General features: G+C 46.4%; 93 protein-coding genes, 3 tRNA genes and 2 other annotated features (1 of these 98 running past the window's edge). Of the genes, 13 read left to right on the top strand and 83 right to left on the bottom strand.

Going from position 1 to position 115,343, the window contains the following annotated elements; translation table 11 throughout:
• The 15 genes from I2H87_RS05680 to I2H87_RS05610 all read right to left on the bottom strand — a co-directional run.
• On the bottom strand, positions 1-916 hold the 5' portion of the coding sequence (locus I2H87_RS05680; RefSeq protein ID WP_009266308.1) for an NADP-dependent isocitrate dehydrogenase. It extends 281 nt beyond the left edge of the window; the window shows 916 of its 1,197 coding nt (coding positions 1-916); its start codon is at positions 914-916; its stop codon lies off the left edge, out of view.
• Between the two features lies 1 nt (position 917).
• Complete coding sequence (locus I2H87_RS05675) at positions 918-1,601, bottom strand: GntR family transcriptional regulator (RefSeq protein WP_009266309.1); 684 nt, start codon at positions 1,599-1,601, stop codon at positions 918-920.
• A gap of 1 nt (position 1,602) precedes the next feature.
• On the bottom strand, positions 1,603-3,009 hold the full coding sequence (locus I2H87_RS05670) for a 2-isopropylmalate synthase (protein WP_009266310.1): 1,407 nt from the start codon (positions 3,007-3,009) through the stop codon (positions 1,603-1,605).
• 271 nt (positions 3,010-3,280) lie between these two features.
• Positions 3,281-4,444, bottom strand: a complete 1,164-nt coding sequence (locus I2H87_RS05665) for a phosphoglycerate dehydrogenase (protein WP_054703691.1) — start codon at positions 4,442-4,444, stop codon at positions 3,281-3,283.
• 1 nt (position 4,445) lies between these two features.
• Positions 4,446-5,528, bottom strand: a complete 1,083-nt coding sequence (gene serC, locus I2H87_RS05660) for a 3-phosphoserine/phosphohydroxythreonine transaminase (protein ID WP_022151624.1) — start codon at positions 5,526-5,528, stop codon at positions 4,446-4,448.
• 5 nt (positions 5,529-5,533) lie between these two features.
• A complete protein-coding gene (gene ilvB, locus I2H87_RS05655; RefSeq protein ID WP_195609507.1) occupies positions 5,534-7,213 on the bottom strand; it encodes a biosynthetic-type acetolactate synthase large subunit in 1,680 nt (559 codons plus the stop codon).
• A gap of 12 nt (positions 7,214-7,225) precedes the next feature.
• Positions 7,226-8,899 (bottom strand): dihydroxy-acid dehydratase, encoded by a 1,674-nt coding sequence (ilvD, locus tag I2H87_RS05650; RefSeq protein ID WP_022151622.1) that lies wholly within the window; start codon positions 8,897-8,899, stop codon positions 7,226-7,228.
• Between the two features lie 17 nt (positions 8,900-8,916).
• Entirely contained in the window at positions 8,917-10,011 is a 1,095-nt protein-coding gene (gene leuB, locus I2H87_RS05645) for a 3-isopropylmalate dehydrogenase (RefSeq protein WP_022151621.1), read from the bottom strand.
• A gap of 409 nt (positions 10,012-10,420) precedes the next feature.
• Positions 10,421-10,726 carry a preprotein translocase subunit YajC gene (yajC, locus tag I2H87_RS05640; RefSeq protein WP_009266316.1) on the bottom strand — a complete coding sequence of 102 codons (306 nt, stop codon included), beginning with the start codon at positions 10,724-10,726 and terminating at the stop codon, positions 10,421-10,423.
• Positions 10,727-10,839: 113 nt separating this feature from the next.
• On the bottom strand, positions 10,840-11,967 hold the full coding sequence (gene tgt / locus I2H87_RS05635; protein WP_009266317.1) for a tRNA guanosine(34) transglycosylase Tgt: 1,128 nt from the start codon (positions 11,965-11,967) through the stop codon (positions 10,840-10,842).
• 52 nt (positions 11,968-12,019) lie between these two features.
• On the bottom strand, positions 12,020-13,762 hold the full coding sequence (locus I2H87_RS05630; protein WP_195609506.1) for a L,D-transpeptidase family protein: 1,743 nt from the start codon (positions 13,760-13,762) through the stop codon (positions 12,020-12,022).
• Positions 13,763-13,880: 118 nt separating this feature from the next.
• A complete protein-coding gene (locus tag I2H87_RS05625) occupies positions 13,881-16,121 on the bottom strand; it encodes a glycoside hydrolase family 2 protein (RefSeq protein ID WP_022151617.1) in 2,241 nt (746 codons plus the stop codon).
• 30 nt (positions 16,122-16,151) lie between these two features.
• Positions 16,152-17,591 carry an MFS transporter gene (locus I2H87_RS05620; protein WP_083460776.1) on the bottom strand — a complete coding sequence of 480 codons (1,440 nt, stop codon included), beginning with the start codon at positions 17,589-17,591 and terminating at the stop codon, positions 16,152-16,154.
• 31 nt (positions 17,592-17,622) lie between these two features.
• Entirely contained in the window at positions 17,623-19,887 is a 2,265-nt protein-coding gene (locus tag I2H87_RS05615) for a glycoside hydrolase family 3 protein (RefSeq protein WP_054703687.1), read from the bottom strand.
• 13 nt (positions 19,888-19,900) lie between these two features.
• A complete protein-coding gene (locus I2H87_RS05610; protein WP_195609505.1) occupies positions 19,901-22,252 on the bottom strand; it encodes a beta-glucosidase family protein in 2,352 nt (783 codons plus the stop codon).
• A 187-nt stretch (positions 22,253-22,439) separates the two neighbouring features.
• Between I2H87_RS05610 and I2H87_RS05605 the strand changes: the two genes are divergently transcribed.
• Together I2H87_RS05605 and aroC are read left to right on the top strand one after the other, a co-directional pair.
• The gene (locus I2H87_RS05605) at positions 22,440-23,387 is read left to right on the top strand and encodes an AraC family transcriptional regulator (RefSeq protein ID WP_022151614.1); all 948 of its coding nucleotides are present in this window, start codon (positions 22,440-22,442) and stop codon (positions 23,385-23,387) included.
• 80 nt (positions 23,388-23,467) lie between these two features.
• The gene (aroC, locus tag I2H87_RS05600; protein WP_054703683.1) at positions 23,468-24,583 is read left to right on the top strand and encodes a chorismate synthase; all 1,116 of its coding nucleotides are present in this window, start codon (positions 23,468-23,470) and stop codon (positions 24,581-24,583) included.
• Positions 24,584-24,673: 90 nt separating this feature from the next.
• On the opposite strand, the gene I2H87_RS05595 is transcribed toward aroC, so the two are convergent.
• The 13 genes from I2H87_RS05595 to gnpA all read right to left on the bottom strand — a co-directional run bounded on the left by I2H87_RS05595 (position 24,674) and on the right by gnpA (position 40,565).
• Positions 24,674-25,735 carry an ABC transporter substrate-binding protein gene (locus tag I2H87_RS05595; RefSeq protein ID WP_022151397.1) on the bottom strand — a complete coding sequence of 354 codons (1,062 nt, stop codon included), beginning with the start codon at positions 25,733-25,735 and terminating at the stop codon, positions 24,674-24,676.
• Entirely contained in the window at positions 25,732-26,535 is an 804-nt protein-coding gene (locus I2H87_RS05590; RefSeq protein ID WP_022151398.1) for an ABC transporter permease, read from the bottom strand. The genes I2H87_RS05595 and I2H87_RS05590 overlap by 4 nt, the downstream gene beginning before the upstream one ends.
• A complete protein-coding gene (locus I2H87_RS05585) occupies positions 26,529-27,365 on the bottom strand; it encodes an ABC transporter permease (protein WP_054703681.1) in 837 nt (278 codons plus the stop codon). The genes I2H87_RS05590 and I2H87_RS05585 overlap by 7 nt, the downstream gene beginning before the upstream one ends.
• Complete coding sequence (locus tag I2H87_RS05580; protein ID WP_195609504.1) at positions 27,358-28,431, bottom strand: ABC transporter ATP-binding protein; 1,074 nt, start codon at positions 28,429-28,431, stop codon at positions 27,358-27,360. Before I2H87_RS05580 ends, I2H87_RS05585 begins: the two co-directional genes overlap by 8 nt.
• A gap of 11 nt (positions 28,432-28,442) precedes the next feature.
• Positions 28,443-28,991 carry a helix-turn-helix domain-containing protein gene (locus I2H87_RS05575; RefSeq protein ID WP_009266323.1) on the bottom strand — a complete coding sequence of 183 codons (549 nt, stop codon included), beginning with the start codon at positions 28,989-28,991 and terminating at the stop codon, positions 28,443-28,445.
• Positions 28,992-29,211: 220 nt separating this feature from the next.
• Positions 29,212-30,882 (bottom strand): nucleoside kinase, encoded by a 1,671-nt coding sequence (locus tag I2H87_RS05570; protein WP_195609503.1) that lies wholly within the window; start codon positions 30,880-30,882, stop codon positions 29,212-29,214.
• Between the two features lie 115 nt (positions 30,883-30,997).
• Entirely contained in the window at positions 30,998-31,786 is a 789-nt protein-coding gene (locus I2H87_RS05565; protein WP_195609502.1) for a Nif3-like dinuclear metal center hexameric protein, read from the bottom strand.
• Positions 31,773-32,528 (bottom strand): tRNA (adenine(22)-N(1))-methyltransferase, encoded by a 756-nt coding sequence (locus tag I2H87_RS05560; RefSeq protein WP_195609501.1) that lies wholly within the window; start codon positions 32,526-32,528, stop codon positions 31,773-31,775. Before I2H87_RS05560 ends, I2H87_RS05565 begins: the two co-directional genes overlap by 14 nt.
• 15 nt (positions 32,529-32,543) lie before the next feature.
• Positions 32,544-33,662 carry an RNA polymerase sigma factor RpoD gene (gene rpoD, locus I2H87_RS05555; protein ID WP_054703675.1) on the bottom strand — a complete coding sequence of 373 codons (1,119 nt, stop codon included), beginning with the start codon at positions 33,660-33,662 and terminating at the stop codon, positions 32,544-32,546.
• A 56-nt stretch (positions 33,663-33,718) separates the two neighbouring features.
• Entirely contained in the window at positions 33,719-35,497 is a 1,779-nt protein-coding gene (gene dnaG / locus I2H87_RS05550; RefSeq protein ID WP_117550202.1) for a DNA primase, read from the bottom strand.
• 106 nt (positions 35,498-35,603) lie between these two features.
• Positions 35,604-37,115, bottom strand: a complete 1,512-nt coding sequence (pap, locus tag I2H87_RS05545; RefSeq protein WP_195609500.1) for a polyphosphate:AMP phosphotransferase — start codon at positions 37,113-37,115, stop codon at positions 35,604-35,606.
• Between the two features lie 166 nt (positions 37,116-37,281).
• Positions 37,282-38,388, bottom strand: a complete 1,107-nt coding sequence (locus tag I2H87_RS05540) for a phosphotransferase enzyme family protein (RefSeq protein ID WP_195609499.1) — start codon at positions 38,386-38,388, stop codon at positions 37,282-37,284.
• Between the two features lie 11 nt (positions 38,389-38,399).
• Positions 38,400-40,565, bottom strand: coding sequence for a 1,3-beta-galactosyl-N-acetylhexosamine phosphorylase (gene gnpA / locus I2H87_RS05535; RefSeq protein WP_195609498.1), 2,166 nt, complete (start codon positions 40,563-40,565; stop codon positions 38,400-38,402).
• Positions 40,566-40,638: 73 nt separating this feature from the next.
• On the opposite strand from gnpA, the gene I2H87_RS05530 reads away from it, so the two are divergent.
• Positions 40,639-41,295, top strand: a complete 657-nt coding sequence (locus I2H87_RS05530; protein ID WP_195609497.1) for a helix-turn-helix transcriptional regulator — start codon at positions 40,639-40,641, stop codon at positions 41,293-41,295.
• Between the two features lie 94 nt (positions 41,296-41,389).
• Positions 41,390-41,473: transfer RNA gene (locus I2H87_RS05525), tRNA-Leu, on the top strand.
• Between the two features lie 71 nt (positions 41,474-41,544).
• Here the strand turns inward: I2H87_RS05525 and I2H87_RS05520 are convergent.
• The 4 genes from I2H87_RS05520 to I2H87_RS05505 form a co-directional block, all read right to left on the bottom strand.
• Entirely contained in the window at positions 41,545-41,844 is a 300-nt protein-coding gene (locus tag I2H87_RS05520) for a hypothetical protein (RefSeq protein ID WP_195609496.1), read from the bottom strand.
• Positions 41,813-44,656, bottom strand: a complete 2,844-nt coding sequence (locus I2H87_RS05515) for a right-handed parallel beta-helix repeat-containing protein (RefSeq protein ID WP_195609495.1) — start codon at positions 44,654-44,656, stop codon at positions 41,813-41,815. Before I2H87_RS05515 ends, I2H87_RS05520 begins: the two co-directional genes overlap by 32 nt.
• Before the next feature lie 126 nt (positions 44,657-44,782).
• The gene (locus I2H87_RS05510; RefSeq protein WP_054703661.1) at positions 44,783-45,586 is read right to left on the bottom strand and encodes a hypothetical protein; all 804 of its coding nucleotides are present in this window, start codon (positions 45,584-45,586) and stop codon (positions 44,783-44,785) included.
• 153 nt (positions 45,587-45,739) lie between these two features.
• Positions 45,740-45,955 carry a helix-turn-helix domain-containing protein gene (locus I2H87_RS05505; RefSeq protein WP_009266336.1) on the bottom strand — a complete coding sequence of 72 codons (216 nt, stop codon included), beginning with the start codon at positions 45,953-45,955 and terminating at the stop codon, positions 45,740-45,742.
• A gap of 240 nt (positions 45,956-46,195) precedes the next feature.
• Here I2H87_RS05505 and I2H87_RS05500 point away from each other — a divergent pair, with 240 nt between their 5' ends.
• On the top strand, positions 46,196-46,531 hold the full coding sequence (locus I2H87_RS05500) for a helix-turn-helix domain-containing protein (RefSeq protein WP_009266337.1): 336 nt from the start codon (positions 46,196-46,198) through the stop codon (positions 46,529-46,531).
• A gap of 134 nt (positions 46,532-46,665) precedes the next feature.
• Here I2H87_RS05500 and I2H87_RS05495 read toward each other — a convergent pair whose 3' ends face one another.
• The 5 genes from I2H87_RS05495 to I2H87_RS05475 all read right to left on the bottom strand — a co-directional run bounded on the left by I2H87_RS05495 (position 46,666) and on the right by I2H87_RS05475 (position 49,988).
• Entirely contained in the window at positions 46,666-48,036 is a 1,371-nt protein-coding gene (locus tag I2H87_RS05495; RefSeq protein WP_009266338.1) for a TrpB-like pyridoxal phosphate-dependent enzyme, read from the bottom strand.
• Between the two features lie 554 nt (positions 48,037-48,590).
• Positions 48,591-48,947, bottom strand: coding sequence for a 50S ribosomal protein L20 (gene rplT / locus I2H87_RS05490; RefSeq protein ID WP_009266339.1), 357 nt, complete (start codon positions 48,945-48,947; stop codon positions 48,591-48,593).
• Positions 48,948-48,976: 29 nt separating this feature from the next.
• Complete coding sequence (rpmI, locus tag I2H87_RS05485; RefSeq protein ID WP_009266340.1) at positions 48,977-49,174, bottom strand: 50S ribosomal protein L35; 198 nt, start codon at positions 49,172-49,174, stop codon at positions 48,977-48,979.
• A 56-nt stretch (positions 49,175-49,230) separates the two neighbouring features.
• Positions 49,231-49,725 carry a translation initiation factor IF-3 gene (gene infC, locus I2H87_RS05480; protein WP_009266341.1) on the bottom strand — a complete coding sequence of 165 codons (495 nt, stop codon included), beginning with the start codon at positions 49,723-49,725 and terminating at the stop codon, positions 49,231-49,233.
• Positions 49,726-49,796: 71 nt separating this feature from the next.
• Positions 49,797-49,988, bottom strand: a complete 192-nt coding sequence (locus tag I2H87_RS05475) for a hypothetical protein (protein ID WP_044954475.1) — start codon at positions 49,986-49,988, stop codon at positions 49,797-49,799.
• Between the two features lie 158 nt (positions 49,989-50,146).
• On the opposite strand from I2H87_RS05475, the gene I2H87_RS05470 reads away from it, so the two are divergent.
• Positions 50,147-51,481: a sodium-dependent transporter gene (locus I2H87_RS05470; RefSeq protein WP_195609494.1), complete on the top strand. Its 1,335-nt coding sequence runs from the start codon at positions 50,147-50,149 to the stop codon at positions 51,479-51,481.
• Positions 51,482-51,595: 114 nt separating this feature from the next.
• On the top strand, positions 51,596-52,954 hold the full coding sequence (locus tag I2H87_RS05465; protein WP_195609493.1) for a sodium-dependent transporter: 1,359 nt from the start codon (positions 51,596-51,598) through the stop codon (positions 52,952-52,954).
• An 82-nt stretch (positions 52,955-53,036) separates the two neighbouring features.
• Here I2H87_RS05465 and I2H87_RS05460 read toward each other — a convergent pair whose 3' ends face one another.
• The 14 genes from I2H87_RS05460 to I2H87_RS05395 form a co-directional block, all read right to left on the bottom strand.
• Positions 53,037-53,900: a DegV family protein gene (locus I2H87_RS05460; protein WP_009266344.1), complete on the bottom strand. Its 864-nt coding sequence runs from the start codon at positions 53,898-53,900 to the stop codon at positions 53,037-53,039.
• A gap of 162 nt (positions 53,901-54,062) precedes the next feature.
• On the bottom strand, positions 54,063-55,430 hold the full coding sequence (locus I2H87_RS05455) for a spore germination protein (RefSeq protein WP_009266345.1): 1,368 nt from the start codon (positions 55,428-55,430) through the stop codon (positions 54,063-54,065).
• A gap of 71 nt (positions 55,431-55,501) precedes the next feature.
• On the bottom strand, positions 55,502-56,026 hold the full coding sequence (locus tag I2H87_RS05450) for a dCTP deaminase/dUTPase family protein (protein ID WP_117550217.1): 525 nt from the start codon (positions 56,024-56,026) through the stop codon (positions 55,502-55,504).
• A 60-nt stretch (positions 56,027-56,086) separates the two neighbouring features.
• On the bottom strand, positions 56,087-57,115 hold the full coding sequence (locus I2H87_RS05445) for an alpha-hydroxy-acid oxidizing protein (RefSeq protein ID WP_009266347.1): 1,029 nt from the start codon (positions 57,113-57,115) through the stop codon (positions 56,087-56,089).
• 41 nt (positions 57,116-57,156) lie between these two features.
• Positions 57,157-58,338: an aminotransferase class I/II-fold pyridoxal phosphate-dependent enzyme gene (locus I2H87_RS05440; protein ID WP_117550219.1), complete on the bottom strand. Its 1,182-nt coding sequence runs from the start codon at positions 58,336-58,338 to the stop codon at positions 57,157-57,159.
• A 223-nt stretch (positions 58,339-58,561) separates the two neighbouring features.
• The gene (locus tag I2H87_RS05435) at positions 58,562-61,345 is read right to left on the bottom strand and encodes an alpha-L-rhamnosidase (protein WP_195609492.1); all 2,784 of its coding nucleotides are present in this window, start codon (positions 61,343-61,345) and stop codon (positions 58,562-58,564) included.
• A gap of 158 nt (positions 61,346-61,503) precedes the next feature.
• Positions 61,504-63,561: a hypothetical protein gene (locus tag I2H87_RS05430; RefSeq protein WP_195609491.1), complete on the bottom strand. Its 2,058-nt coding sequence runs from the start codon at positions 63,559-63,561 to the stop codon at positions 61,504-61,506.
• An 88-nt stretch (positions 63,562-63,649) separates the two neighbouring features.
• On the bottom strand, positions 63,650-65,029 hold the full coding sequence (locus I2H87_RS05425) for an MFS transporter (protein WP_243273882.1): 1,380 nt from the start codon (positions 65,027-65,029) through the stop codon (positions 63,650-63,652).
• Between the two features lie 256 nt (positions 65,030-65,285).
• Complete coding sequence (locus I2H87_RS05420) at positions 65,286-65,516, bottom strand: hypothetical protein (RefSeq protein WP_117550225.1); 231 nt, start codon at positions 65,514-65,516, stop codon at positions 65,286-65,288.
• Positions 65,513-66,826, bottom strand: coding sequence for a helix-turn-helix transcriptional regulator (locus tag I2H87_RS05415; RefSeq protein WP_195609490.1), 1,314 nt, complete (start codon positions 66,824-66,826; stop codon positions 65,513-65,515). The genes I2H87_RS05420 and I2H87_RS05415 overlap by 4 nt, the downstream gene beginning before the upstream one ends.
• Positions 66,827-66,877: 51 nt before the next feature.
• Entirely contained in the window at positions 66,878-68,401 is a 1,524-nt protein-coding gene (locus I2H87_RS05410; protein ID WP_195609489.1) for a DUF5060 domain-containing protein, read from the bottom strand.
• Between the two features lie 124 nt (positions 68,402-68,525).
• Positions 68,526-69,416 carry a Fic family protein gene (locus tag I2H87_RS05405; RefSeq protein WP_195609488.1) on the bottom strand — a complete coding sequence of 297 codons (891 nt, stop codon included), beginning with the start codon at positions 69,414-69,416 and terminating at the stop codon, positions 68,526-68,528.
• 296 nt (positions 69,417-69,712) lie between these two features.
• Positions 69,713-70,702 carry an alpha/beta hydrolase gene (locus tag I2H87_RS05400; RefSeq protein ID WP_195609487.1) on the bottom strand — a complete coding sequence of 330 codons (990 nt, stop codon included), beginning with the start codon at positions 70,700-70,702 and terminating at the stop codon, positions 69,713-69,715.
• A gap of 45 nt (positions 70,703-70,747) precedes the next feature.
• Positions 70,748-73,546: a glycoside hydrolase family 78 protein gene (locus tag I2H87_RS05395; protein ID WP_195609486.1), complete on the bottom strand. Its 2,799-nt coding sequence runs from the start codon at positions 73,544-73,546 to the stop codon at positions 70,748-70,750.
• Positions 73,547-73,722: 176 nt separating this feature from the next.
• On the opposite strand from I2H87_RS05395, the gene I2H87_RS05390 reads away from it, so the two are divergent.
• Complete coding sequence (locus I2H87_RS05390; RefSeq protein ID WP_195609485.1) at positions 73,723-74,952, top strand: helix-turn-helix domain-containing protein; 1,230 nt, start codon at positions 73,723-73,725, stop codon at positions 74,950-74,952.
• Positions 74,953-75,061: 109 nt separating this feature from the next.
• Here the strand turns inward: I2H87_RS05390 and I2H87_RS05385 are convergent, their stop codons facing one another.
• The 4 genes from I2H87_RS05385 to I2H87_RS05370 form a co-directional block, all read right to left on the bottom strand.
• Entirely contained in the window at positions 75,062-76,489 is a 1,428-nt protein-coding gene (locus tag I2H87_RS05385) for an MFS transporter (protein WP_195609484.1), read from the bottom strand.
• 24 nt (positions 76,490-76,513) lie between these two features.
• The gene (locus I2H87_RS05380) at positions 76,514-78,787 is read right to left on the bottom strand and encodes a glycoside hydrolase family 3 C-terminal domain-containing protein (RefSeq protein ID WP_195609483.1); all 2,274 of its coding nucleotides are present in this window, start codon (positions 78,785-78,787) and stop codon (positions 76,514-76,516) included.
• 94 nt (positions 78,788-78,881) lie between these two features.
• Entirely contained in the window at positions 78,882-81,671 is a 2,790-nt protein-coding gene (locus tag I2H87_RS05375; RefSeq protein ID WP_195609482.1) for an alpha-L-rhamnosidase, read from the bottom strand.
• Between the two features lie 311 nt (positions 81,672-81,982).
• On the bottom strand, positions 81,983-82,531 hold the full coding sequence (locus I2H87_RS05370; protein WP_195609481.1) for a TetR/AcrR family transcriptional regulator: 549 nt from the start codon (positions 82,529-82,531) through the stop codon (positions 81,983-81,985).
• A gap of 104 nt (positions 82,532-82,635) precedes the next feature.
• Between I2H87_RS05370 and I2H87_RS05365 the strand changes: the two genes are divergently transcribed.
• Positions 82,636-83,988 (top strand): MATE family efflux transporter, encoded by a 1,353-nt coding sequence (locus I2H87_RS05365; protein ID WP_195609480.1) that lies wholly within the window; start codon positions 82,636-82,638, stop codon positions 83,986-83,988.
• 78 nt (positions 83,989-84,066) lie between these two features.
• Here I2H87_RS05365 and I2H87_RS05360 read toward each other — a convergent pair whose 3' ends face one another.
• The 7 genes from I2H87_RS05360 to I2H87_RS05330 form a co-directional block, all read right to left on the bottom strand.
• Positions 84,067-85,512, bottom strand: a complete 1,446-nt coding sequence (locus tag I2H87_RS05360; RefSeq protein ID WP_330611501.1) for a glycoside hydrolase family 2 TIM barrel-domain containing protein — start codon at positions 85,510-85,512, stop codon at positions 84,067-84,069.
• Between the two features lie 54 nt (positions 85,513-85,566).
• On the bottom strand, positions 85,567-86,490 hold the full coding sequence (gene metA / locus I2H87_RS05355) for a homoserine O-acetyltransferase MetA (RefSeq protein WP_009266369.1): 924 nt from the start codon (positions 86,488-86,490) through the stop codon (positions 85,567-85,569).
• A gap of 2 nt (positions 86,491-86,492) precedes the next feature.
• On the bottom strand, positions 86,493-87,941 hold the full coding sequence (locus tag I2H87_RS05350) for an AI-2E family transporter (protein ID WP_195609479.1): 1,449 nt from the start codon (positions 87,939-87,941) through the stop codon (positions 86,493-86,495).
• Positions 87,942-88,257: 316 nt separating this feature from the next.
• Positions 88,258-88,584, bottom strand: coding sequence for a DUF1540 domain-containing protein (locus tag I2H87_RS05345; RefSeq protein ID WP_009266371.1), 327 nt, complete (start codon positions 88,582-88,584; stop codon positions 88,258-88,260).
• Between the two features lie 173 nt (positions 88,585-88,757).
• Complete coding sequence (gene thrS, locus I2H87_RS05340) at positions 88,758-90,689, bottom strand: threonine--tRNA ligase (RefSeq protein ID WP_195609478.1); 1,932 nt, start codon at positions 90,687-90,689, stop codon at positions 88,758-88,760.
• A 173-nt stretch (positions 90,690-90,862) separates the two neighbouring features.
• Positions 90,863-91,078, bottom strand: a binding site (T-box leader).
• A gap of 12 nt (positions 91,079-91,090) precedes the next feature.
• Positions 91,091-91,825, bottom strand: coding sequence for a YdcF family protein (locus tag I2H87_RS05335; protein ID WP_195609477.1), 735 nt, complete (start codon positions 91,823-91,825; stop codon positions 91,091-91,093).
• Positions 91,826-91,837: 12 nt separating this feature from the next.
• Entirely contained in the window at positions 91,838-92,353 is a 516-nt protein-coding gene (locus I2H87_RS05330; RefSeq protein ID WP_195609476.1) for an SEC-C metal-binding domain-containing protein, read from the bottom strand.
• A gap of 214 nt (positions 92,354-92,567) precedes the next feature.
• Here I2H87_RS05330 and I2H87_RS05325 point away from each other — a divergent pair, with 214 nt between their 5' ends.
• Positions 92,568-92,804: a hypothetical protein gene (locus tag I2H87_RS05325; RefSeq protein ID WP_009266375.1), complete on the top strand. Its 237-nt coding sequence runs from the start codon at positions 92,568-92,570 to the stop codon at positions 92,802-92,804.
• 13 nt (positions 92,805-92,817) lie between these two features.
• Here the strand turns inward: I2H87_RS05325 and I2H87_RS05320 are convergent, their stop codons facing one another.
• The 3 genes from I2H87_RS05320 to cls form a co-directional block, all read right to left on the bottom strand.
• The gene (locus I2H87_RS05320; protein ID WP_009266376.1) at positions 92,818-92,982 is read right to left on the bottom strand and encodes a hypothetical protein; all 165 of its coding nucleotides are present in this window, start codon (positions 92,980-92,982) and stop codon (positions 92,818-92,820) included.
• Positions 92,983-93,150: 168 nt separating this feature from the next.
• Positions 93,151-94,431 carry an adenylosuccinate synthase gene (locus I2H87_RS05315; protein ID WP_009266377.1) on the bottom strand — a complete coding sequence of 427 codons (1,281 nt, stop codon included), beginning with the start codon at positions 94,429-94,431 and terminating at the stop codon, positions 93,151-93,153.
• 172 nt (positions 94,432-94,603) lie between these two features.
• On the bottom strand, positions 94,604-96,163 hold the full coding sequence (cls, locus tag I2H87_RS05310; RefSeq protein WP_195609475.1) for a cardiolipin synthase: 1,560 nt from the start codon (positions 96,161-96,163) through the stop codon (positions 94,604-94,606).
• A gap of 211 nt (positions 96,164-96,374) precedes the next feature.
• On the opposite strand from cls, the gene I2H87_RS05305 reads away from it, so the two are divergent.
• Complete coding sequence (locus tag I2H87_RS05305; RefSeq protein ID WP_054703602.1) at positions 96,375-96,719, top strand: hypothetical protein; 345 nt, start codon at positions 96,375-96,377, stop codon at positions 96,717-96,719.
• A 115-nt stretch (positions 96,720-96,834) separates the two neighbouring features.
• On the opposite strand, the gene pdxR is transcribed toward I2H87_RS05305, so the two are convergent.
• Positions 96,835-98,250, bottom strand: coding sequence for a MocR-like pyridoxine biosynthesis transcription factor PdxR (gene pdxR, locus I2H87_RS05300; RefSeq protein WP_195609474.1), 1,416 nt, complete (start codon positions 98,248-98,250; stop codon positions 96,835-96,837).
• Between the two features lie 6 nt (positions 98,251-98,256).
• The gene (locus I2H87_RS05295; protein ID WP_009266381.1) at positions 98,257-99,924 is read right to left on the bottom strand and encodes a glutamine--tRNA ligase/YqeY domain fusion protein; all 1,668 of its coding nucleotides are present in this window, start codon (positions 99,922-99,924) and stop codon (positions 98,257-98,259) included.
• A 161-nt stretch (positions 99,925-100,085) separates the two neighbouring features.
• Between I2H87_RS05295 and I2H87_RS05290 the strand changes: the two genes are divergently transcribed.
• Positions 100,086-101,552 (top strand): sodium-dependent transporter, encoded by a 1,467-nt coding sequence (locus tag I2H87_RS05290; protein ID WP_117550273.1) that lies wholly within the window; start codon positions 100,086-100,088, stop codon positions 101,550-101,552.
• Between the two features lie 85 nt (positions 101,553-101,637).
• On the opposite strand, the gene I2H87_RS05285 is transcribed toward I2H87_RS05290, so the two are convergent.
• The 4 genes from I2H87_RS05285 to I2H87_RS05270 form a co-directional block, all read right to left on the bottom strand.
• The gene (locus tag I2H87_RS05285) at positions 101,638-102,378 is read right to left on the bottom strand and encodes an NUDIX domain-containing protein (RefSeq protein ID WP_117550275.1); all 741 of its coding nucleotides are present in this window, start codon (positions 102,376-102,378) and stop codon (positions 101,638-101,640) included.
• Positions 102,379-102,447: 69 nt separating this feature from the next.
• A complete protein-coding gene (locus I2H87_RS05280; RefSeq protein WP_117550277.1) occupies positions 102,448-103,983 on the bottom strand; it encodes a DUF4367 domain-containing protein in 1,536 nt (511 codons plus the stop codon).
• A 5-nt stretch (positions 103,984-103,988) separates the two neighbouring features.
• Entirely contained in the window at positions 103,989-104,504 is a 516-nt protein-coding gene (locus I2H87_RS05275) for an RNA polymerase sigma factor (RefSeq protein ID WP_009266385.1), read from the bottom strand.
• A 207-nt stretch (positions 104,505-104,711) separates the two neighbouring features.
• Complete coding sequence (locus tag I2H87_RS05270) at positions 104,712-105,032, bottom strand: hypothetical protein (protein WP_009266386.1); 321 nt, start codon at positions 105,030-105,032, stop codon at positions 104,712-104,714.
• Between the two features lie 226 nt (positions 105,033-105,258).
• On the opposite strand from I2H87_RS05270, the gene dtd reads away from it, so the two are divergent.
• Positions 105,259-105,705: a D-aminoacyl-tRNA deacylase gene (dtd, locus tag I2H87_RS05265; RefSeq protein WP_009266387.1), complete on the top strand. Its 447-nt coding sequence runs from the start codon at positions 105,259-105,261 to the stop codon at positions 105,703-105,705.
• Positions 105,706-105,778: 73 nt separating this feature from the next.
• Here dtd and I2H87_RS05260 read toward each other — a convergent pair.
• The 12 genes from I2H87_RS05260 to I2H87_RS05205 form a co-directional block, all read right to left on the bottom strand.
• A tRNA-Thr gene (locus I2H87_RS05260) sits at positions 105,779-105,850 on the bottom strand.
• Positions 105,851-105,925: 75 nt separating this feature from the next.
• Entirely contained in the window at positions 105,926-106,543 is a 618-nt protein-coding gene (locus I2H87_RS05255) for a sigma-70 family RNA polymerase sigma factor (RefSeq protein WP_009266388.1), read from the bottom strand.
• Positions 106,544-107,311, bottom strand: coding sequence for a 23S rRNA (guanosine(2251)-2'-O)-methyltransferase RlmB (gene rlmB / locus I2H87_RS05250; RefSeq protein WP_044954558.1), 768 nt, complete (start codon positions 107,309-107,311; stop codon positions 106,544-106,546).
• A 31-nt stretch (positions 107,312-107,342) separates the two neighbouring features.
• Complete coding sequence (locus tag I2H87_RS05245; protein ID WP_009266390.1) at positions 107,343-107,810, bottom strand: Mini-ribonuclease 3; 468 nt, start codon at positions 107,808-107,810, stop codon at positions 107,343-107,345.
• The gene (gene cysS, locus I2H87_RS05240; protein ID WP_009266391.1) at positions 107,795-109,201 is read right to left on the bottom strand and encodes a cysteine--tRNA ligase; all 1,407 of its coding nucleotides are present in this window, start codon (positions 109,199-109,201) and stop codon (positions 107,795-107,797) included. The genes I2H87_RS05245 and cysS overlap by 16 nt, the downstream gene beginning before the upstream one ends.
• A 47-nt stretch (positions 109,202-109,248) precedes the next feature.
• Entirely contained in the window at positions 109,249-109,956 is a 708-nt protein-coding gene (epsC, locus tag I2H87_RS05235) for a serine O-acetyltransferase EpsC (RefSeq protein ID WP_009266392.1), read from the bottom strand.
• A gap of 33 nt (positions 109,957-109,989) precedes the next feature.
• Positions 109,990-110,257, bottom strand: a binding site (T-box leader).
• 71 nt (positions 110,258-110,328) lie between these two features.
• A complete protein-coding gene (locus tag I2H87_RS05230; protein ID WP_117550279.1) occupies positions 110,329-111,564 on the bottom strand; it encodes a GNAT family N-acetyltransferase in 1,236 nt (411 codons plus the stop codon).
• Between the two features lie 58 nt (positions 111,565-111,622).
• A complete protein-coding gene (gene ispF / locus I2H87_RS05225; protein ID WP_009266395.1) occupies positions 111,623-112,162 on the bottom strand; it encodes a 2-C-methyl-D-erythritol 2,4-cyclodiphosphate synthase in 540 nt (179 codons plus the stop codon).
• A gap of 2 nt (positions 112,163-112,164) precedes the next feature.
• Positions 112,165-112,743 carry a hypothetical protein gene (locus I2H87_RS05220; RefSeq protein WP_054703582.1) on the bottom strand — a complete coding sequence of 193 codons (579 nt, stop codon included), beginning with the start codon at positions 112,741-112,743 and terminating at the stop codon, positions 112,165-112,167.
• A 100-nt stretch (positions 112,744-112,843) separates the two neighbouring features.
• A complete protein-coding gene (locus tag I2H87_RS05215) occupies positions 112,844-113,902 on the bottom strand; it encodes a CAP domain-containing protein (protein WP_195609473.1) in 1,059 nt (352 codons plus the stop codon).
• Between the two features lie 128 nt (positions 113,903-114,030).
• On the bottom strand, positions 114,031-115,107 hold the full coding sequence (locus I2H87_RS05210; RefSeq protein WP_117550283.1) for a hypothetical protein: 1,077 nt from the start codon (positions 115,105-115,107) through the stop codon (positions 114,031-114,033).
• Positions 115,108-115,268: 161 nt separating this feature from the next.
• Positions 115,269-115,342: transfer RNA gene (locus I2H87_RS05205), tRNA-Met, on the bottom strand.
• Position 115,343 lies beyond the last annotated feature (1 nt).

Raw genomic sequence — 115,343 nt, 5'->3', positions numbered from 1 at the left:
GTGCAGCTTCATACTCATAATATCCGTCCGGAGATACAAGTACCGACGTCATCATCGCAAGAGAACCAAATGCAGAAGAAACCATATCGCTCATGACATCCCCATCATAGTTCTTGCACGCCCAGATATAACCGCCCTCTGATTTCATAACACGGGCAACCGCATCATCGATCAGCGTATAGAAATATTCGATTCCGGCAGCTTTGAATTTCTCGTCATACTCTGCATCGTAAATCTCCTGGAAAATATCTTTAAACGTATGATCATATTTCTTGGAGATCGTATCTTTCGTCGCAAACCAGAGATCTTGTTTTGTGTCCAATGCATAATTAAAGCAGCTTCTCGCAAAGCTTTCAATAGACTGATTGATGTTGTGCATTCCCTGTACGATTCCCGGTCCGTCAAAAGTATGTACCAGTTCTTTTGTCTCGCTTCCATCTTCCGCCGTATAGACTAATTCTACTTTTCCTGCTCCTGGGATCTTCATCTCGGATCCTTTGTATACATCTCCATACGCATGTCTGGCAATGGTGATCGGTTTCTTCCAGTTCTTAACACAAGGTTCAATTCCTTTTACCACGATCGGCGCACGGAATACGGTTCCGTCCAGGATCGCACGGATCGTACCGTTCGGGCTCTTCCACATCTCTTTTAAATCGTATTCATCCATACGCGCTGCATTCGGTGTGATCGTCGCACATTTTACTGCTACTTTATATTTCTTTGTCGCGTTCGCCGAATCGATCGTAACCTGATCGTCTGTTTCATTACGATGTTCCAATCCCAGATCGTAATATTCTGTATTCAAATCAATGAATGGCTCTAAAAGATGCTCCTTGATCATCTTCCAGAGAATCCTTGTCATCTCGTCTCCGTCCATTTCCACAATCGGTGTTGCCATCTTAATTTTTTCCATTTCAAACTCCTCCTGCTGTTTCGTTCTGTTCATATCCCTGCCTTTTTAGGTTCTGCATCACATGAAGGATATGTTCGTTTGCAAGCTGTTCCGCGAGATCTGCATCCCGGTCCCGGATTGACCGCAAAATCTGCTTGTGCTCCCGGATCGACTTTCTCGCACGTTCTTCCGACACGATCGAAGTCTTCCTTGCCGTCTGAACATATTTGTGAAAATCTTTCAGTACATGGCTTAAGATTCTGCTGTCACAGGCATCATAGAGCACAGCGTGAAATCTTCCATCCAGGATTGCGATCTGATCCGTGTTGTTCCCGCTCTCTCTTTTCATGTGAAATTCCGAAAGAAGCATGATCTCTTCCAGTTCATCCAACTGTTCCTGCGAGATATGCTCTGTCGCCCATCTCGCACAGAGTCCTTCCAACATCGAACGCACGGTATAAATATCATGAACGTCCTTTGTCGTAATTCCCGTCACATATGCCCCTTTATTCGGAATGATCGTCACAAGCCCTTCCAGCTCAAGCTGACGCAGCGCCTCCCGCACAGGAGTCCGGCTCACCCCAAGCTCTTTTCCGATTGTATTCTCCCGCAGTTCATCATGCTCCCGGTAAGTTCCGTCCAGAATATTGTCACGGATCTTCTGGAACACACGGCTGCTTAGAGAATGCTCCTGATAGTCTTCCATTCTAATCTACCGCCTTCTGCTGCAATGTTATGTGCAGTTCTTCGCACACACTCTCTATTTTGGCAACTAATTCTTCATCTGTCAAGACCGTAACACGACCTTCTTCATATTCCCTGTCCACCCATGCTTTCAGCGCCAGCACAAGGTCACTGTTTTTATCTACCTGCGCCTCTTTCGGCAGTTTATAGTAGGCATTGATCCAATACGCAATTCCCGCAACCCCCGATGTGTTAGAAACCGAGACAAGTGCCGGACGGTTTAAGAATTTTTCCGTATCAAAAATATTGTAAATCTCTTCGTTTTTCAGCATGCCGTCTGCGTGGATCCCGGCTCTTGTCACATTGAAATTCTTTCCGACAAACGGCGTTCTTGAGGGTACTTTATATCCAATTTCTTTCTCATAATATTCTGCCAGTTCCGTGATCACAGTCGTATCCATGCCGTCCAGTGTTCCTCGGAGCTGTGCATATTCAAATACCATCGCTTCAAGCGGTGTATTTCCGGTCCGCTCTCCGATCCCGAACAATGAACAGTTCACGCCGCATGCCCCGTACAGCCATGCCGTGGTAGAATTGTTGACTGCTTTGTAAAAATCATTATGTCCGTGAAATTCGATCAATTCGCTTGGGACACCTGCATGAACCATCAGACCGTAAATGATTCCCGGAATCGATCTCGGGATCACCGCACCGGGAAAATTCACTCCGTATCCCATCGTATCACAGACCCTGATCTTAACCGGTATCTGATATTCTTCCATCAATTTCATCAATTCCAGACAGAACGGAATGACAAATCCATAAATATCCGACCGGGTAATATCTTCCAGATGGCATCTCGGACGCACACCTGTCTCCATACACTCACGGACAACGGAAAGATAATGTTCCATCGCTTCTCTTCTCGTCATTTTTAATTTATAGAAAATGTGGTAGTCCGAACAACTGACAAGTATCCCTGTTTCTTTCAGTCCGATATCTTTAACTAACTGAAAATCTTTTTTACTTGCCCGTATCCAGCTTGTCACTTCCGGAAATTCATATCCACGCTCCAGACATTTATAAACCGCATCACGGTCTTTTTTGCTATATAAGAAGAATTCACTCTGGCGGATCTTTCCGTTCGGTCCTCCCAGCCGGTGAAAATAATCATAAATGGTCACGATCTGTTCTGTTGTATACGGCGCCCGTGACTGCTGTCCATCCCGGAATGTCGTATCGGTGATCCAGATCTCGTTTGGCATATTATGCGGCACGATACGGTCGTTAAATGCGATTTTCGGAATTTCATCATAATGAAACAAATTCCGGAACACATTCGGAGTATCCACGTCTACAAGCGGATACATATGCTCTTCCAGTTCCAGCAGGTTCGTATGCGTATTCAAAAAAACTTTTCTGTTGTCCATCTTTATTATTTCCTCCAGTCTTTTGATTCATATCGTATTGTATGTTTGAATCCTTGTATAATTGTATACATTAATACAGATATTGTCAATGCTTTTTCACTTTACCAGAATGAATTTTTACATGATACGCCAATTCAAAAAACAGGCAAACCAAACACATCTGTGCTGCATTTACCTGTTCTGTCTCCCTTAAAAACATTCCCCGCGTCGGTGTACAAGGTGTATTTCTCCTTGTACACCAACGCGGGGAATTAATGATAACCTGTTTTCCCTATTTGATCACACGGATCTTCAGAACACCATCGATTGCCGACAGCTGTTCTTCCACTTCCATCGGAACCTCCGCCTCGACGTCAATCATTGTATATGCATATTCCTTTCGGCTTTTATTCGTCATCAGAGAAATATTCATATTCTCTTTTGCCAATACTGCGGTCAGCTGACCGATCATATTAGGGATATTTTTATGTAAGATCGTAATTCGGTTTCCGGATTCTTTCACGCCCATATCACAATCCGGATAGTTTACGGAATGTGTGATATTTCCGTTTTCCAGATAATCTTTTAATTCCTGTACCGCCATCTTTGCACAGTTGTCTTCCGACTCTTCCGTAGATGCTCCCAGATGCGGGATCACGATCGCACCTTTCACTCCTGCGATCTCCGGTGTCGGAAAATCGGTGACATAGCGCTTTACATTTCCCGCTATAAGCGCATCAACCATCGCTTCACTGTCCACAAGGGTATCACGCGCAAAGTTTAAGACAACCACGTCTTTTTTCATCAGACTGATAGCGTCTTTATTGATCATTCCTTTCGTATCCGGAAGCGCCGGAACATGAATTGTGAGGTAGTCACACTCTTTGTACAGTTCATCCACCGTTTTTGCGTGATGAATATTTCTGGAAAGTTTCCATGCGGAATCTACGGAAACATATGGATCGTAGCCATATACCTCCATTCCAAGATGGATGGCAGTATTTGCCACGAGCACGCCGATCGCTCCCAGACCGATCACTCCTAATTTCTTTCCTGCCAGTTCCGTACCCGCAAATGCTTTCTTTGCTTTTTCCGTCGCTTTTGCAAGGTCTCCGTCTTCCTCATGCTCCTGTACCCAGCCGATACCGCTGACAATGTCTCTTGCAGCAAGCAGCATGCCTGCGATGACCAGTTCTTTTACCCCGTTCGCATTTGCTCCCGGTGTGTTGAATACGACGATTCCCTGATCGGCGCATTTATCCAACGGGATATTGTTGACGCCTGCGCCCGCTCTTGCGATCGCTTTTAAATTTTTCGCAAACTCCATCTCATGCATTCCTGCGCTGCGCACAAGAATCGCGTCCGCTTCATCCGGTGTCTCTGTTTTTACATAAGTTTCATCAAATTTTTCCAGTCCAACCTGTGCAATTGGATTCAGGCAGTGATATTTATACATGTTACAGATTCTCCTCTTCAAATTTCTTCATAAATGCGACAAGCGCCTCTACACCCTCATATGGCATCGCATTGTAAATACTTGCACGCATTCCGCCCACACTGCGGTGACCTTTCAGATTTTCAAGTCCTGCTTCTTTTGCCTCTTTCACAAATTTAGCGTCCAGATCCACATCGCCGGTGACAAACGGTACATTCATCAAAGAACGGTCCTTTTTCTCAACAGTGCCTTTGAACAGCTTGCTCTGATCCAGAAAATCATAGAGAAGCGCCGCTTTTTTCTCATTCCGTTCTTTCATTGCGGAAAGTCCGCCCATGGATTTGATCCACTTGAACACTTTCCCACAAATATAAATTCCATATGCCGGAGGCGTATTATAAAGAGATTTTGCATCTGCATGTGTTTTGTAAGTCAGCATCGTCGGTGTTCCCGGAAGAACGTCCTCCGTGATCAGATCTTCACGGATGATCACGATCACAGTTCCCGCCGGTCCGATATTCTTCTGTACGCCGCCGTAAAGGATGCCGTATTTGCTCACATCCACCGGTTCTGAAAGGAAACAGGATGAAACATCGGATACAAGTAATTTGCCCTTTGTATTCGGAAGTTCTTGAAACTTCGTACCATAAATCGTATTATTCTCACAGATATAAACATAATCCGCATCCTCGGAAACCGGAAGATCGGAACAATCCGGAATATAGGAAAATGTCTTGTCTGCGGAAGAAGCGATCCGGTTGACTTTTCCGTATTTTTCCGCCTCGCTCGCCGCTTTTTTTGCCCACTGTCCTGTGATAATATAATCTGCCACACGGTTCTTCATCAGATTCATCGGGATCATCGCAAACTGCTGGGATGCTCCGCCCTGTAAAAACAATACTTTATAATTATCCGGGATATTCATCAGTTCCCGCAGATCTGCTTCCGCCCCATTGATGATTTCTTCAAACGCCTTGGATCTGTGGCTCATCTCCATCACGGACATTCCCGTTCCTTTATAATCAAGCATTTCCTCTGCCGCTTCTTTTAACACATCTTCCGGCAGAACAGCCGGTCCTGCCGAAAAATTATACACTCTTCCCATTTCCTTTACTCCTCCTTCATATCTTCCTCGTCAAATGCCTCGCTGATCGCAGCTCCCGGAGCCACCATCGGCCATACTTTATCATCCGAATCAATGATACAGTCGATCAATACCGGTTTTCCAAGCTGCAGCGCTTCGGAAAATGCCTTTCGGAACTCATCCTGTGTCACAGCGCGGATGCCGACCGCTCCCATCGCCTCTGCAAGCTTTACAAAATCAACGCCGTCGTTTAAGACCGTCGCCGAATAGCGCTGCTCATAAAACAAGTTCTGCCACTGCCGTACCATACCCAGCACATGGTTATTGATCACCACTTCTATGATCGGGATCTGATGGCGCACCGCCGTTGCGATCTCATTCATATTCATCCGGAAACAACCGTCTCCCGCAATATTTACCACCGTCTTATCCGGGCATCCGCTCTTTGCGCCAAGAGCTGCTCCAAGTCCGTAGCCCATCGTTCCGAGACCACCGGATGTCAATAGCGTTCTCGGCTTCGTATATTTGTAATATTGTGCCGCCCACATCTGATGCTGTCCGACTTCTGTGACGATCACCGCATCTCCTTTTGTCTGTCTGTAAATCTCTTCGATCACAAACGGTCCGCTCAAAGCTTCCGGATGATATTTTAACGGATACATACTCTTGTAAGCCTGGATTTTTTCCAGCCATTCCGAATGAGACTGCGATTCCAGCTTTTCATTCACTCGTTTTAACGTTTCACGGATATCTCCGGTCACGCCTGCTGTGATCAGTACATTTTTATCCATCTCCGCCGGATCCACATCAAACTGCAGGATCTTCGCATATTTTGCAAAACTCTTCGTATTTCCGGTCACACGGTCGCTGAATCTGGCGCCGATCACGATCAACAGATCGCACTCGCTGACGCCAAAATTCGATGTCTTCGTCCCATGCATTCCAAGCATGCCTGTATACCGCACGTCAGTCCCCGGAAATGCCCCTTTTCCCATCAAAGAATCGGTGACCGGTGCATCGACCTTGTCAACAAATTCTTTCAGTTCTTCGCTTGCGCCGGATAAGATCGCACCTCCGCCCACAAAAATATACGGACGTTTGGACTTTCGGATCATCTCAACCGCAGTATCGATCTCCTTTTCCGAAATATGAGAGGTATCCGGTTTATACGGCTCGATCATTTTTCTCTCGTATTCGGTCACATTGGCTGTGACGTCTTTCGGAATATCGATCAGCACCGGTCCCGGACGACCGGATCTCGCAATCTGAAACGCTTTGCGGATCGTGTCTGCCAACCGGCTGACATCTTTTACAATATAATTATGTTTTGTGATCGGCATCGTAATGCCGGCAATGTCGATCTCCTGAAAACTGTCTTTTCCGAGAAGAGACACACCGACGTTGCAGGTGATCGCAACAATCGGAATGGAATCCATACATGCCGTTGCGATCCCGGTCACAAGGTTAGTTGCCCCGGGTCCGCTCGTCGCAAAACATACGCCGACTTTTCCCGTCGCTCTCGCATACCCATCTGCCGCATGTGCGGCTCCCTGCTCGTGCGATGTTAAAATATGTTTGATTTCGTTGCTGTGTTTATACAATGCGTCATAGACATTTAAAATCGCGCCGCCCGGATACCCGAATACCGTATCCACGCCTTGTTCCTTTAAACATTCAATGACGATTTCTGCTCCTGTAAGCTGCATCGGAGACACCTCCTATTGATTCTTTGGTACTTCCAGTATTGCGCCTCTGTTGCCGGAGGTCACCATAGAAGCATATCTTGCCAGATACCCGGTCTTTACTTTCGGCTCTCTCGGCTGCCATGCCGCGCGTCTTGCATCCAGTACATCCTGCGGCACATCCAATTCCAGACTTAAGTTCGGAATATCGATCTTGATAAGATCTCCCTCCTCTACGAGGGCGATCGGTCCGCCTACTGCGGCCTCCGGCGAAACGTGTCCGATCGACGCGCCTCTGGAGGCTCCGCTGAAACGTCCGTCTGTGATCAATGCCACGGAAGAGCCCAGTCCCATTCCCGCGATCGCGGAAGTCGGGTTCAGCATCTCACGCATACCCGGACCGCCTTTCGGTCCCTCATAGCGGATCACAACCACATCTCCCGCGTGGATCTCTCCGCCTTTGATCGCCGCAATCGCATCTTCCTCACAGTCAAAGACTCTCGCCGGACCTTCGTGTACAAGCATTTCATCCACAACTGCCGAACGTTTGACCACACTTCCGTCCGGTGCAAGATTTCCTTTCAGCACGGCAAGTCCTCCGGTTTCACTGTATGGATGATCGATCGGACGAATGACTTCCGGATTCCGGTTTACGCATCCCGCGATATTTTCTCCGACCGTCTTTCCGGTCACCGTCATGCAACCGGTATGAAGCAGTCCTTTTTTATTCAGTTCGTTCATCACTGCGCTGACACCGCCCGCTTCATTCAAATCTTCCATATAAGTCGGACCTGCCGGTGCGAGGTGACAGAGATTCGGCGTCTTCTCGCTGATCCCGTTTGCAAAATCAATCTCAAAATCCATACCGATCTCATGTGCGATCGCAGGAAGATGCAGCATACTGTTCGTCGAACATCCAAGCGCCATATCCACGGTCAATGCATTTAAGATCGCATCTTCCGTCATAATATCTCTTGGACGGATATTCTTTCTCACCAGTTCCATCACCTGCATTCCCGCATGTTTTGCAAGCTGGATTCTTGCAGAATACACTGCCGGGATCGTTCCGTTTCCCGGAAGCCCCATACCAAGCACTTCTGTCAGGCAGTTCATACTGTTGGCAGTATACATACCGGAACAGGATCCGCAGGTCGGGCATACTTTATTTTCAAATTCACAGACATCTTCTTCCGTGTACGTTCCGGCAGCGTAGGCTCCGACTGCCTCAAACATACTGGAGAGACTTCGTTTTTCTCCTTTTACATGTCCTGCGAGCATCGGTCCGCCGCTGACAAAAATGGTCGGAATATTGACTCTGGCGGCTGCCATCAAAAGTCCCGGCACATTTTTATCACAGTTCGGGATCATAACCAGCCCGTCAAACTGATGCGCCATTGCAAGCGCTTCCGTTGAATCTGCGATCAGATCTCTTGTTACGAGAGAATACTTCATTCCGATATGTCCCATCGCAATTCCGTCACAAACCGCGATCGCCGGTACCATGATCGGTGTACCTCCTGCCATTGCAACTCCTAGCTTCACTGCCTCGGTAATTTTGTCCAGATTCATATGTCCCGGTACAATTTCGTTATAGGAACTGACCACGCCGATCAGCGGACGGTCCAATTCTTCCTTTGTCAGTCCCAATGCGTTAAATAAGGATCGATGCGGCGCCTGCTGCATTCCCTTTGTCACTGTATCACTTCTCATCTGTTTCTCCTCCCTTTTTAAGCTGTCCGTCTGATACGGGCGCAGATCTGGTCTCCCATCTCTTTTGTTCCGACTAATATATTTCCATCCGACATAATATCCTTTGTGCGGTATCCTGCTTCCAAAACCTCTTTCACCGCCTGCTCCACGGTGTCGGCTTCCCGATCCAGATCAAATGTGAATCGAAGCATCATTGCCGCAGATAAGATCGTTGCGATCGGATTGGCAATGCCTTTTCCGGCTATATCTGGTGCGGAACCTCCGCTTGGTTCATAAAGACCGAATTTCGTCTCATTTAAGCTGGCGGATGCGAGCATTCCGATCGAACCGGTCACCATGCTCGCCTCATCGGAAAGAATATCACCGAACATATTCTCCGTGAGGATCACGTCAAACTGTCTCGGATCTCTCACAAGCTGCATTGCGCAATTATCAACGAGCATATGCTCCAATGTCACTTCCGGATAATCTTTTGCCACTTCCTCCACAATCTTTCTCCAAAGTCTGGAGGAATCCAGAACGTTTGCCTTGTCGACACTGGTCACTTTTCTGCGCCGTTTCATCGCAATATCAAATCCTTTTTTTGCGATCCGCCGGATTTCTTCTTCATTATAAGTCAGTTGATCGTTCGCCGTCAGAACCCCGTTCACTTCCTTTGTGGAACGTTCCCCGAAATACAATCCTCCGGTCAGTTCCCGCATGATCATCATATCAAATCCGCCCTCTGTCAATTCTTCTTTCAACGGGCAGGCTTTTTTCAGTTCGTCATACAGCACCGCCGGACGAAGATTTGCAAACAGATTCAGTTCTTTTCGTATCTTCAAAAGTCCGGCTTCCGGTCGTTTGGACGGTTCCAACCGATACCATGGAGAAGTCCTCGTATCGCCGCCGATCGATCCCATCAGTACGGCGTCGCTTTCTTTTGCTAAGCGGATCGTCTCGTCCGTCAGCGGAACTCCGTGTACATCGATCGATGCCCCGCCCATCAAAAGCTGTGTGTACTTACACTCATGTCCATATACGTCGGCCACCTGTTCCAACACTTTCATCGCTTCTGTGACGATCTCCGGTCCGATCCCATCCCCCTTGATCACTCCAATGTTCCATATCATATGTCATCACTTCCTTGATAAAATGTTATGATGCCGGGACTTCAGAAATGCGGAATAAAAACAGTTCCTTAACCCTCTTTCTCCCCCGATATCACGTTATTTCCTTATATTACCTCATTTCACCCCACGTTTCAACCCTTTAGCACAGAAAAGTGTCAAAGTATCTACAATCTCTTTTTATTCACTCTGTCACAAAAAGGACTTCTGTTTCTTTCACACCGGCACTTCTGCGGTCCGATGAAAATCACCGGAAGTGCCAAAAGGCACATTCCGGGATTGTAAGCAGTCGCCAAGGTCTCGAGCAAGCCCGGACTTGCACCGGCAAGTGTGGTCCAGCTTCGCTGGACGCACCCTATACAAAAAGAAGACCGAAAAGCTTTTCGCTCACCGGTCTTTCTCTCTTTCCTAATTATTCAGCACTCGGCTTCTCAAGCTGAGCGATCGCAGCTTTCTGCATCGGAATACGGCAGTTCTTATTGTTACCAAATTCTACGATCACATCGTCGTCTGTGATATCAATGATCACTCCGTAAAATCCGCTTGTTGTAAGAACGGTATCGCCTACTTCCATCGTGGAAAGCATTGCCTGTATACGCTTCTGCTCCTTTTTCTGTGGGCGCATCAGTAAGAACCACATACCTCCGATAATTACAACGTAAACAAGAATGATACTTACCATACTCATTGAACCACCGGCAGCTAAAACTCCATTCATCTTAATACATCCTCCTAACTACTTATCTTCAAGCAATATGACCATTATACATAAAAAATACAATTACTTCAAGTGTATTTTTTGTTTCATCTTAAACTTTTCCGCTCAAACTTTTACAAGCCCAACACGCCCTTTAATTTTTCTTCCTTATATGCATGAAATGCTCCCGCATCCAACGCATCCCTGATTTCTTCCATCATCGTATTATAGAAGTACAGATTATGAAGAACACAGAGACGCATTCCGAGCATTTCTTTCGCTTTCAATAAATGACGGATATATGCGCGGCTGTAGCTTCTGCATGCCGGACACTGGCATCCCTCCTCGATCGGACGATCGTCCAGTTCAAATTTGGCGTTGAACAGATTCAGCTTTCCGTGATTCGTATACACATGTCCGTGACGACCATTCCGCGACGGATATACACAATCAAAGAAATCCACGCCCCGGGCAACTCCCTCCAAAATATTTGCCGGAGTTCCGACGCCCATCAGATAAGTCGGTTTATTGTCCGGAAGATACGGCACGACCGCATCCAGGATCCGATACATCTCCTCATGGCTTTCTCCGACCGCAAGTCCGCCGACCGCATAACCATCCAGATCCAGCTTCGTGATTTGCTTTGCATGTTCGATCCGGATATCTTCATACACGCCGCCCTGATTGATCCCGAACAGCATCTGATGCGGATTGATCGTATCCGGAAGACTGTTCAGCCGCTCCATCTCCTGTTTGCAGCGCGCCAGCCAACGGGTCGTCCGTGCAACCGACTGTTCCATATATTCACGGTCCGCCACACTGGACGGGCATTCATCAAAAGCCATTGCGATCGTGGAGGCTAAATTAGACTGGATCTGCATACTCTCTTCCGGTCCCATAAAAATCTTCTTTCCGTCGATATGGGAATGGAAATGCACGCCCTCTTCCTTGATCTTCCGAAGTCCTGCAAGAGAAAACACCTGAAATCCGCCGGAATCCGTCAGGATCGGTTTGTCCCAGTTCATAAACTTATGCAGTCCGCCGAGCTGTTTTACAACCTGATCTCCCGGTCGCACATGAAGATGATATGTATTGGATAATTCTACCTGTGTCTTGATCCCCCGCAGATCGTCTGTCGACACGGCGCCTTTGATCGCCGCCGCTGTTCCCACATTCATAAAAACCGGCGTCTCGATCGTTCCGTGTACCGTATGTAACCGACCGCGTTTTGCCAGCCCCTCTTTTTTCAACAATTCATACATAAATGTCCTCTTTCTAAAAGGGACAGCCGCACTTCTGACTGTCCCTTTTCTTTTAATAATGGATGATAACAGGAGTTCCTGTTGAAATCATATTGTAAAGTGCAGCCGCCTGATCATACGGCATATTGATGCATCCATGGGATCCGACTCCCGGGATCTGATTCAATGTTCCACCAAAGGTGGACTGCCATGTTGCATCGTGAAATCCGACTCCGCTCCAGGTGATCCGCATCCAGTAGTCTACCGGCGTCCGGTATTCCGGCTCTCCGGTCTCCGGAACGATCTCTCCTACAAGTACCTCGTGCATCGTTGTCTCTTTCAGTGCATACACGCCGGTCGGCGTCTCTTTTGCCGGAATCGGCTCACCGGTTACCACATCCGTCTCCAGCACAACGGCGCCGTCCTGGATATACCACATATGCTGAGCGCTTAAGTCCACTTCCGCATATGTTGTTCCCCAGTCCTGCGGACCGTGGGAAGCCGCTGTACCTCCGATATAATATGCCGGCTCTCTCGTAACGACTTCCCCGTTCTTAATACTGTTGATCAACGCTGCCGATTCGGTCTCTTCATCGATCGACCATCCATAATCCCCGCCGGAAACTTCTGCTGTTTTTCCCCATGGGGTCGTGATCGTTCTTGCCGCTCCCATTGTATCATACTGATCGCCGAAAGACGCCATCCATTCCCGAACGCCGTTCTCATTGAACACAACGTTCATGGATTCATCCACTGTAAGCCATGTGGAGATCAGATTTTTATCCACCACCACATTCTCATCCATCGGATACGTAATACTTGCTTTAATATACTGGTTCATGCTGTCACATGCAGCCTGCACTTCTTTTGATTCTGCTGTAAACTTCGGAAGAGCATAACATCCCTCTTCTTCCATGTTCAGCTCCGATTTGAATTCCCGAATGTACTGGGCGATCTTTTCATGAAGCATGTCCATATCCACTGCGGTTCCTGTCACTTCCGGTTCTACAACATACTGTGTTCCGTCAAACTTCGGATAGGCGTTTGTCGGCGGGATCTGCTCCACTTTTACCGACTGGAGATTATTGATCTGCTCTTCCAAGGCTTCCTTATCATAAGAGACTTCAATCGTAACCTGCGTGGAGCTCTTCACAAAAAATGCACTCGGCCAGAGGAACGCATTCTGCTTTTTAATCGCATTTTTCACATCGTCATTTTCCACATAGGCGAGGGAGATGTCTTCTCCTTTGATCGTATCCGATTTATCTTCCTTTTCCAGGACTGTCAACGTATATCCTTTCACCTGATCTTTCATATATTCTTCAACATCCTTGACAGATTTTGCCGAAAAATTATGACCGTTGATCTCTGTATTAATATAGAAATGACTCATAAAAAATACTGATATGCCGACATATACTGCCGCCAAAACACCGACGGTCACACCTGCAATGATCAGACCTTTCTTTTTATCCGTCTTCTTTTTTGCAACAGCCGCCCTTTTTCTGCGTTTCTTCCGTCCCTTTTTCTTTTTCGGTGCTTTCGTTTTGACCTGTGGCTTTTCTTCCTCATCCAGACTCATATATAAGGTATCGTCCTCATCATAAGAGTCTGTTTCCTCATCATAAACGTCGTCCTCATCGAATGCCTCGTCCTCATAGGATCCGTCCACGTCAAATGCCTCGTCCTCTCCGTCAGCCTCCGCTTCCGGATCCGGCAGATTTTCCTCCATCTCCGGTGTATCCGCCGGAGATTCCTGCACATTTACCTGTTCATCCGGATTATGTTCCTGTTCATGGATCTCCCTTTTGCTCATTTAGTACTGCTCCCTCTTCTATAATCAATATCTAGGCAACATTATAGTATGAAAGCGAAAAAATGTACAGTAAAATATTGTTTCTATTCTTCTGTTTTTAAATTTTGTCTTAAAAGCTCTACTTTGCAATCCGATGCAACATTTCGTTTAACGGAGGCAGTACTTGCCCTGCCAGCTTCGGTGCGGACATTTCGATCAGATCTGCCGGTGAGATTCCCTTGATCATTTCCATCAGGTTTTCGTCGACTTTCGGAGTCTCCTGCTGCTCTCCGGCTTTTGTAAAGGCTGCTGCGACTTGCTTCAGCAAACTTTGGATCACTTCTGCCCCGCCCGGATTTGCCAGAATCATACCGATCGGATCGAACACGGAAAAATAACCGTCTTTTTCCGTCAATCGCTGCCTGTTTCCATATTCATCCAGATACCAGTCTACTCCCTCATTTCCGCCGCCTTTCACCTGATAATCCGGATTTGGTTCCTCCACTTTTCGAATCCGGATCGTATCCTCACATGTTCCGGCTTTTGCACGAAGTGTATGTTCCCCTGCAAGCGGGATCGTAAACCGGAAGATCCTGCTTCCGTTCTTTGTTCCGACCTTTTCTCCGTCACAATATAACGTCACTTCCGACTGATTGGAATAAATTTTCACTTCCGTTGTCTCCCCGACACGATCCACAAACCGTCTTCCGCAAACATGAACGAACGGATCTTTGGACCAGTAGGCTTTATATAAATAGAAAACATCTTTTTTTACGGTTCTGTCATAGCTGACAAATCCCTTTGTATTTTGACCTTTTGTTCCGCCCTCGTTCCGCTTGTCCGCAGCAAATTCAAACATATTCCATGCATATGTTCCCCAAAGCCATGGGCGCTCCTCGATGATCTGCAGCATGCCCTCATGGTAGAGACACTGGTATTCTTCGCTGTAATCCTTTCGTTTCGGCTGATCGGAATGGATCTCATAATTGGCATCTGCCCCATACTCGGAAAGCGCAAGTGCTCTTTGCGGCTGTGCATGCTTTCGCTCATCCAGCCAATCCGCGCAATCTTCGGTTTTCCCAACATACCATCCAAGGTAAATGTTATATGCCAATACATCCGTGATCGTGTTGGTCGGGCTGTTCAGCGACACAGCTCCGATCTGAGCCATCGTTGTCAGGCGGGTCGGATCCATCGCATGACAAAGTTCCTGAAGATCGTTCAGATTTTGAAGAAGCGCTTCGCTTTCTCCTTTCATTGTGATCTCATTGCTGATGCCCCAAAAACAAATGGACGGATGATTGCCGCTCTGCAAGATCAGTTCCCTCATCTGTGAAATCGTATCGTCATGTGCTTCCTTGCCCGGCATAAACCTGGAAATAAACGGAATTTCCGCCCAGACTACCACACCTGCTTCATCACATAAATCATAAAAGTACTGTGCATGCTGATAATGGGCAAGCCGTATACTATTTGCCCCGACTTCCCGGATCAGCTCTATATCCTGCCTGTGATCCGCCTCAGTAACAGCCCATCCTTTTCCCTGCCGGTCCTGATGTCTGGAAACACCGCGTAATGGATATGGTTTTCCATTCAGGAAAAATCCAAGCTCCGCATCCACCGAAAACTGACGAACGCCAAAACGAACAGCCACTTCGTCACCGGATTCTTCCAACCGGACTCTCGCGGTATACAGATACGGATCTTTCACGCCGTCCCACAGATGTGGTTCTCTCAATGTAAACGTTGCTTCCCCTTTTTCTGTTACATTTTTTTCTACGGTTCTTCCCTCTGCATCTTCGATCGTAAAACAGAACGTTCCTCGTGTTCCTGTGTGGATTCCCGTATCTGTTCTGACACTTGCCGAACCGTCCTCCAGCAGTTCTGCGGTCACATGCAGCCCCGGATCTCCCGCTTCCAGTTTCAGATGATTCTTCGGTACGACGATCAATTTTACTCCCCGATAAAGCCCTCCGAAAAAAGTAAAATCAGCAAACTGTGGATATGTCTTTTCACTTTCCCCATTGTCAACCGAGATCAGAAGTAAATTTTCCCCCGGACGCATCGTCTCTGTCAGATCGATACGAAATGATGAAAATCCTCCCTGATGACGCCCTACACATGTTCCATTCAAATATACCTCGGCAATCTGGCTTGCTGCTTCCACTTCCAGAAAAACACATTCTCCATCCGGTCGAATGATTTTTTTTGCATACCAGCAAACTCCCCGGTGATAAAAATCATCCCCGTCGGAACCGTCTTCTGCATTCCATGTATGCGGAAGATTTACCGTCTCCATAACAGATAGATCCGGCAATGCCGGATCTATCTGACTGGCTGTAAACAGCCAGTCCTCATTGATTGAAATCGTTGTGCGCATATATAACGCTCCTTTCTCCTGTTCGGAAAATTAATCGTCGTCCCGATCTTCTCCGATCAATTCTGCATTGGTATGTCCCATTTTTGCTTCCATTTCCAATGTCGCATTTTTATCCAGATTGTAGATAAATTTCAAACATACAAACTGCAGCAGCATACAGACCGCATAGACAAGTCCGATCAGAATACGAACGTTATTTGCCACCTCTGTCGGCTGCTGTGCGCCGAGTGTTTCATTGTACCCTGTAAAGATCAATAAGAATGCGATAATGGAAACACCAAATCCGCTTGCAAGTTTTCTTCCCAGAGAATAAGTTGCATATACGGTTCCCTCTTCTCTGACGCCGGTACGAAGTTCCTGATAATCGATACAGTCCGCTGTCATTGCCCAGCAGATCGACATAAAGAAGGTATCAGATGCCATGATGATCAGGGACAAGATCAAATACAGAACCATACCTTTTGCATCCGGTGTGACCGGGAGAAAAATGATTCCCAAACTGGCAACCGCTCCGACAAGCAATGGGTATGCCGCAAGTTCCTGCTTTCCAAAGCGATTTACAAGTGGTTTGACAAACGGAATGATCACCAACGCCGGGATCATCATTCCAAGCCCCATCAGACCGGAAAACTGTGCCATTTCAAAATAACTCTGGAACAGGACCTGATTGGCAGCTCCGAGACTGTTTGTCATGATCAGCTGTGCGATCGTCGCCAGTGTAAGTCCGACTGCCGCACGGTTTTTCAAAAAACTTCCGAGAGCTTTAAAGTAATTGAATTTCGGACGTTCCCCGTTTGCCTGCACGGTCTCACGCGGTGCGATACGTTCCGTCGTCCATTTCAAAAGCAGCTGGAATGCAACGAACCCTGCAAATCCCATCACCAGTGCGATCACAAACATCCGTCCGCCGATCAGATTGTTCTCGCTGTCATAGCAGAGGATCGGAAGAATGACCATCACAGCAATATTTGCGATCATGGAACCGATTCCACGATATGTGGAAAGCTGTGCACGTTCTCCCGGATCCGATGTGATCGCGGTACTCATTGCCCCATACGGTACATTTACGATCGTATAAGAGAAATCCCATACAAAATATGCCAGCATACATACTGCCACTTTCACCGCATACGGTGCAGACGGGATCGGCAGAAAACATAACGCACCGGAAAACATCAGCAAGAAAGATCCGTAGAAAATATATGTCTTGAATTTTCCTTTTTTTCCCGGCTTCAGTGTATCCATCAATGCTCCCATGATCGGGTCATTGATTCCATCCCATATTTTCAGGATCAAAATGATAACGCCCCATGTGGTCAGGCTCAGACCAATATACTGCGTATAGAACAGCATCAGATAACTGTTCATCGCAAAACTCATATTGCATCCGAGATCTCCCATCGCGTAGCCCCATTTGTCACGCGCGCCAAAGGGGCGCATTTTTGTTTCTTTTTGTTGTTTTGTTCCCATCCTTTTTCTCCTTTCGTTTTCCTACGCTCTTTTATTTTTTATGTGCGTATTTTTTAACCCTTTCATCATCGATCACGCCATTCCAGTCCATACCAAAGCCAAAGTCATAAACATGTCCTTCCTCATCTGTATGACATACCATGTCGAACGGCACATCCTCACATTGTTGTTCCACCGTATCCATATCTGCCGGAAGTTGCATCGGAAGAAGCCCTGACGGTGTATGCAGACCACAAATCAGTTCCAGAACTGCCTGCGGAAGATCGCCGAATTCCATCAGAATCGCATCCGCAGACGGCTCGATTTCCCGCATGACCATCGGACTGTTTGTCTTCACGCAAAGGATCACCGGTTTCTCTTTCATCGCCCTTCTCGTCTCCAGCACAAGTTCCAGATCGTCTTCGTTATTGACGGTCACCGTCTTTCCTTTATAACTGCGGTTAGCACTTGTCTCTGTCGGATCTCCTCCCGCAATGCTTTCCTCACGGGCTGCATCCGCTGTATACGGACGATACTGAATACTTACCGGCATATATCCGTTTCCGCCCTGTTCTCTGTCTTTCACATCATATCCGCCGAGCATACTGAAAGCGGCGCCGTTTGGCTGACGGATGAAGCACAATGCAGCGTCTGCCTCTTCCGGCGTCTCTACTCTCGTAAAATAGCGATCCAAAATCGAAACCGGTATCGGATCTGCCAACTGTTCCGGAATCTGTGTTCCCATCCAGTCTATATATGCCGGGATATGGATTTTCGGCACATAAACTTTAGCTTTCTTAGCCAGTGGAAGTACCTGTTTTTTATTTTTGAGCATGACAACCGATTTGACCTGCGCGCGGAATCCCTCTTCCATATACTCCGGACATCCGACAACCTTGGAAGCATGTTCCGGATCAAGATACGGATCTTCAAACAGACCTACCCGGAAAATATTAACCAAAAGCCGGTATGCCGACTTTTCAAAACGCGCCCGCATAAACGCTTCGCCATGTTCTTTTACTCCCATTTTATAGGCTTCGATCACTGGCTCTTTCTCGTTTAATCCGCCAAACTGATCCACACCTGCCATCAGGATCTTATAGCATCTCTCCACTTGGGAAAGTCCCTCTACTCCCCAGCATTTTCCGGTATACAGATCATCCACCGTCGTCTCATCATATGTAATGTTCCAGTCTGTACATACGACACCGTCAAATCCGTACTGATCCCGGAGCAGTTCCTGCACAAGATAATGACTGTAACTACATCCCACTTCTTCTCCGCCCGGCTGATCATGCACGATCGTATAATACGGCATCACTGCGCTTGCGCTTCCTGTTTTTCCCTGCAGTCCAAATGCGCCTTTCGTGAACGGTTCCAAATGTTGTTCAAAATTATTTCCCGGGTAGACGGAGTATTTTCCGCATCCAAAGTGCGCGTCCCGTCCGCCCTCAACGGCTCCTCCGCCCGGCCAGTGCTTCACCATCGCATTGACACTGTTATATCCCCAGCCATCGCAGATTTCCGCTTCTCCCACGGAAGTCTGGAAACCATCACAATATGCACGTACCAGATCGGTACTCAGTTTCGGACTCTCCGTAAAGCTGCCCGCGAATCTACTCCAGCGTGGTTCCGTCGTCAGATCTGCCTGCGGGGAAAGTGCGGTTGTGATTCCCATGGCACGATACTCATCCGAAGCGATCTCGCCAAACCGACGGACAAGATCCGGGTCAAAGGAAGCCGCCATTCCCAATTGTTCCGGCCAATGGGAAATGTCTCCGCCTGCCCCCGCATCAAATTCAAATGTCACCGACGTTCCATGCCGCGGGTCAGAACTGATGGAAACCGGTATTCCCCAAGGTTCTCCCTCCGCAAGTTCCTGCAGATTATTGTTCCACATGGCCGCATCTTTCGGGGAGGCAACAGTCACAACAAGCACATGGCGAAGATAGTCTTCTTTCATGAACTGAATCTGCTGGTCGCTCAGTGCAGAGAACGGCGCCGTACTCTCCGGCAGTTCTTTCCCGTCATATGTCACCTTTCCGAAGTAGAAATTGGACATTCCCGGAACGAACTGATGACGGCTGTACAGCATCAGTCCGGCGATCTGCTCGATACTAAGCTTTCCGGCCAAGTCTTTGGCACGGGTTTCCGCAGGCAGTCTCCAGTCCTCATACGGATGAAGTTCCCCGTCGTGAGCCAGATCCTTGAACCGAAGTCCGTCTTTTTCGATCAGTTTCATGCCTGAATTCTGGCTCCAGCTCAGTCTTGGTCCTCCCGGATTTTGAAAATAACAGATTTCTTTTTTGTCTTTCATATAGATTCTCCTTTCAATGTATGATCACGCTTTCCGCAAAAAAGCTTCGTTTTGCCGCATCGATCTCTAATGTGCGTTTACATTCGTAACAATACGGTTCTCCCGGATCTTCCGCGTGCTTCGCCACTGCAAAACAAAAACGTCCGGCTTCCAGTTTCCACTTTCCCGCCGCATCCGGGAACGACAACGTATCGAATGAAATTTGAAATTTTACCTGCGCCTTTTCCCCTTTTTCCAAATGTACTCGTTGAAAACCAAGCAGCTGTCTTTTGGGGCGCGCCACGCTTGCCGACGGATCCTGTCCGTAGAGCTGAACGACTTCATCCCCGCCGTATGTTCCTGTGTTGTGCAGCGTGACCGTCACATGCAGTACAGGGATACCCGTTTTTTCTGTCACATGCCATACGGAGGGTTCATAAGAAAACGTCGTGTAACTCAGTCCGTAGCCAAACGGAAACTGCGGACTTTCCGGAACACTTCGGTATCCTTTTCCCAACATCGCACTCCGTCTCTGATAATAATAAATCGGCATCTGTCCGCTGTGTCTCGGAACATCGACCGGCAGCCGTCCTCCCGGATCGTAAGTTCCGCACAATACATCTGCGATCGCACTTCCACCCATCGGTCCAGGCAGCCACGCTTCGATCACGGCTCTGGATTTCATGTAGGCTTTTTCACCGATCAGCGGCTTTCCGTCCGTATGGACGATCACGACATTGGGATTCACATCCGCTATTTTTTCCAATAACTGCTGCTGTATCTCCGGCAGTTCCGCCGTCACATCATCGATTCCCTCTCCGCCGGTGCAGGCTTCATCCCATCCAACTTTTCCGCCCAGCGCAAGAATCACCACATCCGCCTCCCGGGCTATAGAGACCGCTTTTTGCATCTGGGTTTCCGAACCGTCTCTCAGACCGCATCCTTTTGCGTACGCCAGTTCCGGAAAATAGTTCAAAAGCGCTTCCCGTACCGTCTTTGCTCCCGGATGTTCTTCCCGCACTCTGGCATCCACTTGTTCTTGAACGTGCTCTTCCGATTTGGCTGTCCCGTCAAATTTCTGGAACAATTCATCCACACTCTTAAAATCTGTACTTCCGTTTCCAAGCAGCACATCCAGTACAGCGGCCCATGTATAGCTATTATGCATAAGCCGGAGACTGTCTGCACACGGACCGATCAACGCAACATTTTGTCCCGATGCCAATGGGAGGACTCCGTCATTTTGTACAAGTACGATGGAGGCATGAGCTGCGTCCTCCGACAGGGCATCCGCTTTCTCCTTTAAGCTCATCCATTCCTTTTGTGCCGTCTCTCTGTCTTTTTGGAACATCGGAACATCAAACAGACCCAGTTCAAATTTCTGCCGCAAAATCCGGGAAACCGCCTGATCCAGCAGTTCCTCAGCGAGTTCTCCCCGCTTGATCTGTTCCCGTAATTCCGAGGAAAAAGCATAAGCGTCCGGCAATTCCATATCTAACCCGGCTTCCAGACACTGTTTTCCGATCTCTCCTGTATTTTCTGCACTTCCAAGCGTCTGCTGCATCATTTGCAGCGCCAGATAATCACTGACTGTAAAGCCGTCAAATCCAAGCTCTTCCCGCAGCAATTTTGTCAGCAGATACCGGCTGGAACACAGAGGGATCCCCTCCAGTTCCCCATATGCGACCATCACGCTTTTCAATCCGGCTTTCCGGATCGCCGCCTCAAAAGGTTTTGCCATATTTTCCCTGAGATCGCGCCGGTCCGTTGCGATATGTCGGGAATTCAATCCGCCCTCCGGCGTGGAATATCCGAGGAAATGTTTTCCCGTTGCCAGCACTCCTTCTTTTAAATCCTCCCCCTGCAGTCCTTTGATCCATGCGCATCCCATCGCAGCCGCAAGGGTCGGATCTCCACCGTAGGTTTCACCGGTGCGCCCCCACCGGAAATCTCTTGCAAGATCCAACACCGGGGCGAGCGCCTGACGGATTCCTTTTGTCAGTAATTGCTGTCGGATCACATCCGCACTTTTCCTGCATAATTCCGTGCAAAAGGACGCGCCCATTCCAAGCGGCGCCGGGAAGACCGCCTGATCCCGCATCATCGGTCCGCAGAGCGCTTCACAATGTATCAGCGGAGGAATATTCCACGGGTTCTGTCCGCGTAGCTTCTCAAAAACCATTTCGCAACGCCGCCCAAATTCTTCCGGCGGGTCTGTCGTCCCCATGAGCATGGCTCCGCCCGTACCGCCTCCCCTGTCGATTTCCAGATCGTTCTTCTCGATCGTTCTTCCGGAAATCTGGCTGATTTTTTGTGACAAAGTCATTCTGGACAACAAATCTTTTACCCGCAGTTCCACATTCTGTTTCGGATCCTGGTAAATCATCCTATCCACTCTCCTGTTTTGTATAGATTGACAATCTCATATTTGTTATTATAACATCCACTTTGTACAATAAGTTCTCATTTCGTGATGACCATCCTCCCATTTTGTCCAAAAGATACAATCTTTGTGGTAAAAAACGATCTGATTCGCTATAATAGAAATCAGTAAAACAGAAAGGACGAAGCTTATGCCTGAGATCAAATTAGAGTCCATCGACTTATTGAACGAAGCCCCGTTAAAATTACAAATTCAGTCTTTAAATGCCAGCAGTATCCACTGGCATAACGAATATGAAGTTCTTTTTGTCCTTCAGGGTTCTTTATCGGTCACCTGCAAACAAAATCACTTCAGTCTGAAACCCGGAGATCTTCTGATGATCGGTTCACAGGAAGTTCACGCCACAGAATACATCGAAAATGATAACCTCTGTCTTGTTTTGCAATTCAGTCCGACTGTCATCTCAGAAGTTTATCATTCTTCCTTTGATTTTCTTCTGAATACGACTTCCGGAGAAACACCGCTTACAAAGGAAGCCGTCAAAGAGTTTCAAAAAACGCTTGCCGGTATGTGTTTATCTTTGTATTACAAACCGGATGGCTATCAATTTGAGATTAAAAGCGGACTGTACCATTTTATCAGTCTTCTGTTTTTGCATGTTCAATATCACATTCTTTCACAAACAGATTCTCAGCAAGACTCCGGTTATCTGGAAGATCTGGACAGGATCAAAACATACATCAAAGGACATTTTAAAGAAGAGCTCCATGCTGATCTGCTCGCGCGGACACTTGGTATGAGTCGTGCAAAGCTTTATCAGATCCTACAACTTGCCGGATCCGGCTCCATCAAAAAACTTACGAACTATTATCGAATCAGTCATGCCAAACATTTATTAAAAAACTCCGACACTACCATCCCCTATATCGCTTCTGAAAGCGGTTTTGACAGTGAGTCCTCGTTTTTTCGCGTATTCAAAGCTTATACAGGCATGTCCCCAAACGAATTTCGGAACGCTCCCTCCCCTAAAATGGAAACCACCGGGGTGCAGGGATACAAGCGATATGCTTCATCAGAAGCGATTCATCTATTGGAGCAATTTTTTAACGAAACTCACCCCTGTCAGCGAAACATATAAAAAATAATTTAAATCATTGCATCCCCATTCACTCTCCGATATAATAATGCGTATCAGATTCAAAAAAGGAGATTGACATCATGAGCGGATCTACATTCGGAACATTATTTCGTATTACAACCTGGGGCGAATCCCACGGCGCCGGCATCGGCGTAGTGATCGACGGGTGTCCTGCCGGACTTCCTCTGTCCGAAGCAGACATCCAAGCCTTTCTCGACCGCCGCAAACCCGGTCAGAGCAAATATACAACCAAACGTCAGGAGGGAGATCAGGTTGAGATCTTGTCCGGCGTCTTTGAGGGGCGGACGACCGGCACGCCGATTTCTCTTCTTGTACGGAATCAGGATCAGCGCTCCCGCGATTACGGCAACCTTGCCGCAACCTATCGTCCGGGACATGCCGACTATACATTTGACGCCAAATACGGCGTCCGCGATTACCGCGGCGGCGGTCGTTCTTCCGGCAGAGAAACGATCGGCAGGGTCGCCGGCGGTGCTGTTGCCTCTCTTCTGCTGCGTGAGCTCGGCGTACAACTTTTGACCTTTACAAAAGCGATCGGACCTGTTTCCATCCCGGAAGCGGACTATCATTTTGAGGCAATATCCGAAAACAAACTTTATATGCCAAATCTTGACGCGGCACAAAGAGCCTCCGCTTATCTGGACGAACTGATGGCAGAGTGCGATTCTGCCGGCGGCGTTATCGAATGCCGCATCAAAGGACTTCCGGCAGGGATCGGAGAACCTGTTTTTGACAAACTCGATGCGCGGCTCGCCCAGGCGGTCTGTTCCATCGGCGCAGTCAAAGCGTTGGAATTCGGCGATGGTTTTGCTGCCGCATCTTCTACGGGAAGTCAGAACAATGACCCGTTCGTTTCCGAAGACGGCATCATTTCCAAGCAGACGAATCACTCCGGCGGAGTGCTCGGCGGAATGAGTGACGGATCCGAACTGATTTTTCGTATTGCAGTCAAACCGACTCCGTCGATCGCACAGATGCAACACACGGTAAACAACATCGGGGAAAATACAGAACTTATCATCCATGGTCGCCACGATCCGGTGATCGTTCCCCGCGCGGTTGTTGTCGTCGAATCCATGGCAGCTATCACGCTTGCGGATCTCCTGCTTCAGAATATGACAAGCCGCATAGACTGTATAAAGGAATTTTATAAAAAGAACGAATCTCACGACTGATTTCATGACAGCAAAAATCCGCCGGGAACGGTTTTCTTTTTTGAAAACCATTCCCGGCGGATTTTATTTGTCAACCTAAGAAATCCAAATCTATTCTGCTTTCAATTCTTTCCACTGCGTGTTCATCAGATCGTTGATCTCCGGATCCAGCTGCACACTGACTTCACAATTCTCAGTCGCATCGTCTGCCGGGACAAGTGCTTCATTTGCCCGGTCTTCTTCTGAAAGTCCCTCGATCACTTTTTCATTCGGTGTGGAATAATAAATATACTCGAAGTTCATCTCCGCAACATCTTCCCTGCACAGGAAGTCAAGGAACTGCTGTGCCGCATCCACATTGTCACACTGTTTCGTCACACACCAGGAATCCAGCCAGACATTAGACCCCTCTTTCGGGATCACATAGGCAAGATCCTCATTATACTGATTTCCAAGGTATGCTTCCCCGGAATATACAACCGCCATCGTTGCATTGCCCGCGACAACCTCATCTCTTGCTTCATCAACAAGATACGCCTGTACATCCGGTTTCTGTTTGACAAGCAGATCATGAGCCGCATTGACCTCATCCTCATTATTGCTGTTCAAAGAATAACCCAGCGCTTTCATCGCTACCATATAAGTGTCACGCATACTGTTCTGCATGATGATCTCGCCCGCATATTCTCCGTTAAACAGCACGTTCCAGCTGTCCACCGGCTCTTTCACCTTTGTTGTGTCATAAAGGATACCGAGTGTTCCCCAGAAATACGGAACCGTATATTTATTCTCCGGATCGAACGCCTGCGAGAATTCCCAGTATTTATCCCCGATATTTCCCGCATTCTCCATTGCATCGATATCGATCTCCTGCAGTTCCCCCTCTTTGATCAGTTTTTCGATCATATAGTCCGTAGAACAAAGCAGATCATAGTCGATCGCTCCCGCTTTATATTTCGTATACATTTCTTCCGGAGTCAGCGCTTCCTCATATTTCACTTCGATTCCGGTTTCCTCATAGAAAAGATCCAGAACCGCCGGATCCATATATTCCCCATAATTAAACACCGTCAGTGTTTCTTTCGCATCCTGTTTTCCGCTGCATCCAGCACTTAACACGGTACTGCCAAGCGCAACGGTCGCAAGCAGTACGCTTAAGACTCTTCTTTTCATCCTTTTACTCTCTCCTTTTTTGCTTTTCCCTTTCGATCCGGCAGATAGTTGACTGCCAGAAGTACTAAAAATACAAACACAAAAATGATCGTGGACAACGCGTACATCTCCGGTTTGATCCCTTTTCGGATCTCGCCGTAGATCATCGTTGACAAAGTATTGACCCCTGCGCCTTTTGTAAAATATGTGATCACAAAATCGTCCATCGACATCGTAAACGCCATAAAAAATCCTGCCACAATCCCACCTGCAAGCTGCGGAAGAATGATCTTAAAAAATGCATAGACTGCATTTGCTCCCAGATCTCTCGCCGCTTCATACAAACTCAGGTTCATCTGCCGGATCTTCGGCATGACACTCAGGATCACATATGGGATGTTAAATGTAATGTGTGCCAGAAGAACACTTCCATATCCAAGCGGCATGAAATTCACAAACCAGAGCATCAATGCGATTCCGGTCACAATATCCGCATTCAAAAGCGGAATATTGGTGCAGACCATCACAAGCTGATAATTCTTCCGGCGCATTGCATGGATTCCCAGAGCGCCGAGCACACCGATCACTGTTGCGATCAGCGCCGAAGAAAATGCAAGCGTCAGTGTCGTGGACAGCGCCTCCATGATCTGCCGGTTGGAAAACAGCCGGCTGTACCAGTCCAATGTAAAACCGCCCCACTGGACACGGGATCTGGAATTATTGAACGAAAGCACGATCAATACCAGAATCGGCGCATATAAAAACAAAAGGATCAGACCAAGATAGCATCTGCTTATTAAATTTTTCAATTTTTCTACCATATTGCAGAGCCCTTCCCTTCCATATCATTTCGCATTGTAAACGCCATACTGATCAGGACGAAGATCATCAGTGATACCGAAAGTCCCGATCCGAGATACCAATTCATACTCTTCGTAAACTCCTGTTCAATAATATTACCGATCAGCTGCAGTTTTCCGCCGCCCAAAATATCCGAGATCACAAACGAAGTCATCGATGGAACAAATACCATCACAATTCCGCTCAACAGTCCCGGTACGGAAAGCGGGAAGATGATCTTGCGGAAGATCGTGAATCCTCCGGCTCCGAGATCTTTTGCAGCATCGATGATATCCTCGTCGATCTCAGAAACTGCATTGAAAATCGGAAGCACCATATACGGCAGATAGTCATATACAACACCGATCATGATCGCCACTCCGCTGTTTGCCAGCGCAACCGGCTCAAGTCCGATCTTTTGCAGCAGAAGATTCAGGATTCCGTTGTTCGATAAGATCATCTGCCATGCGAGCACACGGAGGATAAAATTCATCCACATCGGCAGGATCAGTACAAACAGTGCAAATCCCCGTTTTCCAAGGTTCAGCCGCCGAAGTGCGAGCACAAGCGGATAGGATAATAAAATACAAATCAATGTGCATCCCACCGCAATTTCTAAAGAGAAGATCACCGCTTTTAAATGAACCGGATCGGCGATAGCCGCCACATTCGCCAGTGTAAAACCACCCTCCGGACTGCTCAATGCATAGCGGAAGATCACCGCCATCGGAATCACGGTAAACCCGATGATCCAGATCAAATAGGGGGTGGAAAGCCACGACCTCTTATTGATGCCTTTTAATTTATTCATCCTCTTTTACAACCTCCTCGTCTTTGGAGTGAGGCTTGTGCATGATCTGGATATTGTCCGGCAGGATCGTCAGTCCCACTCTGCTTCCGATCTGCGCAGGGTTCACACTCTGTACGATCCACTCATAATCATGAATACGTACTTTGATCTCATAATACGCTCCTTTGAAAATGATCGACACGACCATTCCTTTCAGAAATCCCGCACTCTCTTCCACGATCACCAGATCTTCCGGCCGGATCACCACATCAACCAATTCATCTTTTGCAAATCCGGTATCCACACATGGGATTGCGACATTCTGGATCTCGACCAGTTTATCCTTTCGCATGATCCCATCGATGATATTGCTGTCGCCGATAAAATCTGCGACAAATGCGTTCTGCGGCTCGTCGTAAATACTTTTTGATGTTCCCATCTGCTGAATGATCCCTTGGTTCATTACGATGATCCGGTCGGACATCGTCAGCGCCTCTTCCTGATCGTGCGTAACATAAATAAATGTGATCCCTACTTCCTGTTTGATCTTGATCAGCTCCCGCTGCATTCCATGGCGAAGTTTCAGATCCAACGCACCGAGCGGCTCATCCAAAAGCAGGATCTTCGGTTCGTTTACGATCGCGCGTGCGATCGCTACTCTCTGCTGCTGTCCGCCGCTTAGCACGGTCGGCGCCTGTTTTCCGTAGCCCTCCATGTTCACCAGTTTCAGCGCGTATGCGATCTTATCTTTGATATACTGTTTGCTCTTCTTTTTCAGTTTCAGTCCGAACGCGATATTTTCCTCCACGGTCATATGCGGAAACAATGAATATTTCTGAAAAACAGTATTGACGTTGCGCTTATCCGGCGGCAGATCCGTAATGTCCTTTCCCTCAAAGAGCACCCGACCCTCATCCGGTTTCACAAAACCGCCGATGATCCGAAGTGTCGTAGATTTTCCGCAGCCGGACGGACCAAGCAGCGTAATAAATTCATTTCTCTCGATCTCGAGATTCAGATTATCAATAACCATCTCCCCATCGAATGATTTACTGATCGAATCTAACGTTAAAATAACATCTGACATGACTCTTCCTCCTAAAAGCTTGGGGGGCTGCTGATCCATAAAATGGACGACACCTTTTTGCAAGCTGAACTTATCTTATGTTTGCGGTTTGCCGGAAAAATAAACGAATCTCCTTTCCGCACGGTATAAACATCTTCTCCATAATGAAGACGTATCTCTCCATCCAGAACGTAGCCGAATTCCTCTCCCTCATGAGGTTTATCTTCCGGCATCGACTGCCCCGGCTGTAACTGTACGAGGATCGGTTCCATGCTGCGGCTCTGCGCAGTCGCGATCAGCCAGGTAATACTGTTCTTATGCTCATCTTCCTTTTCGAAATAATCTTCTTTCGGATAAACGATCTGAAGTTCATTCTCCTCATGGAAAAAGTCTGACAGATTGGTTCCAAGACATTCCACAATATCCAAAAGAGTAGATACCGACGGTGCGGTAAGTCCGCGCTCCATCTGCGAGATAAACCCTTTCGTCAGTTCAGTCCTGTCTGCCAATTCCTCCTGCGTCAGACCATTTTGATTCCGGAGATTTCGGATCTTCGCTCCGATCTGCTCCTCAATACTCATTTTATTTTCCTCTTACATTTACTAAGTTTTTTGTTTACCAAAGTTTATTATACATATACTAAATCCAAAGTCAACTATTATTTCGTTTTTTCGTTGATTTTCTGCGCTGTTTTATATCATAAAATTTTTATCATTCAGACGTACAAGAACAGAGTTCAAAATACAACGCTTTTGAACTCTGTTCTTCTTAAATCATGCTATATATCAATCGTTCTCCACTCTATATCTGAAAGCATCCTCCGCCGATAAACTCCCGCAGCAGGGAATTTGTCGGTACGGATTCACTGCCGATCCCGACAAAATAATCAAAAAACTTAAGCAGCCGTTTTGCCTCGGCATACTCCGGCGCCGATTTATCCACGCCGAACAACAGCGGCTCCACATACTGTTTTAAAACCGCCAGCTCATAGATCAAAGACGAATTGAACATCACATCCGCCTCTTCCTGAAATGGAAAGATATTTTTCTCCTCCCCTCTTCTGACCGACTGCCACATTCCGATCGTCTGTGTCGCAGACGCGCCGCGTGTCTTCGCATCCCGCACGAGCCGCCGGATCAACCGTCCGTCCGTCGTTGGGATCCGGTTGTGTTCATCCACATTTAACTGCGTCAGCGCGCTGATATAGATTTTAAATTTATTCTCGTCGTTCAGCTGTCTCGTCAGCTTCGGGTTCAGACAATGGATCCCCTCGATCACGAGAATATCCTGTTCTCCGAGTTTCTTCGGCACGGAAGAACGCATCCGCTTTCCGGTCTTAAAATTAAAAATCGGAAGATAAACTTCTTTTCCGTCCAGAAGATCCTGCATATCCCGATTGAACTGCTCCACATCGATCGCTTCCAGACATTCAAAATCATAATTGCCATCTGCATCACGGGGCGTCAGCTCCCGATCCACAAAATAATTATCCACTGCGATCGGATGCGGGATCATCCCATTGACGCGCAGCTGGATCGAAAGCCTATGGGAAAACGTCGTTTTGCCGGAGGAGGACGGTCCTGCGATCAACACAAATTTGACATTTTTCCGATCTGCGATCTGTTTCGCGATCTCTGCGATTTTCCGTTCCTGATAAGCTTCCTGTACAAGAACAACCTCCCGCATATCCCGCTTTGTCACCATGTCATTCAGCGCGCCGACCGTATCGATTCCCTGAAGATCTCCCCAAAGGATCGATTCTTTCAGAACCTGAAATAATTTCGGGCTTGGTTCAAACGGCGGAACGATCTCCGGGGCACTTGCCTCCGGCATCTGGAGCACAAAACCCTCGTCGTAAAGATAAAGTGCAAAATACTTCAGATATCCTGCATTTGGAACCATATATCCATAATAATAATCTTCAAATTCATTCATCTTGTAAATATTGACCTTGGAACTCAGCCGATATTCAAACAGCTGTTCTTTGTCGTACATTCCATGCCGGCGGAATAATTCGATCGCTTCCCTTGTGCGTACAGACCGCTTCTCGATCGGCATTTCCTCCCGGACGATCTCGCGCATTCTCGCCTCGACTTTCTTTAAGAATGCCTCGTCTACTCGAACACTCCCCTCGACCGTGCAGTAATAGCCTTTGCTGACGGAAAAATGGATCCGCACACGTTCCACCTGCTCGTGCCCGCCCACATCATGTACCGCTTTAACCAACAAAAAACTCATGCTTCTCTTGTAAGTATCGTGACCGATCCGGTCTTTTGTCGTCACAAATTCCAGGGTGCAGTCCCGATCCAGTTCCCGGTGCAGTTCTTCCAGACGGCTTCCGTTTTGTACCACCAGAACGATCTGATGTTCATACTGATCCTGAAACTCTCTGGCAATAGAAAGATACGTTGTTCCTGCCGGATATACCCGGCTTGTTTCTCCGATTGTGACCTGATATGATATGTTCTCCATCTTTCTCTCCTCCGATCTTCATGTCAGTGTACAACAGACCATCCGTCTTTGTACGCTGACGTTGTCGTTCCCCGCTGCACTCTCATCACTCTATTCTATTCGCCGGATCTGTTTCTCATACGATCCGAAACGGCACTCCGCTTTCTTCTGTCAGGACTTCAAGTTCATTTCCACCCGGTTCTCTTTTCAAAAACCGTTCCATATCACGGATAAAGAAATATTCCGTTCCGTAGTGTCCCGCATCGATCACCGCAAGATTCTGTTCCAAAGCATCCAATCCCTCGTGGTGTCCGATGTCGCCGGTCACAAGCACATCCGCGGCTTTTGAAACTGCAGGATCCACCGCGCTTTTTCCGGATCCCGGCGAAACTGCCATGCAACAGATCTCTTTTTCCGGATCTCCGAACACTTTTACATGCTCCAGATGAAGCTGTTTTTTTACATAACGGCAGCATTCTTCCAAAGTCGTTCTGCACGGTACTCTTCCGATCCGCCCGATTCCCTCCGGATGTCCGTCCTTTTCCCATGTAATGTCCAGCACTTCGGTCTCCTGAAGCCCTAACGTATTTGCAACCAGATCTGCCATTCCCAACACATCATAATTCGTATGCATCGCATAATAAGAAATGTCATTTTGAATCAATTTCAGCACTCTGCGTCCGATAAAGTCCTGATCTGTCACAGATTTCATCGCGGAAAAGATCAACGGATGATGCGTGATCAATAGATCCGCCTTTACCTGCACCGCTTTTTCCACCACCTCGTCCGTGGCATCCAGCGCCAGAAGAATCCGTTTTACTTCTTTTTCCCCGCGTCCTGCAAGTAATCCCACATTATCAAATCCAAGCGCGGCCTCTTTCGGATATGTTTTTTCAATCTGCGTTATGATCTCACTGCAAAGCATAATATTCCAGTCCTTTCCTGATCTGCTTCAGATCATTTTGTAACTCCTGTTTCCGCACCTCGATGTGCGCTCCCTCCTGCTGATCAAGCCCGGAGAGGATTCTCTCATGAATGTCTTTCTCCCTCTGTAAATAAGAAAGAAGCACCGGATGGCGCATTTCCAGAAGCAGCTTTCCGTAGCGGAGTTCCACTTCGTCCCACGTTTCTTTTTCTGCGGCAGTTCTTCGCAGTTCCTGTTTCTTCGGATCTTGATCTACATTTTCCGAAAATGGCGGTCTGACTTTCATCATCATATAATACTTTCCGTCGTCCAGCACCATATCTTCCTGTAAGAACACAAATCCCTCCTCCAAGAGGAACGATCTGACCCGTTCGATCTCAGACTGCGGCTGTAAAACACATTCCTTAAGGCTCTTCGTGATCTCCGGATGTGCCGAAAAGATCCGGATCATCAGCCCGCCTCCCATTCCGGCGATCACGGCACAATCACATTCTCCGGGACTTAGCTGTTCCAGTCCATCGGATCTTCTAAGCCGGATCTGCTCCGTAAGTCCGGCATCTCTCACATGTTCTTCTGCCCGAAGAAGCGGTCCCTCATTGACGTCCATAGCAATCGCACCGGGCGCTTTTTTCTCCTGTATCAAATAGAGCGGAATATAGGCATGATCCGTGCCTATATCCGCTACTATGCTGCCCGGCGTTACCAAGGATGCAACTGCAAGCAATCGCTTTGATAACTCCATATTCTATCCTCTTTCTTAATCCAGATAATCCCGTAATTTTCTGCTGCGGCTCGGATGACGAAGTTTCCGGAGTGCTTTCGCCTCGATCTGGCGGATACGCTCTCTTGTTACATCAAACTCTTTTCCGACTTCTTCCAATGTTCTCGCACGTCCGTCGTTCATACCGAAACGCAGGCGGAGTACTTTCTGTTCACGCTCCGTCAGTGTGTCGAGCACCTCATCCAGCTGTTCTTTCAAAAGTGTCTGTGCCGCCGCTTCCGCCGGAACAGGCACGTTGTCATCCTGAATAAAATCTCCTAAGTGGCTGTCTTCTTCCTCACCGATCGGCGTCTCCAGAGACACCGGTTCCTGAGAGATCTTTAAGATCTCACGCACACGATCCACAGGCATGTCCAATTCCTTTGCGATCTCTTCCGGGGCAGGCTCTCTTCCCAGTTCCTGCAAAAGCTGTCTGGACACACGGATCAGTTTGTTGATCGTCTCTACCATATGAACCGGGATACGGATCGTTCTCGCCTGATCTGCGATCGCTCTTGTGATCGCCTGACGAATCCACCAAGTCGCATAAGTACTGAATTTATACCCTTTATGATAATCAAATTTCTCAACCGCCTTGATCAGTCCCAGATTCCCCTCCTGGATCAGATCAAGGAAAAGCATTCCCCGACCGACATAACGTTTGGCAATACTGACAACAAGACGTAAGTTCGCCTCTGCCAGTTCTTTTTTCGCGTCCTCGTCGCCCTCTTCCATCCGTTTTGCCAGCTCGATCTCACGGTCGGCACTCAAAAGCGGAACTTTTCCGATCTCTTTTAAGTACATCCGCACCGGATCTTCTATACTCACACCATCAGGAACAGACAGATCGATGTTCTCCACATCCACATCGTCATCATCCGCGATCATCGCCTCGATATCCATGTCAATATCCGCGTCGTCGTCACTGTTGATCCGCAGCACATCGATATTGTTGGCATCCAGATATTCAAAAATCTTTTCCATCTGCTCTGCGTTCAGATCCATGTCCGTGAAAAAGTCATTCACTTCCTGAATTTCCAGGATACTTTTCTTTTTCTTTCCAAGAGCAACCAGTTCTTTCAGCCGTTCCAAAAATTTCTGTGTGTTTTCTTCCATGTGTCCTTCCTTCCTGTGTCCGCAAAATATGCGGACGGTCTTAGTTTATTTTATCCTTATTCTAAAGAAATATGCAGTTGATACAAGTCCTGAAGCTTTCGTTTTTCTTCCATCAGTTTCTGCAGTCCTGCCATGTCCGTAGGGGAAAGCTTCCGTGTCTGCGCATCAATGCTGTTCGATTTCACGCGCAGGATCGTCTCTTTCAGCGCCTGCTCACGTTCCCCTTTCGTTGAAAGTTCACGGATCTTCGTGTGGAACAGAGACGCCGCCTCCCGATGTTCTTCCTCTTCGGTAAAATGATTCAGGATCTTCGCCGGATTTAATTCTCCCTGTTCATACTGTCGGTACATAAGCTCTGCCACAGTACGGAACAGCTCTTCCGTAAAATCATCCGGATGAATGTATTTTCCGATCACCTGAAACAGCTTCGGCTCCTCGATCATCCATGTCAGCAGCACTTTCTGCGCCGTCTTCCCGGCATCTTCTTTCTTCGCCGTTTTCTGTTCAGAGGTGGACTTCGGTCGTTCCACCGGTTTCGCAAGTCCATCCTGGATTGCCGTCTTCGTCACCAGTTTTTTCAGGCTTTCCGCGCTGATCTGGTAAATCTTGGCGACCGCTTCTATGTAATTATTCCTCTCCAGCTCATCTTCAAATCCAATGAGCCGCCTTGCCGCCTCCCGGAAAAATGCCGTCTTCCCCTCGGGAGAGTTCATATCATAATCCCATTCCAATATTTCCAGACTGAACAAAAATCCGTTTCTCGCATCCGCGATCCGCCGTTCAAACTCTTCTGCGCCCAGATTCTTGATAAATTCATCCGGATCCTTATACGGATCCATCCGGATCACTTTTGCAGAAATCCCTGCCTCTTTTAAGATCGGTATCCCGCGAAGCGCGGCGCGCGTTCCGGCTTCATCACTGTCATAAGTCAGATACACTTCCCGGACATAACGCTTGATCAGGGATGCATGTCCCGGCGTCAGCGCTGTTCCGAGGGATGCGACGGCATTGGTAAATCCCGCCTGATGCAATGCGATCACATCCATATATCCCTCGCAGAGAAGAAAATACGGTTTTCTCGAAGAACGCGCCCTGTTCAGTCCGTAGAGATTCCGGCTTTTATCAAAAACCGGTGTCTCCGGCGAATTCAAATATTTCGGTTTTGCATCGCCCATCACGCGACCGCCGAAACCGATCACGCGGCTGTTGACGTCCATGATCGGAAACATGACGCGGTTCCAGAACTTATCATATACGCCGTGTTTCTCATCGGTACTGATCAGTCCCGCCTGACGGATCAGGTCTTCCGAATACCCTTTGGAGCGAAGATACCGATACAGGTCGTCACTGTATTTGTTGGAATAACCAAGCCCGAACGCTTTGATCGTCTCGTCGGAAAGTTCTCTCTTTTTCAGATACTCATATCCGATCCGCCCTTGTTCTGATTTCAGCTGTACATAAAAATACTGTGCCGCCGCCTTGTTGATCTCCAAAAGCGTCGTCTTCAAATCCGCACGCTCTTTCGCTTCTTTGGAGTATTCCATCTTCGGCAGTTCCACCCCGGCGCGGTCTGCCAGAAGCTGTACCGCCTCCACAAACGAAAGATTTTCATATTCCATGAGAAACGTAAATACATTTCCTCCTGCGCCGCAGCCAAAGCAATAATACATCTGCTTGGATCTGCTGACCGAAAACGACGGAGATTTCTCATTGTGAAAAGGACAAAGTCCAAAATAAGAACTTCCTTTCTTCTGCAGCCGCACATATCCGGAAATCACATCGACGATGTCATTTTTCATCCTTACTTCTTCAATCAAGTCTTCCGAATAGTACATAATCTCCTCCATCTCATTACACAGACATTCTTCCGTTTAGGAAGAACACCCTATTATATATATTCGACAAAACTTACTTGTTTCCTTTTCTTTTCGCAGATTTTTTTCAGATTTTCATTTTTTCCAATGCTTTTACTACGGTTTCCAGCACTTTGATCCGTGCGTAATACTTGTTGTTTCCCTCCACAACGATCCACGGCGCATCGTCCGTGGACGTACGGAGCAGCATTTCATTGACTGCCGTCTCATACTGATCCCATTTTTCCCGGTTCCGCCAGTCTTCCTCTGTAATCTTCCATTGTTTTTCCGGATCTTCCTGCCGTCTCTCGAAACGTCGTTTTTGTTCCTCTTTATCGATCTGCATCCAAAATTTCAGGATCACGACGCCATGACCCGCAAGATCTCTTTCCATATCGTTGATCTCCTGATATGCCCGTTTCCACTCTGCTTCCGTACAAAAGTCCTCTATCCGTTCCACAAGCACACGCCCGTACCATGTGCGGTCAAAAATCGCTATGTGTCCGTCTTTGGGCATAGACCGCCAAAATCTCCAGAGATAATGATGTGCTTTTTCCGTCTCATCCGGCGCGGCAGTCGGGTGTACCACATATCCGCGCGGATCCATGCATTCCGTCAGACGCTTGATCGCGCCGCCTTTTCCGGCCGCATCCCATCCCTCAAAACAAAGCACGACCGGGATCCGTTTCCGATACAGTTCCCCATGAAGACGTTCCATCTTTTTCTGCAGTTTTTTCAATCGTTTTTTATATTCTTTCCGATCCAGTTGTTTCGACAGATCTGCTTGTGCAAGGATCGATCCGTGTAAGTTCTCCGTTTGCTCCAAATCTTCCGTCTGACGGGATGTCTCCGACCGGTAAAATTCCTGCTGCCATAAGTTCTCCTTTTCCGCTCGCCTGACTGCTTCCTCCAGCGCTGCGACCACCGTCCGGTAAATCTTTACTTCCGCAAAACGCTCGTCTGTCGCTTCTATAACTGTCCACGGCGCATCGTCCGAATCTGTTTTTCTCAACAGTTCCTCTGCGATGGACAGATAATCTTCGTACCTCCTGTTTCGCTCCAGATCCCCTTTCTCCACACGCCACGCGGTCTCTTTTTGTTTTTGCAGTCTTTTCATCCGTTTTTTCTGTTCCTGCTGATCGATCGCCAGAAACAGCTTGATCAGCACCATCTTGTCATCCGTCAGCTGCTTTTCAAACGCGCGGATCGCCCCGTACGCTTCTGCAGCCTCAAATCCTTTGACTTTCCCGTCGAAGCGTTCGATCAGGACTTTCCGGCACCAGCTTCCGTCGAAAATCGCAAACCGTCCTTTCTCCGGCGTCTTCGTCCAGAATCTCCACAAAAACGGATGCATCTGTTCTTCTTCTGTTTCTTCTTTGATCGGGAACACTTCAAATCCGCGCGGATCCAGATTGCGGATCAACCGACCGATCTGCAGACCTTTTCCTGCAGCATCGAATCCCTCAAAGACGATCATGACCGGGATTTTCAGCTCTCTGCACCGCCTCTGGAGTCCGGCGATCTTCCGTTCCAGCTCCGGCATTATTTCTTTAAATTCCTCTTTATCCAGTTTTTTTGCAAAATCTGCTTTTTCCAACATCCGTTCTTCCCTCCTGTCATCCGGTCTTATTTGTTATGATTATACATCTTTCGGTTTTTGATACAAGAAGTATGATCCAAAAGATAAAGAAAAAGATGAGAAATTTATGCCAGACAGCTTTTCCCACCTTTTTCTTCTCCTGAAAACAACGTTTCTTTATTGTTTTTTATTTATTTTTTACAATTTTCATCATGGTATCCCATTTCTGTTCCATGTCCGCCACCAGTTTGAACTGCGTTCTCGCGCGATCCAGATTGTGAGCTTCTCTGTGGATCTGGAAGTAATGATCTCCCTCCAGATAATCTGTCAGAAAACGCATACCGCACTCATACGTCATGATCTTCGCTCCCATCGGCAGCATCTCGATCTCCGTATCGGTAAGACGTCCTCTGCATCCTTTCTGGAATCCGTTGTTATATACTTCAAATAAACGCATACTGCAGCTTACTTTTCCCAGATCGATTTCATCTTCCGCCGCCGTGCTTGCGCCGAAACGGATCGAATCGCCAAAATCGTTGACCGAAAGTCCCGGCATGACCGTATCCAGATCGATCACGCAGATTCCCTGTCTTGTCGCATCGTCGATCATGATATTGTTCAGCTTTGTATCATTGTGCGTCACACGCAGCGACAGATCACCTGCCGCCAACAGATTTCCGAGCACAGCCGCATCCCGCTCCCGTGCCAGAACAAATTCAATTTCCCGTTCTACCGCTTTTGTCCGTCCCATCACATCTGCTTCCACAGCACGTTTAAAGTTTGCAAACCGCTGTTTTGTATCATGAAATCCCGGAATCGTTTCATGAAGCGTTTCCGCAGGATAATCCGAGAGCAGACACTGGAAATTTCCAAAAGAAAGGGCGCTTTGATAGAAATCTTCCTCGCTTTCCACCTGATCGTAACAAGATGCCCCTTCGATAAAATGATAGATCCGCCAGTACTCTCCACAGGAATCTACATAATATGGTTTCCCGTCTTTCGCCAAAAGGACGTTCAGTGTCTCACGTTCCGGATCTCCGCCGTTCTCAACGATCTTTCTGCGCAGATGGGAAGTCACCCCCATAATATTTTCCATAACTTCCACCGGCTTTTTAAACACAGAACGGTTCATTTGCTGCAGGATCATTCTTTTTTTATTTCCATTCTCTCCCATCACATGGAGCAGGTATGTATGATTGATATGTCCGTTCCCATATACTCCCTGAAGCACCGGTGTTCCCGGAAATTCAAACCCCGTCAGCACTTCCTGAAGCTGTTTTTCTGTTACACTCATCTTATGACCTCCTAGATCTCATACCAGTGGATCGCGTTGGCTTCCATATGTACGTCGAAACTTGTTCCGTCTCCACGGTAAACGGTTGTATCCTGCGGCTCGTATGTATTGTTGACTACACAGTATTTGCCGTTTTTCACATATGCGTGCACTTCCACATTATAATTGGTGCTGAACCATTTCTTCAGATTCTCCTCGTCTCCGGAAGCCCAGATCACCGCACGGTACAAAAGACGGCTGTTCTCAAAGCTGTACGGAAGACCGCTGATATACACACTTCTTCCCTTTCCGAATGTACGGACTGCCATCTGTACTTCGTGGTCTTTCTGCACAAGGATCTCTGTTCCGTCCAACGCATACATATTTTTTTTGCCCTCTCCGAAGTCGATCTCTCCGCTGCAGTCTTCCATGATAAAATGAGGATGCTCTTCCCAGTTATATTTATCTTTATTCAGATTAAATCCGTTCTCACATTCCACACCGAACACATCTGCCAGTTGGATAAATCTTCCCTGCCACTGATGTGCGGTCGGCTCACCGACACCAATCAGACCGCCGCCTCGGTGCACAAATCCGCGCACGGCTTCCACAACTGCCGGATCCATCCAGTTTTCCCCGCCAGTATATGCGGTGTCCGCATCTCCTACATTGAGGATCACATCGATATCATCAAGAATCGACGCATCTTTGCGGATATCGTCAAAGCTGATGAATTTCACATCAAACGGAGCTCCGCTGAGCGCCTCGATAATTCCGGCGTAAGAGTAATTCTGCTTATAATAAATCGCATGATGCACCATATGATTTCCCCATGCGCGCATTTTGCCCCAGCAGTTCAATACTGCTACTTTTTTCACACAGTACGGCGTCGTTCCTTTGATATTCTCATAAAGCAGACGGAATTCATCGCACACACTTTCCACATAATCAATAAATTCCGGAAACTTCAACGCCAGTTTCAGATATCCGCCATATCCGATCCGGTCGATCGGACTTCTCAAAATCGCACGTCGTGCAGTCACCCAGTTGATCTTTGCCTCTTTCACCGGATCTCCGTTTTCATGGAATACATCCGGGAAGAAATAAGGAAGAAGACGTCCCTCCGTATATTCCACCCCTTTGATGTCACTGATCAACCGAAGTGTTGCGCCGTTTCCGACACTTCCCACAACCGCATCCAGTCCGATCGTCTTAAATTCATCCATAAACGGCTCTGTACCGATCCAGTGGTCTCTCAGGAACATCATCGCTTCTTTGCCGTATTCATGCGTAATGTCCACCATCTCTTTTGCCAGTTTTGCAACCTCACGTCTCTGAAATGCCTGAAAATCCTGAAATTCTTTGGATGGGATCCGGTATGTATTATTCATATATCCCTGATCGATGATAAATTCCGGACGGAATTTATATCCGACTTCTTTCTCAAACTGCTCCAGAATATACGGACTTACCGATGCACTATACCCATACCAGTCCACATATTTTTCCCGGGCCATTTCATCAAAGATCAGTGTAAACTGATGGAAAAACGTCGTATAACGCACAACATCCACATATGGATGGCTTTCCAGATAATCCCGCAGCCGCTGCATGGAATACGCATGTGTCTTCGGCTGACGCACGTCAAACGTGATCTGCTTCTCCACGTCTTTCCATCCGTTTGTCACGGCATTGTACATATGAACCGGATCCCACATGATATATGCAAGAAAACTTACCGTATATTCATGAAATGCCTTTGCCGGATGGATCATGACATCCCCGCTCTTAGCGTCATACTGCCATGTTCCATAAGGTACGACCTCTCCGGTTGTCCGGTCGATCACTTCCCACCATCTTTCGATGTCGTCTCTCGTGTTTACCTGAAGCATATCCGGGTAAAGATGATCCATCAGATGAATGGAAAGAGAATCGCTCTCGGCGGTGTAGAAATCTGTCATAATGTACATTTGCTGCACTTCATCGAGATTTGCTTTTGCCCATTCATTATCCTTTCTGGTCGTGTAATAAGTCGCATAAACTTTTGCGTCTTCTTCTTTTAATTCATCCGGATACTCTGTTCCGCCACAGTCACGGATCGCATCCGCTCCCCATCGCTCGATCAATTCTTTTGTCTCCCGGATCACATCCAGGTCAGTCGGTATCGTCACTCTTCCGATCGTTCCGTTTTTCCCCATCTTTTTGAATCCTCCTGTTCTTTTTCCGCTTCAAAAGAAACGCTCTGCCGTACCGGCTTCTTCCGAAAAAGATATGCTTGTCCAGATCAACCCGAACATCCGTCATACAGAAAAATCATCGGATAAACATCCGCTTTCTTATATTGCACTCGGAATCGATGATCTGTTGTTTGATTTTCCGGATCACTCCGGGCAAGACTCTGAGGATACCGCCCTTTCCCAAAACGGATGTCAGATCACCCGTCTTCATTCCGATCAGGCGGATATACTGCCGCTCCTCAAAATGATCCTGGCTGAGGCGCACCGCCACGAACCGGCATCTGAACAAATATGCCAGTATTTGCTGAACGCATTTCTTCTGAAAATCGGACGGGTGACAAACAGCCAGTTTTCCGCCGGAAGTGTCCCTGATATTTCCGGCGAATGCGCACAGATCAAAGATTACATCGATCATCATTACAGCGAAGAAGTGACTCTGGATGATCTGGTCGCGCTCTCTCATCTGAACAAATATTACCTGTCCCATATTTTTTCAAAGTCTTACGGAGTTGCCCCGATCAATTATCTGTTGGAACGGCGTATCTTAAACAGCAAAGAGCTTTTGAAAAATACAGATTACAGCATTACCCATATCGCTCATATGACCGGATTTTCGTCTGCAAACTACTTTTCCCAGTCGTTTAAAAAACACACCGGTATCACTGCAGCAGCGTACAGAAAAAATTTTTAAAAAAAGTTATAAAAAAGTGTTGACATTTCTACGAAGTGGTAGTATTATACTACTTGTGCCGCGCGGGACAACAAAAAAGCAAGCGCTGGAACATGCGGAAGTGTCGGAACTGGCAGACGAGCAAGACTAAGGATCTTGTAGCTTTCGAGCTGTGTGGGTTCAAGTCCCATCTTCCGCATTCGGAACCCTTGATTTTTCAAGGGTTTTTTGTTATTTAAACGTAAAGTAATCAACAAAAATCCCTTCCGTTTAAAATTTTGGAATGGATGCTTCTGTCACTACCGGAACATAAAATTCTTCAATCGCTTTCAAATTCGGATGAGTTCCTGAACCGTTATTTCCCGGAAGACCGTTTGCCCCGAGACTGTCAAATGTATAATCATTTTTCTTATTGACATCATTTGTATCCAAGTCGGTCTGTCCATACACATCCGCGACAGCCACACCATATTTCCTGCAAATCGCAAGTTCAATTGCACGGAATTTTTCCTGTACATCATTGTCCCGGCTTCCCAACTTATGAACTGCCGTATATACAAGCTCGCGCATCTGGATATTTTTGTTTCATCTGATAGATGAGACTTTCAAATGCTCCCGCAAATGTTGTTGTATCAAAAGAATCCTGATTCTCAGACTCTTGTACTTCACCATACTGCACTTCCGGATTATTTGCCAAATACTCCGCATCATTTGTTCCTCCGTCAAAAAGAACATATTCCGGCTGTTCTTCTGGCGAGCCGCTTAACTGCGCTTCAATCTGTCCTCCCTCGTATCCTGCATCCATTATCGTAGCACCATTCACAGCAAACTTCTGAATTTCCATCCCCTCAGCCGCTGCTATAAACTCTGCAAATCCGGCTTTCTGGTACTGATGTCCGGCAACAATACTGTCACCAAATGTATATATTGTCTTCCCATCCAGAGGAAGTTCTACCGTCTCTTCCAGCGCCGTCAATCTGAAATTATCTATGTACTGCGGCTTGGAATCCCACCAGCTGCAAGCGTTCATCTTTGCCAGATTTACTGCATCCGTCGGGATATTCAGCTGCTGTGCCAGCACATCGCCATCTTTTTCTTTTAACTGGAAACCGACAGTCTTTGCTTCAAAATCAGCATGTATACGGAACGTGTATGTTTTATCTGCACTCATTTTCACAGGACTCCACATCGGTTCTGCTGCAGAAGCCGCTTTATCATCGTCTACCGCTTCGCCGGCAGTGGATGTACGTAATTCTGATTTCTGCGGTGCGGCACAAACCGCAAAGAGAAGTCTTCCGTAAGAATCCCGGAATTCCAGTCCCATTTTATTCGCCGGATCCGCCTTGTAGTCAAAACTGAAATCCACACCTTTCTGTGCTGCGATCACTGGGTTAAAATAATATACTGCCGCCGTAGCTTTTCCCATATCTTTTGTAAGTATCAGTTTTCCGTCTGTGATCTGAGATCCCCAATTAAAAGCAAAATTCTCAGAAGTCCCATCATCAAAATTCTCATTGAAAATCTCATACGCATATTCATCCGGCATCGGTACAAGCGGAACTTTTACATCTCCCTCATTTACCTTTCCCGCCTCAAGCTGTACGGTAATACTTACATCTTCTCTGCCCTCTACTTTTACAGTGATCACCGCTTCTCCTGATTTCAGACCATCTGTAACAGAATAAGTTCCGGAATCACCTGTCGTTGTAGTTACTGTCACATCCTCCACTTGGATTTCCACTTGTGCATTTGCCATTGGATTAATTCCATCAGAAACCGCACCTCGCAAAATCACTGCGTTCTCATCCAACGGTACTTCAAACATACCAATCGTCGGAGTATCCTTATCCGCTGCAACCTGTGTCTTCGGTGTATCAAATACTGCTTCTGTTCCATTTTTCTCAAACGTCGGATAATCTGTTCTTTCAATATATATACAGTCTCCCAGACTATTTGTATCTGCTGCATCTAAAGGTGTGAAATTAAAATATGCCCCCCGCGATTTCAGTCCCTCATCAATGCTGATCCCATTAGCGTCCTTAGATACACCTGCCGCAATCAGCGGAGATCCCGCTTCAGGTTTCAATCCATTGGCTTCCAAAAGCACGCCCGTATCACCCGTTCCTTTTCGATCCATAGGCGGAGTACTTCCCTCAAACTGGTCTTCCGCAAGAATAATCGGATTGGAATCCTTATTTGGTGCATTTGTTCCATAATATGCATTATTGTAATAAGAGAAACTCGTTCCACCGCTAAATACAAATCCCCGCTTCTTTCCATCATAAAAAACATTGTTGAAATATGCTTTTCCACCGCCCCAAGGATCGAAATTATTCGTTCCATTTCCATCTGCACTGCGGTAAAAGACGTTATTGTAAGTCTGGAAATAGCCGCTTCCCATTGAATAGTGAACATAACTTCTTCTACAATCCTGTATCAAATTGTAACGGATCACTCCTGAATTATACTGTACTCCACAAAGAAGCAGTCCCTCTCCGCAATCATGAATATAATTATACTGAATCAATGCGTTTGTTGATCTCCAATCTGGATCGATCGCATTGTCATCCGCGCCGCCGCCCTTTTTATCAACATTTGACACTTCGTTATACTGAACTGCTACGTTATCCGTAAAATACAATTCAATTCCGCAAGTACCAATATTCTCCAGAACATTCCTCTGTATCAGGGAATCCCGACTGCTTGTCAGATAGATTCCATTGCAGGCATATGCCGATGCACCTTGATTGATATAGTTATCTTGAATAATGATATTACTGTGCGGTTTCCAGTTGCCGTCTACATAGTCCGGAGCGCCGCCGGAACCGTTTCGGTTTGCCCACCCCGGATTTTCACCATACTGATTACCGGATCCATTCCACTGTTTTATAGTTACTGCTCCAAAAGAGTTATTGATAAATGAATTATCTTCGATCACAATATCGCTGAATTGTGTCGCCTGTTTTCCCGTCGGACTCAAACATTCAATAAGGATTCCGCCTGTTCTCTTTGACCCATCCAATCCGGCATTATTCATAATTCCCGGATCTCTCAATCCCGTATCACCAATCCATGATACGACGCCTGTTACGTCATGAATTTTCAGATCATGAATACGAAAACCTTTCAACGAGGGTACATCCCGCCCGGCAATATGGATTCCACGATATTCTCCGAGAAGTTTGCCCGGGTCATCCTGACGTTCCGTTACATTGCCTGTCGGTATCCCATCATTAGACACCATTGTAAATCCCTCTACTGTATTGGAGATATCCAGGCCGCTGATTTCCCAGTATTGCTGATTACAAAGATAAAGTGCATCTTTCATCTTACCGTTTACGGCAATCCGTGGAAGTTCCCCCTCTCCGTAATTTCCAATCACAATCCGAGCCTCTTTTGAACCGTTTCCCTGCGGCTGCAACGTCTGATTTTCCCATTTTCCGCCGCATTCAAAAAGAATCTGGTCTCCCGGAATAAAATGCTCTTTATTGACTCTTTCTACTGTCTGTCAAGCAGTCTCTGACGTCTGTCCATCCGCAGAATCATCTCCTGAATTACTTACATAAAAAGCAGCACTCTCCGTACGTTCTTTCTGTGCTGTCACCTCCACAGATTGCAAATACATCGTACCTCTGTTCCATGAGTCCGCATAATATTTAATCGTCTGCAGACTGTCTGTTGCCTGTCTTGCATTGACTCCGGCAAGAAGATACTCACCATCCACAGATACACGGAATGTATCCGTTTTCATATCAATATCCATACTTACATTCTGCCATTCACCCTTTTTGAGCGTTCCTGCTTCAAGCACATTTTTCCCGTTTACATGAGATTTATACTGCGTCCAATCTCCATCCATATACAGAGTATATGACGTAGTACCATTCTTATCCTGTATATAAGGAATACTAAACTGCTTTGCATAGTCTTCCGCTCCCATTTTAACCCGGGTATCAATCGTAACATATCGATACTCACTCTCATCAATACCAAGGCTGTTATTTACTAAACCCGTCTCGCCTCCGTCTCCCGACCGTGTCAATTTAAGAGCTTTCCCCTCTGCTTCATCCACAAGTTCACTGCTTCCCGAACCATTCGAAATCTTCCAGCCCTCGGGCAGAGAATCCAGATTTTCCATCGTTGAAAAATCGATTGATGTGACCGTTTGTATTTCTGGCAGCTTCGCGTTACTTTCATCACTTCCCGAACCGCCATCTAGAGGTGCAGCGTAAACCGGGATGCTTGCCGATGACATTCCTGCCGCCAAAACAAAGGACAGAATACACCTCCCCCACTTCCTTGATTTTCCCATTAAACTTTTCTCCTTTCCATTGAATTTTCAATACAATTTTACAAAATTCACAGAAAGTTCAAAATGTTTAAATCCGGTTTCCTATCTGTAAAAATCCGATTTTAGCACAACTATACAAAAAACAATACACTTCTCGTAAACCGACGCTTCTTCTCATTTTTTCTTTTTCCGGTTCCGTCCTACCAATTCATCCACCGAAACCTCAAAATAATCTGCCATTGCTATCAGAATATAAATATCCGGCGTGCTGACACCCCGCTCATAAGACGAAATCGTCTGCCTTTGAACATGCAGTTTTTTCGCCAATTCTTCCTGGCTGACTCCGTTTTGTTTTCTGATTCTTTGCAGCCGCAGTCCGATTTTTTGCATAACCTCACCTCTGGCTACATTTTACCACGCGTCTGTCCTCCAATATCGATCATCTTCCCGTTTCAGGTGTTATACTTCATTTTCAAGTATTTTTATACACAACTTTCAGTTAGCACTGCTCATAATATCCTTTAAAATAGAGGCTGAGATCAAAAGAGTTTATAGAGTCGGTGTATAAGGAAACAACGGACATATTTCCCCTTGCACACTGACGCTATCAAAAAAGGAGAACCGGACGCTGTGCAGACAAGAATAAAAGAACTTCGGAAAGAGCGAAAATTACATCAAAGTGAACTTGCCGCAAAAATCAATGTATCACAGCAGACAGTCAGTCGGATCGAAAACGGAGATACGACGCTTCCCGCCGATATCCTGATCGATCTCGCCAGATTCTTCAACGTATCGATCGACTATCTCCTGTATCAGACAGACAGCAGACGGACACCGGATTTTCAAGTTGAATTCAATGCTGTTTTAGAAAAAAATTACAGATTGTGTAAATTATATGAAAATTTAAATTCCAAAAATCAGGATCTGCTCCTTTCTCTGGCAGAACAACTAAAAGAAAAAGAATAAACAGATTTGCACGAAAATGGGGTGATCAAAACAGTTTCTTGTTTCGGTCACCCCTTATCTTATTTCTTCTATTCTTTAGTTTCCGTCTCTTCGGTTCTTCCGTTCTCTCGTTTCTTTCTGTTCCGTATCCCTCATCACATCTTCGGCAGACTATCGAATCCTGGCTTCAGATCTTCATCCGACGGAATATAATCACTCATCTCTCCATTATGGAATTTCTCATAAGCAAACATATCAAAATATCCCGTTCCGGTCAGACCGAATAAGATTGTTTTTTCTTCCCCGGTTTCTTTGCACTTCATCGCCTCGTCGATCGCTACACGGATCGCATGGCTGCTCTCCGGCGCCGGGAGGATTCCCTCGATTCTCGCAAATTGTTCCGCCGCCTCAAACACTGCGGTCTGTTCTACCGAACGAGCCTCCATATAGCCGTCTGCATACAACTGGGATAAGATCGGGCTCATGCCGTGATATCGAAGTCCTCCGGCATGATTTGCCGATGGGATAAATCCGCTCCCGAGTGTATACATCTTCGCCAGCGGACACACCATACCGGTATCGCAGTAATCATAGGCAAATTTTCCTCTCGTCAAACTCGGGCATGACGCCGGTTCCACTGCGATGAACTGATAATCCGCCTCTCCTCTGAGCTGTTCCCCCATAAACGGAGCGATCAATCCGCCCAGATTGGAACCACCGCCGGCGCAGCCGATGATGATATCCGGCTTGACGCCGTATTTATCCATCGCGATCTTCGTCTCCATACCGATCACCGATTGATGCAGCATCACCTGATTCAGCACACTTCCGAGCACATAGCGATATCCCTCCGTTTTGGTTGCCGCTTCCACTGCCTCCGAGATCGCACATCCAAGGCTTCCCGTCGTCCCCGGATGTTCTTCCAGGATCTTTCTTCCGACTTCTGTCGTCTCTGACGGCGACGGCGTTACACTCGCTCCGTATGTCCTCATCACTTCACGGCGGAACGGCTTCTGCTCATAAGAACATTTCACCATATAAACTTTGCAGTCCAGATCCAGATATGCGCACGCCATCGATAATGCCGTTCCCCATTGTCCCGCTCCGGTTTCCGTTGTCACACCTTTCAATCCCTGCTCTTTCGCATAATAAGCCTGTGCGATCGCCGAATTCAATTTGTGGCTTCCACTTGTATTATTTCCCTCAAATTTATAGTAAATCTTTGCCGGCGTCTGAAGTTTCTCTTCCAGACAGTATGCTCTTACAAGCGGCGCCGGACGGTACATTTTATAAAAATCGCCGATTTTTTCCGGAATATCAATGTAACGGTCATCATTGTTTAATTCCTGCTTTACCAACTCATCGCAAAATACAGCTCCAAGTTCTTCCGCGCTCATCGGTTCATGTGTTGCCGGGTTCAAGAGCGGCGCCGGTTTATTTTTCATATCAGCTCTGACATTATACCACTGCTTCGGCATCTCGTGTTCTTCTAAGTAAATTTTGTAAGGGATCTTTTTTTCGCTCATTTCTATCTTCTCCTTTCTTACTGTCAGTAGACAAGAGATATTTTCTCCGGTCTACCGACGATATCTACGGGACAGAACAAATATGGTAATAAAAAAACTCCTGTCCTCGCAATCTACTTGCAGGGACAAGAGTATATGTTTACAACTCCTGCGGTGCCACCCAGCTTGATGTTTATCCAAACATCCTCTCACGCATACCGACATATGCTCTGCTTGATAACGGAGCAGCTCTCCGGCTCACATACTATCTTTCATACATTTTCAAAAAATCCTGAAAAAATTCTGCTCGCCCTCGGAAGTCCATTCCCCTCTGGCTGATCTGCCGCGCTCCCACCACCCGCAGCTCTCTGGGTAATCCGTTCCATAAGGTACTTACTCTTCCTCATTGGTTTTGTAAAACTTTACCATGATAAATTCTAATTGTCAACTATTTTTTTAACTTTCTTAAAATTTGCTTCATCTATACAAAAAAGATGCAAAAAGAAAATTTCTTTTCCCTTTACATCTTTTGTTCTTTTCCTATATATTACTGAAAATCAATAACCGCTTCCCAATTAAGCAAGTTTTGTTTTCGCAAGTTCTGCAAGCGTTGCAAATCCCTCTTTATCATTTACAGCAAGCTCAGCGAGCATTTTTCTGTTCATATCCACGTTAGCCAGCTTCAGACCATACATGAATTTGCTGTAAGACAGACCGTTCATTCTTGCCGCTGCGTTGATACGAGCGATCCAGAGCTGGCGCATCTGACGTTTGCGCTGTTTTCTTCCTGCGTAAGCAGATGTCAGTGCACGCATAACAGACTGTTTTGCAACTCTGTACTGTTTGGAACGTGCTCCTCTGTATCCTTTCGCCAGTTTTAATGTTCTATTGTGCTTCTTCTTTGCGTTCATTCCGCCTTTAATTCTTGCCATTTTCGACTCCTCCTTCTCTTAACCGAATCTTACAGATATGGTAATACTTTCTTCATGTTCTTTACGTTTGTTGCATCTGTAATTGTAGACTTTCTGAGATTTCTTTTTCTCTTTGTAGTCTTCTTTGTTAAGATATGGCTCTTATAAGCTTTATTTCTTTTCAGCTTTCCTGTACCTGTGGTTTTGAAGCGCTTTGCTGCCGCTCTATTTGTTTTGATTTTTGGCATGATAATTTCCTCCTTTTATGTGCTTGTGCCTTGCCGGACCAAAGTCCTAAATATTTTTAACGTTTTACAGTTAAAACCATACTCATATTCCGACCTTCCAACTTTGCCGGCTTCTCAACTGCCGCAACATCCTCCAGAAGTTTTGCAAAATCATCAAGGATATGCTTGCTCTGCTGAACATGCGCCATCTCTCTGCCCCGGAAACGCAATGTAACTTTCACTTTGTTCCCCTTTGTGATGAACTTCTTTGCATTGTTCACCTTTGTATTCAGGTCGTTGGTATCGATATTCGGCGATAAACGCACTTCTTTCACTTCAACAGTCTTCTGCTTCTTCTTTGCTTCTTTTTCTTTTCTTGTCAGCTCGTATTTGTACTTTCCGTAATCAATGATCTTGCATACCGGCGGTTTTGCTGTCGGCGCGATCTTTACAAGATCAAGCTCGGCTTCCTGCGCCAGTTTGTAAGCGTCCCGTGCTGACATAATTCCCAACTGTTCCCCATCTGCGCTGATCAGACGTACTTCTTTGTCTCTGATCTGTTCGTTAATCATTAAATCGCTAATTGTCGTATACCTCCGTCACATGAATTTCCTTCAGGCTCTCAGACGATAAGAACGCTCTTTCACTTTACATTACAATTATCTATGTAAAACAAAAAAATCGAGTGACTATCCACTCGATCATCCAAAATACTTCCGGCAAAATCAACTTTCTTACTTCTGCCGTTACAATGTACTTCTTCAATATCAACCGCAGTCACCTGATTATGCTGCGGTGAGAGCGGATACTCTGCTTTCTTTTTCGCCTCACGCATTAGTTACTTTATCATATACCCTTTTTGATGTCAAGAAGAAATATGATTTTTCTATATTTTTATAGAATTTTCATTTTTTGTTCTTTTTTTCTTTCTTTTATGACAAAGTATGCTATAATAGAGCAATACTTTAACGCAAGAAAGGATTTTGACAAGACATGAAAATGATACACCAATCCACAGCAAATGACAAGTTCAAAAATAAGTGGGGATTTATCATTGCCTGTATCGGCAGCTCCGTGGGAATGGCCAATATCTGGCTTTTTCCTTACCGGATCGGCGAATTCGGCGGAGCCGCTTTCCTGATTCCCTATATCCTCTTCGTTATTTTAATAGGATATACCGGTGTGATCGGCGAGATGGCTTTCGGTCGTTCCATGCAGACCGGTCCCCTCGGGGCTTTTACGAAAGCTTTTCAGATGAAAAAGGAGGGAAGCCGTATCGGGGAGCTGATCGGTCTGATCCCGGTCATCGGTTCTCTCGGAATCGCGATCGGATACAGTGTCGTGATCGGCTGGATCCTCCGCTACCTGTTTTCTTCCATCACAGGCAGCATTGTCCGGACGGAAGACGCAGGCGCTGAATTCGGCGCTCTGGCAAGCAACTTCGGCAGCATTCCATGGCACACGCTCGGACTCGTGATCGTCCTGCTCTGTATGTCTTTCGGGGTAGCAAAGGGAATCGAAAAGATCAACAAATTTATGATGCCGGCATTTTTCGTTTTATTTTTACTGCTGGCAGTACAGGTTGCCAGACTTCCGGGTGCATCCGCAGGTTATGAATATATGTTCCGTCCGGACTGGAGCGCCATGCTCAATCCGAAAACATGGGTCTATGCGATGGGGCAGGCATTCTTCTCCTTATCACTGGCAGGAAGCGGAACGGTCGTGTATGGCAGTTACTTAAATAAAGATGTGGATATTTTAAGCAGTGCAAAAAATGTGGCGATCTTTGATACGCTTGCCGCGATCCTCGCCGGCATTGTGATCATCCCGGCTGTTTTCGCCTACAATATGGCTCCAAACTCCGGACCGGGACTTTTGTTCATCACGATCCCGACTGTCATTCAGAATTTACCGTTTGGCCGTCTCTTCGCCGTGATCTTCTTCCTGGCAGTCCTGTTTGCAGGCGTCACTTCACTTATGAACCTGTTGGAGAGCCCGGTCGAAGCGCTGCAGACCAGATTTCATCTGCCGCGTAAACTGTCCCTTGCCATTGTCGGCATCGTAACTCTCAGCGTCGGTGTCTTCGTGGAGGGTGACCTGTTAAGCGCCTGGATGGACAGCATTTCCATCTATGTCATCCCGCTCGGCGCGCTCCTTGCCGGTATTACGATGTTCTGGGTATGCGGAAGCCGGTTTGCCCGCAATGCGATTCAGGAGGGACGAAAGAAACCGGTCGGCAAGTGGCTGGAACCGATGACAAAATATGTATTTTGCGGCGTAGCCGTCGCCGTATACATTCTCGGTATTTTCTTCGGCGGTATCGGATGATGCCAACCCCGGTCGGTTTCCCCGCACAGATACCGTTGTCAAAGAAGTAATCATGAAAAGAAAAAGACTTTGCTCTTTTGATATAAAAATAAAAATATTGGAGGTTTTCGTTATATGACAAACAACAGAAGTAATTTCACCAGTAAAATCGGATTTATCCTTGCGGCGGCAGGCTCTGCTGTCGGTCTCGGAAACATCTGGCGTTTCCCGTATCTGGTCGCACAGTACGGCGGCGGAACATTTCTGCTCTGCTACATCATACTTGCGGTAACATTCGGTTTCGCTTTGATGACCGCCGAGATCGCATTGGGAAGAAAAACCCGCCTCAGCGCCATCGGAGCGTTCAGCGCCCTGAATAAAAAATACCGTTTCATCGGTGTACTTGCCGCACTCGTTCCGATCCTGATCCTACCATACTACTCTGTGATCGGCGGATGGGTGATCAAGTATTTCACCGTATTTATCAGCGGTCAGACGAAACAGGCTGCAGAAGACACTTATTTTTCAAGTTTTATCGGTCAGACAGGTGAACCGATCTTCTGGTTCGCCCTGTTTATGGTCTTCACTGCAATCGTTGTACTTTTCGGAGTTGAAAAGGGAATCGAAAAAGTCAGCCGGTTTATGATGCCGCTGCTCGTTGTCCTCACCATCGGAATCTCACTCTACGTCCTGACGATCGACGGCGCATGGGAGGGTGTAAAATACTACATCACACCGCACATGTCCGACTTCTCTTTGAAGACGCTTCTCGCAGCAATGGGACAGCTCTTTTATTCCATGTCTCTGGCAATGGGAATTATGATCACTTACGGTTCTTACATGAAACGCAGTACAAATCTGGAACATTCTGTCCGTCAGATCGAGATTTTTGACACCGGTATCGCATTCTTTGCGGGACTGATGATCGTACCGGCTGTCTTTGCATTCTCCGGCGGAAACACGGACGCGCTCAATGCCGGACCGGGACTGATGTTCATCACACTGCCGAAAGTATTTGCATCCATGCCGTTTGGCGCCGTACTCGGAACCGCATTTTTCGTCCTTGTATTTTTTGCCGCAGTGACCTCTTCCATCTCCCTGATGGAAACGATCGTTTCGATTTTGATGGATTATTTCCACTGGAAACGGAAAAAGACCGCGATCATCGTTCTTATATACTGTCTCCTGATGGGAATTCCGTCTTCCCTTGGTTTCGGCGTATGGGATTTCATCCAGCCGCTTGGAATGTCGATCTTAGACGCATGGGATTTCATCAGCAACAGCATTCTGATGCCGATCGTTGCGCTGCTGACTTGTTTCTTTGTCGGATTTGTCATCAAGCCAAAGACGATCATCGACGAGGCGAACGCAGAGGGCGCCAAATTCAAAAGTGTGACTCTGTTTACCGTCGTGATCAAATGGGTAGCCCCGGTGATCCTGATCGCAATCCTGATCAGCTCCGTTTTAAACGCAGCCGGAATCTACACATTATAAAAACAACAAAAAAAGAAACGGATCGGAATTTTTCACATTCCTTTCCGTTTCTTTTCTTTTACTTCTATCACCGCTATTACGACTATCGCTTGTTTCCCATCACAAACACCGCGACGACTCCCGGTCCTGTATGACTGCCGATCACAGTTCCGATGTTATTGATCAGAATATTTTCAATTCCCAGCCTTTCCCGGACCAGTTTCGCTACATACTCTGCATCTTCCTGACAATCGCCATGTGTGATCATGGCAATATCATTGTCCCATCCCTTGATCTGTTCCACTGCCATATCTACGATTTTATTCAGTGATTTTTTACGTCCGCGTTCCTTTCCGACAACCTGCAGCTTTCCGTTCTCATCCATATGAATGATCGGCTTGATCTGAACGACAGATCCGAGAACCGCCGATGCCTTGGAAATCCGTCCTCCGCGGTGCAGATGGAACAAATCGGCCACCGTCACGTTGTGGCAGATATGAAGTTTATTTTCCTCCACCCACTTTGCAGTCTCCTCGATCGTCTTTCCGGATGCTTTCTGCTGAAGTGCTTTATAAAGCAGCAGTCCCTCTCCAAGGCATGCGCAGAGCGTATCGATGATGATGATCTTTGCTTCCGGATATTCCTCTTTTAATTCTTCTCCGGCGATCCGCATACTGTTGTACGTTCCGCTTAAACCGGATGAGAATCCAAGATGAAGCACATCTTTTCCCTCTTTTAAAAATGGTTCCAACTGTGCTCTCGCCTCTTCCGGATTGATCTGTGATGTTGTCGCCATCTTTCCGTCACGGAGCTTTCCGAAAAATTCTTTTGACGACAGTCCCTCCATATCGGTATACGTCTCATTATCAATCGTATATTTCAGGGGAATCACGGGAACTTTGCGCTCTTCCAGCCACTCTTTCGGCAAATCTACCGTGCTGTTTACAGTAATTACATAATCTCTCATTTGTCTTCCCTCCTACTCTCTTCTGACCGTACTATCATACCACTTTTTTCTTTTCAGTTCAAAATTTTTTTGGGAAATATTCCGCTTTCCAAGTAACGTCGGTGTACAAAGGGTCTCAGATCTGCTCTTCACAGACCGATTCCCCCTTATACACCGACGCTGTCAATTCAATTTCACATTCAAATAATTCCGACCGGAAAGTGTTTTGTTAAACGCCAGAAAACATACAACCAGAACACAACCGACCGCAAATCCGGTTCCATTGAAACATGCCGTCAGGATCAGCAGCATCAGCCGCATAAATTTCAATGCATATCCCAGTTCAAAATTAGGCTGGGTATAATTCGCCACCGCAACGAAAGCCATCCCCAGCATGATCTCGGCGTTAAACCAGCCGGAAGACACCGCAAATTCTCCCATCACGAGACCGGCGATCACACTCAGCGGGGTGCTTAACATACTCGGCGTGTTCATCGCAGCAAGCCGAAGTCCATCGATCGAAAGCTCCAACAGGAGAAATTGGAAGATCAGCGGCACATATACCGGCTCCTGCACGACCGTAAATCGGAACATCTCCGGAAGCCATTCCAGATTCTGCATAAAAAGCAGATAGACCGGCGTCAAAAATACCGTGCCGAATGTGATCAGCGCCCGCGAAAATTTCAGATACACACGGGTGATCGTCGGAAAATAATAGTCGTTCGCCTCTTCCACCATATCATAAATCGAAGTCGGCAGGATCATCGCTGACGGGGAATTATCCACTAAAATCACGATTTTCCCCTCTAAAAGACAAGCCGCCGCCGTATCCGGACGCTCGGTAAACTTGAATTTCGGAAACGGGTTGAACCATTTCCGTTTGAACAGCGCTTCCGCAAGACTCTGCTGATTCATTCTGAGATCGTCGATCTGAAGTTTTTCAATCCGGCTGCTCACATTTTTCAATAATTCCGGATCCACCCGGTCTTTCATATAACAGATCGCAATATCCGTTCTCGACGTCTGTCCGGCTTCGGTCATCTCCATGACCAGATTTGCATCCCGGATCCTGCGGCGGAGAAGCGCCGTATTGAACACGATCGTTTCCACAAATCCGTCTCTGGAGCCTCGCAGTGATTTATCCTTGTCCGGTTCGTCCACACTCCGCGCCGGATACGTCCTGCAGTCGATCACAAAACACACTTCATATCCCTCGATAAACAAGCAGGTTGCCCCGGATAGCAGATTCCGGAATACTTCGTCAAAACTTTGAACAAGGTCCACCTCAACATAGGGAATATGCCGTCTGGCAAATGTCGTTCCGTCCTCCGGCATATCCTCCGCTTTCGCACTAAATAAAGAGTCCATGATCTTCAGCATGGACTCGTCTTTTGTAAACCCGTCTATAAAGTAGAACGTCGCCGCCCGCTCTCCGATCTCCATATCCCGCCGCACAATATCAAAACTTTCTTTTACCGGCAGTACTCGTTCCAGATACGCAATATTCTCCTGAAACGAACATCCTACTTTTTTTGTATCTTTTTCAACCATCGAATCTTTCCTTTCTCAAACGGCAGCCGCCATATTTTTGATATAGTTAGATTCTCCGGTCTGTTTGAAAATTATTCCTTTTTTGTTGTGCTTCCGAATCCGCCGTTTCTCACATCCGTCACATCGTCATCCACCGTGATCCCGTATTCCACAAAAATCCCCTGCATAAATCCGTCGCCTTTTTTGATCTCCAGGGTTTTCTCTTCGTTGCTGTCATTGGTGATCTTTGCAAACATATGCCCCTCATTATCCGAGTAAAAATAATCGCTGTCGATGATTCCGACCGTATTGTTTAACTGCAGACGGTATTTGAATCCAAGTCCGCTTCTCGGATAGCATTTCAACACCCATTCCGGTTCCATTTCCACCCGGATTCCCGTCGGGATCTTAATCGTCTCCCCCGGTTTTAACGTCACATCGACCGGTGCGAAAAAATCATAGCCTGCCGATCCGGCTGTCGCACGCCGCGGCAATTTGATCTCTTGATAAATATCTTCCGGGGTTCCGGTCTGCCGGTCGTTTTCTCCAAACGTATCGATCCAGTCTTTTTGAAATTGTTCTTTGCTCACTTTATGAAATTTTGCGATTCTGCGCATATGCATTCTCTCCTGTCTGTATTATTTTTCATGCTCTTTTCTTCGTGTCGGCTTTTATACTTATCCCAGATGCGGCTGGCGGATATTTTCTCTTCCGATCTCCCCCAACGTATAGGTTCCGCACATCTTCATCGTGTCCCTTAACTCCCCGAGCAATTTTTCGGTGAGCGCGGTCACGCCGTCTTTTTGTCCGCCGTAAACTGCCGTCACATACGGTCTCGCTACCAGAACGCCGTCGGCTCCTAACGCCAACGCCTTATACAGATCGACGCCGCTGCGGATTCCTCCGTCCACAAGGATCGTCATGTCCTCTCCCACGGCATCCACAATTTCTGCCAGCACCTCCGCAGTCGCCGGGCACTGATCCTGTACACGTCCGCCATGATTGGAGACAATGATCCCCTGTGCTCCCGCTTCCCTTGCTTTTCTTGCCGCATTGGCAGTCATGATTCCTTTCAAAATAAATGGGATCTCTGCCATCTTCACGATTTCTTTTAATTCCTCCACCGATTTGCTCCCCGCCGGCGGATTCAGATTCTGCAGAAAAGGAAGCCCTGCCGCATCGATATCCATCGCCACCGCAAACGCTCCGCTTGCTTTGACCAGTTCCAGTTTTTCCCGGATCGTCTCCATATCCCATGGTTTAATGGTAGGGATTCCGCTTCCGTTTGCCTTTCGGATCGCCGCCGTCGCTTCGATCATTACATTCGGATCCGTTCCGTCGCCGGTAAATGCCGCAATACCGTTTTGAGCACATCCCTCCACCAGAATCTCATTGTATTCCTGATCGGTATATTTTTCACCGTAGTGCAGCTTCACAGCTCCGACCGGTCCCGCAAACAGAGGTCCCGCAAATGTTTTTCCAAATAATCTCACCTGCGTATCCACCGCTTTCTGCTCACAGAGCGTATCCATGTTCACCCGGATTTCCTGCCATTTTTGATAGTTCCGTACCGCACCGTCTCCGGTTCCTTTCGCTCCGGGTCCCGGCATTGTATTCTTGCATGCGATTCCATTGCATACCGGACACGCCTTGCAGAACGGTCCGATGCAGCTCTTTGCCTGTTGTATTACCTCATGAAAATTCATCTGTTACCACCCTTTCTTAGCGTCGGCGTATTCGTTACACTTCATTGTGCATCGCGTAAAATCCCCGATGCATCCACCGCTTCTATGATCTCCGCAATCTTTTCTTCGTCTGCCACAAGCGCCATCCGCACATAGCCCTCTCCACCTTTGCCGAATGCGCTTCCCGGCGTCACGATCAGTCCGGTCTTCTCCATCAGCTCCATACAAAAATCAAAAGAAGACGGATACCCGTTCGGTATCTTTGCCCACACAAACATCGTTCCGTCGCTGTCTTTGACATTCCATCCGATCCTCCGGAATCCGCCGCACAAAGCCCTGTTTCTCGCTTCGTATTTTTTCCGCTGTTCTTCCACAAAATCATCCGGTCCCGTCAGCGCGGCGATCGCGGCATACTGCACCGGCAGAAAGATCCCATAATCGATCTGAGAGCGGAGGATTTTAAATTTCTCCACGATCTGAGCGTTTCCTACGACAAAAGAAATCCGCGCCCCGGTCAGATTATAAGACTTTGACAGAGAATAAAATTCCACGCCGACTTCTTTCGCCCCCTCAAATGACAAAAAAGATCTTCCCTGTTTTCTCTTAAAAATAATATCGGAATAGGCATTGTCATGTAAGATAATGATCTGATGTTTTTTCGCAAATGCGATCAGTTTCTCATAGAATGAATCCGGGGCGCATACACAGACCGGATTCAATGGGTAAGAAACGATCATATATTTTGTCCGCCGCAAAACTTCTTCCGGGATTCCATCCAGATCCGGCAGATAATCGTTCTCTTCCGTGATCGAATACGTTTCAACCTTAGCGCCTGCCATCACACCGCTCATTGCAAACAACGGGTATCCGGGATCGGGCACAAGGATCGTATCTCCCGGATTACACAGTGCAAGTCCGATATGCGCCATTCCCTCCTGCGATCCGTACACCGACATGATCTCATCGGACTTCAATTCCACGCCAAACCGTTTCCGATAACGGTACTGCACTGCCGCCGTCAGTTCCGGCAGATCTTCCAACGCATATTTATAATTCTCCGGATCTTCACAGGCTTTCTGCATCGCTTTCATAATATGCGGCGCCGGCGGAAAATCCGGCGTACCTATCGAGAGATTATACACGCTGAGTCCCTGTTTTAATAATTCTTCTTTCTTTTCATTCAACATGGCAAATACTCCCGACTGAAAGCCGTTGACCATATCTGAAAATTCTATCTTCTGCATAATAACTGCTCCTTTCACAATTGAAAGCGTCTTTCGATTCTCCCCACGCTCCAACTCTATTAATATAGCAAAATTTGTCAAAGAAATCAAAAGACTTTTCCCAATCACCGCAAAAAAGTTTTTAAATCGTTTTTAAATTACAACACAAATATCGGCAGGACATAAGCCTTACCGCTCACATCCTGCCGATCATTCCTGTTTCACGATTTTTCTGTTTTATAATTTAGAGTTCACGCAGTTTCTTATCCAACATCTCCATTACATCTTTCGGAAGACGTCCGCCGAATTTTTCACTCATCTCACGAATGGAATACCCCAAATACTGGTTCGGGATCGCATTTGCCGGAACAAATTTTCCAAGCACATCTGCCGTCTCCGGATTGTTCTGTAATTCCCGGATCGGAGTATCGATACTGTATTCTTTTTTCAACGACTCCGTCAGTTCATATGTCACGGCATACTCGCCCGGCTTCAGATGGCAGATTCCGTTTTCTACATCTGCGAACATCGGATTTGTTACATCCTTGTATACTTCCTCTCCGGCAAACGGAAGCATCAGATCCGCACTGCATCCGAACGGCACGCTCACCCGAATTGTCGCATGCTTCGGATCTGTCAGTTCCCAGCCGCTCCGGTACATTCCTGCCGGAGAATCGTAAGACGCATCGATCTTGCGCAGCTTCCAGTTCAAAAGCGGTGCAACCGCAATCTTTCGCATTCCCGGAACCGCGTCGATCGTATTGAGCCCGGCAGCATGGCGGAACATCCATTCCAGAACAGATCCGTAAGAATAATGATTCATGCTGTTCATCGAAATACCGGAGATCGTTCCGTCATCCAACAGACTGTTCCAGCGCTCCCATACCGTCGTCGCACCTAATTTTACTTCGTGCAGCCATCCCGGATATTCCTCGTTCAAAAGAAGATCATATGCAAGATCTTCCATTCCGTAGTCAGTCAGCACATTGCAAAGAAGCGGTGTTCCGACAAATCCGGTCTTTAATTTTCTGTTACTGTCTTCAAACAATTTTTTCAATTGTCGTTTTACAAGGTCTTCATTTTCCGACAAATGATATTTCAACGTCAATATCAACGCGGTCTGTGTCTTGATGCAGCATCGTCCGGTTGCGCTGTAATACTCTTTTTTCACAACATCAAACTGTTCTTCGGATAAAGCACGGTATTCTTTTTCTTCCGCTTCCATACCGAGCACTGCCGCCGCATTGGCTACCAGTCCCGCACTGACCGCATAATACAGATTGGCGATAAATTCTTCGTCGGTTGCACCCAATGCCTGCTCCGCACCGCCGACCGGATTATCCAGCGCCAGCCAGTCACCGTAGTGGAATACATAGCGCCATCCGTGATCCGCTCCGTCCACCTTACGGATATAGTCAACCCAGCTTTTCATACTCTCAAACTGGTCTTCCAAAATGCTCTTATCCCCATAGAACAGATACAGATTCCATGGAATGATACAGGACGCATCGCCCCATACGCACGCTGTGCTTTCCACACCGCAGGACGGAACAACATCCGGTACTTTTCCGCCAAGAACACGCTGTTCTTTCGCCATATCATAGAGATATTTTGCATAAAATGTGTAGGTATCTTTCAAGTACGTCGCGGTCGGGGAGAATACCTGCGCGTCTCCGGTCCAGCCCATCCGTTCGTCTCTCTGCGGGCAGTCCGTCGGTACGTCCAGGAAATTCCCCTGCAGTCCCCAGCGCACATTCTCGATCAAACGATTCACAAGATCGTGTCCTGTCGTCATCATTCCGACCGGATCCAGTTCACTGTACAGCGCCAGACCTTTCAGATCCTCTTTTTTCAGGTCTGTGATCCCCTCCACCTTTACATAACGATAACCATAATATGTAAAATGCGGGATCAGCACCTGTTCGCTTCCGTCTGTCACAAAGAAATATTCGGATTTGGCGCTTCGCAGATTGGCATTGTAGAAATTACCCTCCTGAAGAATTTCCCCGGTCTGGATATGGATCTTTGTGCCGGCCGGCGCATGCACGTTCAATGTAAACAATCCGGTAATTTCCTGTCCCAGATCAAAGACCTGTTCTCCCGCCGGCGTATGGATCAATTCCACAGGCTCGAACACTTCATGCACCGTCACCGGAAGACTCATCCGCTCTTCCAGATTTCCTTTCGGCGCTTCACAAAGAGAAGCATGACAGACCGGAACATTTTCCAATGTATCATCCCGATGCTCCCCGTCATACAGATTGGAAAACGTGATCGTACTGCGCCGTACCATCCAGCTCTCGTCCGTACCGATCACGTCTTCCGTTCCGTCTGCATATTCCAGATGCAGCTCTGCGATCAGCTTCCATTCATTTCCGTAAAAACCAACATCCTCTTTTGCCGTAAACCCGAATCTCGCCTTATACCAGCCGTTTCCGAGCAGCACGGATAATGTTCCGGAATGCTTCATCTGTTCCGTCACATCATAGGTCTGATACTGCACCCATTCGTTGTAATCATTGCTGTATGGTGTGAAATATTCGTTTCCGATTCGTTCCCCATTATAAAATGCTTCGTAAAGTCCCAGACCGGAAATGTAAAGTCTCGCCTTTGCAACTTCTTTTCCCTCTGCCGGACCGATTTCCTTTTCAAAATACGGATGCCGCTTTTCGGTACTGTCACAGGTGATCCATTTTCCAACCCAGTTTTCTTCTCGTTTTGCAGTCTCAAACCACTGCACATCGCTGACCGCCTGTTCCCCCGCATCGCTTTCCACTGCCACAGTCCAATAATACCGTGTGCGCGGTTTCAACTCCATTTTCACCGGAAAAGCCAGGCTGTCCGCCTCTTTATCCCATCCGGAATCATATAAAATCCCCTCCATTTCCGCATCGGAAGCGATCCGGATCCTGGCAGCACTCTGACGCGTTCCTTTTGCCTCTTTCACTTTCCACGAAAATACCGTGCGCTCCATACGAAATCCCAACGGATTGGTCAGATGATTGACCTTTGTATCATAAATCTGCATAGTTTGCTCCTCCTTTATACCTGATTTCCTAATTCTTCATTATAAAACATCGCCCAATATTGTATATCTCTATATTCGCGAAAATATATAAAATTTAGCGACTTTATCATCTCTTCATAAAAAATCCCGACAGTACCTAGGCACCGTCGGAATTTTTTCTATTCCACAACCACTCTGACGCGGTCGACATTTTTTATCTGTGTAAACGGTTCGCTCCTATCACCGTCTCGCTGAGATTTGACACGCACTGCAACGAAATAAGTTCCCGGTTTTGCAAATACATGTTCCGCCTTTGCAGTACCGCATTTTCCATGATCTGTCAGTTCAAATTCCCCTTTATACGGATAATCGGTTTCTCCCTCGAAGCTCCACTCTACATACGTCAGTACGCCCGCATCTTTCGGGACTTCCGCCTCGACTGTAAAATGCACACTTTCCCCTGCTTTCACATGCGCGCATTTCATTCCGTTTGCAAGCGCACATGCAACCGGCTGGATTCCGCCGCGGTCATCCGCGGACTCCGGAACTTCCACCGAGCCCACATTCACACGATAATTGCTTGATGGCAACGGTTCGCTCCCTTTTTCCACCCATGCGGCAAGATCCACAAGCGCCTGTTTTAATCCGGGCGCATACGTTGTCACACGAAGCTCATCCACAGAAGCCGCCCGGTCGTCATGCAGAACATTGTCAAAATACCAGAGTCTGCAGTAATCTTTTTCATTTCCGTCATGCACCGATGCGATCTTTCTGCGATACCAGTCCGCCTGCCACGGATATGCCTGTTCGTCCATCATTGACGCCACGATCAGGACTTTCGCCTGAACCAGTCCGTTTTGTTTACATCCCGGTCCGCCGCCGCTGAATCCCGGACCAAGCAGTACTTTCTGCTGCGGATACAGTGGATTGCCGTCCGCATCGCGGAACTGATCCCATGCATGATAGTCAGCTGACGGAACCTGATGACGGTGGTAAGTCTGAACTGCAACGTAATCCGAATTATCCATGTGGATCTCGTCTCCCTGAGAAAGCATTCCCAATGTTTCCGCCAGACTGTCCATTCCGAATCCGTCCGTCAGATAGATGCGGTTCCCGTCAATCCGTCCGAGCTGAAGTCGTCTGCCTTTCGCAGCGCCGGTAAGAAATGTCATGACCGCGCCTTTCACATATGGATCTTCGCCCGGAAATTCCGTTTCCAGTTCCACCCACGGCTCGTCATCCATTTCTTCGGATGCGATCATTTTTCTCCATGCGTCGTTTACGCCGTTTCTCGTGTCGATCTTTTCCTCTAAGATCTGTGCTTTCAATCCAGGTACATTTACCTGTGCGATCTTTCCGTCCAGACAGATCCTGTCTCTTACCGCATTCCCATCCGGATCTGCCCCCAGATATCCCGGTACTTTCCAATAATCTTCAAAATATTGGGGATCCTGCATCTTCACTCCCGGCATCAGCACCGGAAGCGCACCATCATCCAGATCCGCACTGCAGAACCAGCTCTTTAACGGATAGCCAAATAAAGTCGCTTCCCGAAGCGCCGCTGTCTCTTCCTCATTTAATCCCGCATATGGATCCCCGCTTCCGCCGGCGTCCATCGCATCGATGATCTGCGGGATTTTGTGGCGTAAAATCCGCTCCGCATATGCCCGTGTCGTCTGGCAGTTCGGGATCGCATAGGGCGAACCGATCACATAAGGGGCGCCTCCGTCAAATGCATTCGTATTCTCGATACATGAGATCGTCCGGTATCCTCCGCCGCTTCCGCCGTAAACATATCCATAAGGGCGGTGTTCATACCCATATACTTTCTGCGCCATCTCCCGTGAAAATTCTGCCGAAGCGGCGCTGGAACGATGTGTCATCGTACTGTCCCCACTATTGGTAAAAACAGCTTTCGATCCCATATTCGATTCCACATAATATGCGCCGTGCGTCAGACAAAATGCGATCTTGTCATCCTCTCCGGTCATCGGCAGGGATGCCAGTTCCTCATCCGGTCCCGGGAACGGGGATAAATACTGATAAAATCTCCCCTCATACGCTTCTTTTTCCGGAAAGCAGAATGAAAACTTCACATCCGTCCCCTCAAAACCGCCGTGCATATAGCGATACGGCAATTCTCTTCCGTCCTCTAATTTTCTCGTCCGCATCTCATCGATATCGATAAATCCTTGACGGAACTGCGGATCTTTTTTTGCATCATAAATCTCATTCATACCCTATTTCCCCTCTTCTTTTCTGACAGAATATCCTGAAAACGTTGTCGTCTCCGGGATATTCCGTTTCTGATCGATCATTCCTGTTTTATTTCTCTTTTTCCGCAACTGCTGCTCTTCTCGCTTCATTATCCGCTTTGATCTGCGGCATCATTTTATTCAGTTTGTAACCTTTCAATGTCAGAGCAGTCAATAGATACAATATCATCGGAATAATACCATACAGCAGTCGGATCATTGTGATCGCCGCGCTTGGCATATTTGCCGCATCTCCGCTGTATCCGACTGCGGAAAGCAGGATTCCGAGAGCTCCTGTCCCGATTGCCGCGCCGACTTTGCTTGCCAATCCGTTAATACTTCCCATCGTACCGTCCATACGATGGATTCCTTTCCATTCGTTGTAATCTCCACATTCAATCAAAACCAATCCGATCAACATACTTGCCGGAACCGTACCCGCCCCTGTCAAAATGCCTCCGATTGTAAGCAATCCAACATTTCCGCCTGCAATCGCATTTAAAAGATAGCCTGCCGCTGAAATCAAAAAACCAGCGATCATCAGATTGATCGTCGAAAACTTCGCGATCAATTTTGGAAAAATCAACGCGAGAGGCAATACAATAATCTGTGCAGCTGCAAGCACACCCATCAGACCAACATTTCCTACTATATATGTAAAGTAATAAACATTCACACCCATATTCGTCACAAAATTAAAGACGAATGTCATCAGCGCAATGATCAGGATATATTTATTTGTTTTGAGCACGACGCCGATATCTTTTACTTTCAGTTTTTCTCCATCCGCTTTTCCGGTATCTACCGTATATTTTTCTTTTACAAAAATCATACGGAGCAGTCCGATCGCCGTCAACGGAACTGCCAGCATCAGAATCAATTTGCTCCATCCCGAAGCAGAAGTTGCGATCTGTGCCATCAAAGTCGGGAAGATAATATTAAAAATAACTGCTGCCAGCATCGTAATGATACTACCGTAAGAAGTCAGTTTTACAATCTGCTTATCCTTATATGCACGAATCGTATACGGCGTTCCATTCGCTGTTAAAAACGTCATACAGATCGAATTTGCAAGTGCATACATGATGAAGATCCATACGCATTTTACCGTAGTGCTCCATCCGGTCGGACAGGAGAACATCAGCCATGTGCAGAGCCAGAGTCCCACGATAAAGATTTCGTACGGACGCGCTTTTCCCCATTTTGTCTCGGTACGGTCCACGATAAATCCTGCAAACATATCCGTGATTCCGTCCAGCACCTTACTCACCACAAGGATCATGCTCACCATCGCTGCCGGAATCTTTAACGTATCGGTACAATAGATCATCAAAAAGCTGGACACCAACACAAAGATGGCAGTCGAAATCCCCCGGCTGTTCCAGATCAGTAAACCGCCAAGTCCGACTCTGTCATCACGGTCTTTCTTTGTTTTCTTTGCTTCTTCCATTTCCTTTTCTCCTTTCAATTGCCTGTCGCTTTTAAGATGGACTAAGTATAACGCGGTTTCCGTTTGCTTAATGTATCAAATTTGGCGAATCCTTATCTTTTTTCGCCTCACTCTGTTCACATATACAATTATTGTATAGAAACGCTGATTTTTACCCTTTGCTTTATACAAAAAAACTATTCCGAAAGAGCGGCGGCATATTTCCTCTCTCCGGAATAGTTTTTGACGAAATCTTTTTTCGGTTCTCTTCGCGATCTTACGGAAGTTCCAGGTAATCTGCCAGCAGCTCCCGGTCTTCTGCCTCACAGCTGATCCTGCTGTGATCCCAGACGTCTTTCTGTTCCACCAATACAACAAATAAATACTGGGAAAGTACAGACTTCAGGTTCAGCTTGTCTTCTTCTGCCGTCTCCATATATACGTCATGTTTACACTTCTGAACCCGGTCTAAAAAATCTACCAGATTTATATCTTTTTTCAGTTTCACTGCTCTTTTTCCTCCTTCCCCGTTTTTTCCCGATATGCAGCCGGCGTCATACCGACAATCTCATGAAACACTTTGCTGAAATAGTTTCTCGTACCGAACTGCAGGGAATCACTGATCTCCTGAATACTCTTTTTTGTTGTCAGCAATGCGATCTTTGCATATTCGATCCGCGCCTGCTTGATATAATCGGTCACTTTGATTCCCATTTCTTTATAAAATTTCTTTGTAAAATAGTAGGTCGTATATCCCATTTCTTTGGCAATTTCTTCGACAGTCAGCGGACGGAGCACATTCGTCCGGATGTAATCACAACACTGCTGCGTCGTCTTGGAGATCATCGGATTTTCCTTACTCTCGCGCACTTTATGCACAAACTCATCCAACATCAGATTTTTCAGGCTTTTCAGTTTTGTGATCGTCTCGCATTTCTCCGCCTCCGTAATATAACGCATCTCGATCTCTTTTGCCATGGCGACCGGCAGTCCGCCTTCCATCGCCGCCCGGCTGCATAACGCAGTAAAGATCAACACCGAATTTTTTCCGTCCCGGAGCACATCCCCGGTATTGGATGATATTTCCGGCTGATAATTGGATCCCTGTTCCATGATCTGCCTGTAATCCAGATTCCCGTCTTTAACCGCCTGCAGGATCAGCTTTTCGTCCTGCACGACCCGCTCGAGACTATGATATTGTACGGAAGATTCTCTTTCTTCCCCGATCGTCAGACGTCTGGTCGCTTCATCCTGATATATAAAATCCGACGTCTGGATGGGACGGGAAGTCAGCGTATAATGCAGGATCTTTGCGTACTGATTGACCGCCGACATCGAGATCACCGGAACTTCCGCCAGTGTCCGCATCATTTCTCTTCTCATGCGGATCGAATAAGAAGAACTGCGTAACGTCTCTTCAATCTGCCGGATCGAAGTGCGGCTTAAAAACAACGGTCCGATCACCGTCAGGATTCCCTGACCCTCTTCTGCCTGTTCGGCTCGTTCTTTGTTCCGCTCCTTTCCCTCATCCTGCACATATCCGCTCTCTGCCAGCCAGATCATTCCCAACGGATCGCTTAAAATCACCGGACGTGTCCATCCTTTTTCGCTCTCGTATAAAAAGTCCAGACATTTTCCCAATTTTAAAAATGATAAAAATTCCTTTTCATGGACACAGGTTGAAAAAAACATCTCCCCCTTATTCAAAAACACCCATGTTGTCAGGTTGGCGGACGCTTTCACCTGCGCCGCCAGGATCCGAACCCGTATGCCGATCGGATATTCCTCCAGATCATCCATGCCTTGCTCGTAACTCATATGCTCCCACCGCCTTTCCTCCAAAATCATTCAAGTAATAAGCCGTTGCCTCTATCTTTTTCGTGCGAGAATCGCAATTCCCTCTTTTCCCGGAAGCGGGACCTGAACTTCCCCGTTCACCTGCTCCAATACTTTCGTACGCGTCATTTCCCATACGTCGATCACTTCCACATCATACCGGTTTTCTCTCGGCAATACAAACGTCCCGCTGCTCTTTCTGTGTCTTCCGTAATATTTCATATAAACGTCGTCTCCGCAGTTTCCTGCCAACTCCCGCCCCGCGTTTGCCATGCCTCTCGCTTCCTCCCACGGCAATTTCAGCATCAGTTTCACAAACGGTTCCTGACGCATTTCTTCCGGGATCGTCTTTTTCATCTGTTCAAATGATTCTTTCGTGACTTCTTTTCCGCTGAAAGTAAGCGGTCCCGGTAATGATTCCAGAATTTCTCTTAAAAATCCGATCCGTACCGGGCTCTCCCCGACCAGTTTTCCGCCTTTACTCCACCAAAGCACTTCTTCCTCATTCAAATAGGTCTCGCCATGGGTACAATATCCGCCCTGCATGCATACCGTCCAGAAACGGTGCACCAGTTCAAATCCGGAAATATTCCCCCAATCCCACGGAATATTTCCCTCATAACAGCATTCATCGACCATCAACGGTTTTTGAAACTTGGTAATCTGTTCACTCAGGAAATTCAGTTCCGACGTCTGATGACAAATATGTGTTGTGTTCGGATTTGAGAAATCCCATGGACGCACGATCTGATGATTACTCAAAAGATGTCCCCATCCGTCATGGTCATGTAAAAACTGCGCGAAGCACTCCCAGTCTTCCATCTCATAGTCCGTCAGATCATATTCGTTCGCCAGACTCCACCACACATTCGGAAATGCGCCAAGTCTCCTCGTCACATAATCCAGATACACAAGCGCATCCGCTCTTGAGAGTTTGGAAAATCCCCAGTTGTCATACGGATGGAATAAGATCAGATCACATTGGATTCCCATCTCATCCAGCTTCCGGATATGTGACTCTAACCGTTCCCAGAATGGCATACATGGCTTATGAACATCCCATTTTCCATCTGTCTTTTCAAATGCATAACAGGGTGGTTCATTCTGATTGTAGTCATAGTGTTTCGGGAACACACACATTCGGATCTTGTTGAACGGCGCATTCGCCAACGTCTCAAATGTCTCCTGCACCCGTTCATCTTCCTGATGGGAAAAAGCATAGACTGTTGTACCGAACGGATAATACCATGTTCCGTCCGCATAACGAAAATGTGTTTCATACGGCCGTACCATCCCGTGACGGTTTTCTGCCGCCGGACAGCATTCTACTTGCGTATCTTTGCAGATTACTCCGTCCGCATCCTCGATCCTGTATGTATAACTTCCCGCTTCTTCCGGGTAAAATCTCACGATATATGTATTGTCGCCTGCATAGAACCCACGCACAACCTGCTCTTTTCCATTATGAGAAAACAATCCTTTTACGCTGATTTCTACCTGAGAACCTTTTGGCTCTTCTCCTTGGATCTTCACTTCAAATATTTCATACTGTCGCATTTTCACGTCGCTCCTTTTTCCTTTATGCGACCTATTATAACAGCAGAACTATATTTTCGTTATACAGAAAATCGTCTTTTTGTGTTCAATTTATACTTGTTTTCACACATTTGATAACGAGATTTTAGTAAGCGATTTTAAAATATTCCAAATAAGCTTTGTATTTATCCTGTGCGGTCAGACAAGTATCCGTAAGATAGCCTTTTTCATGATCCCATTCTTTCAATCCGCGATAATAGAACATTTTCAGATCATCCTCGATAATAAATGGAACGATATTATATTTCAAACACTCTTTGAACATGATCAGTCTCCCCACTCTCCCACTCCCATCTTGAAACGGATGAATCCGCTCAAATTTCACATGAAAATCCAAAATATCTTCAAAATTCTTTTTCTCTTTTCCATTATATTCTTTCAACAGAATTTTCATTTTCTCAGCGACTTCTTCCGGAAGTGCGGTAGTCATCCCGCCTACTTCATTCGGCATTTTTTTATAATCTCCGACAGCAAACCAGTCTTTTCTGGAATCACTGGTTCCACTCTTCAATGTCAGATGAAGTTCTTTGATCAATTTTTCAGTCAACGCTGTTTTTGCATCGTCTATCATCATATCAATGCACCGGAAATGATTCGCCGTTTCAATCACATCATCCACATTCAGCACCTCATTTTCTACACCGATCGTGTTTGTTTCAAAAATATATCTGGTCTGATCGTGCGTCAAACGACTGCCCTCAATATGATTGGAGTTGTATGTCAGATCAATCTGTGTTTTATGATAAATACCTCCGGGATACTTACTTGCTTTCTCTTCTTGAAGAATCTCCAGCAACGTAACCGGCTGTACTTTCTTTTTATTAGAACGCTCCGGCTTTTCTGCATTTTCGGGAATATTCCAGGTTTTCCCTGTAAGAAATGCGCCGTTCACGCGCCCTTGCGCACAGTAATTTCTCACACTCCGTTCTGACACGTTCCATTTTTTTGCTGTCTCGATCACTGAACAATACCGCATCCGTGTTCCTCCATTCTATGACAAGTCCATGTTTACGCCTTTATAAGATATAGTATACCTCTTTATCGGCAACATATCAACTTTTCGCCAACTCAATCTCGCTCCATTTTTGCCGTAATCGGCATTTTTTATGAATGTAGTATCTTCCAATAATCGTCAAAATAAGAATCACCGGAAGTGCCAAAAGGCACATTCCGGGATTGTAAGCAGTCGCCAAGGTCTCGGGCAAGCCCGGACTTTGGCTCGTCGCCCATGCAAAAAGGCACCGCCCCATACAGGACAATGCCGATTCACTTTCACCCTTTTCGATTATATTTCAGCCATGTATCTGCCAGCACAGGCCAGACTGCCACTTCTTCGGACGGCTCACCGATCCTTGTTTTCTCTCCGGAACGTTCTGTTTCTTTTTTACGCATTCCAAATTCTTTTTTTATCCGCTCCACTGCTTCTTCCGGAAGCGGAAGCACTCCCTCTTCCGCAGCTTTCACCTGACATTTGATCTGCTCGACCGTGTACTGTCCGCCAAAATTTCCATTCGCCCAGTCTTCATTCGCCAAAGACAATCCGTGCTTTCCTTTTGAAAAAACATGATGCGCATACGGCACGCCGTTTGCCTTACATGCTTCCGCAAACAGATAACTGTTTTCCACCGGAACGGTCTCATCTGTCGCCGTCTGCCATAAAAAGCAAGGCGGCGTATCCGGCGTCACATGTTTTTCCAAAGACATATAAGACAACTGTTCTTCCGACGCGTCTTTTCCGAACAGCGATTCAAAAGAGCCTCGATGCGCCTTTTCTCCGGAAGTGATCACCGGATAACTCAAGATCGCGGCATCCGGTCTGTTGAAAATAGCGGAATACTTCGGATTTTCGTCTTTCACATCTTCATAGTGCACACAGACACTTCCGCACAAATGCCCTCCCGCCGAAAAACCACAGATCGTCAGTTCATCTTCTTTCACATGAAATGTCTCGGCATTCGCCCGGATATAGCGGATCGCCCGGGATAAATCTTTCATCGGCTGATCCAGAAGCGGCGCGACACCGAACAGATTCGTTGTGTAAGTGCAGACAAACGTATTATATCCCTTTTTATAGAATTCCAGCGCCACGATCTCTCCCTCCGTAGGAGATACCACACAGTATCCCCCGCCCGGGACAACTAAAATACATGGTCTTTTTTCCGTATCTTCATGAAGATAACCGACAAGATTGGGGATGAATCCAAACGCCACCGGGTAATCATACTCCCCTGTCTCCCAAAGATCATATCGTTCTGAAATCATTGTTTGCCTCCTTAATGTTTTACATTTTCTCCATCCTATCACATATTATTTTCTTTTTCCATGATCTGAACAAATTTTCCGTTCCGATGTTCCATTTGTTCGGTCATTTTCATTCAGCGCTTTCACAACCGCCTCGTACAACGGTCTTGCTTCCGGTGCAGCTCCAAGCAGTTCTGCAAGCGTCATCTGATGTGCCATGGCAAGCATCGGATTATCCGCCATGCCCGGAACCATCTGATTAAACATCTCCACCGCCAGCGGCTGTGCCAGAATTTCTCCCATCGTACTGTCCATGCTGAATCGTTCATATGCCAGATTTGTTGCCGTCTCATATTCGTATTCATATACTCCGGATCCGACGGTGAGCACCTCTTCTTTTTCCGGCAAATGGATCTCCGCCGTTGTATTGACCGGTACTTTTACATAGCCGCAGATTTTTCCGTCCTTGCAGCTCCATTTGCTCTCAATCTGACCATAAATCGATTCAAACGTTACACCTGCTTCTTCGATTCCTTTCATAAACATCGGCTGCACTTTGAATTTTTTATAACCCGGTTTCAACTGGCTCACTCCCGCCACTTTGCGGTACATCCAGTCTCCGATCGAACCATACGCGTAATGATTCAACGAATTCATTCCCGATACGTCAAAACTTCCGTCCGGCATGATCGAATTCCACCGCTCCCAGATTGTCGTCGCTCCCATGTTCACGGCATAAAGCCATGACGGATAATCCTCTTTCATAAAGACCGTCGCCGCCAGCTCATGCTCACCATTTTCGGATAGTGTATGACACAGATACGGCGTTCCGACAAATCCGGTCGCAAGATGGTTTTTGTGATTTTCAATATTTGTTTTTAATGTCTGCAAGATACGTTCCCTGTCTTTTTCTCTTGCCAGATTGAAATACAGAGACAAGATCGCGCCTGTCTGTGTCTCGCTGACGATCCGACCGGTACTCGTATAATATTCCTGACGGAATGCTTCCAATGTCGTATCATATAATTTCTGATAGTTTTCCGTTTCTTCCGCAAATCCGAGCACTTCCGCGGTCTGTCTTACCAGATCTGTCACATATAGATAATAAGCATTTGCGATCATATATTTATCGGTCGCTCCGGTTCTGTCTGCGCTTTCTTCCTTATCCAATGCCAGCCAGTCGCCATACTGGAATCCCGTCTGCCAGAGTCCGTTTGCGCCACACTGACTCTTAATATAATCTACCCATTCATGCATACATTTCCAGTTTTCTTCCAAGATGCCTTTGTCTCCGTACGTCTGATACACGACCCACGGAACGATGACTGCCACATCGCTCCATGCGGAAGAACTGTACGACCCCAAAATATCCGGCACAACATGCGGCACACCTTTTTCAAGTGAAGATTCCGCCGCAACATCCCGCATCCATTTCCGGAAGAACAACGCGGTATTCCTGTTAAAGGACGCCGTCCACGAAAAGATCTGAGCATCTCCTGTCCAGCCGAGACGTTCGTCCCTCTGCGGACAGTCCGTCGGAATATCAAGAAAATTACTTCTCTGTCCCCATGCGATATTACTTTGTAATTGATTGACCTTTTGATTGGAACACTGAAAATCTCCTGACTTTTCCATATCCGAATGCATCACGCAGGCGGTAAACTGATCGAGGCACATATCATCCATTCCCTCTACACAAATATAGCGGAATCCGTGGAATGTAAAATGCGGCAGAAAGACCTGTTCCTCTCCATTACAAATATATGTATCCTCGGATTTTGCCTGACGAAGTGTATCCGGATAAAAATTCCCGTCCTTGTCCAGAACTTCGGCATGACGGATCACGATCTTCTGCCCTTTTTGCCCATGCACTTTCACTTCCGCAAGTCCGGTCAGATTCTGTCCGAAATCGACCAGCTTTTCTCCTTTTGGCGTCACGATCAGCTTCTTTGCCGGAATCCGTTCCGTAATACGGACCGGTTCATTTTCCTGGGCGATCAGAGTGCTTTTGTCAAATTCCATCACCGAAACCGCCCCGGTTCTGATACCGCTCTGCTCACGATCCTGTGCTTCGCCTGCCGTCGTATCGATCGTTTCTCCCATGTAAATCTCACTGTAACGAACCTCTCCCGTCCGAGCGTTCCAGCTTTCATCCGTGCCGATCACCTCTCTTGTGCCGTCCTCATATTCCAGATGGATTTCCGCAAATGCACCGACTCTGTCTCCATACTGGTTTGGCTTACAGTAAAATCCGAGAATTCCCTTATACCAGCCGTTTCCGACCATGATCCCGATCTCATTTTCTTTCCGGAGCATTTCCGTAATATCATAAATTTGATACTGCAGACGATGATGATAACTTGTCCATCCCGGCGTCATCCGATCCGCTCCGATGCGTTCTCCGTTCAAATATGCTTCATAGACACCTCTGGCTGTGGCGTAAATTCTTGCTTTTTTCACATTTCCTTTTGCTGAAAATGTCCTGGAAAAGATCGGGCACGCCGTCTCTTCTTCCGGAAAATCATGTGTGATCATTTTTGCCTGAAATGTCTCCGGCAGCAAAATCCCTGTCTCAAAATACATTTTGCCTGCCGCTGTATTGCCATGATTGTCGGTTGCTTCCACAGATACTTGATAAAGAGTCTCGTCCCGCAGTTCTTCTCCCGCATACGGAATCAGAACAGACTCCTCACTCTCCGCTTTCGTTTCCCAGACGATCTTTTCATCCGCAGTTACTACAATATGATACGACTGCTGTATCGTGTCTCTTTCCCCGGATTCTAACTTCCACGAAAAACGCGGATGTTTCTCTGTGATTCCGATCGGATTCACTCTGTATTCTGTTCGCAGATCATAAAGTTTCATATCGTCGTTTCCTCCTTAATTTCATAGATTGATATTTTTCTGATATTATTGTTATTTTACTTTTAACATCTTCGTTTTTATTGCAGATTTGTTCGATTTCTTATATAATTTACCGGTAACATCAAATATACCATTGCTTCGCGCAGCTTTTCATTGATTCCATGGGGTGAAGAAATATGATTCCATTGCAAGATATAAAAGATTTTTGCCAGTTAAACCATCTGGATTCCGGTATTCCTGTTTATATTTACCGGAACAATACCTTATTACAGGCATTTCCCGAGCAGTCCGCCTGTACCTATCCGCCGAAACATTACATCGAAGAATTTGCAGAGATGACCGACGATATCGCGCATCTCTCAACTCCGTACGGAGCTTATTTTGTCGCTGTAAAGCCAAAAGACCAGACGGAACTGTGCGTCGTTTTAGGTCCTGCAAACTATATTCCGTTTACCGACGCTGATTTTCATACGATGTACGCAGACTATGTCGTTGTACAGGAAGATCGTAAAGATTTCAAACACTTTTTCCAACTGATTCCGCCGATTGCTTTGAGCGGGCTTTTGGCCAAAGCTGCTGTTTTCAATTATTTTCTGAACCATGAAATGCGCACCCACTTTGACTTGCTGGACTCAGAGAGAACCATCGTTCCATATGAGCATACGGAAAAACAAACGGAAGATTTCTATCAGCAAAAAGAAGATTTCCAACACAATAACTCTTTCGAGATCGAGTCCATGATCCTGCATTTTGTCGAATCCGGCGATGTGGACGGTTTAAAAAATATGACATTGCAATCCTCCGTGATCCATTCCGGAACCATTGCGCCAAACCAGCTTCGACAGACAAAAAATATACACATCATCATGACAGCTCTCGCGACACGACGCGCAATTTCCAGTGGCGTAGATGCCGATGAAGCGTTCCAGATGTCCGATTTATACATTCAGACTGCGGAAAACTTAAACGATCCCTCTGCCGTCCAGAATCTGAATTTGCAGATGCTTCTTGCATTTGCCCAAAAAGTAAAAGACAAACTGATCCCAAAGACTTCCGACGAAGCACTGCAGCGGGCGATCCAATATGTTCTTCAAAACATCAACTGTCCGATCACAGCAGCGGAAGTTGCCGATCATGTAGGATTCAGTCGATCCTACTTTTCCACTTATTTCAAAGAACAGCTTGGTTTCACACTCAGTGCATTTATACTGCGCTGTAAACTGGAAGAGGGGAAACATCTGCTGCAGTTCACAGATAAACCGCTCAGCGTGATCAGCAATTACCTCTGTTTCTCCAGCCAGAGCCATTTCCAGACATCTTTTAAAAAGCAGTACAATGTCACGCCGCTTCAGTTCCGCAAACAACCGGAACTATATGGAAGAGGGCTGCTGGAAAACGAGCGATAGATTTTCAACATTCAAAAACAGAACCGCAAAAAGCCGATAGCTTATCATAACCGATAAACTACCGACTTTTTTCATATACTTTTTCAAATATACAATTTACTTCATTCTGTTATTTGGCTTCCGAGTTCTTCTTCGCTCTTCTTTCCTGCAGATCCGCCATGATTTCCGGATATTTCTTCTCAAGATCATACATCTTCAAAAGAATAATCAGTCCGATAAACAGTGCCAGCGGAATGTAGATGGAGAATGCAAAAATTGCCGTATCAACCGCTTTTGGCTGTACTTCCAGCATTGCATTATATCCTGCCGCTCCCAAAAGCCATCCGATCAGAGAACCGCCGATACCGCCGGAGATTTTTCCGCCAAAGGAACTTGCGCTGTTTGTCATACCTACAAGACGTTTTCCGAATTTCCATTCGTTATACTCGACACAGTTGTTTACCATAGCGCCAAACAGACACATCATCGGAATCGTTGCAAATGTTGTACAAGCGCCTCCTAAAATACAGCTTACAATACTGTACGGCGTAAAGGCTCTGACAACGCACGCTGCGGCTCCGAGTACCGCACAGCCCACTGTTGTTTTCGTCATTCCGAACTTGCCTGCTAACGGCCCTACTAAAATGAATCCGAGGAATGTCGGGATCAATCCGACTGCTCCGAGCAGCGCCACAAGGTTGTCGTTTCCCAGAATATATTCTGCATAATAAGTACCGCCTGATCCTGCCAACGCATAAGACACACTCATCAGCATATTGGCAACCAGCATCAGTACCCAATATTTGTTTTTAAATAAAAGTTTTAATCCCTCTGCAAAAGAAACATCGTCTTCTTTTTCTGCTTCTGCTTTTTCACCACCGGTTTCTGCCGCCTGCACTGTGACATTTTCTTTTGTAACCTTATATAATACAAGCAGAGATACGAATGAAATAACTGCCAGGATCACAGCCAGCTTGATCCATGCCGCCTGATCTCCGCCCAGCATATTTGTCACCGGAACGAGCAGGATCGCGATAAACATTCCGGCAATGTAACCGAATGCCGAACGGAACGTTCCCATCTTGCCGCGTTCTTCCGAACTTGCGGTACGCACTGCCATCAGCGCTCCGTAAGGAATTGCAATTGCTGTGTAAACGACTGCCGAAAGCAGAATATTTGTTATAAGTACATATCCCATCTGAAATCCGGATCCGGCATTTTTCGGAACCGTGAACAGCATCACGATCATGACCAGAGTCGGAATCGCCATTCTCAAAAACCACGGACGGCATTTTCCTTTCGGCGAATGTCCCGCATCCATGATTTTACCCATGATCAAATCCGTCACCGCATCAAACAACTTTGCAATTAACAGCATCGTTCCGATCATTCCTGCTGCCAGTCCTACCTTTTCCGTGTAGAAATAGGTCAGCTGTCCGACAAGTCCGCTCATAATGTTCAGCGGGATCTGTCCGAGTCCGTCGCCGAAATAATCGATCTTGCGCATACTTTTCTGTACGCCCATCCGGTCAACACCGAGTTCTTTTTTCTTTCCCATGTTACATTTCCTCTCTTCCTCTTTTTATTGGTTCACTGCGGCGAGAATCTGTTCTAACGCTTCTCTTGTCATCCCAGGCACAAAGCTTAACAACTGCCGCAGCGGCATATCGTTCATCATAGCCGCCATCATCTCTGCGTTCACTGCGCCGGACGAATCTTCCTGACTTGCCTCTGCCATCTCCGATGCCTGTTTGTTACCGCTCATCATCTGTCCGAAAATTACTCCGGCTTTTTCATCCCGCATCAGTTCTCCCATACATGTATTCAATGTGTAGATTTTCTTGATTTTTTTCGTACCCTCTACCTGAACCGGTGCAGAAAGCAACACATCCTCTGCATTCTTGCCGACCTGAATCTCATAGACTCCGCTTTCCACAAACCAGTCATGTATCTCTGTATTCCAGTATGCAAATGCCCTTGCATCCAATTCAAATACCACTGTCTTCTTTTCCCCCGGTGCGAGCTCGATCTTATCAAATGCTTTCAGTTCTTTTACCGGACGTGCAGTCTCGGATTCTCCCGGCGCTACATAGATCTGAACCACTTCTTTTCCTGCGCGGTTTCCTGTATTTTCCACATCGACGGAAACGGTAAGAGCTTCCTGATCCGTCATAGCGCTCTTATCCAGTTTCAGATTGCTGTATGTAAATGTCGTGTAGGAAAGTCCATAACCGAACGGGAACAGCACTTCCTGTTTTTTGCTCGTATAATAACGGTATCCTACAAACACACCCTCGCTGTATACCGCTTCATCCACGCCTTTTCCATAGGTCAGATAACACGGCGTATCTTCCAGGCGAAGCGGGAACGTCTCTGCCAGTCTGCCGCTTGGATTTACATTTCCATAAAGGATGTTCACAACCGCTTTTCCGACTGCCTGGCCTCCCAGATATGCTTCCACGATTCCTTTTACTTTGTCTTTCCACGGCATAGTCACCGGCGATCCGTTATGCAGTACAACGATCGTATTTTTCTGCACATTACAGATCTTCTCGATCAAATCATTCTGACAGTTCGGAAGATCCAGATGCTTCCGGTCATACCCCTCCGATTCAAAATTGTCCGGCAATCCGGCGAAGATGACGGCAACTTCAGCCTCTTGAGCAATACGGATCGCTTCATTCTGCAATTCTTCATTTACCTCGTCGACGTCGTCTTCAAATCCTCCGGCAAATGTCACCTCAGCGATTTCCCTGACTGCCTCCACCGCAGATTCCACTTTCCAGCTGTTGATGTGGGAACTTCCGCCGCCCTGATACCTCGGTGTCTCGGCATATTTTCCGATAAAGGCAACTTTCTGTTCCTTTGCAAGCGGAAGAATCTCATCCTCATTCTTTAAAAGAACGATACAATCGCTCTCCGCCTCCGCTGCCAGTTCATGGTCTTTCTCATACTCAAATACTGCGTCCGCCTGACGATTTTCCGTGAATTTAAAAATAATATCCAAAATCCGTTCGCATGCCTGATCCACTACGTTTTCATCCAGACTTCCATCCCGGACCGCTTTCACGATCAATGCGTCGTTGATCCCGCCGGAAGCAGGCATTTCCAGATCCATACCTGCTTTCAACGCCTCCACACGGTCATTGACCGCGCCCCAGTCAGACATGACGTATCCGTCAAATCCCCACTCGTCACGCAGGATGTCTGTCAGGTATTCTCTGCTCTCTCCCACATAGGTTCCGTTGATCCGGTTATAAGAATTCATCACCGTCCAGGGCTTCGCCTGTCTGACTGCGCCCTCAAATGCCGCCAGATAGATTTCCCGGAGCGTCCGTTCGTCCACTTGCGAAGAATTGGTCATCCGCCGTTTCTCCTGATTATTCGCCAGAAAATGCTTCATACTGACACCCACATTCTGACTCTGTACGCCCTCCGTCAATGCTGCCGCCATCTCAGATGCCACAAGCGGATCTTCCGAATAATATTCAAAGTTACGTCCACACAGAGGAGAACGTTTGATGTTCATCGCCGGACCAAGAATCGTGCTCACATTTTCCGCCTGACATTCCTGCCCGATCGTCTCTCCTAATTTTCTCAGCAGATTTCTGTCAAAGCTGGACGCTGTTGCACATCCGGTCGGAAAACATACGGCTTTCACACTTTCATTGATTCCCAAATGATCTGCCTGTTCACTCTGTTTCCGAAGCCCGTGCGGTCCATCCGTCACCATGACCGACGGAATCCCCAGACGTTCGACGCCTTTCAGGTGCCAGAAATCAGCGCCGGAACACATTCCCGCTTTTTCTTCCAAGGTCATCTGAGAAATCAGATTTTGGATATCTTCCTTTTTCATTCCTCGCTTCCACTCCTTTTGTCTTCATAAAATCAACTCATTTGATGCATTTATTTTACAAAATGCAAGTTGCTTTGGATTTCATTTTTGTTTTTTATATTATACTTTTGTTCTTTATTTCAAATTTTCCACTTTTTAATTTTTTCTCACTTCCATCCGGCAGCACAAGTACCGCTTCTGTATTCACCGGTACGTTTCCACTGATCGTGATGCCGTCTTTTTCTTTTTTCCAGCGTAACGTGATCTCCCCGTGCACACAATGATACGTTCCCTCTGCCCAGTCCAGCGGAAAGTCATATCCCGGTTCCAGGCGAATCCTGTCATATCCGATTCCCGCATTTTGAATTCCAAGCACTCTTCTGTACAGGAAATCTCCCACACATCCGAATGCATAATGGTTAAAGGAACATCCGTCCACCTGACCGTCCGGACGGATCGCATCCCAGTTTTCCCACATCGTCGTCGCACCATGCTCCACTTCGTAGATCCATCCCGGACAGCCTTTCTGCGTCAGTACATTCCATGCCAGTTCCCGATATCCGTGATCACAAAGTACATCTAAAATATGTGCCACCGACATGAATCCCGTATCCGGTTTGTTTTCATTTTCCACGATCATCTCCGCAAGACGCTCTGCGAACTTCTCTTCCATTTCTTTTGAAATCATATGATGTTTCAATGCCAGAATATAATTTCCCTGCATTTCCTGTTTTAATTTTCCATCTTCCTCGCAAAGTTCTTCCTGAAATGCTTCTCTTACCCGACACGCATAGTTCTTATATTCTTCTGCTTTTTCCGGTTTCCCAAGGATTTCGGAAATCTCGGAAAGCAGATCCGCATCCGCCGCCAAAAGCGCGGTGTCTACTACATTCATTGTAAGGAAAGAGGATGCCGGTCCATCGGAAAATCCCGCCTCATTCTTCACACTTGGCACCAACCAGTCCCCGAAATGGAATCCGGTATTGATCAGATAATGCTGATTCTGTTTATGGCGGTCTTCCGTTTCTTCCTCTTCCGTCTCCTCCGACATTCCCATGCCAAACGGTAATTGTCCCGGCACTTCATATGCGGCTTTCTGCATCGCTTTCATCCATTTTTCCATCGCGTCATAATTCTCTTCCAACGCTTTTCTATTTCCGTTCAAATGATACAACTGCATCGGCAATGTCAGGATCACGTCTCCCCATCCGAGAGAGCCTGCCATCGTCTGCTGCACATAATTTTTTATCAGCGGAACCGTATTGAGCACATGTCCGGCTTCATTCTGCTCTTTTCTGATGCTTTCCAGCCAGTCTTCAAAAAATACCGTCATCTCCTGATTGTAAAGAGCTGTCGCGCCATACACGACCACATCTCCCGTCCATCCGGCTTTCTCTCTGGTGGGACAGTCTGTCGGCGTTCCGATCGTATTGGAACGCTGACTCCAGTATATATTGTGCTGAAGCTGATTTAATTTTTTATCCGAGCACTGAAAGCTTCCGATCACCGGATTGGCGCTGCTGATCGCTTTCGCGGTGAACTGCTCCGGTTTCCAGTTTTCTCCGCCTGTCACTTTCACATAACGGAATCCATGATAAGTAAACTCCGGTTCAAATACTTCCGACTCTCTTCCCGCACTGATATAGACATCTTTCTGCGCCCGGGTCGTATCTGTGAATGCATAGGTAAAGTTTCCGTCTTTATCCAGCGTCTCTCCATGTTCAAAACAGATTTCTTCTCCCTCTTTTGCAGATAGTTCAACCCGAATGGTTCCTGCCATGTTCTGTCCGAAATCCACGACCGTTTCGCCTTTCGGTGTCGTCAGGATCTCACTCGCCGGAATTTCCGCATAAACTTCGATCTCCGGTACATTCTGCGCCGTTAAAACCGCAAAATCATACAGATCCTTTTTTGCTGTCTTTACCTTTTCCCAATTTTTCGCTTCATAAGAAATTTCCGACGGATCTCCGTCATCTTTTCGTGCATCCACACATTCTCCCAAGAATAAATCCGCATACCGGATCGGTCCGTCAAAAGAATATGTAAATGCTTCATCTGAGCAGAACTGCGTCCTTGTTCCGTCCGTATTCCGGATTTCCATCTGCATCAACATTCCCGGTACTTCTCCATATTCACAGCCCTTACCAAGCGCGATCTTTCCTTTATACCAACCGTCCGCCACGGTAACGGAAAGCGCATTCTTTCCCGCATTCAGAAAATCTGTAATATCATATGCCTGGTATTTCAGACGTTTGTCATAAGTGGTGAATCCCGGCATCAGCAAAGTTCCCGGCACTTTTTGTCCGTTGACCGACAAGCTGTAAATCCCATGCGCCGTCAGAAAGACTTTTGCATATTCCGGTTTTTCTTCCAACTCAAATATCCTGCGGAAACGTACCGGCGGATCGTAAGGTTCTGTCGGCAGCGTATCCCAGATGTCGCCATCCATATAATATTTCGGCTGCTCTCCGCGCATCATCGCCATCAGACACTCATTCCAGATTTCCTGCGCTTTCGGAAGCGGATTCTCCGGAAGCTGCGGAAGCGGATCCGGCTCGATCCAACATGCTTTCCAATCACTCGTTTGAAAATAAGCCGTTTCAAATCTCTGTCTTCCGCTTGTTGCAGTATTTCCGTGATTGTCCCATACTTGAATTTGATAAATGTAACGTTCCGCTGATTTCAGTACTGTACCCTCGTATACAATATCATATGTATGACGGTGTTCAATACGTCCGCTGTCCCAGATCAATTGGTTCTCAGACGTCCATACTTGGATCTGATATGCAGTTTGTATCGTATCCTTTTCATCCGATTCCAATTTCCATGAAAATCTCGGATGCGGTGTTGTAATCGCCAACGGTCGCGCTTGATGCTCACAGGTTATATCTGTAATTCTCAACATGATAAACTCTCCTTTTCCTCTCACTATTTCCAGAGTCGGCGTGCAAAAGCAATACGGCAGATGCACACGAACACTGTGAATTATTTTTCTTAAAATATAACAGGATTTCGAGCGGAAATATTATAGATTTGTTCTTTTTATTTTAGATATCTTCGATGTGCAAGGGAGAAAACGCTGAAAATCACCGAAATTACGCGGTTTGAGGCGTGTTTCCCCTTGTACATCGACGCTATATTTTCTTCTGCAAAACAATACGGGAATGACTCCTTTCGAGTCACTCCCGCATCGCTTATGTGAGTTTTTCGTTGATATCACATCCCGAAAATCCGGCATAAAAGATCTGTGATTTCTTCCGCCGGCTCCTCGCAGCCTCCTCTGATCCACTGTCTGACAACCGCTTCTAACCCGGTATGAAAAAATTTCTGGTGATAAGAAACTTCTTTTTCATTTTTCAATTGAAATATTTTTTGATAAGTATTCATCATGCGGGAATCCATCTCAAACTCAAACGTACTTTCATGTCGCTCTTGTTTTTCGATCATTTCCAGGTGACGTTTAATGATTTTCCTGTTCCTGTAATAAAAATCGATCTGCTTCCGCATTCCCTCCCGAAAGCTCCAATTTCCGTCCTCATTAAAAAATCCTTGCAAAAAAAGCATAAATTGCGTTTTCATTGCCTGTTCCTGCAGATCGTAAATATCTAAAAAATGTCCGTAAAATGTCGTTCTGTGAATATTCGCTTCCCTGCATATATCAGCAACTGTTATTTTATGTCCTCCTGTGCGATTTACCAAATTCCAGTAAGCCTGTTGTATCCGTTTCTCGGTATCTCTGTACCGCTGATTATTTTCCACGTTCATTATTTCTACACCTCGCTTGTTTTTGTCGGTTGTCACCATGATATTTATTAATTATACTGGATATATAATAAATCTACACATCAATCATTTCAAGGAGAAAGATCATGAGTCGAACTGAAGAAGTCTTAAAGAACGGATCATTTGGAAAGCTATTGCTGAATTTATCGCTGCCCTCTGTCCTGATCATTATTATCATGCTCATTTACAATATTGCGGACACTTACTTTATCGGTCAGACCGGAAATCTAAAGATGATCTCAGCCATTTCTTTGAGCATGCCGGTTTTTACTGTATTATCCGGGATCGGAACTCTGTTTGGCAACGGAGGAACAACCTCTATTTCCATTGCGCTTGGCGAGGGCAATCGGGAGAAAGTGAAGAAGATCACCACGTTTTGTTTTTTTGGCTCTGTTACAGTCGGATGCCTTTTTTTCCTGATGATCTTTGCGTTTACGCAGCCGCTGGCGCTTTTGTTGGGTGCAGACGAGACAACACTTTCCTATACGATCACATACTTGAAAACATTTTCTTTTGCCTGCCCGCTTGTTTTGTTTTCCACCGCCTTTGGAAGTCTCCTGCGCGCTGACGGCGACGGACGGACCGCGCTGCTCCCCAATATGACCGGTACGATCTCCAATATCCTACTGGACGCATTGTTTATCCTCGTTTTTCATTGGGATGTATTTGGCGCCGCCTTTGCCACCGTACTTGGAAATCTGTTCTCCTGTGTGCTTTTGGTTTTTCTTATATTTAAAAAGAAAACACACCTCATTCCAAAGGCAAAACAGTTTACCTTTGCTGCTGAAATCAGTATTCCGGTTCTGACACTGGGACTTCCTATGGCGCTCTCTACCGTGATCGGAAGCATTTCCAACACGCTCCAAAACCGGATGCTTATTTCCTACGATGCAAATGTTCTGGCTGCGCAAAGTGTTGCCGGTAAGATCAGTATGATCATCACAATGATGATCCTTGGTTTTTGTATGGGAATGCAGCCGGCAATCTCCTATAATTTCGGAAGTAAAAATTACAAGCGAATGTATCAGGTAATGAAACAGACCGGAATTTTTACCATCGTGCTAGGTATCATCCTTACGCTCCTCACCTTTTTCAATAAAGATACTCTGATCACCGCTTTTATTGACAACCGGGAGATCATCTCCATGGGGAGAATTTTCGTCATTGCCGCAGTGATCGTCGGACCGGTATACGGGATCTACCAGTTATCCCAGACCTTTATGCAGGCAACCGGAAAAGTCAGCTATGCCATCTTTGCCTCTACGTTAGATAAATTTCTCGTATATATACCTGTACTTTTTATCATGGATCACAAATTCGGTGTCTACGGAATTGCCTTTGCCCATGCGGTTACGATGATATTTACGCTGATCATCACGTTATCGCTGGCGCTGAGATGGAGCAGGCATATTAAAACAACCGCCGGGCAAAATACTTGATAGTATATAAAATGCAACATATAAGAAGCAGCGTATGTGAGTCCGCTTCATCTTTCCTCACATACGCTGCTTCTTATTCTATTTCTTTATCTGATTCAGTGCCGCATTCAATTGTTTTGCGGCATCACTTTCCAGATCGATCCCGACCTGTCCCAGAAGTCTTTTCAAAGGCTGTCTGGCAACGATTGCATGCATCTCTTTTGAGACTTTTACTCCCTCTCCCATTCCGCCTGCCGTTTTTGCAGTCATCACAGCCATCATCTGATCCAGCAATGCTTTTCCTTTTGGATTCGCAGAGATTTCCCCCATGGTAGAATTCAGTGAAAAATACCCGTCCTCCTCGGCTATTTCTGTTTCATCAAACCAGTTCCGTACCTTATCTGCACTTACAAAATATTCCGGATTCGGCTCCGAGACTTTCACCACTTCCATTGTATCCGAAATCTCCGCATGTTCGACGCCGTCAATCACTGCCGATGTGTAGAGTTTATGAGTTCCACTGATCGGGACGGAAAACCGAAACACATGATTGTCTGAAGCAACCGTACCAAATTCTTTATCGTCCACATATAATTTTACTTCCGGCACATTTGCGTACACCTTGATTTCCGTTGTCTCTTCAATCCTGTCATGATATCTTCGACCGCAAATGTGTACAAACGGATCCTCTGACCACCATGCTTTATAGATATAATAGGCATCTTTTTTCACTTTTCTTTCAAACGTGATCAGCCCTTTATGATTCTTGCCCGGATCTCCAGCTTCGTCTCTTCCTGCCGCCGCAAACTCAAACATATTCCATACATAGGATCCCCAGATATACGGTCTTTTTGCCAGCATCTCCAACATATGTTCATGATATACGGCCTCATAGCTTTCCGTATAATCTCCTTTTTCCGGCTTGGGTGACTGCAGTTTGATCGTCGAATCTGCACCGTACTCTGTAAGCCCGATCACAACATCCGGATGCTCTTCATGGAACTTATCAAACCACGCGTCATTGTCTTCCATCTCGCCTACATACCATCCGTAATACAGATTGTATCCTCGGATATCCGGTAACGTCACAAGCGGAGAATCTGTTTCCAGCATAAACAGGTTTGCCATTGCCGACACTCTGGACGGATCCATTTCATGGATGAGATCATTTAAGATTCTATGGTTTTCCAGCAGATCTTCCGTAACTCCCTGCAGCGAAATTTCGTTTGAGATCGCCCAGCATATGATCGATGTATGATTATAATTTTGTGCGATCAGTTCTTTCATCTGCCGGATCGTATTCTCTCTTCCACTCGGCATATGCACGGTGATATACGGGATCTCCGCCCATACCACGATTCCTTTCTCATCACAAAGATCATAAAAATACTGATCATGCTGGTAATGTGCCAGCCGGATCGAATTTGCTCCCATGGAAAGAATCAGTTCCATATCCTCTTCATGCATTTCTTTTGTCAACGCATTTCCCACACCAAGGCGATCCTGATGGCGGGAAACACCGTGGAGCGGATAAGATGCTTTAATGATTTTTATAAAATCGTGGTCTAGTTAAAAATTCAATTTTCCCCAGTAAATACGCTAAAAACTCGGCGTTCCGTACAAATCATACGGCGTCACCTGATATACGTAATAATTGAGCCAGTTCGTATATAAACTGTTGGCATGTGCCCTCCATGTAAGCACCGGCTTATTCTCCGGATCGTCATCTGGGTAGTAATTTTCCGGGATCTGCGGATTCAGACCTCGTCCCATGTCACGCTTATATTCCGCATCCAGAGTCATTCTGTCATATTCCGGATGTCCCATCACAAAAATCTGTCTGCCCTCCTTAGCCATGCATAAAAATACCCCTGCCTGAAGCGAATCCGCCAGAATCGTAATGCGGTCGTCTTCCTCTAAAAGCTGCTGCGGTACTTCGGTATGTCTGGAATGCGGCGCCATAAATACATCATCAAATCCACGGACAAGCGGGATCTTACGGTTTCTTACCCGGTGACGGTATACGCCGGATAACTTTTTCGAAAGCATGGTCTTGTTGATGCCGTAATGATAGTAGATTCCCGCCTGTGCGCCCCAGCAAAGATGCAGCGTCGACGTGACATTTGTCTTCGTCCATTCCATGATCTCCGTCAGTTCATCCCAATAATCCACCTCTTCAAACGCCATCTGCTCTACTGGTGCTCCGGTAATGATAAATCCGTCGAACTTACGGTTTTTGATCTCTTCAAACGGTTCGTAAAATTTATAAATATGGCTGGTGGATGTGTTCTTTGACACATGGCTTGTCATTCGTACAAACGTAACGTCCACCTGCAGCGGCGTATTGGAAAGGGAACGTAAAATCTGCAGTTCCGTATCCTCTTTCAGCGGCATCAGATTCAAAAGCCCGATACTGATCGGACGGATTTCCTGATGTGCCGCCCGGTATTCGTCCATCACAAATATATTTTCCTGTTCCAGTATCTCTTTTACCGGCAGATCATTTTGTACTCGAATCGGCATATCTATTCCTCCTTGCTCTCTTCTTCATTGTTCGTATCTTTTCGTTTTACTTCCTCTTTTTTCTGATCCTCCGGCTGCCGGCACATTTCATTTTCCGTGGAATGCACATAATTTCCACTTGCATCCACATAACTCATTCTGTCATAACAGGCGGTTTCCGTCGGCAAGTGCCGCTTTTCCAACTGATGGTTCACGATCATGTTCACAATATAATAAAGCACGGCAAATGTCGGAACTCCAAGGATCATTCCGACAACTCCGAACAAACCTCCTCCCAGCAGGATAGAGAACAATACCCAAAATGCAGAAAGTCCTGTGCTGTCTCCCAAGATCGTCGGACCGATGACATTGCCATCAAGCTGCTGTAAAATCAAAATGAAAATGATGAAATAAATTCCCATCTTCGGATCCGACAACATGATCAGGATCGCACTTGGGATCGCACCGATATATGGTCCGAAAAACGGGATCACATTGGTCACGCCCACGATCACGCTGACAAGCAGGGTATACGGCATATGCAGCACCGACAATCCCAGAAAACAGAGCACGCCGATGATCGCCGAATCTATGATCTTTCCGATGATAAATCCTCCAAAGATCGAATTGCTCTTAATCGTCAGATGCAGGATCATATTAGCCTGCACCGGTTTGAACATTGCATAAATGATCTTTTTCGACTGCATGGAGAATTTCTCTTTACTGAACAATACATAAATTGAGACAATTATACCGATCAGCATGTTCAAAAGCTCGTTGATCACATTGATCACGCCCTCGGTCAGATTTGACATAAAAACATTGACCTGATTCAGTAAATCTGTCCGCATCCAATTTTCCAAAAACGTCGTCGCCTCTTTCAGTGCCTGCGCGATGATCTGTCCTAAAGCAGAATCTCCCGACATCAACGCCGTCATATGTATCAAAGCCTCATTGATCTGGCTTGGTACTGTCAGGATCATATCTCTGATACTGCGGTATAGCTCCGGAATCAGCATGTTAAACAATGCGCCGATGATCGCAAACATAAACACGATCGCAAGAAAGATTCCGACGCTTCTGCTGATCTTTGCTGCTTTTTTCATCTTTGGAAACTTCTTGTTTAAGAAAGGTTCCAGATGTTCATCCACAAACTTGACGATCGGATTCAAAAGATATGCGATCCCAAGTCCGTAGATCACCGGCTTCAAAATATGTACAACCAGCCGCACGACTCTGGAAATATCATCCATACGCAGCATGGCAAAGAAAAATAAAATACAAGTCACAATGACAATAAACGCCGTCATTCCTTTATTAAACTGCTGCCGAAGTTTGGACGGTCCTTTTTTTCCAAAACTGGGGAGATTGATATAATATTCATGTTCTTTTGTCTGCAGCTTCCCGTCATTTTCCCGCTTCCGCGCCTTTGTTCCACCCTCTTGGGTCTGTCCGTCTTTCTCTGGATTCATCACTTTTCTGCCTTTCTTTTTTATCCGATGCACAGCTCGATCCAATATGTATTTTTCTCATCGCATTGTGCATAAATTTGCATAATAAAGACATTATACAACGTCATTTACGGATGCGTCAACCAGTGCGGACCGATTCAAAAAACATTCCCTGAAACCTTCACAAAAAAACTCCGCCTATCGTACTAACGCGTTCTGAAATCGCGTCATAAAATAAGCGGAGTTTCCGATACATTCCTGATCTTCTTTTTAACTTTACGCTTTTCGTTTCGACTTATCTGATCTGCTTTATCTAATTTGTCTTATCCGTTTTGCTTTATCTGCAGGAAAATGTCGCGCATTCTGTTCCGTCACATTCACAGGCATTGCTTCCCTCTACACTGATCTTTCCGGCGTGGCAGTCGCAGTTTTCATTATATTTGCACTCCACCGCCTTACAGTCAATCTTACTTGTGTCGGATGCTTTTCCGGTCACATCGCTGTAAGCATTTTGATATGCCCCGTCTTTTCGCTCCTGAAAGCTGTCGCAGCACGTCTCTCTTGGATGTTTTGCATCGCTTCCTCCTACTTGGATCGCATCCAAGTCACATAAAAACTGTTTGTTGTGTACACATGTCTGTACAGTACATTTTAATTCCGGCATGATCGTACCTCCTTTTTCTATTCGGACGAAAATACGCAGTCCGTCTTTCCGGTTCGTCTTTCCGTTCCGCCGCCAAAAATCAATAACGCCAGCGCACAAAAACACTGTCTTTGTACACTGACGTTATGGTTTCCGATTTCCGGAATATTTATACGTTACAGAAACAACTTTGTTTATTTCTCTTCGCTGTGTTTTACTTCTCTTGCAATTTTCTGTGCGATTTCTTCTTTCAGAGCTGCGATAAATTCCGCTGTGCTCTTCTGTCCCTCATCGCCCTCAAAACGGCTTCTGACAGAAACAAGTCCGCTCTCCTCTTCTTTCGCACCTACCACGAGCATATACGGAACTTTCTGCATCTGCGCCTCACGGATCTTATATCCGATCTTCTCTGCGCGTGAATCCAGTTCCGCACGGATTCCGGCATCTTTGAGCTGCGCAAGTACATTTTCCGCATAATCCATATATTTGTCGGAGATCGGCAGCACTTTCACCTGTATCGGAGCAAGCCAAGTCGGGAATGCACCTGCAAAATGTTCGATCAGAATTCCGATAAATCTCTCGATCGATCCGAACGCCACGCGGTGGATCATGATCGGACGATGTTTTTCTCCGTCAGCTCCGGTATATTCCAGTTCAAATCGAAGCGGAAGCTGGAAGTCTAACTGGATCGTTCCGCACTGCCATGTTCTTCCGATGGAATCTTCCAGATGGAAATCGATCTTCGGTCCGTAGAACGCGCCGTCTCCCTCATTTACCACATACGGAAGTCCCAGATCATCCAATGCTCCGCGGAGCGCATCTGTCGCCATTTCCCAATCTTCATCGCTTCCCATGCTGTCCTCCGGACGTGTGGAAAGTTCTACATGATACTTAAATCCGAACAGGCTGTATACTTCGTCGATCAATTTTGCAACGCCTTTGATCTCCTCGCGGATCTGCTCCGGCATCATAAAGATATGTGCGTCGTCCTGTGTAAAGCAGCGAACACGCATTAGACCGTGAAGCTGCCCGGATTTCTCATGGCGGTGAACCAATCCCAGCTCGCCCATACGAAGCGGCAGATCACGGTAGGAACGTGGTTCAGACTGGTATACAAGGATACCACCTGGACAGTTCATCGGTTTGATCGCGAAATCTTCTTCATCGATCACTGTTGTGTACATATTTTCTTTATAATGATCCCAATGTCCGGATGTCTCCCAGAGATGTCTGCTCAGCATGATCGGAGTTGCGATCTCTACATATCCCGCTTTGTTATGGATCTCTCTCCAATAATCGAGAAGTGTATTTTTCAACACCATACCTTTCGGGAGGAAGAACGGGAATCCCGGTCCCTCGTCCCGCATCATAAACAGCCCAAGCTCTTTTCCGAGTCTTCTGTGGTCACGCTTCTTTGCCTCTTCCAGCATTGTGAGGTATTCATCCAATTCTGCTTTTTTCGGAAATGCGGTTCCGTAAATACGCTGCAGCATTTTGTTCTTCTCGCTTCCGCGCCAATATGCGCCTGCAAGACTTGTCAGTTTAAATGCTTTTACCGGTTTTGTTGTCATCAGATGCGGTCCTGCACAGAGATCGGTAAATTCTCCCTGAGAATAGAAGCTGATCACTGCATCTTCCGGCAGATCCTCGATCAACTCTACCTTATATGGTTCTTCTTTTTCCTGAAAATATGCGATTGCTTCCGCACGCGGTTTTGTAAACTGCTCGATCGGAAGCGCCTCTTTTACGATTTTTTTCATTTCTGCTTCAATCTTTTCCAGATCCTCCTGTGTCAGAGGAGTCTCACAGTCAATATCATAATAAAATCCATCTGCTACGGATGGTCCGATCGCAAGTTTTGCGTCCGGATACAGACGCTTGATCGCCTGCGCCATAATATGTGATGCAGTATGGCGGAATGCTCCCTTTCCTTTTTCATCCTGGAATGTCAGAATGCTCAGTTCACAGTCTTCCTCCACAACGGTTCTTAAATCTACAACTTCACCGTTGACTTCTCCGGCTGTCGCCATTCTTGCCAGACCCTCGCTGATATCCGCTGCGATGTCAATGACACGCATACTTTCTGCATATTCTTTACTTGATCCATCTTTTAATGTAATCTTCATTTGCTTTCTCTTCCTTTCCTCTTTTTTCGTCGAAGAATCGCACTCGTTTTGCTCAATCACCGGAAGTGCCAAAAGGCACATTCCGGAATTGTAAGCAGTCGCCAAGGTCTCGGGCAAGCCCGGACTTTGGCTCGTCGCTTATACAAAAAAATCCCTTTCTGCATCTTCATACAGAAAGGGACGAGTATCTCGCGGTTCCACCCTAACTTGCTCTGCACTCCTTTTTCGGATATACAAAGCCGCTCATTTATGATGATAACGGAATCACCGGGCTGGTTTACAGCCACTCCGAGGTGGTCTTCAAATGTTTCCCCGGCAGGAAGCTTTCAGCTGATGATTCCCTCTCTGTCGCCGCTTTCACACTCTACTCTTCTCTTCAACGTGTTCTCAATCCTGTTTCATTATAACATTGACTTTACTTTTGTCAAGAGAACTGCTGCAAATTCTCTCACCAGAGAATTCAGCTTCAAGACCGGATCGGATATCGCTGCGATCCCGTTCAGATCCCTATATCCGATCTGCCGTCCGATCAGCAGTGCGCGGTACAGATGAAAATCATTCGTCACAACCGCAGTCTTCTGCTCCAGACTCCCGATCAGTCCGGCGCTGAATTTCAAATTCTCCCATGTTGTCTCTGACTGCTCTTCTTTTAGGATCCGCTCTTCGGCAATACCCAGACTTTTCAGATATTCCGCCATCGCAAATGCCTCCGTCACAGCCTCATCTTTTCCCTGACCTCCCGACACGATCGCGATCGCTTCCGGATGTTCTGTCAAATACTCGTATGCACGGTCAAGTCTTTGCTTCAAGGATTTCGTGATCTGACTGCCGCGCACCTGCGCTCCCAATATGATCACATAAGCCGCTTCCCCCGAAAAGTCACATGCTTTCTTTGCAGTGCATAAGATCAGAGATTCTATCCATGCAAAAAGCCCCCATCCGGCAAGCGTCAATACGCCGATCCCGATATGCACACTCTCCGGAAACTTCGGATATGCAAAAAACAAACTGAGATGAACGCCGCCGGACAAAAGCCAGAATCCGGCAAATGTGGAGTTCCATCTGCCCGTATGATTCCGGATCAGGAAATAATAGCCGACACTGCCGATCCCGACAACAAGAAAATAAATCCACATATAAACGACCTGTTATGCGTTACGTCCACAGCATTTTTTATATTTCTTACCGCTTCCGCACGGACACGGATCGTTTCTTCCGATCTTCTTGTCTTTGCGGATCGTACCGGACTGTTTCTGCTCGCGGTAAAGACGCTTTTTCGTGTTCTCGTCAAAAATCTCATCCCACTGCGGAAGTTCATACAGCCAGTCTGCTTTTGCATCCACCATGTTTTTGTAAAGACGCTCTTTATCAAATGCCAGACTTACCACGGTATCTTCTGTCATCGTCTCGATCGGATTGGCAATTTTCAGACTGTCATTGATGCCGTCCAAAAATCCTACCATCGTCAATACGTCCTGATTATATTTTTCAGCAAGCTCTTTTACCGTACCTTTCACTTCGGTATCCAGGTCTTTTAAAAGCTCCTCATAAATTCCTTTTTCAATCGTGAAATACTTGCTCCAGAATGTCTCCAGTTGATTTTTTGTCAACTCTCTGTCATATGCGGTGTCTCTCCACTGATCCAATAAACTTTTATCACTCATTGTATCCAACTCCTTTATCTTTATCAAAATTCAAGTCTCACTTGCTTGTTCATTATATACTATCTGCCGTTTGTATACAAGTAAAAAGAAAGACCTTACGACACATTTCTGATACTTTTCTGATACATTTTCCCTCTTTGCGCCGATTTTCATTGAATTTTTGATCCGCATTATGTATAATGCTTGACAAATGACCAAAGAAAGGAACATGACTATGAAAAAGACAAAACGGATCCTTGCACTCGTGCTTGTCGTACTGCTCGTTTTACTCTATCTGAGCACGCTGGTTTTTGCACTGCTGGATGCCCCTGTATTTACTTCTCTGTTGAAAGCTTCCATCGCAGCAACGATTTTGCTCCCGGTCCTTTTATATGGATTTCTCCTCTTCCACCGTCTATCCCAAAAAGGACAGGATAAAAATGAGCCGGAGGATCCATCTAAAAAAGCTTGATCTGCACACGCCGCTACATATACATCAACTGCGCCAGTTCGATGACCGTATCTTCTGTCATCTCCTCCGGACGCAGTTTTTTTGTCCGTTTTTGCTGTGCTGTCAACGCTTGTCTTTTTTCCAGATATTCTTCCATCGAAAGCACTTCCGTTCCACTCTCTTTTCTGTTCTGATTCATGCAAAAGCACCTCCCTCACCCAAATTTCAGCCTTATTATTCTATTCAGCCCCCTGCCAAAATATGCCTGTTTTATTTTCACTTTTTTATCTTACCCAAAGCGCTAGCAACAAAAAAGCCAGAAACAAGATCCTGAAATCTCATTCCTGACTTTCTTCATTTGATTGCTTTATTTCTGACGGTAAATAATATCGTCGCGTCCCGGTCCGTTACTGATCATTGTAATCGGATATCCGATCTGTTCTTCCACAAATTCAATATATTTCCGGCAGTTCTCCGGCAGTTCTTCATATGTCTTGATTCCGCGGATATCACAATTCCATCCCGGAAGCACTTTCAGAACAGGTTTTGCTTTCTCAAGCAAATGTGTTACCGGGAATTCTGTTGTCACTTCGCCATCGATCTCATAACCTACACATACCGGAATCTCTTCCAGATATCCAAGTACGTCCAGTACCGTAAATGCAACGTCTGTTGTTCCCTGCATACGGCAGCCGTATTTGGATGCTACACAGTCAAACCATCCCATTCTTCTCGGACGTCCGGTTGTCGCGCCGTACTCGCCACCGTCTCCGCCGCGTCTTCTCAGCTCGTCTGCTTCTTCCCCAAAAATCTCGCTGACAAATGCTCCGGCTCCTACTGCACTGGAGTATGCTTTGCACACGGTGATGATCTGTTTGATCTCATACGGCGGGATTCCCGCTCCGATCGCTCCGTATGCCGCCAAAGTAGAAGAAGACGTTACCATCGGATAAATTCCGTGATCCGGGTCTTTCAGAGATCCGAGCTGTCCTTCTAAGAGGATATTCTTTCCTTCTTTGATCGCATTGTGTAGGAACAGAGACACATCACATACGAATGGTGCAACCATCTCTTTATATTCCTGCAGCTCTTTATATAAATCATCCGGATTCAGAAGTGGTTTGTGGTACAGATGTTCCAAAATGACATTTTTCTGTTCTGCCACACGGACAACCTTTTCTTTCAAAAGATCATCGTCGAACAGTTCGCTGACCTGAAATCCGATCTTCGCATATTTATCGGAATAGAACGGTGCGATTCCGGACTTGGTAGAACCGAATGACTTTCCGCCCAATCTCTCCTCCTCGTATGCATCGAATAATTTGTGATAAGACATCACGATCTGCGCACGGTCAGACACGAGAATCTTCGGTGTCGGAACTCCTTTCTCCACAACAGACTGTACCTCTGCAAACAGGCGCGGAATGTCGAGTGCAACACCATTTCCAATGATACTTGTCGTGTGATCATAAAACACACCGGACGGAAGTGTATGCAGTGCAAACTTTCCATAATCATTCACGATCGTATGTCCCGCATTCGCTCCGCCCTGGAAACGGACGATAATATCTGCCTCTTTTCCAAGCATATCGGTAATCTTACCCTTACCCTCGTCGCCCCAGTTCGCTCCAACTACTGCTTTTACCATTTCAAATCCTCCTGCGTATTTCCGCTTTTTAATCCTTATTAGCAGTTCTAATAATCTTTGAAACCGCATTTAGCATTATACTATATTTTCCCTGCTATGTACAACCATTTTCCATATTTTTTCACGGATTTTCCGATTTTCTCTCTGATTTCTGCCGCTTTTTCCGCTGTTCCTACATCAGCGGCGCGATCAGACGAAGAACTCTTCCGCATATTTTCATACCGATCCCGGTCTTTTTGATATCGCTCATGGAAATACGATGACATTTTTTCAGCGTATTCTGAAAATCACGTTCCACATCACGCACAGCCAGATTATTGTACATAAATACACCGCATTCAAAATGCAGATACAGACTCCGGTAATCCAGATTGATCGTTCCGACAACCGCCGTATCATCGTCTGACACAAACGATTTTGCATGCACAAATCCGGGCGTGAACTCAAAAATCTGCACGCCTGCACGAAGCAGATCCTTATAAAATGTCTTTGCCACCGCAAATGCATACCATTTATCCGGGATATGCGGCATGATAATCTTCACATCGATCCCGCTTTTCGCCGCGCGGGTCAGAGTGTCTACCATCTCACTGTCCAGGATCAGATACGGAGTCATGATATGTACATATTTTTTCGCATGATTTAAAATATGAAAATACACTTCTTTTCCAACGTCTTCATGATCATACGGACTATCCCCGTATGGGATCACGAATCCAAGTTCCCGATGCAGCGTATCTGATTTCGGCGTCTGGTAATTCTCATAATTTTCCGGCTTATATTCCGTCACATTCCACATCTGCAAAAATAACATCGTCAGACTCTGAACAGCCTCTCCCTCCAGCATCACTGCCGTATCTTTCCAGTATCCGAACCGTTCTTTCCGGTTGATATATTCGTCTGCCAGATTGATGCCGCCTGTAAACCCGACCTTTCCGTCTACGACACAGATTTTCCTGTGATCCCGATTGTTCTGCGTTGTGGAAAGGATCGGGCGGATCGGACTGAACATCTTGCATTTGATCCCAAATTTGCGGATCTGCTCCGGATAATTATACGGAAGATTGGAAATACTGCACATGCCGTCGTACATAAACCGGACTTCCACTCCCGCTTTCGCCTTTTCTTTCAGGATATCCAGGATCGTATCCCACATATATCCCTCTGATACAATAAAATATTCCAGAAAAATATATTTTTCCGCACGTTTCAGCTGGTGGATCATCTCGGCAAATTTTTCCTGCCCGATACTGAAGTATGTTACTTTTGTATTCCTGTATGTCGGAAACTGCAGTTGATGATTCATATAATAAGCCAGAGTCGCATTTGCCGGTTTGCTCACGCGGAGATCTTCCACCACTTCCGCTTTCTGCATCAAATACGGTGAAGTATCCAGCTTTGTTTTTATAAGCCGCTCTCCTACATATTTCGTACCGATCTCCAGTTTTACATAGACATAGAACAAGCAGCCGAATACCGGCAGGATCAAGATCAGCAGGATCCAGGTCCGGCTGTATTCCGGTGTCCCCTGTTCGTTCGTAATATAAATGATCACAAATACCTGCACCGCCATTGTGATCCAATAGACATAAGTCAGGTAGTCGTTTAAAATTGTATACATTAATACAAGTGCGCCGATCTGCAGCAGGATCAACATAACGATCAGCGCTGTTCTGCTGAACACAATACTTAAAATTCCTTTTTTTGCTTTTTTTGCCGCTTTATGTTCCATGACGATCTCTATCCTCCAATCATATACACGCTACACAGTGTAACACACTTCCATTTTTTCGACAATAGCTCACACAAAACGAGCAGCCTCACAGAAAGTCTTTTGACAACTTTTGCCGGAATCTTCTTCCGAAAAAACATTGTATTTCTTTGAAAAAAATATTATAATAGTAGATAATTTCAATTTGCAAAAAAGAAGGGAGAACCTCATTATGAAAAAATTTTTAAAGTGGCTTGCAGCGATTCTCGCCGTTGGCAGTGTTGTTGGAATTGTAATTGCTTATCTGTGCAAAGAAAGTAAAGACGAGGACGAGGATTTCCGTTTTGACTGTGATGAGGATGATTTTGATCTCGACTCCGATTTGCAGCCGGTTTCCGAGCGAGGCTATGTATCTCTGAAAAAAAGCGGCGCCGAAACCGAACCTGCTGCCGCAGAAGCAGAAGACAAAGATTCTGCTGCTGAAAAGCCTGCCGAAGAAGTACTCGCAGACGATACGGAAGTACCGGAAAAAGAAGACGCTTCCGTTCAGCCGGAAGCAGAAATCTCAGACAAATGATCATTTCACCTATACAAAAACCGGGTGGATTCCTAAATCAAAAGGATTCCACCCGGTTTTTATCTTTAAAAAATCTGCTGACAAAACAAATTTCTCACACTGTCAAAAAACAACTTTACTTCCATGCAGTTTTTAAGAGAGCCGCTGCCTCCCGGATTGCCTCCTCACTCATGTTCGCGTAACCAAGCAGGATGGTAGCCTGTCCCTCTTCGTTTTTATCCGGTTTTATACAGTACTGCGACAATCCGTAAACACGGATTCCGCTTTCTTTTGCTTTCCGGATCAGTTCTTCCTCTTTCCTGCCATCCTCAAACCGGAGCAGCAGATGCACTCCCGCGTGCTCCCCGGAAATCCGGAATGAATCCCCCATTTTTTTCAAGCATGCAAGCAAAACATCATGTCGGTTCTTATATAAAGCGCGCATTTTATTCAAATGCCGTTCGTAATATCCGTCTTCAATAAATTTCTGTAAAATCAGCTGGTCAACTCGCGATACTGTGGAACTTAAAAATCCGCAATTCTCATGGTATCTTTGAAGCAGCGGCTTCGGAAGCACGAGGTAACTCATGCGGATCGCCGGCGCGATCGACTTGGAAAACGTCCCGATATAAATCACACATTCCTGATTATCATAGCCCTGCAGCGCCGGAACCGGTTTTCCTTTATAACGAAATTCACTGTCGTAATCATCTTCAATGATATAACGTGGTCTTCCCTCCAAGCCATCGTTCTCTGCCCATCGCAGAAGTTCCATGCGCCGTTTGATCGGCATCACGATCCCCAGCGGGTACTGATGGGACGGCATGACAAATGCAATATCCGCTCCGGACGCTTCCAATTGTCCGACGTTCATACCTTTCGCATCCATATCGACTGTACAGACATCATAAGAAAGCTGTTCAAAAAGACGGTAGGCCTGCACATAAGTCGGATTTTCCAACGCAACTTTATGCTCGCGCCCGATCACCATCGTCAACAGCATCAGCAGATAATCATTTCCAGCTCCGACAATGATCTGTTCCGGCGTACAATTGACGCCTCGCGCCTGATGCAGATAATTACAGATTGCACTGCGCAGTCCCTGTTCTCCCTGCGGATCCCCGAGGCGAAACAGCTCCGCCCGGTCGTCCTGCAGACATTCCTTTGACAATTTTCTCCATGTATTATACGGAAAACTATTCAGATCCACACCACTCGGTGTGAAATCATATCTGTATTCCCTCTGCGGATCTTTGCTTCTTTGTTCTGCCTGCCGTACCGGAGACCGAAGCTGGTATAAGCCCTCTATCTCCGCCACAAAATATCCTCTGCACGGCTCAGCTTCCAGATATCCCTCGGAAAGGAGCTGCTCATAAGCCAGTTCCACCGTACTTCTGCTGATTTCCAGATGTTTGCTCAGCGCACGGGTAGACGGCAGTTTTTCTCCGCTTCCGATCCGTCCGTCCCGGATATCCCGGCGGATATAGCGGTAAATCTGCTCGTAAAGCGGTATTTTCGATTTTGTATCCAGACTGATCGTCAACTCATTCATCGCAATTTATTTCGGAAGACGGAATGAACTCTTCAGTGATACGATTCTGTTAAATACAAGCGCGTCCGGTGCGGAATCTTTTGCATCGATACAGAAATATCCGGTTCTCACAAACTGGAAACTGTCGTATGCTTTCGCATCGGCAAAACTCGGCTCCACATAACACTCTTTCAGCACCGTCAGAGAATTCGGGTTCAGATTCAGAGATCCGTCTTCTTTATTGTATACGCCCTTTTCTTCATCTACCAGATTCTCATAGAGACGCACTTCCGCTTTCTGTGCGTACGGAGCCGCAACCCAGTGGATCGTTCCTTTTACTTTTCTTCCGGTAAATCCGCTTCCGCTCTTTGTCTCCGGATCATACGTACAATGTACTTCCACTACATTTCCGTTCTCATCTTTTACAAAGCTCTCGCATTTTACAAAATATGCGGACATCAGACGCACTTCATTGCCCGGGAACAGACGGAAATATTTCTTCGGCGGTTCCTCCATAAAGTCGTCTCTTTCAATATAAAGTTCTCTGCAGAACGGAACTTTCCGTGTGCCGAGCGCTTCATTTTCCAGGTTGTTCGGCACGTCGAGATATTCCATCTCTCCCTCCGGATAATTGTCGATCACCAGTTTGATCGGATCCAGCACCGCCATCATACGGGATTTCTTCATCTTCAGATCTTCCCGGATGCAGTATTCAAGCATCGCATAATCCACCGAACTCTGGGCTTTCGACACGCCGCACATGTCGATGAACATCTTGATTGATTCCGGTGTGAACCCTCTTCTTCTGAGCGCCGCGATGGAAACAAGACGCGGATCGTCCCAGCCGTCCACGATCCCATCTTCCACAAGCTTCTTGATATAACGCTTTCCGGTCACAACATTGGTCAGATACAATTTCGCAAACTCGATCTGTCTCGGCGGATTTGCAAACTCACATTCCCGCACGACCCAATCGTAGAGCGGTCTGTGATCCTCAAATTCCAATGTACAGATCGAATGGGTGATTCCCTCGATCGCATCTTCGATCGGATGTGCGAAATCATACATCGGATAGATACACCATTTATCTCCGGTGTTGTGGTGTGTCATGCGGGCCACACGGTAGATCACCGGATCGCGCATATTGATGTTCGGAGAGTTCATATCGATCTTCGCACGGAGTACTTTTTCTCCGTCCTGATATTTGCCCTCGCGCATCTCCTCGAATAATTGCAGATTTTCTTCTACGCTCCGATTACGGTACGGGCTTTCTTTTCCGACTTCCGTCAATGTCCCGCGGTATGCCCGGATTTCCTCTGCCGTCAGATCACAGACATACGCCTTTCCTTTTTTGATCAGCTTCACCGCGCATTCGTACATCTGATCAAAATAATCGGATGCAAAATACAGATGATCTTTCCAGTCTGCCCCAAGCCACTGAATATCTTCCTTGATCGAATCTACAAACTCCATCTTTTCTTTTGTCGGGTTTGTATCGTCGAAACGCATATGGAATGTTCCGTTATATTTCTGCGCCAGCCCGTAATTCAAAAGAATGGACTTTGCATGTCCGATATGCAGATATCCGTTCGGCTCCGGCGGGAATCTTGTGCAGACATGATCGTACACGCCCTCTGCAAGGTCTTTGTCTATTTCCTGTTCAATAAAATTCTTTGAAACGATTTCGTTTTCCATGGTTTCCTCCTCAAATCGCAAGATTTCTGCCAATAATCTTATCATAAATTGTATACAACGGCAAGCACAATATGCTACAATGTCTTTGTCACTGCGCATGGCGAAAGTGTTTCTGTATGACACATGTGCGGAAAAGTTATTTAAAGGAGTTATATAAGATTATGAAAAGAGAAAAATTTGGAAGCAGACTCGGGTTCATCCTCGTATCTGCCGGCTGCGCCATCGGTCTTGGAAATGTGTGGAAATTCCCTTACATGACCGGCATGTACGGCGGCGCGGCGTTTATTCTGATCTACCTGTTGTTTCTGGCGATTTTAGGACTGCCGATCATCGTCTGTGAATTCAGTGTCGGACGTGCCAGCCAGAAAAGTATTGCCACCTCGTATAATGCTCTGGAGCCGGTCGGTTCCAGATGGCACAATATCCGTTGGCTTGCCATCGCCGGAAATTATATTCTGGTCATGTTCTATTCCATGGTCGGCGGCTGGATGCTCTACTATTGCTTCCGTATGGCAAAGGGTGAATTTGTACAGGCGACCGCCGCACAGATCACCGAAAAATACAACGATATGCTTTTGAATCCGTGGATCCTTGTATTCTGGACGGTACTGGTCATCCTGATCTCATTCGGCATCTGCAGCATCGGACTGCAAAAAGGTGTCGAAAAAGTCATGAAAGTTGTCATGCTCTGCCTCCTCGGGATCATGGTCGTGCTTGCCATCCGTTCCGTCACACTGAGCGGCTCCGCTGAAGGACTTCGTTTCTATCTGATCCCGGACTTTGAGCGGATGGTCGATAACGGGATCGGTAACGTCATTTTCGGAGCTATGAGCCAGGCATTCTTCACCTTAAGTATCGGTATGGGCGGAATGGCGATCTTCGGAAGCTATCTGGACAGATCCCGTTCCCTTACCGGGGAATCTTTGAGCATCGTCCTTTTGGATACCTTTGTGGCACTGATGGCAGGACTGATCGTCATCCCGGCATGTTTCGCCTTTGGCGTAGAACCTGCTGCCGGTCCGGGACTTGTATTTATCACGCTGCCGAATATTTTCACACAGATGGCCGGCGGACGGATCTGGGGATCCTTATTCTTCCTATTCCTGTTCTTCGCCGCCCTCTCCACGATCGTCGGCGTATTTGAAAATATTGTTTCTTTCGGCATGGATCTGTTCCATTTCAGCCGAAAAAAATCGGTTGCGATCAACATTGTTTTGATCACGGTACTTAGTCTTCCGTGTATTCTCGGCTTCAGTGTGCTCTCGGATTTCCAGCCGCTTGGCGCCGGAACAAACATTATGGATCTGGAAGATTTCCTCGTATCCAACAATATTCTTCCGCTTGGATCGGTCGTATATCTGATGTTTTGTACACACAAAAACGGATGGGGATGGAATCACTTTATCAAAGAGGCGAATTCCGGAAACGGTTTGAAATTCCCACAGATCATCCGTGGTTATATGACATACGTTCTGCCGTGGATCGTCGTGATCATTTATCTGAAAGGCTACTATGATATGTTCAGCAAACAGAGTGCTCCGGTCTTTGTCACTTGGATGATCATCGGTTTTTTGTTCCTGACATTAGTCTTAAGTGTCACACGCAGAAAAAAAACGAAAAATCAGTAAAGCCGAATTTCACTTTCAGGCACATGATAAAAATCCCTTTTTAAAAACCGGCAAGTTATTTCTGCCGGTTTCCGAAAGGGATTTTTTATAATCTTGATTTCAAAACAGAAAGCGCCTGCACGATGATCGCCGCATGATCCACTGCAATCTGCCCCGCTTCTTTTACTGAAAAAGTTTCTTCTCGCACCAGCGTTCCTCTTCGCCGGTATTCCACCAAAGCGCTCGTGTCCAATCCGCGTTCCTTATTTTTCACATGAAGAGAAAACTGTACAACGCTTTCCGGCTCTTCCTGCTTCGCGTGATTTCCGGTTCTATCCGTTTGTCCGCCGCCTGTCTGCACAGATATTTCCTCCAATTCCAGATCGCACCACACAGCGTCCGCCGCATCATCGCCGGCGCGCACCTGCCGTTCCTCCCCCTGAAGCACTGCCATGTAGGCGGTTGTGATCACCCGCGTTCTCGGATCCCGATCATAATCTCCGTATGTACCAATCTGCTCCATCACAAGACCGTCTACACTGGTCTCCTCCAGAAGTTCCCGTCTCGCCGTATCGTCCAGATTTTCCCGCATCTCGATAAATCCGCCCGGAAGCGCCCAGAAACCGATACTCGGGTGATTGGAGCGCTTTACGAGCAGCACCCGCATTCCTTTCAGCTCTTTCGTCAGATGTTCCGGCGCCAAAAAGATCACCGCATCTGTCGTACAGCTCGGCGTCCGGTATTTGTACGGATCGTAATGCTCCAAAAATTCTTCCAGACTCTCTCCCGCTGCATTCTTCTCATTTGTCCCGTAAAACGGACGTAAATTTTCCAAAAATGATGGCATGGTCGTTCTCCTTTCTTCTCCCATGCCATCATTATACGCGTCTTTTATTTTACTGTAAATAAATCGGACCTACTTGATCGCATCTCCGATCGAAACATATTCCGTATACGCATACTCATCTCCGTTCCAACCGTTATAACCGCTGAATCCCTCATAGAACCAGAGCACCATGTCATCGATCCGGTCTTCATCCACAACATAGATCAAAGTATAGTCTAATGTTTCCCCCGGAGCCATCGGTCGGTACAAGCCGGCTTTCATTCTCTGGGTCCCCTCTGTATTCCAGATCGCATCAAAATATTGTGCAAAATTTCCGTTCTGGTAACCGCCGTACTGAAGAGAATATCCCTCGTTAGCGCTATGATAATCCACATTTGGGATCCGGTATGTTCCGTCCTCCTGCCGTGTCAGCTCGGTCAACGTCGGCGCAAGTGATACGCCGCCGGACGCATTCCATTCACTCTGCGTATCGCCCGCATTTCTTGCCTGCATCCTCACCACTACATACTTGGAATCTACCGTGCTCACCGTTTTTTCGCTTCCCGCATCCGAAGTATAACGTTCATGCGGTTTCAGACTTCCGTCTTCATTCATCCATACAGAAATCTCATCATAGTTCACAAAATTTTCAGCCGGATACCCCTCCGTGGAGATCTGGTCTTTTACTTCCACCGACTGCACGGTATATCGGATATCGTCTTCATGGTCTTTGACCTGTTCATAGTATGGATTCTGCACTTCCTCTCCGACTCCATGCACGGCCTGTGACGGAATAGAGACGTCGCTGCCTGCCGCCTGATCTTCCAACCTTTCCTGTTCTTTTTTGATCACCTCGATCTCTTCATCCGTCGTATACGGAACGGTTTCATCCAACACCCGGATCTCCATCCCCTCCGCTACTTTGACCAGTTCTTCCGCCGGTAGATCGCTCTCGCTCCACACCCGTACGCCATAACCGTATTCTTCATTGAATAAATAAATATTTTTGATCGTTTTTTCGGAATCCACATAGAAATTGTCATCTACAAACACATCGGTTTTCATTCCGCTGATCTCAAGCTGATCCAAATGACTGTCTTTTTTGTATTTCAGCAATTCCTCATCATTTCCGAGACGGGACATCTCGTCCAGTTGTGCCGCATTATAAGTAATCACCGTGATCGTACCGCCCGTTGCCTCATTATGCCACTTTCCTCCATAAGGACCATCTTCCGAGTACACATATCCATCCGGAATATACGTCGGCTCCGCCGTGATCTGATGTGCTTCCTGCTCTTTGTTCACCTGAATCTCATACTGCACCGTTTCATCTTTCTCCACCAGATTTGCCTGAAGAAATTTGTTTGCCGCCACAACAACAAAGGATGCTCCCAAACTCAGCGTTGCTGCTGCCAGAACGACTTTCCAGCCCCGCACTCTTCCCTGTCGTTTCTTCCGGCTTGTTTTCTCCTGTCCGCTCTCCTGCATATTCTCCTGATCTTGCTGCTGTGCATTCTGCCGGATCTGCCGGTATGCGTCCTGCATCTTTTCATCCACCCGTTTCGGGATCTTCGCTTCTCCGCGTAAGATCTGTTCCATCTCTTCCTTTGAATATTCCCGTTTCATCAATCTTACCTCCTCTCTGCCGCCGGCTCCAGCTGATACAAATGTGCAAACTGCCTGCGGCCTCTCGCCAATCTTGTTTTTACAGTGCTCTCATCCATATCCAGAATCTGTGCAATCTCCCGGATCTTAAATCCCTCCCCGTAATATAACATGAGGATCACCCGATATTTCTCATCCATTGTGTTCATCAACTCCTCAAATTCACATTGAAAAAGTTCTCTGCATGTGTCTCCCTGTTCCTGAAATATTTCCACCGGCGTTTCTTTTTTGCCTGTCCGGAGAATATCGTTGCAGTTATTGATCAATATCCGGATCAGCCATGTCGAAAAATAACGGTCACTTTTCAACTGCCCCAACTTTTCATAACAGTCCAGCACAGTTTCCTGCATTGCATCCGCAATGTCTTCTTCCCGATGCAGATAACTTCGGGCGACTTTATACATACTTTGCTTCTGACGTTCCATCAATTCTACAAAAGCATCGGTGTCTCCCTGCCTTGCTTTTTTTATCAGATAGTTCAAAGAAATACCTCCTTTCTCATCCGCGGGTTCTCTGGATTTTCTTTTCACTTATTAGACGCACAGGATATGAAAAAAGTTTCATCCTGCTTTTTTAAAATTTTATAGCAGTCGCCAAGGTCCCGGGCAAGCCCGGACTTTGGCTCGTCGGTTATACAAATCAAAAACGGGGGTTTTACCGCCCCCGTTTCATTCTCAAAATCTGTCTCTCTACGGAAAATACGCTTCCACACGCCTCAGTAATTCCAAAAAATTCCGAAGCCGGATACTTTCCATGCTTCCCGCCTCCGTCACATCATCCCATTCATCATTTGCCGCCCACCAGTCGCGAAACAGAACATTCATAAGCTGTATAAAATCCTGCTCCTGTTCTCCCGAAGTGATTATAAATATCTCAATATTATTCCGCATATTATCCAGAAGAAAATAGGCTCTCGGCATTCTGCCGATCTTTTGATCTCCGATGAACACCATCAGATCCGTCACCGCATCCCGCATCAGGATCAACTGTTCTTTTTGCCACTTTCTCATAACCACTCCTCCTCATAAGAGCCAGCAGTACCGCCCCACAATTACAGGCTAGGTCACGCACGGTATCTTTGCAAGCATTTAAAATGCAAAATGGCAATTAGCAACAAAATGTAGCATCTCATTTGATTTTCCGCCGTCTTTATGCTACCCTTGTATACTGACAGTGCCGTATATCCATGTATACGGATCGTATCATATATCGAAATAAAATAGGAGGAACATTCAAATGAGATTTGTAATCCAACGGGTTGCCCATGCCGAAGTGGCTGTAAATGAAGAAACGATCGGAAAAATCGAAAAAGGATATCTTGTCCTGATCGGAATTGCCGAGACCGATACCCGGGAGATCGCGGATAAACTGATCCGAAAAATGATCGGACTTCGGATTTTTGAAGATGAAAACGGAAAAACCAATCTTTCCTTATCCGATGTCGGCGGAAACCTGCTTCTTGTCTCCCAGTTTACACTCTATGCTAACTGTAAGAAAGGAAACCGACCAAGTTTTATCGAAGCCGGATCACCCGAAAAAGCGAATGAGCTTTACGAATACATCATTACAAAATGTAAAGAAAGTGTGCCGGTCGTGGAACAGGGTTCTTTCGGAGCGGATATGAAAGTCAGCCTGCTCAACGACGGTCCGTTTACGATCCTTTTGGATTCCGAGACATTGTAAAGATCACATGTCCATACGCAAAAGCCCCCTTGAAAATCTTACATCTTCAAGAGGGCTTTTTGTTTTCTTCAAAAGCTGATGACGGGAATTGAACCCGTGACCCCTTCCTTACCAAGGAAGTGCTCTACCTCTGAGCCACATCAGCCTGGCATTCTGCCTGTTATTTAATTATGTACGACGTACACAACGATATGAGTATACAATAAAATCCGCCAGATTGTCAATCCTTTTTTGCAAAAACTTTCTCTGCTTTTGCTTTCACCCGCTGAAGCGCATTGTCGATCGTCTTCGGGCTTTTCCCGAGAAGTTCCGCGATCGTCTTATAATCAGTTCCGAGAAGATGCAGATATAACACATGATCTTCGAGAGGACTCAATGACTCTTTCAGCGTCTCAATAAATGCTTCTGTAAATTCTTTCCCGAAGTAAAGCACTTCCGGATTATTGTCGACATGCGGCTCGATCGTATCGATCAGCGGAACCTGCCGTTCCTCTCCGTCTTCCCCCTCCTCATACAGAGAAATATACGAATTCAACGGCATATGCTTTTTCCGGTGCGCCGACTCGATCGCCGTATACATCTGCCGGGAAACGCAGAGTTCCGCAAACGCCGCAAACCCTGCGCCCTGAGATGCATCAAATGTACGTACCGCTTTCATCAGCCCGATCATGCCCTCCTGGATCAGATCCTCATTTTCTCCTCCGAGCAAAAACATCGCCCGCGCTTTTTTCCGCACCATCGGTTTGTACTTTGCGAGAAGATAATCCATGATCTCCGTATTTCCATTATGCAGTTCACGGATCAGATGCTCGTCCGCCATCGTTTCATATTTCATCATTTATGACATCCTCTGCCTTACAATCTCATATGCAAGAACTCCCGCCGCAACCGATGCGTTCAGCGAATCGATCTGCCCTTTCATCGGAATGCTCGCAACAAAATCACATTTTTCTTTTACAAGGCGCCCGACGCCCTCTCCCTCATTTCCGATCACAAGCCCGATCGGTCCGGTCAGGTTCAGGCGGTACATGGATTCTCCGCCCATATCCGCACAGACAAACCAGAGTCCTTTTTCTTTCAGTTCTTCCATCGTTTTTGCCAGATTGGTCACTTTCGCCACCGGCGTATAATTGAGCGCCCCCGCCGAGGTTTTCGCCACGGTCGCCGTCAAACCTACTGCCCGGCGTTTCGGTATGATCACGCCGTGCGCTCCGGCGAGATTCGCCGTCCGGATGATCGCTCCTAGATTATGTGGATCCTCAATATTATCCAGCAGTACAAGAAACGGATCTTCCCCTCGTTCTTTAGCCAATGCAAGCATATCTTCCACGGTCGCATAATCGTATGCCGCCGCATAAGCGATCACGCCCTGATGCCGTCCTGTCTGTGAAATCTGATTCAGCCGGTCCTTTCCGACAAAATTCAGGATCGTATCATGTTTTTTCGCCTCTCTTACGATCGTACGGACCGGTCCGTCCTGACAACCGTCCAACACAAACACTTTATCGATCGGCTTCCCGGAACGAAACGCTTCCAAAACCGCATTTCTTCCCTCGATCACCAGTGTATGCATCCGTTCATCCTGAACCGCACACTCTTCATTCATTTCATTTTTCTGCACGTTCTTCCCGCTCCTTTTATTCACTCTTTTTATTTATTTTTTCATGATCCTCCAGACTGTCCAGTCCGATCTTCACAAGTTCCATCAACCGGTCATACTCCCGCTTTAAATACAAGTGCCCGATCAGCGCTTCAAACCCGGTCGCTCTGCGGTAATCTGTGATCGACTGATTCTTCGCCGGAGATACCGATCTTGTATTACGTCCCCTGCGGTATACCGCATGTTCTTCCTCTGTCAAATACGGCTGCATCGCACGCATCATCGCGGACTGTGCAGACGCCTGCACATATTTGCTCGTCTCTTCGTGAAGTTTCTGCACCTGTTTATTTCCTTTGCTGATCACCATACTCTTGATGACCAGGTCGAACACGCAGTCTCCGATATAGGCAAGTACAAGCGGAGAATATACTTCCGCTCCCATATCCGGAAGTTCCAAAGCCTCCCGGATATACTCATGAAAATCCGTTGTTACGCTCTTTTCCATTTCACACCTTCTCTAGTATCTTCCAAAATGATCCCTTTGGCAAGCAGTTCGTCGCGGATTTCATCGGCACGGGCAAAATTGCGCTCTTTTCTCGCCGCCTGACGTTCTGCGATCAACGCTTCAATATCCGCATCCAGCAGATCCTCTTTCCGCTCCGTGATGATCCCGAGCACATCCGACAATTTCACGATCAGATCCAGCACACCCTGCAGATATGCTTTGGAACTTTCGGCACTTGCCGTTGTATTTGCATGTTTCACCAAGTCGAAGATCGCCGCAACCGCATCCGCCGTATTAAAATCGTCTTCCATCGCATTTTCAAAATTCTTCACAAATCCCTGCGCCTTTTCCATCTGTGCCTGTTCTTCTTCCGTCAACGTATCCACAGATGCTTTTCCAAGCAGGAACCGTAAATTGTCTGTTGCCGTCACGATACGATCCAGACCATTCTTTGCCGCTTCCATCAGTTCCGCGCTGAAATTCAGCGGACTTCTGTAATGTGCGCTGAGCATAAAGAAACGGAGCACCTGAAGATCGTATTTTTCTCCGATCTCCCTTACCGTAAAGAAATTACCGAGCGATTTGGACATCTTTCGGTTATCGATGTTCAAAAATCCGTTATGCATCCAATATTTTGAAAATTCTTTTCCGTTGGCAGCCTCACTCTGGGCGATCTCATTTTCATGATGCGGGAAGATCAGATCCTCTCCGCCTGCATGGATATCGATCTGCTCACCCAAATATTTCTTGGACATCTCGGAGCATTCGATATGCCATCCCGGACGCCCCTCGCCCCACGGGGATTCCCACGCCGGCTCTCCCTCTTTTTTCGGTTTCCAAAGCACGAAATCAAGCGGATCTTCTTTTTCGTCCTCACCGCTGACGAGAAGCGCGCGATTTCCGGAACGAAGATCATCTAAGTTCTTATGAGACAGTTTTCCGTAATCTTTGAACTGTCTTGTACGGAAATAGACCGTTCCGTTCTTTGCATACGCGTATCCCTTTTCGATCAGTGTGCCGATCAGCTCGATCATTCCGCCGATCTCCTCTGTCGCCAGCGGATGTGTCGTCGCCGGAAGCACGTTCATATCCGCCATATCTTTTTTGCATTCCGCAATATAACGCTTGGAAATCTCTTCCGCCGTCACGCCCTCTTCATTTGCTTTTTTGATGATCTTGTCATCCACATCGGTAAAGTTGGATACATAGTTCACATCATATCCTTTGTATTCAAAATATCTCCTCACCGTATCAAATACGATCATCGGACGCGCATTTCCGATGTGGATATAGTTATATACGGTCGGTCCGCATACATACATACGGACTTTTCCTTCCTCCAACGGTACAAATTCTTCTTTCTGTTTGGACATTGTATTATATAATTTCATATCCTGTGCTCCTTTCTATTTTCACTTTCCCTTTTTACTTTGTATTTTTAATCCGCCTTATATTCCCGTTCTTTTGCGGAACATTTCGCATCTTTACAGTGCATACATTTCAGACGGCTTTCCATTTCCAGAAGTTCTTCATGCAGCTGGAAGTTCGCAATCTGCAACTCTTTGATATCATTCAACATCGGATCCGGCAGATGCACCTGATCCATATCCGCTTGCGGCACTTTCTTATCGTCTCTGCGAACGATCCGTCCCGGCACTCCGACTACCGTACAGTTCGGCGGCACTTCTTCCAGCACGACAGCCCCGGCTCCGATCTTGGAATTTTCCCCAATCGTAAAAGAGCCGAGAATCTTGGCTCCGGCGCTGACCATCACATTGTCTTTCAAAGTCGGATGACGCTTTCCCTGTTCTTTTCCGGTTCCGCCCAATGTCACGCCCTGATACAGAGTAACATTGTCTCCCAAAATTGCGGTTTCTCCGATGATCACACCGCTTCCGTGATCGATAAAAAGCCCCTTGCCGATCGTCGCTCCCGGATGGATCTCGATCCCCGTCTTTCTCACGCCTCTCTGGGAAATCCATCTCGCCAGGAAATAGTGTTTTTTCAGATACAGCTTATGGGCGATCCGATAGTGGAGAATCACCTTGAAGCTGGGATACAGCAACACTTCCATATTCGATTTGATCGCCGGATCCCGCTCCCGGACTACTTGAATCTCTTCTTTGATATAAGATATAATTCCCATGCTTCCTCCTAAAAAAGAAAACTCCGTCTCAGACTAAGAGACGAAGTTTATCCGCGGTTCCACTCTATTAAAAGAATTAAAACAATCCTTTCACTCACGGCGTGTAACGTCCGCCAAACGTACTTTGCTGGCAGCAGGACTTTTTGACCCTTTGCTGTTTCGGATCGTTTTTATTCTGCTCTCACAAAGTCAGCTCCCGAATGCACTTCACAACCGCTCCGCTTAAGACCGCTCTCAGCCGGTGACCGTCTCTCTCTGGAAAGTTTCTGCCGCTGCTACTCTTTTCGTTCTCTGCTTTTTACCTATCTGCGTTCTATATTATGCAAAAAAACATATTTTGTCAACCTGTTTTCCTTTTGTATTCGTACTCTTTTATACAATCTCATTCAGATAAATTTTATCGAACGGCTGTATCTTCTTCAATTCACCTTTCAATCGCTCACTCAAAAATACATCCGGTTCTTCGGCGACTTCTTCCACGCTTTTATAACCAAACAAAAGACTGGTCAGCGCCGCGATCGAAAGTACGCCCTCCGAATCTTCTGTCTCCCGGACGTAAATCTTCGTTTCGCAGTCACTCAATCGTTGCTTTTCAACCTCTTTCGCCACATCCGCCTCTTTCACCGCTTCTTCCCCCTCTTCGCTTTCCCCGATCGGAGAGCTTTGCAGTTTCCACACACGGCTGTTCTGCGTCAAAATAGAATCCAGCACTGCAAAAGAGCAATCGATCTGTTCGCCTGCTTTTGTTTTCAATAACCGCAGCAGACTTTCCAGGTGCAGAATCCGGACCATGATCGTCGGTTTCTGCTTCTGAAATTCAACCGTCCCGATTTTTTCTTCTTCGGAAATCCCGGCATAGACAAGCGCCTCTTTTTGCCCGTGCTTTTCACACACCTTACCCACTGCCGCCCAGAATTCCGTTTCATATTCTTTCAGATAAAGCGGTTCTCTGATCTCAAGACCATCCTCGTCGCCATATAAAAAACAACCGACGATTTTTTCTGACCGCTTCAGTATCGCGATCCCGCCATTCTCGCTCTGCTGCTCAAACAGCATCGTCTGATAATACTGTTCATCCCGCACCGCATAGATCTGAAACCGTTCGGAAAAATACTCCATAAAGAATGCCGCCAGATCCGCTCCGTCGCCGATCCCTGCTTCGGATACAGGAAGAGACTTTTGTTCCTGCTTTTCCACAACCGTATATTTCCATACATTTTGATCGTATACGAACCGGAAATCATATGGCGTATAGATTGCTTCCGCTGCCGGCATCAAAAAAGTAAACGGCTGTTTTTCCTGATACATCGCCTGCATCGCTTTTCGCAGGAGCATCCCCATATATCCCCGTTTCCGGTAAGATTCCTCAGTCGCCACTGCGATGATATACCTGACGTCAAACTGCCCCTCTCCTACCTGGATCAAAAAAGGATTCAAATGTAGCATCGAGCGGATTTCCTCATCTTCTTCCACCACATAAACACTATTTTCACGGGTTTTGAAAAAATAATAATAATCTAAAAATGCTTTACTGTCTTCCTGAAAAACTTTTTCCCAGAGCAAGCGGGTTTTCCCGTGTTCCTGCTGTTTCAACAGCCGTACTTCCATCTGTTCGTCCTCTTTTCTTTGATCTTCTGCAATAACTGACCCGATACATTGAAATTTTCTATGCCTGACAGCCTGTACATCCGCCGCATCCCTGCCCCGGCGTCACATCATAGCTGCTGTAATTGGTCGCTTTTTCCAACAGGCAGATTGCCTGTGAGGAGATTCCCTCACCGCTTCCGGTAAATCCCAGTCCTTCCTCCGTTGTTGCTTTGACGTTGATCTGCTCCAATTCGATATGCAGCGCTTTCGCTATATTTTCCCGCATTGCAGGAATATGCGGAAGCATCTTCGGACGCTGGGCGATGATCGTTGCATCGATATTTTCCACAATAAAATGGTTCTCATCCAGCAGTGCCGCCACATGTTCCAGAAGCCGGATACTGGAGATCCCTTTGTACTGCGGATCCGTATCCGGAAAATGTCTTCCGATATCACCAAGCGCAGCCGCGCCGAGCAATGCATCCATGATCGCATGAAGCAATACGTCCGCGTCCGAATGTCCTAGAAGACCTTTTTCATACGGTATTTTTACTCCGCCAAGGATCAGTTCCCTGTTCTCTGTCAATTTATGAACGTCATATCCCATTCCAACACGCATTTTTATTTCTCCTCATAATCATTTTCAAGTTCTTCTGATTTTCCGTTTTCTTCTTCCTGTGCAAGATCCAGTTCGATCACATTCGCATCCTCTTCTCTTGCCGTTTCATTTTTTTGTGTTTCATTTTTCTGTGTTTCATCTTTTGATATTTCTTCTGTTTCCTGATCTCCCGGATCTTTTATCTCCGAATCGTCCGTTTCTTTATCTTCTTTCAGATCCGCTGTGTGCAGATCTGTTTCCGCCAGACTTTTCCCTGCGTCCTCCCGGAGCACCGGCATCGGCGCAGTCCGAAACTTTGTCTTATCGTGCTGTGGTTTTGCAAATTCCTTTTTGCTGCCGGTCTCTCCACTCGCATCTTTTTTATGCTTATCACCGGAATCCCCCATTGTCAACTGATAAAGTGCCCGGATATTCCGTATCGTATACCACACTCCCACTCCCAGGAAGATCACCGCGATCACGGCTTTCATCATATAATCACTCGGTTTATCTCTCATCGCCTGTGAAAATAATGCGATCCCCAGATAGGAAAGGTACAATCCCGCCACCATGCGCAGCACAAATCCCGATTTTTTGTTCATCTGTTTTTTCCTCCGTATTATGTTTTTGCAACAAATGTCCGAAATGCAAGTTTTTTACATTTCGGACATTCCATTTCTTTTCTATTGGATTTTCCAAAGATTATTTTGTAATGAAAAGCTGAACCCAATATTCCGTTCCATAAGCGTCTGTATAATGACCGACGCCGATATGAGAATAATCCCCCATAATATTCATATAATGTCCCGGGCTGTTGAGCCATCCGTTCATTACACTTTCTGCACTGGTTTGTCCCGCCGCAATATTTTCACCTGCCATCCAGTACCGGATCCCATATTCTTCCAGAACCGTAAAGCACACACTTCCATCCGGTCTGTTATGCGAAAGGTTGCTCACCAGCTCCTCCGCACGTTTTCCTGCCGCCTCTGCCAATGTATAATCATACTGCAGCGCTTCCAGTCCGTTTGCCGAGCGGGCTTCGTTGACCAGCGCCCAGACTTCCTGCTCTTTTAACGCTGAATCATCGCTTACCCAGCAGCCGTCCGCACCGACATAATAACCGCCGATCCATGTATTCGTCGCCATCACACCATTGTCATACAGATAATAGTTACCAACCCAAGTGCCTGACGCCATCACGCCGCTGTCATACATAAAATACCAGTAACCGTTGATCATCTGCCAGCCGGTCAGCATATAACCGGCCTCGTTAAAATAATACCATTGACCGTCGATCATTTCCCAGCCGTTCGTTGTATAGCCGCCGTCCGCATGGCGATACCACCAGCCGCGTCCATTCCGGATCCACTGACTGCTTCCATATCCCGGGATCCACGCGCCGTCTCCGCCGACATAATAATCACCGATCCATGTGTTCGTCACCATCGCTCCGCTTGCTCCAAGATAATAATTGCCGATCCATGTATTCGCAGCCATCACACCATTGTCATACATGTAATACCAGGTTCCGCCCAGATTCTGCCAGCCGGTCAGCATGTAACCGCTGCCGCCAAAATAATACCAGCTTCCGTCCACCTGTCTCCAGCCATTTACCGCATAGCCTGCGCCGCCGTCTTCCTGAAGCCACCAGCCATATCCATCCTGATGCCACTGAGCTGCCTGTACATTCAAACCTCCTACGATGCCGCCGCCAGCTGCAAGCACTGCCGCTGTCAAAAGTGCCACAACCTTTTGTTTCATAGACTTCTTCCTCCTATGTCCGATCTGCTTGATCATTTTCTTTTATTTTATTGGATTTCTTTGGAAGATGCAAGAAAATTTCTGTATTGTGCCAATATTGCGCCAATATTGTTCCTTGTACACCGACGCTAGCGCTTCAAAATATCTAATCTCTTTTTAAACATCTCCATATATTCCGGGAAATATTGAAACCATTCGTCTTCTATACCACAGATCTGGTTCAAACCAACCCGTTCAACAGCCTGTAATGCAGCTTGTTTCTGATTCATTCTCTCATCAAAACAAGTCTGACAATTCGCCCCATCCAGTATATCATACATTTGAAAAGATTGATTAAAATCCATTAACGGATGCAGAGATATTGGTTTATTATTTACATTGTTGACTAATACTCCCCAGTTGCCCCAATGTCGATCCGTATTTCCAATGAGATAATCAACGATATTCATCATATAATAATTATATCTATCCAGTGCCAAGATATATTTTTTTATATTCTTTTCATGATTCTGTCCATATATTGCAAATGCTTCCATAGATATAATAGAAACCTCTTGAGAAGTTATATTCTTACTGATTGTTACAGGCTCATGATCAAATTCCCCTCTATCGTAGATCACTTGATTCACTTTAAAGCATTGACATATTCTGCTTGCAAGCAATTCTCTTTCTACTGCATCCTGTCCGCCATCTTTTAATAATGAAAATCCTTTGCCCGTTCTTTTCCAGGCTTTCGGAAATACTCCATTTGTAGACAAATCTTTTGCAAGATTTTCATTATCTACGGTATATTGTTTACCTCGTAGTGCAATATCTATAAAGATATTCTCCAAATGATTCTCATACAAATTAATTTCTTCAAATGATATTTTTTCCCCTTTATTGCGCACCCAGAATACATCCGTCAAAGATGCGCACCTATATGACAACGCTATTTTTGCTCTGTCCCTGTCCGTCACTGCCTGCTGCATTCCAATACTATTTAGAATTTCTTTTGCATATTTTCGATCCAAGGTCAGCACTCTGGTTGCACACCAATAATAAAAATTTGTAATATTATTTACAAGTGTATCAATGTCCTCTTCTTCTTCAAGATACAAATTATACGGCATAAAACTTTTATAATATATCTTACATCTTCCGGACATATCAATTTTTGCCACTCTTCTGTTTTTATGCATAATTTCTAATACATTACCGCTCATTGTTATCACTTCCCTTGACGATCATTCTATATTATATTACCATATCCTCTTTTTTTAAACAACTTCCCCTAAGATCTTCTCCTGCATATCAGGAAACGAAAAACAATCGTATTTTCCATTAAAGCACAAAAAAAGCCCATGACCATGGACTTTTCTCTCAATAGCGGAAACTGGATTTGAACCAGCGACACCACGGGTATGAACCGTGTGCTCTAGCCAACTGAGCTATTCCGCCA

The organism is Mediterraneibacter glycyrrhizinilyticus (assembly GCF_015560805.1).
GTDB classification, from domain to species: domain Bacteria; phylum Bacillota; class Clostridia; order Lachnospirales; family Lachnospiraceae; genus Schaedlerella; species Schaedlerella glycyrrhizinilytica_A.
The sequence above is the reverse complement of the archived record's forward strand: the minus strand, read 5'-3'. Positions and strand labels throughout refer to the sequence as shown.

What these genes read in the sequence shown, in the direction of transcription:
- I2H87_RS05675 (WP_009266309.1), bottom strand. Translation starts at nt 1,601, where the DNA reads ATGGAAGACTATCAGGAGCATTCTCTAAGCAGCCGTGTGTTCCAGAAG.
- I2H87_RS05670 (WP_009266310.1), bottom strand. Translation starts at nt 3,009, where the DNA reads ATGGACAACAGAAAAGTTTTTTTGAATACGCATACGAACCTGCTGGAA.
- I2H87_RS05665 (WP_054703691.1), bottom strand. Translation starts at nt 4,444, where the DNA reads ATGTATAAATATCACTGCCTGAATCCAATTGCACAGGTTGGACTGGAA.
- serC (WP_022151624.1), bottom strand. Translation starts at nt 5,528, where the DNA reads ATGGGAAGAGTGTATAATTTTTCGGCAGGACCGGCTGTTCTGCCGGAA.
- ilvB (WP_195609507.1), bottom strand. Translation starts at nt 7,213, where the DNA reads ATGCAGCTTACAGGAGCAGAAATCGTCATTGAATGTTTAAAGGAACAA.
- ilvD (WP_022151622.1), bottom strand. Translation starts at nt 8,899, where the DNA reads ATGAGAAGTGATACAGTGACAAAGGGAATGCAGCAGGCGCCGCATCGA.
- leuB (WP_022151621.1), bottom strand. Translation starts at nt 10,011, where the DNA reads ATGATATGGAACATTGGAGTGATCAAGGGGGATGGGATCGGACCGGAG.
- yajC (WP_009266316.1), bottom strand. Translation starts at nt 10,726, where the DNA reads ATGAATGGAGTTTTAGCTGCCGGTGGTTCAATGAGTATGGTAAGTATC.
- tgt (WP_009266317.1), bottom strand. Translation starts at nt 11,967, where the DNA reads ATGTATGAATTGTTGAAAAAAGAGGGGCTGGCAAAACGCGGTCGGTTA.
- I2H87_RS05630 (WP_195609506.1), bottom strand. Translation starts at nt 13,762, where the DNA reads ATGAGCAAAAGGGAGATCCATGAACAGGAACATAATCCGGATGAACAG.
- I2H87_RS05625 (WP_022151617.1), bottom strand. Translation starts at nt 16,121, where the DNA reads ATGCGCACAACGATTTCAATCAATGAGGACTGGCTGTTTACAGCCAGT.
- I2H87_RS05620 (WP_083460776.1), bottom strand. Translation starts at nt 17,591, where the DNA reads ATGGGAACAAAACAACAAAAAGAAACAAAAATGCGCCCCTTTGGCGCG.
- I2H87_RS05615 (WP_054703687.1), bottom strand. Translation starts at nt 19,887, where the DNA reads ATGAAAGACAAAAAAGAAATCTGTTATTTTCAAAATCCGGGAGGACCA.
- I2H87_RS05610 (WP_195609505.1), bottom strand. Translation starts at nt 22,252, where the DNA reads ATGATTTACCAGGATCCGAAACAGAATGTGGAACTGCGGGTAAAAGAT.
- I2H87_RS05605 (WP_022151614.1), top strand. Translation starts at nt 22,440, where the DNA reads ATGCCTGAGATCAAATTAGAGTCCATCGACTTATTGAACGAAGCCCCG.
- aroC (WP_054703683.1), top strand. Translation starts at nt 23,468, where the DNA reads ATGAGCGGATCTACATTCGGAACATTATTTCGTATTACAACCTGGGGC.
- I2H87_RS05595 (WP_022151397.1), bottom strand. Translation starts at nt 25,735, where the DNA reads ATGAAAAGAAGAGTCTTAAGCGTACTGCTTGCGACCGTTGCGCTTGGC.
- I2H87_RS05590 (WP_022151398.1), bottom strand. Translation starts at nt 26,535, where the DNA reads ATGGTAGAAAAATTGAAAAATTTAATAAGCAGATGCTATCTTGGTCTG.
- I2H87_RS05585 (WP_054703681.1), bottom strand. Translation starts at nt 27,365, where the DNA reads ATGAATAAATTAAAAGGCATCAATAAGAGGTCGTGGCTTTCCACCCCC.
- I2H87_RS05580 (WP_195609504.1), bottom strand. Translation starts at nt 28,431, where the DNA reads ATGTCAGATGTTATTTTAACGTTAGATTCGATCAGTAAATCATTCGAT.
- I2H87_RS05575 (WP_009266323.1), bottom strand. Translation starts at nt 28,991, where the DNA reads ATGAGTATTGAGGAGCAGATCGGAGCGAAGATCCGAAATCTCCGGAAT.
- I2H87_RS05570 (WP_195609503.1), bottom strand. Translation starts at nt 30,882, where the DNA reads ATGGAGAACATATCATATCAGGTCACAATCGGAGAAACAAGCCGGGTA.
- I2H87_RS05565 (WP_195609502.1), bottom strand. Translation starts at nt 31,786, where the DNA reads ATGCTTTGCAGTGAGATCATAACGCAGATTGAAAAAACATATCCGAAA.
- I2H87_RS05560 (WP_195609501.1), bottom strand. Translation starts at nt 32,528, where the DNA reads ATGGAGTTATCAAAGCGATTGCTTGCAGTTGCATCCTTGGTAACGCCG.
- rpoD (WP_054703675.1), bottom strand. Translation starts at nt 33,662, where the DNA reads ATGGAAGAAAACACACAGAAATTTTTGGAACGGCTGAAAGAACTGGTT.
- dnaG (WP_117550202.1), bottom strand. Translation starts at nt 35,497, where the DNA reads ATGTACTATTCGGAAGACTTGATTGAAGAAGTAAGGATGAAAAATGAC.
- pap (WP_195609500.1), bottom strand. Translation starts at nt 37,115, where the DNA reads ATGTTGGAAAAAGCAGATTTTGCAAAAAAACTGGATAAAGAGGAATTT.
- I2H87_RS05540 (WP_195609499.1), bottom strand. Translation starts at nt 38,388, where the DNA reads ATGAGTGTAACAGAAAAACAGCTTCAGGAAGTGCTGACGGGGTTTGAA.
- gnpA (WP_195609498.1), bottom strand. Translation starts at nt 40,565, where the DNA reads ATGGGGAAAAACGGAACGATCGGAAGAGTGACGATACCGACTGACCTG.
- I2H87_RS05530 (WP_195609497.1), top strand. Translation starts at nt 40,639, where the DNA reads ATGCTTGTCCAGATCAACCCGAACATCCGTCATACAGAAAAATCATCG.
- I2H87_RS05520 (WP_195609496.1), bottom strand. Translation starts at nt 41,844, where the DNA reads ATGCGCGAGCTTGTATATACGGCAGTTCATAAGTTGGGAAGCCGGGAC.
- I2H87_RS05510 (WP_054703661.1), bottom strand. Translation starts at nt 45,586, where the DNA reads ATGGGAAAATCAAGGAAGTGGGGGAGGTGTATTCTGTCCTTTGTTTTG.
- I2H87_RS05505 (WP_009266336.1), bottom strand. Translation starts at nt 45,955, where the DNA reads ATGCAAAAAATCGGACTGCGGCTGCAAAGAATCAGAAAACAAAACGGA.
- I2H87_RS05495 (WP_009266338.1), bottom strand. Translation starts at nt 48,036, where the DNA reads ATGAGCGAAAAAAAGATCCCTTACAAAATTTACTTAGAAGAACACGAG.
- rplT (WP_009266339.1), bottom strand. Translation starts at nt 48,947, where the DNA reads ATGGCAAGAATTAAAGGCGGAATGAACGCAAAGAAGAAGCACAATAGA.
- rpmI (WP_009266340.1), bottom strand. Translation starts at nt 49,174, where the DNA reads ATGCCAAAAATCAAAACAAATAGAGCGGCAGCAAAGCGCTTCAAAACC.
- infC (WP_009266341.1), bottom strand. Translation starts at nt 49,725, where the DNA reads ATGATTAACGAACAGATCAGAGACAAAGAAGTACGTCTGATCAGCGCA.
- I2H87_RS05475 (WP_044954475.1), bottom strand. Translation starts at nt 49,988, where the DNA reads ATGCGTGAGGCGAAAAAGAAAGCAGAGTATCCGCTCTCACCGCAGCAT.
- I2H87_RS05470 (WP_195609494.1), top strand. Translation starts at nt 50,147, where the DNA reads ATGAAAATGATACACCAATCCACAGCAAATGACAAGTTCAAAAATAAG.
- I2H87_RS05465 (WP_195609493.1), top strand. Translation starts at nt 51,596, where the DNA reads ATGACAAACAACAGAAGTAATTTCACCAGTAAAATCGGATTTATCCTT.
- I2H87_RS05460 (WP_009266344.1), bottom strand. Translation starts at nt 53,900, where the DNA reads ATGAGAGATTATGTAATTACTGTAAACAGCACGGTAGATTTGCCGAAA.
- I2H87_RS05455 (WP_009266345.1), bottom strand. Translation starts at nt 55,430, where the DNA reads ATGGTTGAAAAAGATACAAAAAAAGTAGGATGTTCGTTTCAGGAGAAT.
- I2H87_RS05450 (WP_117550217.1), bottom strand. Translation starts at nt 56,026, where the DNA reads ATGCGCAGAATCGCAAAATTTCATAAAGTGAGCAAAGAACAATTTCAA.
- I2H87_RS05445 (WP_009266347.1), bottom strand. Translation starts at nt 57,115, where the DNA reads ATGAATTTTCATGAGGTAATACAACAGGCAAAGAGCTGCATCGGACCG.
- I2H87_RS05440 (WP_117550219.1), bottom strand. Translation starts at nt 58,338, where the DNA reads ATGCAGAAGATAGAATTTTCAGATATGGTCAACGGCTTTCAGTCGGGA.
- I2H87_RS05435 (WP_195609492.1), bottom strand. Translation starts at nt 61,345, where the DNA reads ATGCAGATTTATGATACAAAGGTCAATCATCTGACCAATCCGTTGGGA.
- I2H87_RS05430 (WP_195609491.1), bottom strand. Translation starts at nt 63,561, where the DNA reads ATGAATGAGATTTATGATGCAAAAAAAGATCCGCAGTTCCGTCAAGGA.
- I2H87_RS05425 (WP_243273882.1), bottom strand. Translation starts at nt 65,029, where the DNA reads ATGGAAGAAGCAAAGAAAACAAAGAAAGACCGTGATGACAGAGTCGGA.
- I2H87_RS05415 (WP_195609490.1), bottom strand. Translation starts at nt 66,826, where the DNA reads ATGAGTTACGAGCAAGGCATGGATGATCTGGAGGAATATCCGATCGGC.
- I2H87_RS05410 (WP_195609489.1), bottom strand. Translation starts at nt 68,401, where the DNA reads ATGCGACAGTATGAAATATTTGAAGTGAAGATCCAAGGAGAAGAGCCA.
- I2H87_RS05405 (WP_195609488.1), bottom strand. Translation starts at nt 69,416, where the DNA reads ATGCGGTATTGTTCAGTGATCGAGACAGCAAAAAAATGGAACGTGTCA.
- I2H87_RS05400 (WP_195609487.1), bottom strand. Translation starts at nt 70,702, where the DNA reads ATGATTTCAGAACGATATGATCTTTGGGAGACAGGGGAGTATGATTAC.
- I2H87_RS05395 (WP_195609486.1), bottom strand. Translation starts at nt 73,546, where the DNA reads ATGAAACTTTATGATCTGCGAACAGAATACAGAGTGAATCCGATCGGA.
- I2H87_RS05390 (WP_195609485.1), top strand. Translation starts at nt 73,723, where the DNA reads ATGATTCCATTGCAAGATATAAAAGATTTTTGCCAGTTAAACCATCTG.
- I2H87_RS05385 (WP_195609484.1), bottom strand. Translation starts at nt 76,489, where the DNA reads ATGGGAAAGAAAAAAGAACTCGGTGTTGACCGGATGGGCGTACAGAAA.
- I2H87_RS05380 (WP_195609483.1), bottom strand. Translation starts at nt 78,787, where the DNA reads ATGAAAAAGGAAGATATCCAAAATCTGATTTCTCAGATGACCTTGGAA.
- I2H87_RS05375 (WP_195609482.1), bottom strand. Translation starts at nt 81,671, where the DNA reads ATGTTGAGAATTACAGATATAACCTGTGAGCATCAAGCGCGACCGTTG.
- I2H87_RS05370 (WP_195609481.1), bottom strand. Translation starts at nt 82,531, where the DNA reads ATGAACGTGGAAAATAATCAGCGGTACAGAGATACCGAGAAACGGATA.
- I2H87_RS05365 (WP_195609480.1), top strand. Translation starts at nt 82,636, where the DNA reads ATGAGTCGAACTGAAGAAGTCTTAAAGAACGGATCATTTGGAAAGCTA.
- metA (WP_009266369.1), bottom strand. Translation starts at nt 86,490, where the DNA reads ATGCCGATTCGAGTACAAAATGATCTGCCGGTAAAAGAGATACTGGAA.
- I2H87_RS05350 (WP_195609479.1), bottom strand. Translation starts at nt 87,941, where the DNA reads ATGAATCCAGAGAAAGACGGACAGACCCAAGAGGGTGGAACAAAGGCG.
- I2H87_RS05345 (WP_009266371.1), bottom strand. Translation starts at nt 88,584, where the DNA reads ATGCCGGAATTAAAATGTACTGTACAGACATGTGTACACAACAAACAG.
- thrS (WP_195609478.1), bottom strand. Translation starts at nt 90,689, where the DNA reads ATGAAGATTACATTAAAAGATGGATCAAGTAAAGAATATGCAGAAAGT.
- I2H87_RS05335 (WP_195609477.1), bottom strand. Translation starts at nt 91,825, where the DNA reads ATGTGGATTTATTTTCTTGTTGTCGGGATCGGCAGTGTCGGCTATTAT.
- I2H87_RS05330 (WP_195609476.1), bottom strand. Translation starts at nt 92,353, where the DNA reads ATGAGTGATAAAAGTTTATTGGATCAGTGGAGAGACACCGCATATGAC.
- I2H87_RS05325 (WP_009266375.1), top strand. Translation starts at nt 92,568, where the DNA reads ATGAAAAAGACAAAACGGATCCTTGCACTCGTGCTTGTCGTACTGCTC.
- I2H87_RS05320 (WP_009266376.1), bottom strand. Translation starts at nt 92,982, where the DNA reads ATGAATCAGAACAGAAAAGAGAGTGGAACGGAAGTGCTTTCGATGGAA.
- I2H87_RS05315 (WP_009266377.1), bottom strand. Translation starts at nt 94,431, where the DNA reads ATGGTAAAAGCAGTAGTTGGAGCGAACTGGGGCGACGAGGGTAAGGGT.
- cls (WP_195609475.1), bottom strand. Translation starts at nt 96,163, where the DNA reads ATGGAACATAAAGCGGCAAAAAAAGCAAAAAAAGGAATTTTAAGTATT.
- I2H87_RS05305 (WP_054703602.1), top strand. Translation starts at nt 96,375, where the DNA reads ATGAAAAAATTTTTAAAGTGGCTTGCAGCGATTCTCGCCGTTGGCAGT.
- pdxR (WP_195609474.1), bottom strand. Translation starts at nt 98,250, where the DNA reads ATGAATGAGTTGACGATCAGTCTGGATACAAAATCGAAAATACCGCTT.
- I2H87_RS05295 (WP_009266381.1), bottom strand. Translation starts at nt 99,924, where the DNA reads ATGGAAAACGAAATCGTTTCAAAGAATTTTATTGAACAGGAAATAGAC.
- I2H87_RS05290 (WP_117550273.1), top strand. Translation starts at nt 100,086, where the DNA reads ATGAAAAGAGAAAAATTTGGAAGCAGACTCGGGTTCATCCTCGTATCT.
- I2H87_RS05285 (WP_117550275.1), bottom strand. Translation starts at nt 102,378, where the DNA reads ATGCCATCATTTTTGGAAAATTTACGTCCGTTTTACGGGACAAATGAG.
- I2H87_RS05280 (WP_117550277.1), bottom strand. Translation starts at nt 103,983, where the DNA reads ATGAAACGGGAATATTCAAAGGAAGAGATGGAACAGATCTTACGCGGA.
- I2H87_RS05270 (WP_009266386.1), bottom strand. Translation starts at nt 105,032, where the DNA reads ATGAGAAAGTGGCAAAAAGAACAGTTGATCCTGATGCGGGATGCGGTG.
- dtd (WP_009266387.1), top strand. Translation starts at nt 105,259, where the DNA reads ATGAGATTTGTAATCCAACGGGTTGCCCATGCCGAAGTGGCTGTAAAT.
- I2H87_RS05255 (WP_009266388.1), bottom strand. Translation starts at nt 106,543, where the DNA reads ATGATGAAATATGAAACGATGGCGGACGAGCATCTGATCCGTGAACTG.
- rlmB (WP_044954558.1), bottom strand. Translation starts at nt 107,311, where the DNA reads ATGAATGAAGAGTGTGCGGTTCAGGATGAACGGATGCATACACTGGTG.
- I2H87_RS05245 (WP_009266390.1), bottom strand. Translation starts at nt 107,810, where the DNA reads ATGGAAAAGAGCGTAACAACGGATTTTCATGAGTATATCCGGGAGGCT.
- cysS (WP_009266391.1), bottom strand. Translation starts at nt 109,201, where the DNA reads ATGAAATTATATAATACAATGTCCAAACAGAAAGAAGAATTTGTACCG.
- epsC (WP_009266392.1), bottom strand. Translation starts at nt 109,956, where the DNA reads ATGGGAATTATATCTTATATCAAAGAAGAGATTCAAGTAGTCCGGGAG.
- I2H87_RS05230 (WP_117550279.1), bottom strand. Translation starts at nt 111,564, where the DNA reads ATGGAAGTACGGCTGTTGAAACAGCAGGAACACGGGAAAACCCGCTTG.
- ispF (WP_009266395.1), bottom strand. Translation starts at nt 112,162, where the DNA reads ATGCGTGTTGGAATGGGATATGACGTTCATAAATTGACAGAGAACAGG.
- I2H87_RS05220 (WP_054703582.1), bottom strand. Translation starts at nt 112,743, where the DNA reads ATGAACAAAAAATCGGGATTTGTGCTGCGCATGGTGGCGGGATTGTAC.
- I2H87_RS05215 (WP_195609473.1), bottom strand. Translation starts at nt 113,902, where the DNA reads ATGAAACAAAAGGTTGTGGCACTTTTGACAGCGGCAGTGCTTGCAGCT.
- I2H87_RS05210 (WP_117550283.1), bottom strand. Translation starts at nt 115,107, where the DNA reads ATGAGCGGTAATGTATTAGAAATTATGCATAAAAACAGAAGAGTGGCA.